The organism is Methylophilus methylotrophus DSM 46235 = ATCC 53528, assembly GCF_000378225.1.
In the GTDB taxonomy this organism is placed as follows: Bacteria; Pseudomonadota; Gammaproteobacteria; order Burkholderiales; family Methylophilaceae; genus Methylophilus; species Methylophilus methylotrophus.
In genome coordinates this window covers 228,074-326,825 of the sequence record NZ_KB905143.1, presented here as the reverse complement: position 1 = coordinate 326,825, position 98,752 = coordinate 228,074, and the positions used below count along the sequence as shown (strand labels likewise).

85 protein-coding genes, 3 tRNA genes and 1 pseudogene (1 of these 89 only partly in view) are annotated in these 98,752 nt (G+C 50.5%); 47 read left to right on the top strand and 42 right to left on the bottom strand.

Annotated features, from left to right (window positions below):
- Positions 1–511 precede the first annotated feature (511 nt).
- The 4 genes from F463_RS0110065 to ispH all read right to left on the bottom strand — a co-directional run bounded on the left by F463_RS0110065 (position 512) and on the right by ispH (position 3,991).
- On the bottom strand, positions 512–940 hold the full coding sequence (locus F463_RS0110065; protein ID WP_018986960.1) for an HIT family protein: 429 nt from the start codon (positions 938–940) through the stop codon (positions 512–514).
- Positions 940–2,037: a quinolinate synthase NadA gene (gene nadA / locus F463_RS0110060; RefSeq protein ID WP_018986959.1), complete on the bottom strand. Its 1,098-nt coding sequence runs from the start codon at positions 2,035–2,037 to the stop codon at positions 940–942. Before nadA ends, F463_RS0110065 begins: the two co-directional genes overlap by 1 nt.
- 100 nt (positions 2,038–2,137) lie before the next feature.
- Complete coding sequence (gene nudB, locus F463_RS0110055; RefSeq protein ID WP_026295498.1) at positions 2,138–2,593, bottom strand: dihydroneopterin triphosphate diphosphatase; 456 nt, start codon at positions 2,591–2,593, stop codon at positions 2,138–2,140.
- A 432-nt stretch (positions 2,594–3,025) separates the two neighbouring features.
- Positions 3,026–3,991: a 4-hydroxy-3-methylbut-2-enyl diphosphate reductase gene (gene ispH / locus F463_RS0110050; protein WP_033413384.1), complete on the bottom strand. Its 966-nt coding sequence runs from the start codon at positions 3,989–3,991 to the stop codon at positions 3,026–3,028.
- A gap of 104 nt (positions 3,992–4,095) precedes the next feature.
- Here ispH and purU point away from each other — a divergent pair, with 104 nt between their 5' ends.
- A complete protein-coding gene (gene purU / locus F463_RS0110045) occupies positions 4,096–4,950 on the top strand; it encodes a formyltetrahydrofolate deformylase (RefSeq protein WP_018986955.1) in 855 nt (284 codons plus the stop codon).
- A gap of 69 nt (positions 4,951–5,019) precedes the next feature.
- Here the strand turns inward: purU and lysA are convergent, their stop codons facing one another.
- On the bottom strand, positions 5,020–6,264 hold the full coding sequence (gene lysA / locus F463_RS0110040; protein WP_018986954.1) for a diaminopimelate decarboxylase: 1,245 nt from the start codon (positions 6,262–6,264) through the stop codon (positions 5,020–5,022).
- On the bottom strand, positions 6,261–6,398 hold the full coding sequence (lptM, locus tag F463_RS15180) for an LPS translocon maturation chaperone LptM (RefSeq protein WP_018986953.1): 138 nt from the start codon (positions 6,396–6,398) through the stop codon (positions 6,261–6,263). The genes lysA and lptM overlap by 4 nt, the downstream gene beginning before the upstream one ends.
- Between lptM and F463_RS14985 the strand changes: the two genes are divergently transcribed.
- Genes F463_RS14985 through F463_RS0110000 form a run of 7 tightly spaced genes read left to right on the top strand, consistent with a single transcriptional unit; the run spans position 6,397 to position 13,806 of the window.
- Complete coding sequence (locus tag F463_RS14985; protein WP_018986952.1) at positions 6,397–6,567, top strand: hypothetical protein; 171 nt, start codon at positions 6,397–6,399, stop codon at positions 6,565–6,567. The two genes, lptM and F463_RS14985, sit on opposite strands and share 2 nt — an antisense overlap.
- A gap of 14 nt (positions 6,568–6,581) precedes the next feature.
- Complete coding sequence (locus F463_RS0110025) at positions 6,582–6,992, top strand: type IV pilin protein (RefSeq protein ID WP_018986951.1); 411 nt, start codon at positions 6,582–6,584, stop codon at positions 6,990–6,992.
- Positions 6,993–6,994: 2 nt separating this feature from the next.
- On the top strand, positions 6,995–7,507 hold the full coding sequence (locus F463_RS0110020; RefSeq protein ID WP_018986950.1) for a GspH/FimT family pseudopilin: 513 nt from the start codon (positions 6,995–6,997) through the stop codon (positions 7,505–7,507).
- A complete protein-coding gene (locus F463_RS0110015) occupies positions 7,501–7,905 on the top strand; it encodes a type IV pilus modification PilV family protein (RefSeq protein ID WP_018986949.1) in 405 nt (134 codons plus the stop codon). Before F463_RS0110020 ends, F463_RS0110015 begins: the two co-directional genes overlap by 7 nt.
- On the top strand, positions 7,902–9,059 hold the full coding sequence (locus F463_RS0110010; RefSeq protein WP_018986948.1) for a PilW family protein: 1,158 nt from the start codon (positions 7,902–7,904) through the stop codon (positions 9,057–9,059). Before F463_RS0110015 ends, F463_RS0110010 begins: the two co-directional genes overlap by 4 nt.
- Positions 9,049–9,744: a pilus assembly PilX family protein gene (locus tag F463_RS0110005; RefSeq protein WP_018986947.1), complete on the top strand. Its 696-nt coding sequence runs from the start codon at positions 9,049–9,051 to the stop codon at positions 9,742–9,744. Before F463_RS0110010 ends, F463_RS0110005 begins: the two co-directional genes overlap by 11 nt.
- Before the next feature lie 9 nt (positions 9,745–9,753).
- Positions 9,754–13,806 (top strand): pilus assembly protein, encoded by a 4,053-nt coding sequence (locus tag F463_RS0110000; RefSeq protein WP_018986946.1) that lies wholly within the window; start codon positions 9,754–9,756, stop codon positions 13,804–13,806.
- Between the two features lie 260 nt (positions 13,807–14,066).
- Here F463_RS0110000 and F463_RS15030 read toward each other — a convergent pair whose 3' ends face one another.
- Positions 14,067–14,216, bottom strand: a complete 150-nt coding sequence (locus F463_RS15030; protein ID WP_018986944.1) for a hypothetical protein — start codon at positions 14,214–14,216, stop codon at positions 14,067–14,069.
- Positions 14,217–14,383: 167 nt separating this feature from the next.
- On the opposite strand from F463_RS15030, the gene F463_RS0109985 reads away from it, so the two are divergent.
- Complete coding sequence (locus F463_RS0109985; protein WP_018986943.1) at positions 14,384–14,794, top strand: hypothetical protein; 411 nt, start codon at positions 14,384–14,386, stop codon at positions 14,792–14,794.
- A gap of 4 nt (positions 14,795–14,798) precedes the next feature.
- Here F463_RS0109985 and F463_RS0109980 read toward each other — a convergent pair whose 3' ends face one another.
- Together F463_RS0109980 and F463_RS0109975 are read right to left on the bottom strand one after the other, a co-directional pair.
- Positions 14,799–15,302 carry a DUF1993 domain-containing protein gene (locus tag F463_RS0109980; RefSeq protein WP_026295495.1) on the bottom strand — a complete coding sequence of 168 codons (504 nt, stop codon included), beginning with the start codon at positions 15,300–15,302 and terminating at the stop codon, positions 14,799–14,801.
- Positions 15,303–15,312: 10 nt separating this feature from the next.
- Positions 15,313–16,725, bottom strand: coding sequence for a YifB family Mg chelatase-like AAA ATPase (locus tag F463_RS0109975; protein ID WP_081620817.1), 1,413 nt, complete (start codon positions 16,723–16,725; stop codon positions 15,313–15,315).
- Between the two features lie 14 nt (positions 16,726–16,739).
- Between F463_RS0109975 and F463_RS0109970 the strand changes: the two genes are divergently transcribed.
- The gene (locus tag F463_RS0109970; RefSeq protein WP_018986940.1) at positions 16,740–18,281 is read left to right on the top strand and encodes a recombinase family protein; all 1,542 of its coding nucleotides are present in this window, start codon (positions 16,740–16,742) and stop codon (positions 18,279–18,281) included.
- Positions 18,282–18,335: 54 nt separating this feature from the next.
- On the opposite strand, the gene F463_RS0109965 is transcribed toward F463_RS0109970, so the two are convergent.
- Positions 18,336–18,545 carry a hypothetical protein gene (locus tag F463_RS0109965; protein WP_154650042.1) on the bottom strand — a complete coding sequence of 70 codons (210 nt, stop codon included), beginning with the start codon at positions 18,543–18,545 and terminating at the stop codon, positions 18,336–18,338.
- Positions 18,546–18,896: 351 nt separating this feature from the next.
- Here F463_RS0109965 and F463_RS0109960 point away from each other — a divergent pair, with 351 nt between their 5' ends.
- The gene (locus F463_RS0109960) at positions 18,897–19,568 is read left to right on the top strand and encodes a hypothetical protein (protein ID WP_018986938.1); all 672 of its coding nucleotides are present in this window, start codon (positions 18,897–18,899) and stop codon (positions 19,566–19,568) included.
- A gap of 30 nt (positions 19,569–19,598) precedes the next feature.
- On the opposite strand, the gene F463_RS0109955 is transcribed toward F463_RS0109960, so the two are convergent.
- The 5 genes and pseudogenes from F463_RS0109955 to F463_RS0109930 all read right to left on the bottom strand — a co-directional run bounded on the left by F463_RS0109955 (position 19,599) and on the right by F463_RS0109930 (position 25,655).
- Positions 19,599–20,216 carry a hypothetical protein gene (locus F463_RS0109955; RefSeq protein WP_018986937.1) on the bottom strand — a complete coding sequence of 206 codons (618 nt, stop codon included), beginning with the start codon at positions 20,214–20,216 and terminating at the stop codon, positions 19,599–19,601.
- A 579-nt stretch (positions 20,217–20,795) separates the two neighbouring features.
- Positions 20,796–22,076, bottom strand: coding sequence for a hypothetical protein (locus F463_RS0109950; protein ID WP_018986936.1), 1,281 nt, complete (start codon positions 22,074–22,076; stop codon positions 20,796–20,798).
- A 3-nt stretch (positions 22,077–22,079) separates the two neighbouring features.
- Positions 22,080–24,839: a DNA methyltransferase gene (locus F463_RS0109945; RefSeq protein WP_018986935.1), complete on the bottom strand. Its 2,760-nt coding sequence runs from the start codon at positions 24,837–24,839 to the stop codon at positions 22,080–22,082.
- 417 nt (positions 24,840–25,256) lie between these two features.
- Positions 25,257–25,361, bottom strand: a pseudogene (locus F463_RS0109935) (magnesium chelatase); the annotation flags it as partial.
- A 45-nt stretch (positions 25,362–25,406) separates the two neighbouring features.
- Entirely contained in the window at positions 25,407–25,655 is a 249-nt protein-coding gene (locus F463_RS0109930; RefSeq protein WP_018986932.1) for an accessory factor UbiK family protein, read from the bottom strand.
- 252 nt (positions 25,656–25,907) lie between these two features.
- On the opposite strand from F463_RS0109930, the gene F463_RS0109925 reads away from it, so the two are divergent.
- The 6 genes from F463_RS0109925 (at position 25,908) to F463_RS0109900 (ending at position 33,501) form a co-directional block, all read left to right on the top strand.
- Positions 25,908–26,840: a TorF family putative porin gene (locus F463_RS0109925; protein ID WP_018986931.1), complete on the top strand. Its 933-nt coding sequence runs from the start codon at positions 25,908–25,910 to the stop codon at positions 26,838–26,840.
- Between the two features lie 59 nt (positions 26,841–26,899).
- Positions 26,900–27,238 carry a P-II family nitrogen regulator gene (gene glnK, locus F463_RS0109920; protein ID WP_018986930.1) on the top strand — a complete coding sequence of 113 codons (339 nt, stop codon included), beginning with the start codon at positions 26,900–26,902 and terminating at the stop codon, positions 27,236–27,238.
- Positions 27,239–27,253: 15 nt separating this feature from the next.
- Positions 27,254–28,660, top strand: coding sequence for an ammonium transporter (locus F463_RS0109915; RefSeq protein WP_026295492.1), 1,407 nt, complete (start codon positions 27,254–27,256; stop codon positions 28,658–28,660).
- 110 nt (positions 28,661–28,770) lie between these two features.
- Positions 28,771–30,453, top strand: coding sequence for a peptidase domain-containing ABC transporter (locus tag F463_RS0109910; protein ID WP_018986928.1), 1,683 nt, complete (start codon positions 28,771–28,773; stop codon positions 30,451–30,453).
- Complete coding sequence (locus F463_RS0109905; protein ID WP_018986927.1) at positions 30,446–31,759, top strand: HlyD family secretion protein; 1,314 nt, start codon at positions 30,446–30,448, stop codon at positions 31,757–31,759. Before F463_RS0109910 ends, F463_RS0109905 begins: the two co-directional genes overlap by 8 nt.
- Positions 31,756–33,501 (top strand): TolC family protein, encoded by a 1,746-nt coding sequence (locus F463_RS0109900; RefSeq protein WP_018986926.1) that lies wholly within the window; start codon positions 31,756–31,758, stop codon positions 33,499–33,501. Before F463_RS0109905 ends, F463_RS0109900 begins: the two co-directional genes overlap by 4 nt.
- A gap of 112 nt (positions 33,502–33,613) precedes the next feature.
- Here F463_RS0109900 and F463_RS0109895 read toward each other — a convergent pair whose 3' ends face one another.
- The gene (locus F463_RS0109895; protein WP_018986925.1) at positions 33,614–34,249 is read right to left on the bottom strand and encodes a hypothetical protein; all 636 of its coding nucleotides are present in this window, start codon (positions 34,247–34,249) and stop codon (positions 33,614–33,616) included.
- A 27-nt stretch (positions 34,250–34,276) separates the two neighbouring features.
- Positions 34,277–36,703: a penicillin-binding protein 1A gene (locus tag F463_RS0109890; protein ID WP_018986924.1), complete on the bottom strand. Its 2,427-nt coding sequence runs from the start codon at positions 36,701–36,703 to the stop codon at positions 34,277–34,279.
- A gap of 210 nt (positions 36,704–36,913) precedes the next feature.
- Here F463_RS0109890 and F463_RS0109885 point away from each other — a divergent pair, with 210 nt between their 5' ends.
- The 8 genes from F463_RS0109885 to F463_RS0109850 all read left to right on the top strand — a co-directional run bounded on the left by F463_RS0109885 (position 36,914) and on the right by F463_RS0109850 (position 44,831).
- Positions 36,914–37,987: a pilus assembly protein PilM gene (locus F463_RS0109885; protein WP_018986923.1), complete on the top strand. Its 1,074-nt coding sequence runs from the start codon at positions 36,914–36,916 to the stop codon at positions 37,985–37,987.
- Complete coding sequence (locus tag F463_RS0109880) at positions 37,984–38,574, top strand: PilN domain-containing protein (protein WP_018986922.1); 591 nt, start codon at positions 37,984–37,986, stop codon at positions 38,572–38,574. The genes F463_RS0109885 and F463_RS0109880 overlap by 4 nt, the downstream gene beginning before the upstream one ends.
- Positions 38,575–38,580: 6 nt before the next feature.
- On the top strand, positions 38,581–39,225 hold the full coding sequence (locus F463_RS0109875) for a type IV pilus inner membrane component PilO (protein ID WP_018986921.1): 645 nt from the start codon (positions 38,581–38,583) through the stop codon (positions 39,223–39,225).
- A complete protein-coding gene (locus F463_RS0109870; RefSeq protein ID WP_018986920.1) occupies positions 39,225–39,752 on the top strand; it encodes a pilus assembly protein PilP in 528 nt (175 codons plus the stop codon). Before F463_RS0109875 ends, F463_RS0109870 begins: the two co-directional genes overlap by 1 nt.
- Complete coding sequence (locus F463_RS0109865; RefSeq protein WP_018986919.1) at positions 39,749–41,998, top strand: type IV pilus secretin PilQ; 2,250 nt, start codon at positions 39,749–39,751, stop codon at positions 41,996–41,998. Before F463_RS0109870 ends, F463_RS0109865 begins: the two co-directional genes overlap by 4 nt.
- 83 nt (positions 41,999–42,081) lie before the next feature.
- The gene (locus tag F463_RS0109860; RefSeq protein WP_018986918.1) at positions 42,082–42,624 is read left to right on the top strand and encodes a shikimate kinase; all 543 of its coding nucleotides are present in this window, start codon (positions 42,082–42,084) and stop codon (positions 42,622–42,624) included.
- Complete coding sequence (gene aroB / locus F463_RS0109855; protein WP_018986917.1) at positions 42,612–43,691, top strand: 3-dehydroquinate synthase; 1,080 nt, start codon at positions 42,612–42,614, stop codon at positions 43,689–43,691. The genes F463_RS0109860 and aroB overlap by 13 nt, the downstream gene beginning before the upstream one ends.
- A gap of 15 nt (positions 43,692–43,706) precedes the next feature.
- Positions 43,707–44,831 (top strand): deoxyguanosinetriphosphate triphosphohydrolase, encoded by a 1,125-nt coding sequence (locus tag F463_RS0109850; RefSeq protein WP_018986916.1) that lies wholly within the window; start codon positions 43,707–43,709, stop codon positions 44,829–44,831.
- Between the two features lie 97 nt (positions 44,832–44,928).
- Here the strand turns inward: F463_RS0109850 and dksA are convergent, their stop codons facing one another.
- Positions 44,929–45,351 (bottom strand): RNA polymerase-binding protein DksA, encoded by a 423-nt coding sequence (gene dksA, locus F463_RS0109845; protein WP_018986915.1) that lies wholly within the window; start codon positions 45,349–45,351, stop codon positions 44,929–44,931.
- A gap of 155 nt (positions 45,352–45,506) precedes the next feature.
- The gene (gene folD / locus F463_RS0109840; protein WP_018986914.1) at positions 45,507–46,364 is read right to left on the bottom strand and encodes a bifunctional methylenetetrahydrofolate dehydrogenase/methenyltetrahydrofolate cyclohydrolase FolD; all 858 of its coding nucleotides are present in this window, start codon (positions 46,362–46,364) and stop codon (positions 45,507–45,509) included.
- Positions 46,365–46,447: 83 nt separating this feature from the next.
- Here folD and F463_RS0109835 point away from each other — a divergent pair.
- From F463_RS0109835 to F463_RS0109775, 13 genes are all read left to right on the top strand, one after another.
- A tRNA-Pro gene (locus F463_RS0109835) sits at positions 46,448–46,524 on the top strand.
- Positions 46,525–46,563: 39 nt separating this feature from the next.
- Positions 46,564–46,640 (top strand) — tRNA-Arg (locus F463_RS0109830).
- A 15-nt stretch (positions 46,641–46,655) separates the two neighbouring features.
- Positions 46,656–46,731, top strand: a tRNA-His gene (locus tag F463_RS0109825).
- 321 nt (positions 46,732–47,052) lie between these two features.
- The gene (locus F463_RS0109820; RefSeq protein WP_026295490.1) at positions 47,053–48,030 is read left to right on the top strand and encodes a GGDEF domain-containing protein; all 978 of its coding nucleotides are present in this window, start codon (positions 47,053–47,055) and stop codon (positions 48,028–48,030) included.
- A 119-nt stretch (positions 48,031–48,149) separates the two neighbouring features.
- A complete protein-coding gene (locus F463_RS0109815) occupies positions 48,150–50,030 on the top strand; it encodes a type II secretion system protein GspD (protein ID WP_018986912.1) in 1,881 nt (626 codons plus the stop codon).
- Positions 50,027–50,734, top strand: coding sequence for a tetratricopeptide repeat protein (locus tag F463_RS14630; protein ID WP_018986911.1), 708 nt, complete (start codon positions 50,027–50,029; stop codon positions 50,732–50,734). Before F463_RS0109815 ends, F463_RS14630 begins: the two co-directional genes overlap by 4 nt.
- Positions 50,735–50,736: 2 nt before the next feature.
- Positions 50,737–52,458 carry a GspE/PulE family protein gene (locus F463_RS0109805; protein WP_018986910.1) on the top strand — a complete coding sequence of 574 codons (1,722 nt, stop codon included), beginning with the start codon at positions 50,737–50,739 and terminating at the stop codon, positions 52,456–52,458.
- On the top strand, positions 52,455–53,654 hold the full coding sequence (locus F463_RS0109800) for a type II secretion system F family protein (protein ID WP_018986909.1): 1,200 nt from the start codon (positions 52,455–52,457) through the stop codon (positions 53,652–53,654). Before F463_RS0109805 ends, F463_RS0109800 begins: the two co-directional genes overlap by 4 nt.
- A gap of 23 nt (positions 53,655–53,677) precedes the next feature.
- Complete coding sequence (locus tag F463_RS0109795) at positions 53,678–55,168, top strand: hypothetical protein (protein WP_245545206.1); 1,491 nt, start codon at positions 53,678–53,680, stop codon at positions 55,166–55,168.
- Positions 55,168–55,779, top strand: a complete 612-nt coding sequence (locus tag F463_RS0109790; RefSeq protein ID WP_018986907.1) for a hypothetical protein — start codon at positions 55,168–55,170, stop codon at positions 55,777–55,779. Before F463_RS0109795 ends, F463_RS0109790 begins: the two co-directional genes overlap by 1 nt.
- Positions 55,776–56,960, top strand: coding sequence for a hypothetical protein (locus tag F463_RS0109785; protein WP_018986906.1), 1,185 nt, complete (start codon positions 55,776–55,778; stop codon positions 56,958–56,960). The genes F463_RS0109790 and F463_RS0109785 overlap by 4 nt, the downstream gene beginning before the upstream one ends.
- Positions 56,957–57,682: a type II secretion system protein gene (locus F463_RS0109780; RefSeq protein ID WP_018986905.1), complete on the top strand. Its 726-nt coding sequence runs from the start codon at positions 56,957–56,959 to the stop codon at positions 57,680–57,682. Before F463_RS0109785 ends, F463_RS0109780 begins: the two co-directional genes overlap by 4 nt.
- A gap of 15 nt (positions 57,683–57,697) precedes the next feature.
- Positions 57,698–58,444 carry a HesA/MoeB/ThiF family protein gene (locus F463_RS0109775; protein ID WP_018986904.1) on the top strand — a complete coding sequence of 249 codons (747 nt, stop codon included), beginning with the start codon at positions 57,698–57,700 and terminating at the stop codon, positions 58,442–58,444.
- Here the strand turns inward: F463_RS0109775 and F463_RS0109770 are convergent.
- Positions 58,441–58,653, bottom strand: a complete 213-nt coding sequence (locus F463_RS0109770; protein WP_018986903.1) for a (2Fe-2S)-binding protein — start codon at positions 58,651–58,653, stop codon at positions 58,441–58,443. The genes F463_RS0109775 and F463_RS0109770 overlap by 4 nt on opposite strands.
- 141 nt (positions 58,654–58,794) lie before the next feature.
- Between F463_RS0109770 and F463_RS0109765 the strand changes: the two genes are divergently transcribed.
- Positions 58,795–59,817: a zinc ribbon domain-containing protein gene (locus F463_RS0109765; RefSeq protein WP_018986902.1), complete on the top strand. Its 1,023-nt coding sequence runs from the start codon at positions 58,795–58,797 to the stop codon at positions 59,815–59,817.
- A gap of 31 nt (positions 59,818–59,848) precedes the next feature.
- Here the strand turns inward: F463_RS0109765 and F463_RS0109760 are convergent, their stop codons facing one another.
- On the bottom strand, positions 59,849–62,746 hold the full coding sequence (locus F463_RS0109760) for a valine--tRNA ligase (RefSeq protein WP_018986901.1): 2,898 nt from the start codon (positions 62,744–62,746) through the stop codon (positions 59,849–59,851).
- 49 nt (positions 62,747–62,795) lie between these two features.
- Positions 62,796–64,043, bottom strand: coding sequence for an FAD-binding domain-containing protein (locus tag F463_RS0109755; RefSeq protein WP_018986900.1), 1,248 nt, complete (start codon positions 64,041–64,043; stop codon positions 62,796–62,798).
- Positions 64,044–64,107: 64 nt separating this feature from the next.
- Between F463_RS0109755 and F463_RS0109750 the strand changes: the two genes are divergently transcribed.
- From F463_RS0109750 to F463_RS0109730, 5 genes are all read left to right on the top strand, one after another.
- Entirely contained in the window at positions 64,108–64,548 is a 441-nt protein-coding gene (locus F463_RS0109750) for an NfeD family protein (protein WP_018986899.1), read from the top strand.
- A 28-nt stretch (positions 64,549–64,576) separates the two neighbouring features.
- Positions 64,577–65,422 carry an SPFH domain-containing protein gene (locus tag F463_RS0109745; protein ID WP_018986898.1) on the top strand — a complete coding sequence of 282 codons (846 nt, stop codon included), beginning with the start codon at positions 64,577–64,579 and terminating at the stop codon, positions 65,420–65,422.
- Between the two features lie 111 nt (positions 65,423–65,533).
- Complete coding sequence (locus tag F463_RS0109740; protein WP_018986897.1) at positions 65,534–68,824, top strand: transglutaminase family protein; 3,291 nt, start codon at positions 65,534–65,536, stop codon at positions 68,822–68,824.
- A 58-nt stretch (positions 68,825–68,882) separates the two neighbouring features.
- A complete protein-coding gene (locus tag F463_RS0109735) occupies positions 68,883–71,423 on the top strand; it encodes a circularly permuted type 2 ATP-grasp protein (RefSeq protein WP_018986896.1) in 2,541 nt (846 codons plus the stop codon).
- A gap of 8 nt (positions 71,424–71,431) precedes the next feature.
- Entirely contained in the window at positions 71,432–72,319 is an 888-nt protein-coding gene (locus tag F463_RS0109730; RefSeq protein WP_018986895.1) for a transglutaminase family protein, read from the top strand.
- Positions 72,320–72,471: 152 nt separating this feature from the next.
- Here the strand turns inward: F463_RS0109730 and F463_RS0109725 are convergent, their stop codons facing one another.
- Positions 72,472–73,365, bottom strand: a complete 894-nt coding sequence (locus F463_RS0109725; RefSeq protein WP_018986894.1) for an N-acetylmuramoyl-L-alanine amidase — start codon at positions 73,363–73,365, stop codon at positions 72,472–72,474.
- A gap of 275 nt (positions 73,366–73,640) precedes the next feature.
- Between F463_RS0109725 and F463_RS0109720 the strand changes: the two genes are divergently transcribed.
- Positions 73,641–74,312 carry an HAD family hydrolase gene (locus F463_RS0109720; protein WP_018986893.1) on the top strand — a complete coding sequence of 224 codons (672 nt, stop codon included), beginning with the start codon at positions 73,641–73,643 and terminating at the stop codon, positions 74,310–74,312.
- On the opposite strand, the gene tmpT is transcribed toward F463_RS0109720, so the two are convergent.
- The 14 genes from tmpT to F463_RS0109645 all read right to left on the bottom strand — a co-directional run bounded on the left by tmpT (position 74,295) and on the right by F463_RS0109645 (position 86,462).
- Complete coding sequence (gene tmpT, locus F463_RS0109715; protein ID WP_018986892.1) at positions 74,295–74,933, bottom strand: thiopurine S-methyltransferase; 639 nt, start codon at positions 74,931–74,933, stop codon at positions 74,295–74,297. The two genes, F463_RS0109720 and tmpT, sit on opposite strands and share 18 nt — an antisense overlap.
- 67 nt (positions 74,934–75,000) lie before the next feature.
- Positions 75,001–76,248 (bottom strand): hypothetical protein, encoded by a 1,248-nt coding sequence (locus F463_RS0109710; RefSeq protein WP_018986891.1) that lies wholly within the window; start codon positions 76,246–76,248, stop codon positions 75,001–75,003.
- A gap of 178 nt (positions 76,249–76,426) precedes the next feature.
- Complete coding sequence (locus F463_RS0109700) at positions 76,427–76,738, bottom strand: hypothetical protein (RefSeq protein ID WP_018986889.1); 312 nt, start codon at positions 76,736–76,738, stop codon at positions 76,427–76,429.
- 57 nt (positions 76,739–76,795) lie between these two features.
- Positions 76,796–78,826 carry a M3 family metallopeptidase gene (locus tag F463_RS0109695; protein WP_018986888.1) on the bottom strand — a complete coding sequence of 677 codons (2,031 nt, stop codon included), beginning with the start codon at positions 78,824–78,826 and terminating at the stop codon, positions 76,796–76,798.
- A 129-nt stretch (positions 78,827–78,955) separates the two neighbouring features.
- The gene (gene ptsP / locus F463_RS0109690; protein ID WP_018986887.1) at positions 78,956–80,707 is read right to left on the bottom strand and encodes a phosphoenolpyruvate--protein phosphotransferase; all 1,752 of its coding nucleotides are present in this window, start codon (positions 80,705–80,707) and stop codon (positions 78,956–78,958) included.
- On the bottom strand, positions 80,708–80,977 hold the full coding sequence (locus tag F463_RS0109685; RefSeq protein ID WP_018986886.1) for an HPr family phosphocarrier protein: 270 nt from the start codon (positions 80,975–80,977) through the stop codon (positions 80,708–80,710).
- A gap of 12 nt (positions 80,978–80,989) precedes the next feature.
- Positions 80,990–81,397 carry a PTS sugar transporter subunit IIA gene (locus F463_RS0109680; protein ID WP_018986885.1) on the bottom strand — a complete coding sequence of 136 codons (408 nt, stop codon included), beginning with the start codon at positions 81,395–81,397 and terminating at the stop codon, positions 80,990–80,992.
- Between the two features lie 23 nt (positions 81,398–81,420).
- Positions 81,421–82,302: an RNase adapter RapZ gene (gene rapZ / locus F463_RS0109675; RefSeq protein ID WP_018986884.1), complete on the bottom strand. Its 882-nt coding sequence runs from the start codon at positions 82,300–82,302 to the stop codon at positions 81,421–81,423.
- Positions 82,303–82,315: 13 nt separating this feature from the next.
- Complete coding sequence (gene hprK / locus F463_RS0109670; RefSeq protein WP_018986883.1) at positions 82,316–83,266, bottom strand: HPr(Ser) kinase/phosphatase; 951 nt, start codon at positions 83,264–83,266, stop codon at positions 82,316–82,318.
- Positions 83,267–83,408: 142 nt separating this feature from the next.
- Complete coding sequence (gene hpf, locus F463_RS0109665; protein WP_018986882.1) at positions 83,409–83,735, bottom strand: ribosome hibernation-promoting factor, HPF/YfiA family; 327 nt, start codon at positions 83,733–83,735, stop codon at positions 83,409–83,411.
- 192 nt (positions 83,736–83,927) lie between these two features.
- On the bottom strand, positions 83,928–84,566 hold the full coding sequence (gene alkB / locus F463_RS0109660) for a DNA oxidative demethylase AlkB (RefSeq protein WP_018986881.1): 639 nt from the start codon (positions 84,564–84,566) through the stop codon (positions 83,928–83,930).
- 32 nt (positions 84,567–84,598) lie between these two features.
- A complete protein-coding gene (locus tag F463_RS0109655) occupies positions 84,599–85,501 on the bottom strand; it encodes a polysaccharide deacetylase family protein (protein WP_051082073.1) in 903 nt (300 codons plus the stop codon).
- Positions 85,502–85,525: 24 nt separating this feature from the next.
- Positions 85,526–86,098 (bottom strand): hypothetical protein, encoded by a 573-nt coding sequence (locus tag F463_RS0109650; RefSeq protein ID WP_018986879.1) that lies wholly within the window; start codon positions 86,096–86,098, stop codon positions 85,526–85,528.
- Between the two features lie 145 nt (positions 86,099–86,243).
- Positions 86,244–86,462, bottom strand: a complete 219-nt coding sequence (locus F463_RS0109645) for a hypothetical protein (RefSeq protein WP_018986878.1) — start codon at positions 86,460–86,462, stop codon at positions 86,244–86,246.
- Between the two features lie 361 nt (positions 86,463–86,823).
- On the opposite strand from F463_RS0109645, the gene F463_RS0109640 reads away from it, so the two are divergent.
- Together F463_RS0109640 and F463_RS0109635 are read left to right on the top strand one after the other, a co-directional pair.
- Complete coding sequence (locus F463_RS0109640; protein ID WP_018986877.1) at positions 86,824–88,056, top strand: MFS transporter; 1,233 nt, start codon at positions 86,824–86,826, stop codon at positions 88,054–88,056.
- A 137-nt stretch (positions 88,057–88,193) separates the two neighbouring features.
- Positions 88,194–88,556, top strand: a complete 363-nt coding sequence (locus F463_RS0109635; RefSeq protein WP_018986876.1) for a DUF4186 domain-containing protein — start codon at positions 88,194–88,196, stop codon at positions 88,554–88,556.
- A gap of 73 nt (positions 88,557–88,629) precedes the next feature.
- Here F463_RS0109635 and F463_RS0109630 read toward each other — a convergent pair whose 3' ends face one another.
- The 5 genes from F463_RS0109630 to metH all read right to left on the bottom strand — a co-directional run.
- The gene (locus F463_RS0109630; protein ID WP_018986875.1) at positions 88,630–90,129 is read right to left on the bottom strand and encodes a TolC family protein; all 1,500 of its coding nucleotides are present in this window, start codon (positions 90,127–90,129) and stop codon (positions 88,630–88,632) included.
- Positions 90,122–93,307: an efflux RND transporter permease subunit gene (locus tag F463_RS0109625; RefSeq protein WP_018986874.1), complete on the bottom strand. Its 3,186-nt coding sequence runs from the start codon at positions 93,305–93,307 to the stop codon at positions 90,122–90,124. The genes F463_RS0109630 and F463_RS0109625 overlap by 8 nt, the downstream gene beginning before the upstream one ends.
- An 18-nt stretch (positions 93,308–93,325) precedes the next feature.
- The gene (locus F463_RS0109620; protein ID WP_018986873.1) at positions 93,326–94,408 is read right to left on the bottom strand and encodes an efflux RND transporter periplasmic adaptor subunit; all 1,083 of its coding nucleotides are present in this window, start codon (positions 94,406–94,408) and stop codon (positions 93,326–93,328) included.
- 212 nt (positions 94,409–94,620) lie between these two features.
- On the bottom strand, positions 94,621–94,962 hold the full coding sequence (locus tag F463_RS0109615; RefSeq protein WP_018986872.1) for a hypothetical protein: 342 nt from the start codon (positions 94,960–94,962) through the stop codon (positions 94,621–94,623).
- Positions 94,963–96,049: 1,087 nt separating this feature from the next.
- On the bottom strand, positions 96,050–98,752 hold the 3' portion of the coding sequence (metH, locus tag F463_RS0109610) for a methionine synthase (protein WP_018986871.1). 1,086 nt of this gene lie beyond the right edge of the window; the window shows 2,703 of its 3,789 coding nt (coding positions 1,087–3,789); the start codon falls outside the window, past its right edge; it ends in the stop codon at positions 96,050–96,052.

The following is a 98,752-nucleotide window of genomic DNA, read 5'->3' as shown; positions in this document are numbered from 1 at the left end:
GCTTGTTCCCTGCGTTGCTCATCAAAATAAGCGCTCGCGAAACTCATCCTAGCGGCCTGCACAATACGCAGGCCACCGCGGGATTCGGACAGCCGCTCGCTTGATCTTATTTTGTCTGCGCTACTCGGCGCGGCAGATAGGGGCCCGAAAACCAATGAGCGCCACCGTTTGTGGGCTAAAAAGAAAAGAATTTGAGTTTTTAACTATTCCAAATTTCAACGATGGTACTTTGATGAGATGAATCCCATCCCATCACGCTGAGTAGCGGAGACGAAGTGGGAGAAGTCGGCCATCGGCTGTTCGAGTTCCGCGGCAGCTTGTGTAGTGTGCAAGCCGCTAGGGCGAGTTTCGATGGACGCCCACTTTGTTGAGCAACGCAAGGCAGCCGAAGGCCGTGATGGCTGGGTGTCGTCCTCTTTGGTTACTTTCTGGGGGACAAGCACCAGAAAGTAACTCGCCGAGAGGCGAAATAAATTTGTCGAGTTAATAACAGAAGTAGAGTTTCAAAACATCAGGACTTAAGCGCGCATTCCACACGCTCAATCACGATTTTCTGTAATTGATCTCTCACTGCCTGACTCAATGGCTGCACCCCGGAATCCCGCATAGGCTCTCCCCAATGGCTATTAGGGAAGTGCTTGTCACTCTCGAATCTAGGTAATATATGCCAATGCATATGAGGGGTTTTATTACCCAAGCTTGCCAGGTTGATTTTGTCCGGTTGGATGATTTCACGTAAGGCAGTCTCGACTGCAAACACCACTTTCATTGTGCGTGCGCGGTCGGCTGGGGGCAGGTCGGTCATTTCTTTTATATGCGCCAACAATTCAATGCGGCAGTAGGCTGGATAGTCAGCGTCATGCAGCAAGACCACGCGGCAAAAATCATCCTGCCATAACAGATCATGTGGGGTTTGTACGCAAAGTGGACAATCGCTCATTATGAGACTGCCAGCATTCTATCCAGAGTCAGTTTGGCCAGTTTGGCTTCGTGTTCAGGGACTTTGATCTGGTTGACCACATTGCCTTCAGCCAGGTTTTCCAGGCACCAGGCCAGGTGTTGCGGGTCAATACGTGCCATGGTTGAGCATTCGCAAACGACGTGGCTCATAAACTGCACCAGTTTGTTTTGCGGTTTCATTTCTTCAGCCAGGCGAGTCACCAGGTTGAGTTCGGTACCTACCAGCCATTTGGTACCGGGAGCAGCTTCGCTCACTGTACGCAGGATATATTCTGTTGAACCCACATAGTCAGAGTTTGCGCATACTTCAAATGCGCATTCAGGGTGGGAAATGACTTTGCCATCCGGATGTTGGGCACGAAATTGATCAATGTTCTGTTTGCGGAACATCTGGTGCACCGAGCAATGCCCTTTCCAAAGCAAGATCTTGGCATCCTTGATTTGTTGCTCTGTCAGGCCGCCCATCGGCAGGTCTGGATCCCACACTGGCATTTGTTCCAGCGGGATACCCATCTTGTGGCCACTCCAGCGACCCAAGTGCTGATCCGGGAAGAACAGGATTTTTTCGCGCTTGCTAAAACCCCATTCCAGAATTTTCGGCGCATTGGTACTGGTACAGACGATGCCGCCATGCTCGCCGCAGAATGCTTTCAAGTCGGCGGCCGAGTTGATATAGGTGACCGGGGTGATCGTCTCATCAAAGTTGAGGACTTTATTCAATTCACGATAACTGCGCTCAACCTTGGCCAGGTTGGCCATATCTGCCATGGAGCAACCGGCGGCCAAATCAGGCAAGATCACGATCTGCTCTGGACGGCTAAGGATGTCCGCTACTTCAGCCATGAAATGTACGCCAAGGAATACGATGTACTCGGCATCCAAACTGTCGCAGTATTTGGATAATTTCAAGGAATCGCCAGAATAATCCGCATGGCGGTAAACGCTTTCGTGCTGATAATGATGGCCCAGAATCACCAGGCGTTTACCCAGTTTTTTGCGGGCCGCCAGAATGCGTGCCTGACAATCGTCGTCTTGCGCGGTTTGGAATTTCTCAAATTGGATAGTGGCAGTTTGCATGCTTTGCAGACATCGGGCCCAGCCCGGCTTTCATAAAAATGATATTTTACAGCTGATTAGGATTTATCCCAATCAATCCAAGACGATAAATGCATGGTGATCATAGTGTTAGATGGTGGCGCTCACCTAGTTTTTTCAAGGCATCCACATTGGTCCAGCTAAATACTTTTTTTGCAGCCACGCGCCAGTCTACCCACTCGTAATGTGTATGCTCGTCCGGCGCCAGCGTGACGGGGAGCGTCGTTGGCAGGCACAAACCAAACAGGTGTTCGGTGTTTTCGGCGACCCCTGGCGCATAACGGTAGCGCCAGTGCGGGTAAATTTCATAAACATTGCTGGCATGCCAGTCCTGAAAATCATAAGCTAATGCGTCAAGCCCTGTCTCTTCCTTGACCTCACGGATGGCGGCAGCATAAGGCGTTTCACCCGATTCTATGCTTCCGGTCACAGACTGCCAGAATCCGGCTTTGTCGGCACGCTCCAGTAGCAAAACCTGCAGATCAGGCGTATGGATCAAAATCAGGGCGGAGACGGGGATCTTATATGGTTGTGTCATACAAATATTGTCTATAAACGTCACCATATTGTCTATGGAGGCTAAAGAGCACAGGGAATCCTTCTGCACTTTACTGCTGCCACTTGCGCTTGTGGCTGATAAACAACGCAATTGTTCAAGGAGTAAGCTGGTTTTAAAAAACCAATCTGGTGGTTTATTTCAACCATTTAGTGGATTTTCTTTTAAGTGCCTTCCAAGTATTCCTTTAAAAATCAATCGGTTGTCTTTGTTCTGGAGTTGGCACGATAAATGCAGCTAAACAAACAGTCGCTCAGCATGCAGAGCGGGCGACCTCGCAATCTCCAGTATCTAAGTATTGAAGCAACTGCATATAACCACAACAAGAAGCATTTTTCCCCGATTATCCTTTCCCGAGGATATTGCTTGCCCCAAGCTCTCGAGCTTGGGTTTTTTTTCCAAAAATATTAACGGCTAGCCTTGCTTGCGTTTTTCGGCGTTAACCAGGTTTTTCGGCAGTTGGAACACCACGTTTTCAACCACTCCTTGCAGTTCTTCAACCTGTGCAGCGCCCATGGTTTGCAAGGCAGCAATCACCTCTTTAACCAGCACTTCTGGCGCAGAAGCCCCGGCGGAGATGCCGATTTTTTGTTTGCCTTGTAACCACTCTGCTTTCAAATGGCTGGCATTGTCAACCATATAGGCTTCCACCCCCTGGTTTTTTGCGACTTCGCGCAGGCGGTTGGAGTTTGAGCTGTTGGGTGAGCCGACAATAATGACGAGATCGCAGTCCTTAGCCATGATTTTGACTGCGTCCTGGCGGTTTTGCGTGGCATAACAAATATCATCGCTTTTAGGGGCTTTAATATTCGGGAAGCGGTCTTTCAAGGCATTGATAACTTGGGTGGCATCGTCTACGGAGAGTGTGGTTTGCGTGACGTAGGCCAGTTTTTCAGGGTCTGCGACTTGCAAGGCGGTGACATCTTCCGGGGTTTCCACCAGATACATGCCGCCAGCTTCCGATTGGCCCATGGTGCCTTCTACCTCAGGGTGGCCTTTATGACCTATCATTATGATTTCCAGGCCGTCCTTGCGCATCTTGGCCACTTCGATATGCACCTTGGTCACCAGGGGGCAGGTGGCATCAAAGGCAGTCAATCCACGTGACTCTGCCTCTGCGCGTACCGCTTTGGAGACGCCGTGCGCGCTGAAAATGACAATGCTGCCTGCCGGAATTTTTTCCAGCTCGTCGACAAAAATGGCGCCTTTTTCGCGTAGTTGTCCCACGACGAACTTATTGTGGACAACCTCATTGCGAACATAAATGGGTGCGCCAAATTTTTCCAGCGCCTGCTCGACAATAATGATGGCACGATCTACACCAGCGCAAAATCCGCGTGGGTTGGCCAATACGATATTCGGTAAAGCGTTTGTTTGCATAATCAATTCCGTGAAGGAGAGTGCTGCATTATGTGCAGTGAGCCACAAGGTCTGGCAGGCATCAGGTATAATCTGCGTTTTGTCGCTAACAATAACCATCAGTTATGAAAAATACTGCTACTTTGCTGATTACCTGCCCCGATACCAAAGGGATTGTGGCGGCGATTGCGCAATTTTTGTATGAGCACAATGCCAATATTTTACACGCAGACCAGCATCAGGATGCGGAAAATAATCTGTTTTTGATGCGTGTAGAGTGGGACTTGACCAATTTCAACGTGGCTGTGGCCGATTTTGAGCAGGCGTTTGGCCCGGTGGCACAACGTTTTGACATGACCTGGCAGCTCAAATTATCTGAGCAAAAAACTCGTATGGCCATCATGGTCTCGCAATATGACCATTGCCTGGTCGACTTGCTGCACCGTCATCATAGCGGCGAACTGGCATGCGAGATCCCACTGATTATCAGTAATCACCGTGACACCGAAAAGCTGGCGCAGTTTTATGGCATCCCGTTTCACTATTTACCGATGACCAAGGAAACCAAGGCAGAGGTAGAGGCACAGCAGTTTGCCCTGTTTGATCAACACAAGATTGACCTGATTGTGCTGGCACGCTACATGCAGATTCTGTCACCAGATTTTGTCGCACGGTATCCTCAGCGGATTATCAACATTCACCACTCATTCCTGCCAGCATTTATCGGCGCACGTCCTTACCACCGTGCGTTTGAGCGTGGCGTGAAACTGATCGGTGCGACCAGTCATTATGTGACAGAGGTGTTGGATGAGGGGCCGATTATTGAGCAGGACTTGGCGCGCATTTCACACCGCGATCAGGTGGAAGACCTGATCCAGAAAGGCCGTGACCTGGAGCGTGTTGTGCTTTCCAAAGCCGTGCGCTGGCATATTGAGCATAGAATCTTGCTCTACGCGAACAAGACCGTGATCTTTGATTAAAGGATGCGCTATTAATAAAAAACCGAAGCTTGGCGGCTTCGGTTTTTTTATTAGGGGTTGCCGTCAATGTTATGGCAGCGTACGCTCCAGTTTAAACAGGTCGGCAATTTGTTCACGTTCACGGATCACATGCACCTGGTCACCATCAACCAATACCTCTGCGGCACGGGCGCGCGTGTTGTAGTTGCTGGCCATGCTCATGCCATAAGCGCCTGCGGAGTGAATCGCCAGGTAATCACCTTCTTCGATCGCAAGTGTACGGTCATGGCCTAAAAAGTCACCACTCTCGCAAACCGGGCCAACGATCTCATAGATTTGTGCGGGGGCTGCAGAAGTGGCAATGGTCGTAATGTTGTGGAAAGCATCATACAAAGCCGGGCGCATGAGGTCGTTCATGGCGGCATCGACAATCGCAAAGTTTTTGGTTTCGCCAGGTTTCAGGTATTCGACCTTGGTCAGCAGCACACCGGCGTTACCCACCAGGGCACGGCCGGGCTCAAACAACACTTTTACATTCCTGCCTGCCAGCTTTTTAAGAATCGCTGCAGTGTAGGCTGCAAAGTCTGGTGGCGTTTCGTCGCTGTAAGTAATACCGACACCGCCGCCAACGTCTATATGCTGGATATGAATGCCTTTGGCGGCCAATGCATCTACCAGGCCCAATACTTTATCCAAGGCATCGAGGAAAGGTGACAGCTCAGTGATTTGCGAGCCGATATGGCAATCTACGCCGTGTACCTCGATGTTTGGCAGTTGCGCCGCTTTTTCATAGAGGCCCAAGGCATCTTCAAATGCCACACCAAATTTATTGTTTTTGAGGCCGGTGGAAATATAGGGATGGGTTTTGGCATCCACATTGGGGTTCACGCGCAGGGAAATAGGCGCTTTTTTGCCCAGGCTGGCCGCCACCTGCTGGATGCGGTCTAGCTCATTCACTGATTCCACGTTGAAGCAAAGAATGCCCGCTTCAAGCGCGGCTTTGATTTCCGCATGGGATTTGCCCACACCAGAAAACACCACTTTTTTCGGGTCGCCACCTGCGGCCAAGACGCGTGCCAGCTCACCACCGGACACAATATCAAAGCCCGCTCCCATTCGCGCAAACAGGTTGAGAATGGCCAGGCTTGGGTTGGCTTTGACAGCAAAGCAGATCAAATGGTCATGTCCAGTCAGGCCTGCCTGAAAACGCTCGAAAGCAGTCGTCAAGGCGGCACGTGAATAGACGTAAGTGGGCGTTTGATGCGTTTGTGCAATGTCACGCAGGGCTACATTCTCGGCATGTAGTAGGCCTTGTTGGATTGAAAAAGCGGTCACGATGAAGACTTATCTTGTTGAGGCGTTTGAGGGTATTGGCGCTCAGGAATATACAGGTCCCCTTTGAGACCACAGGCACTCAATTGTGCCAATAGCAGGGCAACCGCCAATAATCTCGTATAGAAGGAAAACATGTTCACAGTCCAATGTAAATTGAGTGCCATTTTATCATTAAACCTGCAGTTGCTCATGGCACCAGTGACTGGGCGTTTTAGTGGTTTGACCGTTCGTCGGGTAATCCTGACCATTGGTCGGCTGATGCTGGACATGACAGCTGCCTGTTTGCATGATAAGGCTATCTAAAAAGGGGTTTGATAATGAAGTCCTCAAATCAGTACGGATTCAGCCTGATAGAAGTCATGGTCGTGGTGGCCATTATGGGTATCTTGGCCAGCATCGCCATACCAGGCTATCAGGATTACATCAAAAGCGGTAATGCCGCGGAAGCGCCTGCCAATCTTGCCAATTGCCGTGTGCAGGCCGAACAGTTTTATCAGGACAACTTCACATATGTGGGATTTGCCTGTGTCCCCAGTGATGCCAAATTTTTTGATTACAGCATTGAGAACCAGTCAGCGACCACTTATACCTTAAAAGCCACCGGTAAATCCGGTCAGAATATGGGCAATTTTTCGTTTACTGTGAATCAGGATAACGCCAAAACTTCTACTTTTGATGGTACGACTGGAAGTACATGTTGGCTCACTTCTTCCTCGGGTAGCTGTTAAGGATGCGGCAAAATGGATTCACATTGGTAGAGCTTGTGGTCACTATGGTGGTGCTAGTGGCTGTTTCTACCATTGCGATTCCCGCTTTTCAAACGGCGATTGGCAATGCGCAAATCCGTACCGTCGCTGAGTCTATCCGCGATGGTCTGCAGCAGGCTAGGGTAGAGTCCATCAAACGTAATGCCCGGGTGAGATTCACGCTGCAGACTAATAGTGCATGGCAAGTTGGTTGCGTGACAGAGGCAACAGGGTGCCCTGCATTGATTACGCAGAAAAGTGCGACTGAAGGCGCCTCTAGCAACACTGCCGTGTCAGCAGATAATTACACGGCGGTGTTTAGCAGTTTTGGCACACGTGATCCAGCGACACCGGTCGGATTGTCAGTGGTCAATATCACCAATACGCAAGTAAAAGCTGAGGAGCGTAAAGCATTGCGTGTTGTGCTGGCGGCCGGTGGCAATGTCAAAGTATGTGACCCTTCTGTGACCACTGAAGGAGATCCCAGAGCATGTTAAATCGTTCAAGACACGCAAACAGGTTACCAAACATCGTCCAAAACGGATCGGTATTAATTGAGTCCCTGGTCGCGCTGGTGATTTTTAGCATGGGCGTTCTGGCCCTGGTCGGTTTGCAAAGTGCCATGATCAAAAATAGCAGCGATAACCGCTACCGTGCGGAGGCACAACTGATTGCACAAACGCATATCGCCAATATGATGGCTTATGGGGGGGATGCAGCCAACTATATTACCCAGGTGGATAAAGACAAAATCAAATCGCAGTTGCCGAATGGCACGCTGACTTTTTCGGCATTGACCAATACCATGGTGACGGTTACGGTGGGCTGGCAGGTGCCCGGCGGCAACCCCCACCAGGTCAATGCCTCAAGTTATCTGTTTGATGTGATGCCATGACCACTAAGCCTGCCATCATTTTCTTAACGATACGACGGGCCCGCTTTCAGACTGGCTTAAGTCTGGTCGAGCTATTGGTTGGCCTGTTAATCGGTTTGATTGCAACATTGGCGATCAGTAACCTGTTCAGTGGTTTTGAAGCGCGCAAGCGCATGATTGCCGGTGGCGCTGATGCGCAATCCAGTGGCGTGCTGGCCATGTATTATATGCAGCGCGATGCGCAAAATGCAGGCTATGGCTTGCCACTCTATAACAGCAGCGATCCCTCGCCGCTGCTATGCCCTATCGATACTTCTATCAACCAGGCTGGTGTAGTCATCAATCTGTCTCCTGTCAGCATTGTCGATGGCGGCACGGGTAATGATATTGTGCGTATCCGCTATGGTAATCCTGCCAGCGGTGGCGCTTCTCTGAGAGCAACTGGAACCATGATTGCGCCTACTCTGGATGGACGACTCATTGGTTGCCAGGAAAATGATGTGGTGTTGTTCCATCAGACACCGGCTAATCCCAATTGCAGTCTTGGGCGACTGCAAAAGCTGAATGCAGACCGCACCATCAATACCCTGTCAGAGCTTAATACGCCACCGACGGCAAGTCCGGTATCCATTTTGAATGGTGCCAACCAAGTGCGCTTCTCATGTCTGGGCGCATGGAATCAATATGAATATAGCGTGAATGCTGCGATGGAACTCACCCGGACGGGTGGAACTTCCAGTGCCGCGCCATTCCCCAATAGCACTGCGGTACCGGTGGCGAGCGATATCGTGGCATTGCAGGCCCAATATGGTGTTACCAATACCATAGACCCCAGTGCAAGCAACGCAACAGCTGCGGCCTATTTAAACCGTGTTGACCAATGGGTGGATGCGACAGGGACTTATGGGCCTTCCATCGCCTTGTTGGATAGGAACCGTATTCGTGCCATCCGTATCGCCGTGATTGCCAGGGACGGAAACTTGCAAAAGGGCGTGGTCAGTCAAGCATGCAATGGTGCAGCCGTCGGTGTAAGCAAGGTGTGTATCTGGCAAGCTGACGCAACGCCTGCGAATGTGGATTTAAGTAGCATACCTAATTGGCAGCGTTACCGTTACCGCACGTTTGAAGCCACTATCCCGCTCAGAAATATTATCTGGAACCGTGATGCGTTATAGCCATTTATTCACAGCCGAAATGCAGGCCGATTTCAACCGCCAGCGTGGCATCGTATTGTTTTTTGCCTTGCTGGCCTTAGCCGTTATGTCGATCGCTGCAGTGGCATTGATTCGGAGTGTGGATACCAATGCTTTATTGTCTGGCAACATGGTATACCGCCAGTCTGCCAGCACAGCTTCCAATGTGGCATTGGAAGGCATCGCACAAAGGGTCGCGAACAGTGTGACCTTGGCTGACAGTCTCAGTCATCACCCGGAGCAAGGTTATTACGCCAATTGCAGCCAGTTTGATACGCAACCTGATGCGCTGGTATGTGATGGCAATCAATTAACCACGATGACCTGGAACGACGCCAATAGTAGCCTGGCGCCTAACCAGACCGATGGCAATGATGAAATCCGCAACGGGGTTGATCGTCAGGGCAACGAAATTCGCTATGTGGTTGAGCGGATGTGCAACTACAGCAATGCAGAAATCAATGGCGGGAATGCGCAGAGTGATGCCACGCGTTGCATGATGGCTAGCTCTCCCAGTAATGGAGAGAACTGTTCGCATAACATCGCCAATCTTGAGTTTTTCAAGCCTTGTGTAGCTAGCTCAGATTCGCCTTTGTATCGTATTACGCTGCGTATCGCCGGGCCTAAAAATACCCTTACGTTTATGCAATCGTTTGTCTCCAACTAGGCAGGTGGCATGATGACAACTCAGCACTGGATAAAAAAACTTCTTTGTTTATGTTTATTGTTGCCTGGCGCGTTGCAGGCCGAATTCCTGGACCTGGCCACCGTGCCATTGCAGACTTCAGGAAGTTCGGATGTCAAGCCAAACCTGATGTTTGTACTGGACAACTCCGGTAGCATGGCCTGGGATTATGCGCCAGACTGGGCGAACTCTTCCTCGGTATGGCTGTTCGCAAACGCAGACTACAATACACAGTACTACAACCCTGAGGTGCAATATAGTCCCCCGCTGAATTACCTCGGCGTCAGTATGTCCAACCAGACGGCCTTTAATGCGGTCGCCAACGAGGTGAATGACCAGGGACAAACCAAAAACGGTTCATCTGACCTCAGGTCATCTGCTTATTATTACGCCTTTGTTCCGGGAGAGTATTGCTCTACACCTGGACTGACAAGTTGCGTGATCTCTAAGGTAGCTACAGGCGAGTACATCTATCCTGCGCCTATCCGTTGGTGTAACTCCGATAACGCAGCTAAGGCCCGTGATCTGAAGGTGTCGGGTTCATACAAGTGTCAAAAAATTCGTAATGCCAGTACCACTGTCAATGACACAGGGAATACCTACACCAATTTGCGCAGGCCGGTTTCGACCTATAAGCTGACACTGAATAAAACCAGCAGTAACGCCTCTGTGCAAAGTATCAAGATTAACAATATTGAACTGTTATCTGGGACTGTATCGGCTAATTTTTTAGACAACAGTTCCAACTTGGCTTCCGATGTACTTTCAGCCATGTGCAGAAGCAGCAGCCTCAGTGGCAATTGTAAGTTAGCCAGCAATAAAGTGACCCGCAGTGCAAATGTACTGACTATCGAGACATTTGCCGGGGAGCCGATCAATGCCGCCTCGCCCATTCAGGTGACAATGACAGGCGGAAACTATACGGCGCAACTGGCCACTAACACCACGAGTGATATTCCTGGCAGCATGGTTTACGTCAGTATTGTAAACACGATTGATAGTTATACCGCGCCAGGCAAAACTGTAAAAGGCAATGACAGGGCGGATTGCGCCAGTCCAACGATCTGTACCTATACGGAAGAAATGACTAATTTTGCCAACTGGTGGGCGTATTATCGCACCCGTATTCAATCCATGAAAACAGCTGCCAGCCAAGCATTTAAATCATTGGACTCGCGCTATCGAGTTGGGTTGGTGACCATTAATAGCGCCAGTTCCAATTATCTGGCGATAGGCACCTTTGATAGCAGCCAGAAGCAGTCCTGGTACCAAAAGTTGTTTGCGGTTTCCCCAAGTGGTAGTACGCCTTTGCGTACAGCATTGGCCAATGTGGGACGTCAGTATGCCGGGAAAAAAATATGGGGCTCTGATGACCCTGTACAATATGCCTGTCAATCCAATTTCACATTGCTGACCACCGATGGCTACTGGAATGATTCCAGCACGCCGGTTCGAATTAATGGCAGCTCGATTGGCAATCTGGATAGTGGCACGACACCCAGGCCGCAGTTCGACAGTAGCAGTAAGTCCAATACCCTAGCGGATACGGCCATGTATTACTACGATACGGATATCCGTGATGGCACATTCTCAAATTGTACCGGGGCCTTGGGTGCTTCAGTATGTGGTAGCTCCAATGATTATCCCAAGCAAAACATGGTGACCTTGACCCTGGGGTTGGGTATTGATGGCACACTGGTCTATACCGATGACTACAAAACGCAGATATTGGGGGACTTTAAAGATCTCACCAATGGTACAAAAAACTGGCCTGACCCGACTGCCAATGAAGACGGCACGCGAATAGATGATTTGTGGCATGCTGCCGTGAATGCGGGAGGCACCTACTACAGTGCCAGCAACCCCAAACTGTTACGGGACTCCCTGGCAAAAGGGTTGTCCGAGATCAAGTCCCTGCAAGGCGCAGCCGCTGCAGCTGCAGCCAGTAGCCTGGCACCGACTACTGGGGATAATTTTCAGTATGTGGCCAGTTACCAGTCTGTGAAGTGGATAGGCAATCTGGAGTCGCGGACTGTCAATGTGAGTTCTTTGCAAACGTCTCAAACGGCAGTGTGGTGTGTGGAAAATGTAGCAGCAGAATCTTGTACTAAGCCCGCAGTTTCTTATTCAGGGCCGGATGGAAATTTGTATTGCAAAACCACAAATTCTAGCCAGACGGACTGTGCCGCGGCGAAAGGTTCACTAGGTTCCTCACCTGCATTGAATTTTAGCGAACCGGCTTCATGTTATGTGCCAATTGCCAGCAGCTGTACAGGCAAACTGCGCGGCCAGCTTGGGTCTAGAAATATCTATTTTAACGGTAATAATGCGTTGGTACCGTTTAATGCTGGCAATTTGCCAGCGCAGCATACTACCGCTTTATCCAATGGATATCTGGCATTAAGCCAGATGCAGGGATTGCAGGCCACAGACCCTAAGATTACGGATGCCAACAAAGTGGTTAAGCTGGTGGATTATCTCAAGGGAAATAAAACCTATGAGGATACCAGTACGAATACAGTGTCGGACAACCGGCTGTTTCGTGAGCGCCAGGCGGTCTTGGGAGACATTTCGCAATCCCGTCCAGCGTATTTCAAAACATCAAATGCTGGTTATCTGGATGCCAATTACAAAACGTATAAAACAAATACTGCAACCCGTACTCCAGCGGTCTATGTAGGCGCTAATGATGGTATGTTGCATGCATTCAATGCCACTACAGGGCTTGAAATGTGGGCTTTTATACCGACACCAGTGATTCCCAACCTGGCCAATCTGGCTGATAAAGAATATGGCGCCAATTACCATACCAATTTCGTTAATGGCAGCCCGGTCGTGGCTGATGTGTGTGTTTCCGGTTGTTCGGGCTCCAGCGCCGTCTGGAAAACCATCCTTGTATCTGGTCTGAATGGTGGTGGGCGTGGCTATTTTGCGATTGATGTGACAACCCCAGAGTCGCCAGTATTATTGTGGGAGTTCTACGCACAACCATCCGGTGCAAACAGTAGCTTAGGCTATACCTTTGGCAACCCCATAATCACCAAAATGCAAGATGGTCGTTGGGTGGTACTGCTGACCTCGGGATATAACAATGGAACCTACGCCAGAAGACTAAGCGATGGTACTTATGTGAACAATAACCCGGCCGGGGATGGGGGTGGCTATTTGTATGTGCTGGATGCTAATACCGGCAGCCTGCTCAAGACTTTGTCTACCGGGGAGGGCAGCGCAGCGGCGCCAAGCGGTTTGGCGAGAATCTCTGCCTTTGCCGACCAAATGTTTGAAAACAATACCGCACTCAATGTCTATGGTGGAGATTTGAATGGCAATATCTGGCGTTTTAATATCAACACCAATGCGGTGACCAAGATTGCATCCTTACGAGATGGCGGCGGTACATCGCAAAAAGTCACCACGCAACCAGAGCTGGGCAAAGTGAACAGTAATATCGTTGTGATGGTGGGGACCGGTAAGTTCCTGGAGCTGTCCGATTTAACCAATATGCCATTAAACTCAGCTTATGCTTTTAAGGATAATGGTCAAACCACAGCCATCAGCCGCAGCCAGCTGGTATTGCAAACCATCAGCGGGGATCGGCAGGTGACCTCGACTGGCACGGTTAACTTCGATACCGGGTATGGCTGGGTGCTGGATTTCCCTGCAGGCGAGCGCGTCAACCTCGACCCCCTGTTATTGAATGGTGCGCTAATGATGCCAACCATGGTGCCCAGTAGTGAGGCTTGTAGTGGCGCAGGCTATGGTTGGTTCAACTTCTTTAACTATAAAAAGGGAGGCTCCTTGCTCCCCAGCGGTATTGTGTCCGAACGCATGATTACCCCGGCCGTTGGTTACAACATTGTCTACGATGGCAATGGTGTGCCCCATGTGGTGGTGACTGGCAGTAATGATCCTACCCCACAGCAACTCAGTCTGGATGAGCAGGTATTCGGGCTGTCAGCCACAAACAAGTCAACGGTCATCTTTAAACAAAAGGATAATGGCAGCTATGGCACCAAACAGAGCTGGCATGAGTTGATACAGTAGCAATAAAAAAGCCCCGATCGGGGCTTTTTTATTGCTGGATTCATTGCATGAAGATTACTTCACCTTTTTTGCAAATACATACAAGATGACGCAAATTGCGACGACGACGCCAATCAGAGTATAGATGCCTACCGCGCCTAAAAACATGGTTGCCTCCTGTCAAATGATGGTCGAAGCTTTATTTTAGGCAGACAATGCGGGACTGTCTAGTTTCGGTTAGCAACTGGCTCGCGCAAATAGTCTTGGTGTCGTGTAAACAATTACACTACTTCCAGGGAAAGTTCGGCTGGTTTGTAAATCGACTGGATATTATTGTCCGCTGTAATGTCCTCAGCCAAGTACATAATGTCCTGTGCTGTCATTAATTCTGGCACGCTGTAGGGCAGTGGCTCGTCTGACCATTCGTTCATGATTCTTCCTTTATTCACTAACGGATATAATGGTATTAACGTCATGTTGGCTCCATTCTTAAATGATGTATTTCTGTTATTCGTGGCGATTTGATTAAATCTATGTTAACCAGTCTGTGTGACGCTTTAATGAAGCCATTGATGGCACAAAAGGTAGGAGAGGGCTGATGAAACTTTCACGAGTGCTCATGCTGTTGGGATTGCTGCTGTTGGGGTATGGGGGAGTGTGGTATTGGCAATCCCTGACCGAAGTGGAGACGGGTAATCAGCAAACTGCGATGGGGCAGGCGATTAACCAGTGCGATCTGATTGCCACTAAGGCTGCGGCAGAATTGCCAGAGGCCCTCCCTTTCCAAAAACTGGAAAAGGCGGCCAGGCAGTCACGCGTGCTGGATCGTTGTATGCAGGATAGAGGCTATGAGGAAAATCCTGTCTGGGTCAGCGAGACAAATAAGCGCGTGCCTGATATTGCGCGTGAGCAAAATATCTCGGAAAGCGAGGCCTTTGAGACGTTGCGTCGAGAAGCCATGTTGCAGTCGGAAGGGAAATTACCTGCCTACTGGCGTAAGCGTTCGTAACACATTATCTCTTTTGACCCAGATAATCAGTTTTCCCCAGTGGCACACCTAGATGACGCAGGATGTTGTAGGCGGTTGTCGTGTGAAAATACACATTGGGCATTGCCCATTTCTCCAGGTAATCAAGGCCGCTAAACGTTAAATCCACTTTGCGGATCGTCAATACCACCTCTTTGGTTGCAGCGCCTTCAAGCTGTACAGGCTGAATCTGCCTTAAAAATTCTATCGTTTTATCTATACGCGCATACAGCATTTCAAAGCTGGTTTCATCGTCTGCATATTGCGGAATTTCAAGGCCTGCCAACCTGGCACCGGCTCCTTTGCTCATATCGCTGACAAGTTGTACCTGTTTGGTCAGGGGATACATGTCCACAAACAGCCGGCTATTCAAGAGAATTTCTGGCGCAACTTTTTTCTGCGCTGCATACTCCTCGCCCTGTTGCAAAATGTGCCTGAGATTTTCCAAATTGCGTATCAACGGTGCGATGCTGACATCGTATAAATGCATGGTATTTTCCTCAATAGTCATAACGCCGATATTGTAGCGCTTCCGCAATGTGTGCATCGCTAATATGCGGCGAGTCAGCCAGGTCGGCAATGGTCCTGCCCACTTTCAGGATGCGGTGATAGCTGCGGGCCGAAAGCGAGAACTTTTGTAAGGCTGTCTGTAACAGGTGGTTGGCCTGTTCGCTCAATTGGCAAAAGGCGGAAATTTCCAATGGGCCCAGTGCCGCATTCGTTTTTTGCTGACGCTGCAGCTGTCGCTGCCTGGCAAGCTCTACTCTGGAGCGCATGTTCATGCTGCTTTCACCGGGGTGGGGATGGCTGATTTCTTCCGGCTTAAGCGCAGGGACCTCTATATTCATGTCAATGCGGTCCAATAACGGCCCGGAAAGTTTGTTTTTGTAGCGAAGAATCTGTTCCGGTGTGCAGCGGCAGCGCTGGTTGTAATGGCCGTAATAGCCACAAGGGCAAGGGTTCATGGCAGCAATCAGTTGGAATTGGGCCGGAAAAGTCGCTTGCCTGGCCGCCCGGGAAATCGTGATATGCCCACTCTCTAACGGTTCGCGTAGTACCTCCAACACCTTACGGTCAAATTCGGGTAGCTCATCAAGAAACAGCACGCCGTGATGAGCCAGGCTGATTTCTCCGGGGCGCGGCACACTGCCTCCTCCTACCAGGGCGACCGCGGAAGCCGTGTGATGTGGCGCTCTGAATGGCCGTTTTTTCCAGTGTGCGGCAGGAAACTGGCCGCTCAGGGAGAGGATGGCTGCGCTTTCAAGGGCCTCTTGTGTTGACATCTCTGGCAAGATGCCGACAAATCGCTGTGCCAGCATACTTTTGCCTGTGCCTGGCGGACCACTCATTAATAGACTGTGTTGCCCTGCGGCTGCAATTTCCAAGGCACGCTTGGCACGCAGCTGCCCCTTTACTTCCTCGTAATCTGCAAGGGCTGCGTGTTCAATCGGAGTCACCTTTGGGTGTACAGAAAGCGCCTGTTTGTCAGAAAGATGCGCGCAGACTGCCAGCAAACTATCCGCAGCAAAAATGGTGCAGCCCTCTACCAAACTGGCTTCATATGCACTTTCTTGGGGCAGGATGGCGGCTCTTTTATTTGTTTGATCTTGCAGCAATTGATAGGTCATGGCGAGCGCCCCGCGTATGGGTCGCAACGCCCCCGTCAATGCCAACTCACCAGCGATGACATAACCCGCCAGGGCTTTTTTGGGAAGCTGACCAGAGGCAGCTAAAATACCGAGCGCAATCGGCAAGTCATAACGCCCCCCTTCTTTCGGTAAATCAGCGGGGGCAAGGTTAACAGTGATACGGCGGGCAGGGAATTCGAATTGGGCAGTCTGAATGGCCGCCCGCACCCGATCCTTGCTTTCTTTGACCTCGGTTTCTGGCAGGCCAACAATCGTCATCGTCATGATATAATGAAACAATGAACCAGACTCCACGAGCTTATGCTTATGTTCGATTTTCGTCTTCAAAGCAAAAAGACGGCGACAGTATCCGACGTCAGCTCGAGTCCGCACGAGATTATTGCAAACGAAATAAGATTTTTTTGGACGAACGTGAATTTACTGATTTTGCAAAATCAGCTTATCGTCGTTCAAATATTAAAAAAGGCAGTGCACTTTCTGCTTTTCTTGCCCTCGTTGACTCAGGTGAAATCGCTTCCGGTTCTTATCTTTTGATTGAAACTGTTGACCGATTGACTCGTGCTGATGTTTATTCGGCGGTCACTTTGTTCGGCTCTATTCTTCAAAAAGGAATTTTGATTGTTGAAACTGCAAAAAATCAGGTTTACAACGAAAAATCTTTGACGCAATTTGCTGCAATGCTCAGCATCATGAGCAGCACTCTTGTTGCTTTTGACGAAAGTAGTAAAAAAGCACTTCGCAGTGCCGCGAATTGGGACAGACGACAAACTAATGCGAGAGAGTTTGCAACTCCTTTGACACGCGAATGCCCTCGCTGGCTTCGCGTCAGTGAAGATGGTAAAAAATATGAAGTTTTACAGGACAAAGTCCGTAGCATCCAATTTGTATTTGAGTTGAGAAAGTCAGGCCTAGGAGCAACCGCAATTGCACGAAAGTGCAATGAATTGAAGTTGTCCGTTCCTGGTAAGGGCGACATTTGGCACCTATCCCTTGTTAATCGTTTGATTAACAACGCTGCCTTAATCGGTCAATATCAGCCCTATAAAGTCAATGAATCTGGTCGTAGGGTGCCACATGGCGACCCTATACCTTATTTTTACCCTTCTGTTATCTCGACAGCACTCTTCAATGCAGTTCAACAAATCAACAACAAATCAAAAGAGTTTCCAAAAAAACGAGATTCAGCCTATCGCAACTTTTTGCAAGGCCTGCTTTTTTGTTCGTGCGGAGCTTCATTGCATCGCAAATTAAAGTCCAGGCTTGACCTCGACTATTCAAGATATTATTGCAGCCGTAGCAACTTGAACGCTACAAAATGTCCGTCAGTTGATTGTCGACGAATTGAAGACACCGTCATGTTTTTTATGTCAGAAGAAGCTCCTGGCCTCGTTTCTCTTGATGATTTTTCAGATAAACTTCTTGACGCAGAGAATAGTGCACGCGAGTCAATTAAGAAGATTGACGCACAGATTTCGCTTTTGTTGAACCTTGTTCAAGCAGGTAAGGCTGAAGACACGCCTGCTTCAATTCTGCAACGAATTTCAGACCTTGAACGTGAAAAAACGGTTCATCAAAAGATTGCCGAAAGAATGCTTCTCGAGACCAAAGACACAGCGGTTTATTGGGGGGTCAAAGCTGACGAACCATTCGTCAATGCAATTCGTTCAGCAGACTCTGAAAAGCTTTCTTTGCTGCGTTATCAGATTTCACGAATTGTTTCACGCTTTGATTTGAGCGAAGACCTTTCCAGTTTGAAAGTCACATTGAAGAACTCCAAAACCTTTGAAATTTCCGTCATCCGCCAATATTTTGACTTTTAGATACCCGTCAAAAAGCAGTAAAAAAAGTTGCCTTAACAACCCCTTCACCCTATTTCACAAATTGCCTCCAAAGCCTCCACCGCTCCCACTGCCGAAGCTGTCAAAGCTACTTAAACCGCTGCCGATTCCGTTGTCATAGCTCTCAAAGTGCATTTCATGATGCACTTCTCCAAACGCCTTTCCTTCAATATCAATTCCCGAATTTCCGACCATCGGGGTTCCGTCAGTGTTGAACCAGTCCATCAGATTTTGAAGCCATCCCATTTTCAACTCTCTTTCAAACGGTAGGGGGTAAATCACCTCCAAAGGTAGGGGGTAAATCACCTCCAAAGGTAGGGGGTAAATCACCTCCAAAGGTGGGGGGTAAATCCCCCCTCCTTAACATACAAACAGATTAACAAACTTCAGACTTATCAAATATTCGCAGCCCTCAGGGCTGCTCATGGGAAAGGCCGCCTACTCAGCGTCTCTTTCCAGCTCACTTCGTTCGCGTTTGCCAACGAGGGAGGGGCACACTCAACCGCAGGGGCAAATTTCCAAAAAGTTTAAAATTAATCACTACACATTGAGCGTTCAGTTCAAATGAACAAATTCAAGAATAAATGTGGAGCCTCAATGAAGAATCAAACAACCTCCCAGTTTGAAGACTGGGTCAAATCTAACGGCAACAAAGAGCCATTCGCACGATTTCCTATTCAAATTCTTTCCCTCGGTTTGACGAAAGTTCAACTTGAAGTCTTTCTGATTCTCAGCAGTAAAGCACTGCGAGATGGTCGCATTCATCCTGGCTTTGAACCATCTTACGCCAATATTGCCGAGCTGCGTGGCAAGTTCTCAAACAGAGCCAAAGGCACACCTGACACTGAAGCTGTCAAAGACGCGGTCAAGATATTGAAAGCCCACGGATTGCTGATTGTCTCGAAAAAGTCAGGTGTCAATCGCACCAACAAATATCAACTCACTTTACCCGCCGGCTTGAAGTCCCGTCCCACCACCGACCGAGGAACACCCGAATATTTAGCCGGAGCTGAGGCAACCCGTCAAGCTGTTCGTGAAAATTACGCTCAAAAAGCAGCGGACAAAGCCGCTCAAAACGCTCCTCACTTCGATGTCGTTGAAGATGCTGACGACCTTCCTTCCGTGCTTGAAATGTGGCCTGAAGCAGCTGACACTGCACCTCTAGCAGGTTCACATGCTTTTTCTTCTGAAGAGCTGCCTGACGAGTTTGTCGACTCGAGAAACTGGGTAGGAGTATCTGACGATGACGAATTTGACGAAGAATTTTAACCAACAAAAAAGCCCCTCACGGGGCTTCTTTCATAAAAGTCTTTTGATACTTTTCAACAGTGCTTGCGTTGTCTCTTCTTGAAACGCAATTAGATGAATTTCTTCAATGTGCCTTTTCCACTTCGTCCGTAAGTTCAGCACATGCACTGCTGTTTCTGTTCTAACTGAAGAAATGAAAAAAACCGCAATTCCTTTTTTTGTTTTCTTGTTCCACGCAATGCCATGTAACCCAGAAAACCATCCATCTTGATTTCTTTTCAACCAAATCTCGCCGAGAACTTCAATTTCTCCCTGCATTTTGTTTCTGATTCTGACAAGAGCACTGACGATGATTTCTTGACGCTTTGCAAATCTTGTTTCAAGTTCAACTCCCCTTTTTGCTTTTTTGAAGAAACAAAGGTCTGCAACTCTTCTTGCTCCTTTTTCACTCAAAACAAAGCAATTAATTCCTTCGATGCTTTTACGTCTCAGAATTTCCTTTTTTTTTATTAGTCTTCTGACAACTCTTTTTGCAGATTTCAGAGCCGAATCGCCTGCGACTTCGACTGTCAAATTTGCAATGCTTTTCGTTGTCAGAAAACCGAAAGCATTGATATTTCGGAGGGCTTCAATCTCACGATTCAAGCCCGTTTTTTTTGTTTCAACCAATTAAAACTCCTTCTCAATCCGTTTTTTAGCTGTCCCCATTACCGTTTATGCGGTAGGGACATCAAAACGTATAGATAACGAGTTTTCATTGGTTTGTCGGGTCGACTCCTCCGCTTGGCTGGACGCCATTCGTCGCCTCAAAGCCTAGGGGCTTTCCCCTCTGGGCTTGCCCGTCTTCGACGGGGGGGCCCCACGCCACACCGTGGGGCCCCCCCCTCTTCGGGGACATGCGGGCTTCGCCCCCAAAAATCTGCCGGACGCTGGGGCTTCCTGGCTTCGTCGGCAAGCTCCTCCACCTCAGTTTTTTGGCTCCCCCTTGTCAAAAGACTAGGGTCTTTTGATGCCGCGAGCTGGACGCTCTTGCAACCTCTTCGAGGTCTTTTTTTCGATGTAGCTACACATGTTATGGAAATTAGATTGTTGCAATTAAAAAGGTATGGTTAGAATCCTGATTCGCTTCTTGATACTTCCGTGTATTGCAAGAGCTGGATACTGATGCCCGCATTGATACTGCAACAATCATTGCGGGCTTTCCAATTTAATGAATATTGTTTTTAAGATACTGAGGAAAATATAAATTTAGTCTTTAAACTTATTTGAGAGCTTCATTTCATCCTCTGTGCAAATTAAATAGGCCTCATCAGAATGGGGCCTGTTTTGTATCCTGAAGTAGCTGTCATGACCATCAGTTATGATAGGTTGAGTAAATCTCAATCGTTTATACATTCCATTTTCTATTGCAGAACTAAATATCCTATGCAAAGCATAAAGTAATAATTCCTCAGAATTACAATGAAATGTCATTCTTGCAAATTCTGGATAGTCAAAGAAGACAATGGGTGCTTTAGACAACTCTACATGCTCAAAAACTTTTTGACTGTATTTATCGTAAATATCATTAAAAAGCTCTTTAACAACGACGATACCAATAAGCTGCTTTCCCTCAAAGTTCAGAGTGCATTTTTTCTTACCAACCCGAACATCAACTATTGGTGTATTGGATATTGTTAAGATAGTGTCGGTGAGTTGTGCCAAAGCTTCAGAAAGTTTCTTTGAAGACTTTGCGCATTTCTTGTCTAACGAAACCTCTAAAACTTGTTTCTGATTGTTTTCACTATCTTTAGCTTGAATTATTAAAATTTCCTTTTGGCCGAATACCACAACGTCTGCCAACTCTTTTGAATCGCTTGTTTTCACTGGATTCTGATAAATGCTTTCCAAACTAAAAGCTCTTGTTAGTAACTTTGCAATATCTGCTTCCTGATAGTATCCTGGTTTAGTTTCTCTAACCAATGATGTCATATCGTTTTTGTTTGAGGATAGGTCATAAATTACAAAATCGTCAGGAAATAGATTATCCAATAAAGAAACCTGGATAGATGATTCATCATCAGCAGCTGAGCGTAAACTGAACCAAAATTCCGCTTCATTCAATGCATTGTGGGCTTCCTCTGGGCTCGGCAGTGGCATCAAGTGAATGCTCTCAAAGATAGAGACTAAATTACCAGTTGCGTTAACGGAAAGAAATTCTCGGTTCAGTTCATCAAAGAAGCAAATCGTAAAATCATTGTTGATTAAAAATCTTAACAAGTCTAAGGAGTGTTGGTCATCTCGAACAATTGGTGTTGTAATGAATAGTGGACTATCAGAATCGTCAAAAAATGCACTTACTAGAACACAAGCCGATGTGGTTTGATAAAGATATATTTTAAATTCACGATTAATTTTGGCGGTTAATATGGCCTCTTTGGAAGTTTTTATTACTAGCGTCGGTTTTTTAATATGATTGAAGGCGATTAGTCCACATGGAAGCATTTGAACTATTCGAAATAAATCAGGGTGGTTTAATGTTAAATACATTAATTAATTTTTGCCCTTAGATTTCTTAATTTCTTTTTCTGGTGGTAAGAGTGAAGTCATCTTTTGGTATGTTTCAAACAAAAAAGCTATTCGAGCAATTTCTGTGTTTGGTCCTTTAAATCCATAGACAGAATCCACAGCCTTATCAAGTTTTTGATGTGCTTTAAGAAGCTCACTAGGCATTGTTTTTGGGTCGTATAAACCAGCTAAACTTTCGTTTGGATAATTGCTTCTAGCTTTTAAAATCGCAAATGCAGCTTCTTCTATCGCTTTCGATTGTTTTTCGTTGGGTTGAATCCATGGAAACGTGTTGTAAACCAGGCTGGCAGAATATCTATAACGACTTTCTAACCTTCCTCCTACATTTCTCATCCAGCAGTTGTGCATGGTCGATGAAAGCAGGCCAAATATCAAAGGTTCAGCACTAGGAATATGATACGTTGCGTTACTTGAAATGACATTTCTATCAACAAAACCAATTGGAATAAATTGTCTGTTTTCAGATGATGTTTCAGGTATCAACAGATAGTCCGTATCCGGCTGAGATATATAAAAGAACTTCATTGGTGTCGAAGCACTTTGTCGAGTTGGTTTGGCCGAGCTTTTTAATCTGAATTCTTGGACTTTTTTTATCCTAGCCAAGACCAAAGGCATCGCTCGTATTTCTGAAATGTCAGCACCGTCAAGCCATAAACACCATCGACTTGTATTGTTTATGAACTCATCCCCGCCCACAAACCGTCTGAAGTATTTTTCGGAAGATGGCTCATTTGTAATAAATTGGTTTTTTTCTTCGTCAGTAAATAGGAAATTTCCATCATCTGTTGGTTTGTTGCCATAACGCATGCTTGGTAATTTTGAGATTGGCTGCTGACGCTTGCAGGCAATCACATCCACCCCGTCTCTCAAATATGGATTAATATTTTTTGCCTTAATAGCTAATGGTTCTCCATTAATACTTTCATACTCATAGATTATTTTTTCATCTGAATCCTTCAACCCAAATCCGATAATTACGCAGTGAACCGCCGCTACTCCTGACGCCTCATTTGTCCAGCTGAAAGTTCTGTGAGCAAAGTTTATTTTTATGCCTAATGAGAGCAGAAGCGGCCAAAGCAACGATACTTGCTCACCTTGAGTAATACTATTCGTTGAGACAAATGCACAGCGTATGTTTGCATTTGTTTGAATGTAATGTGCTGCTTTGGGATACCAAGCAGCAACTAGGTCTAAGTCTGAAGCGGATTTAAGATTTCCAAAAACAGATAGTAAATCCGCTTTTTGTCCCGGTGTTTGTTTACTTTTACCAACAAATGGAGGATTTCCTAATATGAAGCAACATTTTTTAGCCTCTAAAACATCGTTCCAATCAATCTGTAAAGCATTAGCATTCAAAATGTGAGGAGTAGATTTTAGTGGGATACGGGCAAAGTAGTTTCCAAACTCATCTGAAATTTTCATATTCATTTGGTGGTCTGTAAGCCAGAGAGCAACCTGAGCAATCTGTGCGGGAAACTCCTCTATTTCGATACCAAAAAACTGGTCTACGTTAATCTGAATAAGATGCTCAATATCCAAAACTTGTTGACCACCTCTATGCAATCCTCTTAACACTTCAATTTCTAAAAGTCTTAGTTCTCGGTATGTGATTACAAGAAAATTTCCGCAACCGCATGCAGGGTCGAAAAATGTAAGTCCTCTTAGTTTTTTGTGGAACGCTAGTAATTTATTTTTATTATTTTTAACTTTCTCGAACTCTACCCAGAGCTCGTCAAGAAACAATGGCTTGATTAACTTGAGAATATTTGCTTCGCTGGTGTAGTGTGCCCCAAGATTTCTTCTCTTTTTAGCATCCATAATGCTTTGGAATAAACTTCCAAATATTGCTGGTGAAATCCTGCTCCAATCTAATGAGCACAAGTCAAGCAATGCCTCTCTCATTGCTTTATCAAACTGAGCTGGCGGAAGTGGCTCCTCGAAAAGTTTTCCATTGATATATGGAAATGCAGCAAGGTGTTCGTCTAGATTCTTTAATCTTTTTTGTTCTGGGGTATTGAGAACATAAAAAAGTGTATTGATATGATGTGCAAGGTCACTGCCGTCCTCTAGCGTCTTTGTCTCGATATATTCTTGGAATAAACTTTTCTCAAAAATAGTTGTGTCTTCTGCGAATAAGCAAAAAAGTAAACGCACTAGATAAAGTTCTAAAGCGTGTCCCTCATATCCAACCAACTTCAGGGTGTCATGAAGCTTACCCATCCGTTCAGCCGCCTTAATATTAATAGGGTCTTGTGGCTTGATTACTTGAGTTTGATAACCAGCTATAAAACCAAAAGACCTCACATTTTGGTATAAGTCCTTTAAAAGAAATTCAACTGACTCTTTTGTTATTAGGTCTGTTAATCTGAAACGCTGGAAGTCGCAAACTAAAACGTATCTGGGTAAGTCTCTTTCTGCAATGCCAGAAAAGTAATCAAGTGCCTGGTCATACGCTTTGTCGAGGTCTTTACCTCTGCTTTTCATTTCAATAAGAAGAATGCCAGGCCAAAACAAATCTACGAATCCTCGAGATTGTTCCTTATGGGCCTTGGCGAACTTTTTCACAGCATGCTCAAATGTTGCAACTCTCTTATTAGTTATTCCAAAAACTTCGAAAAAATCTATTAAAAAGGGTTTGGCTTGACTGTTTTCATCTGAGGCGTCTTCCCATCTTTTAGAAAACTCAATAGCTTTTCTTCTTATCTCGTTCCAGCTTAAAGCCACAGATTAGCTCCCGATAATTTTTAAATTATTTGAAATTGGATATATGGGCCAATGTTAAAACAAAAAAGTCAGCACTGGGCTGCCTTTTTGCTTTTGCCATATTTCCAGGCATCAAATTCCTTGAATTCATCTTAATCATTTATTAAATCTTTTTTAAGAGTCCATAAAGGGTTAGTTGGACATTATTGGATAGCAGAAGATTTATTAGCGCCATAGTGCAATTTGGTGCAAGAGGGTCAGAAAGGAAGCTGTAGAAATTTGCAACACGAGAAGATTCGACTTTGAAACTCAGGGATGTTCGTTAAATCATGAAGTTATTCCTAGTCTGCAGGGAGTTGTTACATTCTTCTTAATGCACCAGCTTGGGGCATTTGTATATTTGAAAAAATGCTAAGGCTTAAAGTTTCAATATGTTTCAACAATGGTAAAGCTGGGTAGTCCATTCGCCAAGTGGACTTCTACCACCACTTCTGGCGCCTCCATGCCGCTTAACGCGCGACTGTATAACACCGCCAGACTCATAGCGCACTCCTCAATAATGGAATGCTAACAATTGTAAATTAATTTTTACTTTCTGGATGCCTGCCCTTCTTCAAGCTGGCTGATTTTTTCTTCAAGACGTTTTAATTGCTCTTGCGTGCGCGCTAATAATGCAGATTGGATATCGAATTCTTCACGCGAAACAAGTTCCATTTTGGTGAGTGCGCCCTGAATTAGTGCATGCAAGTTGTTATTTAGCTCTGAAATGGGGCTTGATTCGATTAGTTGTTTGATTTTTAAAGATAATTCCTGAATTTTTTCATTTGAAATCAGCATGGTGAAGGCTCCTTTGTTGGCTATTTTAGCATTATCAGTGAGTAAAAAGGGTGGTTGCACCCATATGTTTTAGAGTTAAATCAATAAAAAACAGTTTATTAAATAATTAATTTAATATTTTAGATTATAAATATATTTTAAATAATTGATTATAATGTTATTTATAGTTTGGCACGTGCTTTGCTTTGTGGTTGTTGTTTCATTCTCGTTTACAACAACTTAATCAAAGATTTCACAGAGAGAGGACTCATAATGCGTCAATCTATATTGCTCACAGCAGTGTTAAGCACATTATCTTTTGCCCAAGTTTCATACGCAGCTGAAGAGGCTAAAGAAGAAAAATCAGCCTGGGCTGCTACTGCAAACGTTGGATTTGTTTCAGATTACTATGCTCGTGGTATTTCACAAAACTGGCACAAACCTGCCGTTCAAGGCGGTATTGATATTACTCATGACAGCGGCTTTTATGTCGGTGCATGGGGTTCAAACGTGACACCAAATACCTTCCCTGATGCAACTGCCGAAATTGATATTTATGGTGGGTATAACGGAACTATTCCTGCTATTGAAGGCTTGGGTTGGACTGCTGGTTTGATCAGCTACCTGTACCCAGGTGGTTCATGGAAGAAATATAACTTGGCAGGTGACGCAGCAGGCTTCCGTCAAACACCTAAAGGTGGTCGCTGGGATACCACAGAGGTTAACTTCGGTTTGTCCTACAGCTACTTCAGTGCAAGACTTTCTTACACTTTAACCGATTGGTTTGGCGCGGAACGTGACACTGGTTGGGATGGAAGTACCAAAGGGACTACCTATCTGGAATTCAACGTAGCCTATCCTTTGCCATGGTGGGAGCTGACATTGATTGGTCACGTTGGCCAGCTGAATGTCAACGGTAAACTCAATACTCAAGCTGATTTCAGCGCGATTGGCGGTGGTGCAGGCCCTAGTACAAGTATCACTGGTGCTTCTAGCCCAGATTACATCGACTACAAGATTGGTCTGAGCAAGCCATTTAAAATTGGTGCATCGGAGGGTTGGACAGCAGGTTTATACTATGTGGGTGCCAGCAACCGAGAGTACTGGGGTGAGAATGGTTACGGTGGCGCCAGCTTTAACGGTAGCACACAAACTAAAGACCTGAACGAAGGTCGCGCAGTATTTACACTGTCACGTACATTCTAAGTAACAAGTTTAGATCTGGCAGGCGTTCTGCCTGCCAGAGTTAACAACGGGAGAAGCAAATGAAATTTGTATCCGCAATAATCAAGCCATTCAAGCTTGATGAAGTGCGTGAAGCTTTGTCCAACATTGGCGTACAAGGCATCACGGTCACTGAGGTTAAAGGGTTTGGCCGTCAAAAGGGGCATACCGAGTTATATCGTGGTGCGGAATATGTCGTGGACTTTTTGCCTAAAGTGAAGCTCGAAGTGGCGATCAAGGATGACATGCTTGATCAGGTAGTGGACGCAATCGAAAAAGCGGCAGCCACTGGCAAAATCGGTGATGGCAAAGTATTTGTCTTCGATCTGGAACAAGTTTACCGTATACGTACCGGCGAAACCGGTCCGGATGCGCTATAAGAAAGGGCTTCAGCTATGAAGAAAATTCTTTCCATGTTATCGCTGGTCGCTTTGATGGGCCTGGCGGCAACCCCTGTGAGTTATGCTGAAGAAACAGTGACAGAAACCATCACTGTTGAAGAAACTGTCGCGCCAGAAGCGGCACCTGCGGCTGAAGCACCTGCTGCTGCCCCGGCTGAAGAGGCACCGGCTGCAGCTGAAGCAGCGCCAACACTGGATGTGGGCAATACTGCATTTATGATTGTGGCAACCGTGTTGGTGATTTTGATGACCATCCCAGGCCTGGCTTTGTTTTACGGTGGGTTGGTGCGCCAGAAAAACATGCTTTCCGTGCTGATGCAAGTCTTTGTCGTATTTTCCATGATCTCTGTTCTGTGGGCGGCTTACGGCTACAGTATGGCGTTTAGCGAAGGCAACATGATCGTTGGCGGCTTGAGCAAGGCGTTTCTGGCAGGCATTACGCCAGATAGTTTATCTGGCAGTATTCCCGAATATGTTTTCCTGACTTTCCAGTTGACTTTTGCTGCAATTACACCAGGCCTGATTGTGGGTGGTTTTGCTGAGCGTATGAAATTTTCAGCCGTATTGCTGTTCGCGGCATTGTGGGTGACTTTTGCCTACATCCCAATCGCACACATGGTTTGGGGCGGTGGTTACCTGGCAGAGTTGGGTGCCAAAGACTTTGCCGGTGGTACTGTCGTGCATATCAACGCAGGGGTGGCAGCATTGGTCGGTGCCATCATGCTGGGCAAACGTATTGGTTACGGTAAGGAAGCGATGCCTCCGCACAACCTGGTGATGACCATGATTGGTGCCTCATTGCTGTGGGTGGGCTGGTTCGGTTTCAACGTGGGCAGTGAATTGGCTGCAGATGCAACAGCAGGCATGGTGCTGATCAATACACAATTGGCAACGGCTGCTGCAGTATTGGGCTGGATCTTTGCCGAATGGTTGTTCCGTGGCAAGCCTAGCATGCTGGGTGCTGCATCCGGTGCGGTTGCCGGTTTGGTAGCGATTACGCCTGCATGTGGTTTCATCGGTCCTATGGGTTCCATCATCCTGGGCTTTACAGCAAGCTTTATCAGCCTGTGGGGTGTGACTAAACTGAAATCAGCCTTGGGCTATGATGATTCGCTGGATGTATTCGGTGTACACGGCCTGGCAGGTATCTGGGGTGCGGTGGGTACGGGTGTACTGATGGCACCTGGCCTGGGTGGTGTGGGTTATGCCGAAGGCGTGACCATGGGTGGACAAGTGACCACTCAAATCATCGCTGTTGTCGTGACATTGATCTGGACTGGTATCGTGAGTGTGATTCTTTATAAAGTCGTAGATGCTGTGGTTGGTCTGCGAGTGAGTGAAGAATACGAGCGTGAAGGCCTGGACACGACAGAACATGGTGAGCGTGCTTACAGCTTGTAACACTTGTGTGATATAAGAAAACGGCTCTTATTGAGCCGTTTTTTTTTTTGGGGAACTAATATAAACTCAAGTTATCCATCCACAGGGCCTAATTAACAACAATTCTTATCATGGCAAACATTCAACCAGCATCTCTCACGCCTTTTCAAAGAGTCGTTAAGTTACTTTCGTTTGAAAAACAGGATATTTTTCTGCTGTTTTATTTAACAGCGGCATATGGTGTCCTTGGCATTGCAACGCCCGTGGCAGTACAGACCATGGTCAATATCGTCACCATGGGAGGAGTCTTGCAGCCACTCTATGTGGTCGGCGTCATCCTGTTTTGTTTGCTGGCACTGTCAGGCGCAATTTATGTCATTGAGAGCTTTCTGGTTGAGATGATCCAGCGCCGGATTTTTGTGCGGCATAGCCTGCAGATTGCAAAAAATACCGAGCAAATCCACATTTCAGTTTACGATCAATTCAATCCTGTCGAACTGGTCAACCGGTATTTTGATATTCAAACCGTTCAGAAATCAGTCGCGACCTTGCTAACAGTAGGTTTGACCGCTTTGCTGCAAGGCTTGATTGGTAGCATTGTTCTGCTTTTTTACAGTCTTTATTTCGGGATTCTGGTCATTCTCATGATGATCGTGTTGTGGGGCATTGTTTTTGGCTTGGGTAAGCCTGCCGAAGAGACTGCCATCAAAGAGTCCAAGGCCAAGTATGAAATGGCCGCTTGGCTGGAAACCATCGCCCGGAATAAATGGCTCTCGAAATTCTATGGTGCCAGACAGCGCAATTCGGCCAACACGGCGCAACTTGCTGAAGGCTACCTGCTGGTTCGGAACAAACACTTTAAAGTATTGATGATGCAACTGATAGGCGCGGTGAGCTTGTATGCCTTGATAGGTACCGGCATGCTGATTCTGGGGGGCACACTGGTGATTAAAGGCCAGATCAATCTGGGCCAGTTTGTTGCAGCAGAGTTGATCATTTTTGGTGTGCTGTCAGCGTTTGTGAGATTCGTGACCAAGCTGGGGTATTTTTATGACCTGCTTGCCGCCGTAGACAAGGTGGGCGTGCTGGAAACCCTGCCAGTAGAGCGCTCTGGCGATCATCAATCAGGCGATGAGGGCTACAAGACGCTTAAGGTCAATCAGCTGACTTTCAGGCATGCAGATCAACCGGCTTTGGTGAGTAATATAAGCTTTACCTTGCACCGAGGCCAAAGCTTGGCGGTGATCGGTGCGCTAGGCAGCGGCAAGACCACTTTGCTGGAGTTGATCACAGGCTTGAGGCAGCCGGTGCAGGGGCATGTCAGTTACAACGATATTGACGTGCGCCAGCTTGACCTGTCGCATTTGCGTGATCGGATCGGTGTTGCCAACAAAGTCGAGTGGCAGCATGGCTCCATTCTGGATAACCTGAAGCTGCAACGGCCAGGAATCGCGCTGGATGACGTGATCGAAGTACTGCAGGTGTTGGGGTTATGGCAAGAAATCAGCAGGTTGCCCAATGGCATAGAGACGGTATTGACTGACTTTGGTGCACCAATGACGCATACGCAACTGCAACGTTTAATGCTGGCCCGTGCCATGCTTGGAAAACCGGATGTATTAATCATTGACAGCCTGCTGGACCAGCTGTCACAGCACGAGCTCGATCAGGTGCTCATGCTGCTTAAACGACAACAGCAAGATTGGATATTGCTCATCACGACACGTTATCAACACATTGCGCAGCACTGCCAGCAGGTGGTGAACCTGCAAAGCAAGACGCTGACCGATCACACGGGAGGCCAGCATGAATAAAGCAGTTGAAACCATGCTGATGGAAGATGTGCAAACGCCTGAGCGATTAAGGGTCTGGATCAGGCGCATGGGTTGGTTGCTGGTCGTGTTGCCGTTGGCATTTTTACCCCTGCCCTGGCAACAAAACGTGACCGCCTTGGGTAAGGTGACTGCCTACTCGCCCTCCGAGCGGGTGCAAACGGTGGATGCACCTGTCAGCGGGCTGATTCAGCACTGGTATGTACAAGAGGGTTCGCAAGTCAAACAAGGCGATTTATTGCTTGAAATCAGCGATACAGACCCAAATTTCCGGCAACGCCTGCAAGCACAGCGTGATAATCTGGAAGACAAGCTTGCTTCCAAGCAAAGCGAATTATCGGCTTACACTGTGCAGCGCGACAACCTGGCAGCGGGCCGCGATGCCAAAATCACCGCAGCCCAATACAAGCTGGATGTCGCTAACCAGAAAATCCGTAGTGCACAGGAGGCAGTGAACTCGGCGCAGGCGACCCTGGATGCGGCTACCCTGCAGGTCAAACGCATGCAGCGCCTGCTGGGCGATGGGCTGGTTTCCAAGCGAGATACCGAAGTGGCTGAGCGCGACCATACTATTGCCAGCCGTAACCTGAACAGTGCTCAGGCGCAATTGGAATCCGCGATGGCCGAAGCGCAGTCGGCGCAGGCGGAAATTCGCCAGGTGCGTGCCGATACACAAGCTTACCTGGACTCGGTGACGGCCAATATCAACAAAATTAAAGGTGAAGTCTCAGATGCCGAAAATAGCCTGCATACCTCAGAGATTTCACTGGCGCGGCAAAACATGCAAAAAATCATCGCCCCGCGCGACGGTACAATTTTCCGTTTGCCAGTCAATTCCCAATCGCAGATCATCAAGCAAGGCGATCCGCTCCTGATTATTGTGCCGCATACCTCACAACGCGCCGTCGAGTTATGGGTTGATGGTCGCGATGCACCGCTGATTACGCGGGATAGCACCGTGCGCCTTGAGTTTGAAGGCTGGCCTGCCATTCAGGTGCCAGGGTGGGCGCAAGTCGGTGTGGGTACCTTTGAGGGCAAGATCGCTTTTGTCGACCCGACGGATAATGGCACAGGCCATTTCAGAATCATGGTGGTGCATCAGGAAGGCACCCCTGCCTGGCCTGAGGCCAGATTCTTGCGCCAGGGCATTAGCGCAAAAGGCTGGGTATTGTTGCAGAAAGTGACCATTGGTTATGAGTTGTGGCGGTTGTTAAATGGCTTCCCACCCAGAATTCCACCCGAGCCGACGCCGCTTAATATCAGCGGCGGTTCCGGAGTGACAAAATGAGTTTCCAAAGATTCGTGCTTGCCATCTGTAGTCTGGTGGGCATCCTAGGCATGGTATCTGCCTCGGCGGATGACGCGCTCAATGACAGTCGTGCCCGTCAGCGCTTGCAGAATACAGAAGGCCGAGCGCTGGAGCCTTATGCCAAAGGGGCTGGTGTGCCATTGCATGATGCGGTCAAGCACCAGCAACACCAGCGTAGCAAAGCTGTCACCATAGACTTGAAAAGTGCATTGCAACCTTTCGAATCGCCAGAAACTGTCAATATGTTGAGCAATGCGCCCAAGCAGGGAGCGCAATTGAGTATTGCAGACGTCAGGCAAAAAGCCTTGCAAAACAACCTTAACCTGCAAGTGGCCAAAATGGATCCGACCATTGCTGCACAATCATTGCGCGAGGAGCAAGCCAAGTTTGACCAGGTGATTTTTGCTTACGCCAAATATGGCCAGAAAGATTTACCCGCCATGTCAGGTGACAAGGTGATATTCAAATCTGACAACACCGCGCTCGATGGTGAGCTGGTCAAGCTCAATCCGGCCGAGCAAAAAAAAGAATTCTGGGAGTTGGAAACCGGGATTAAAGTGCCATTGAGAACCGGTGGCAACATCACCCTGAGCGCGCCACTGGAAAATTATGAGAGCAAGGGTAGCCTGGCCAGCGATCAATATCGTAGTGCTTTGCGCTTCTCGTTCAGCCAGCCTTTGTTGCGTAATGCCGGGCGTCAGGTCAACGAGGCCAGTATCCGCATTGCAGCACTTGACCAGGACAGCGCGCAACTAAGAACACGTTTGCAGAGCATTCGTATTGTTACCCTGGTGGATAAAGCCTACTGGGATTTATACGAGGCATGGGCAGCACTGGATGTCCGCCGCAACCAGTATGAATATGCCAGCCAGAATTTGGCCATGGTCAAACGCCGCGTGCAGGAAGGCTTGACGGCCGCGATTGAAGTGAATCGTGCAGAAATTGGCGTGGCGGACCGCATGGAAGCGCTGATTATTGCTGAAACCAACCTCAAACTGGCACAACGGCAGTTACAGTTTTTACTCAATGAGCTTCCGGAACAAGGCACAAGTAACTCGCCGTGGGTGCCTTCAACGACGCCAAACCTGGTTAAATTTGAATTTGACCGGGAAAAACTGCTTAAAGATGCATTGGAAAGCCGGATCGAATTGCTGGAGCAGGAACTCAGGCTGAGCGCAGATCAATTACAGATTGATTATCTGCAAAACCAGACCCTGCCCATGTTCACGCTGGATTACCAATATGGGGCACTTTCCAGTTCGGCCAACCGGCTGGGCAATATCGGCCAGGACTTGCTGAATGGACAATACAATGACTGGTCTATCGGGCTTAAGTTTGAAATGCCGGTTAGCAATGAGGCGCGTAAAGCCAAGCTGGATAAAGCGATTGCCCAGCGCATGCAACGACTGACCAATAAAACGTTGCAAACCCTGACCGTCAAACGCGAGATCCACGATGCACTGGATAAAATGGAGCAAAACTGGCAACGCATCCTGGCGGCACGCCAGCAGGTGATGATCGCGGGGTATAACTACGAAGCAGAGCTCAAGCAGTTTAATGAAGGCTTGCGTACCATGACAGAAGTGCTGGAAACGCTGACCCGGCTGGGCGAGGCGCAAATCAAGGAAATCCGCGCCATTAATGACTATCAGGTTGCGCTGATAGATTTAACTTTTGCCACCGGGACAGTGTTAGGGTATACGCAGATTAGTATGCAGTAGGGCATTTTCAACCGGTATAACTCAAGTGATATTCCCTGAGTGTCTGCAGCCTGAATATGGCGCTGTAACCATTTGACTTAGAGGCTGCGGCTAGTACTACCGCTGCCTGAAGCTATTCCGTGATGCCAGGTTTAAGCAGGGTTTCCACCTGCGCTAGCGTCATGCGGTGGATCCCCGCTTTTTCGCCATGTTTGCGTGGTGCTGTACGCAGGTCGTCAGTCTCGAAAATACTGATGCGCTGCGTGCCATAACGTGTTTCTACCAGCACCACGGGTACGCGTTTGCGTAGCAGTTCGTGTTTTTGTTTGCTCGGACGGTCGGACATACGGTACTGCTGCTCGTCAAGGCGGTAGGGAATATTCTGGTTAAGCAGGTAGATTTCCAGTTCTTTGGCGCTTTCGGCAAACACATGGATTTCGGTATCGGTGTGTGGCCCGGCGGTGCCCTCCATGACAGCACCTGTCAGGAAAGGCTGAAATTTCTGCAGCAAACGCATCGTGTGTAGTGCGGCCTGACGTAACTCCAGCAGGTGGGCGGCGTCGGTTTCGTCTGCATAAAGTGCATGGTACTCACGTAAAGCCGCATCAATTTCGCCGTTGGTCGGCAACGGCGCATCCTGCGTGATCCCCATTGCTTTGATGGCTTTGCGCTTGGCACGGGCATAATCACTGATGCCTTCTTCAAACATCAGGCGGGCTGCGGACTGCGCGATTTCTTGCCGCAGGTCACTTGGAAATTCGTCAAACATACCGTGGCACTCGCAATTTAAAGTGTCTTAGTTAGGGCTCAGCAATTTAGCGGCCGGATTCGAGGGCAGCTTTTTGTCGTCATTGCCACCACCACTATGCTCACCAATCAGCCGTTCCAGGAAGGAAGGCTCATCATCCGCCGGGGCTTGTTCACCTTCTGGGTCAAACAGGCCAGGCAGATTCTCTGGGGTTGATTGTGGCAAGTGTTCTTCGTAAAAATATTCATAAATGCCGGTATCATCTTCGCCGACTTGTGCCCCCGTATAGGCGTCCACTTTCAGTTGTAGTACGCCATCCGGTACCTTGTACTGGTAAACCGGCAAACCAGGCAGTGTTTGCTGCATATAACTGATCCAGATCGGTAATGCAGCACGGCCGCCAGTTTCACCGCGACCCAGGTTGCGTGGATTGTCATAACCTACCCAAGCGACAGCGACCTCTTTCGGGTGATACCCGGCAAACCACGCATCAAACTGGTCATTGGTGGTACCGGTCTTGCCGGCAATATCAGGCCGACGCAAAGAAAGCGCTGCCCGGGCTGTGCCGTCCCGCACCACGTCTTGCAACATGGTCGTGATGATAAAGGCATTGCGCTGGTCGATGACCCGCTCTTGCGAAACATGTTTACCGGCTTGAACCGCTTGAATCACCTTGCCGCGGCTATCCACAATCTTTTCAATCAGGTAAGGATGTACCCTGTAGCCACTATTGGCAAAGGTCGCATATCCCGCTGCCATTTGCCAGACGGAGGTTGAGCCAGCACCTAATGCGGTGGAAAGGTAAGCCGGATGATCTTTAGGGTCAAAGCCGAACCTGCGGAGATAGTTCTGGGCATAACGGGCGCCGATGGCATTCATCAAGCGGATGGAAATGGTATTTTTTGACTGTGCCAATGCCTCGCGCAAGCGCATGGGGCCTGCATATTTTTCGTCATAATTACGCGGCTCCCAAGTACTGTTGCTGCCGGTCTCAGTCGAGGAAAAGCTGATGGGCGCATCTTCAAACACGCTGGCTGGACTGTATCCTTTTTCAAGTGCAGCCGAGTAAATAAATGGCTTGAAGCTTGATCCTGGCTGGCGACGACCCTGGGTCACGTGGTTGTATTTGTTGCGCTGGAAACTGAAGCCACCAATTAAGGCCTGTACTTGCCCGGTTTCCGGGTTGAGGGCCATAAATCCACTTTCGACCTGAGGTAGCTGTACCACCATCCAGTTGTCACCTTGCTGATAAACGCGGATAACCGCACCCGGCACCAATGACAGCGGTGTGCGCTTGGCTGGAGGCATATGGTTTTTCACCAGCAGGATTGCTTTATCCTGCAATTTGAGGACTGTGCCACGCTTGGTGACCAAAGTGAGCAGGTTGGGCTCAACCTTGGTGACCAAGGCGGGCACAAACTGGTTGTAAGTGACAAAATCACGCAGTAATTCGCTGACTTCACTGGCCTTCAATTTGCCTGCTGGCAATGAAATGACTTGCTCTGCCCCACGAAATCCGTGCCGCAATTCAAAATTGATAATGCCCTGGATCACCGCGTTATTAGCTGCCGCCTGATGTTTGCTGTTAATCGTCGTGTAGACGCGCAAACCACTAGTATAGGCTTTTTCACCATAGCGTTTATACAAGGTAGCCCTCACGATTTCGGCAACGTATTCGCTGCCCAGAGCTTGTATCTGCTGCCTCGATGACTGGAATTTTAATGGGGTGTTCATCGCCTGCTCCAGCTCGCGGTCCGTAATCATGCCGTAGCGGTGCATATCACGCAGGACTTCATGCTGGCGCTTGATCGCGTAGTCTGGATGAATATAGGGATCGTATTTGCTGGGTGCTTTTGGCAGGCCGGCCAGCAGGGCAGCCTCAGCCAGATTAATCTGCTTGAGGTCCTTATCGAAATACGTCTTGGAGGCAGTGGCAAAGCCATAGGCGCGTTCGCCCAGGTAAATCTGGTTCAGGTAAAGCTCCAGGATTTTGTCCTTGCTGATGGTGTTTTCAATCTTGATCGCCAGCATTGCCTCTTTGATCTTGGTCCAGATGTTACGCGGTGCATCCGGTCCGCTGAAAAAGTTCTTGGCCACTTGCATGGTGATCGTACTGGCGCCTTCATGGCCGCGTCCGGTCAGATTGTTACGGATGGCGCGCAGGATGCCAGTGGTATCAATGCCGTTATGTTGGTAAAAGCGCCGGTCTTCAATCGCCAGAATGGCTTCTTTCATGACTTTGGGGGTTTGTTCAATGGGTACAAAGGCGCGGCGTTCCTGGCCAAACTCGGCAATCAGCCCGCCCTGGGCATCATAAATACGCAACGGTAGTTTGGGGTGGTAGTCCGTCAGCGCATCGAGTGACGGCAATGATGGATAAAGAATACTGATCACTAACACCAGCAGGGCGGCGGCAATCAGGCTGCCGGTAATGGAGAGAAAAAGAAGGGACTGCAACCAGTTTCTTGAATTCATGCTTCTTGCTGCCATCGTGAGAATTACCCATGAATTGTAATCTTTTTTTGCTGATTCATTGGCAGTTAATTATGGAATCATGCAAATAATCAGCATTCTTCCGACCGTCGCGTGGCTAGAGAATTTGCTGTTTCAGCATTCAAAAACGTGAGTTGGCATGGTTGATGCATGCCCCCACGGGGATTTAAATACTTCAAAAGGGTAATACCGTTGAGTCCGGGCTTTTTACAACGCAAAAAAACCAGTTTTATTGGTGTGGATGTCAGTGCAACCGCCGTCAAGATGGTGGAGTTGAGTGCTGTCGGCAAGCAGCAATTCCGGCTGGATGGTTATGCCAACGTGACCCTGCCCAAAGGGGTGATCAGTGATGGCAATATTAATGACCTCGCGCAGGTGGCGGATACGCTACGCTCAGCCTGGCGATTGCTGGGAACGCGCGCACGTCAAGTCGTGTTGGCCTTGCCCACGGCATCGGTCATTTCCAAACGTGTCATCATGCCTGCCGGTTTGCGCGAAGAAGACATGGAGTTGCAAGTCGAGTCCGAGGCTAACCAGTATATTCCGTTCCCACTCGAAGAAATGAATCTCGACTTTCAGGTGCTGGGCCCGATGGGCAAGAGTACCGATGAAGTTGAGGTACTGATTGTTGCGGCCAAGAAAGAGAAAATCGAGGACCGCGTGGCTGTCGCAGAAGAAGCTGGCCTGAAAGTCAGCATTATGGACGTGGAAGCGTATGCAACAGAGACAGCCTATCGCCAGATTCTGAAACAGTTGCCCAACCATAGCAAGAAAACCATCACCATGATTCTTGATATCGGTGCGCACGTCACGCACGTCAATGTCATGGTAGGTACGCATTCTGTGTATTCCCGCGAGCAAGCGTTTGGTGGCGCAATGTTGTCGCAGGAAATCCAGCGCCGGTTTGGGCTTTCGCATGAAGAAAGCGAAATTGCCAAACGACAGGGCGGCTTGCCAGATTCTTATGATCAAGAGGTTCTGCAGCCTTTCTTGCAAAATCTCGCAGGTGAAGTATCACGTGCCGTCTCTTTCTTTACCAACTCTACACAGTACAACAAGGTTGACCATATCTTGCTGGCCGGCGGGGTCGCAGCCACCGAGGGCCTGGCCGCCCTCATCGAACAAAAAGCTGGTGTACATACCCTGGTGGCCAATACCTTTCAGGGGATGACACTCGCCCAGAAAATCAAACCCTCCCAGCTGGAAACGGATGCACCTGCACTGATGATCGCCTGTGGCTTGGCCCTGCGAGGGGTGGACGCATGATTAAAGTCAACCTGTTGCCGCATCGGCAAATCAGACGTGCCGAGCGCCAGCGCGAATTTGGACTAATGGCTTCATTGGTAGCAATTGCGGCGGCGGCCATCCTGTTTGTGAGCTGGAGCTATATCCATAACAAAATCCAGGCACAACAGGCACGTAACCAGCGCTTGCAGGATGAAATGGTTCGTCTGGATAAAGAGATTGCAGTGATTGGCACCTTGAAAGAGCAAATCAAGCATGTGCTGGAGCGCAAGCAGATTGTAGAAGGTTTGCAGAGTGACCGTAACCAGGCGGTATTGATTCTTGATGAACTGGCCAGGCAGTTGCCAGAAGGCATATTTCTTAAAAGCGTCAAGCAACTCGAAGATGAGATTGAGCTTAAGGGTGTGGCAGATACCAACACCCGTATTGCCACATTGGTACATAACCTCAGTGACTCGGCCATTATGTATAGCCCTAACCTGGTGGAGATCAAGGCCAATACCAATGCCCAGGGCGTTAAGGAATATGAATTTGTGTTGCGCGTGTCCTTGAAGCGTGAAGTCGCTGAAGAAGACCCTGCCAAGAAGTCCTTGCCAGCCAAAGGATAACCAAGTATGCAACTTTCTGATTTTAATAATATTGATCTCAAAACGGCCGGCAATCTGCCGATGCCAATGAAAGCGGTATTGCTCTCGATTCTGGCCGCAGCGCTGCTGGTGCTAGGCTATGTATTTCTGCTCAGCCCTAATCTCAAGGAACTGAAAGCCGAAAAGGAAAAAGAGCAAGGGTTGCGCGATGAGTACATGGCTAAAAAAATACAAGCGGTGAGGATCAGGTCTTACGAGCAGCAGGTTGTGGAGATCCAGCGCACCTTTGGTACTTTGCTAAAACAGCTGCCGGATAAATCCGAGATGGATCGCTTGCTCACAGATATTAACCAGGCAGGCTTGAGCCAGGGTCTTTCGTTTGAAGGTTTTGTGCCTATGCCCGAAATATTCGCCGAGTTTTACGCCGAGAAACCCATCAATATTAAAGTGCTCGGTCACTATCATGAACTGGGGGCGTTTGTGACTGAAGTCGCCAAATTATCCCGTATTGTGACGCTACATAATCTGCAAATCCAGCCCGCCGGCAAAGAGGATAAGCAACCGCATAAGGATATGCTGGTGATGGAAGCTGTCGCAAAAACCTACCGTTATCTGGATGCAGACGAAGTCGCTGCACGTAAGGCTCAAGAGAGCAAGGCAGGGAAAAAATAATGCGTAAACAGTCCTTGTTTCCCCTGATTCCAATGCTATTGCTGACAGCCTGCGGTGGCTCACAGGATAGCGATTTGACGCAGTTTATGAATGAGGCAGACCAGATCACGGTTGCCCCGGTAGAACCCTTACCGGAAGTGCAAGGATTCTCCCCTAAGCAATACAACGCGGATGGTGTATTACATGACCCTTTTGTGCCTCGCAAAGCGACGGTGCAAAACACCAACCAGCCTGACTTGAATCGCCCCAAAGAGCCTTTAGAGGCCTATCCGCTGGAAAACCTCAAGTTTGTGGGTGTGTTGAGCAAAAAAAATAGTATCTTTGCCACCATACAAACGCCGGACAACATGGTGTACCAAGTGAAGCCAGGGTCGCATCTGGGTGAAAAATTTGGCGTGGTGACGGCGTTAACAGAAAACCGTCAAACATTGAAATACGAATTAAAAGTAAAAGAGACGATTCAAGACCCCGTCAGCGGTGAGTGGTCTCAGCAAATGACAACATTGGAATTGCAGGAACATCAATGATGAAAAAATTAACATACCTTGTAGCCCGCGTGGCATTCTTGTCGGTAGTCTTGGGGACGCCAGCATGGGGTATCGCAGCGGAATTGCCAGCCTCTGCAAACCGGTTGCAAGCCGTTGATGTGACTGCCTTGCCCGGGGGCCGGTTGAATGTGCAACTGCAATTGTCGCAGCCATTAACAACTGCACCGATCAGTTTCACCTTGAGTAATCCACCTAGAATCGTCTTTGATCTGCCAAATGCGGTGAATGCGACTGGAAAGAATGTGCTGCCTGTGAACCAGGGCGTGTTGAAATCAGTACAAGTGGCCCAGGCCAGTGACCGTAGCCGCGTCGTGCTGAATCTATCCAAGCCCGTGCAGCATCAATTGCAGGTGCAAGATCAGGTTTTATTGGTTGGTTTGGCGCAAGAGGGTGCTGACGTTCCTGTTGCGGCTGCCACAGCCGCCAAGCGTTTTGCCGAACCAGAGGTCGCTGCCGCCCATAAAATCCAGAAAATAGACTTTGTCCGTGGCAAAAATGGCGAAGGCCGTATTTTGGTGGATTTGTCTGATAGCCGCGTTGGCGTGAATGTGCGCAATGCGGGTAAAACCGTGGTGGTGGATTTTGCCGATACTGAGCTGCCGGAAGAGTTTCAACGTCGCTTGAACGTGGTGAATTTCAATACGCCGGTACTCTATGTGGACGCCTTGCGCCATCATCACCAGGCGCAGATTGTGATTGAGCCTCAAGGGGATTGGGAGCAATCTGCTTACCAGACTGATCGCCGCCTGGTGGTGGATATCCGTCCCTTGGTCAAAGACCCGAATAAATTAATCCAGGGATCCAAGCAGGGATACGCCGGAGAAAAGCTGTCACTTAATTTTCAGCGTGTGGATGTGCGGGATGTCCTGAAAGTGATTGCTGACTTTACTGGCAAAAATATTGTAGTCAGCGACTCCGTTTCCGGCACTGTGACCATCGGCCTCAAGGACGTGCCATGGGACCAGGCGCTGGATGTCATCATGAAAAGCAAGGGTCTGGATATGCGCGTCAATGGTAGCGTGATTTCGATTGCGCCTGCTGAAGAATTTGCCGCCAAGGAAAAAGCACAGCTGACTGCCGAGGCAGAGCGTGAAACCCTTGAAACATTGCGTACAGAGGTCTTTTCCTTGAAGTACCAGAAAGCCATGGACTTCAGGAACATGTTGCTGGGGGGCACCAGTACTGCTGGCGGCGCTACGTCTGGAATGTCCACGGGGGGCTCCACTGGTAGCGCGGCCGGGCGCATGAACCGCATTCTTTCGCCACGTGGTAGTGTGACCTTTGATGCGCGCACCAATACGATTTTTGTACAGGACACGCCCAAAAAACTGGAAGAAATTCAGGCGATCATTAATAAAGTTGATGTGCCAGTCAAGCAGGTGATGATTGAATCACGCATGGTCATTGCCTCCAATACTTTCTCGAAAGCCTTAGGTGCCCGTTTCGGTATCTCGCAAACCGGCACGCCAGGGAGTAACAGCAATCTTTCCATAGGCGGGACGCTGGGTAATAAGGCCACGGCTTTCACTGCACCCACCACTGCAGGCGGTACCGGAACATTCACTCTGGGTAACCAGGGCGGCACGATCCAAAGTGCGACCTTGAATAACTACACTATCAGCTCTAATGGTCAGCCTGACTTGATGTCCAACCTGCCGGTGACAAACGCCTATGGCGGCATTGCCTTGAGTCTGCTGAAATTATCTGCAAACCTGTTGTTAAACTTGGAGCTCTCTGCCCTGGAGGCGGACTCTCGCGGCAAAGTGATTTCCAGTCCTCGGGTGACCACCGCCAACCAGCAAAAAGCCAGGATTGCACAGGGTGTTGAGATTCCTTATCAAAGCGCGACAAGCAGCGGTGCGACAGCCGTCAGTTTTAAAAAGGCTGAATTGAGCCTGGAGGTCACGCCACAAATTACACCTGATCAAAGAATTATTATGGATTTGGATGTGCGTAAAGACAGTAGGGGAGAGACTTTGCCTGGAGGGGTAGCCATCAATACCCAAAACGTGCAAACACAAGTCTTGGTCGGCAATGGGGAAACTGTTGTGCTTGGCGGGATTTATGAGCAGGTATCACGTAAAGGTACCGACAAAGTGCCATTCTTTGGCGATCTGCCGGTGGTGGGATACGCTTTCAAGCGTAACACCAAGCAGGAAGATAAAACCGAACTGTTGATTTTTATCACGCCTAAAGTGATGGATGAAACGATTGCCCTCAACTGATTTAGCGCTGACAAACATGTGCAGTTACTGACAGCCGCCAGGCTTTGCCTTAAAATGCCCAACTGAAACGGTTGGGCTTTTTTATGGGTGCGCAAATACCAAACAACATTTTTTTGATCGGATTGATGGGAGCGGGCAAGACCACCGTTGGCAAATTGATCGCCAAGAATTTAGGCAAGACCTTTTACGATACCGATCATGTGATTGAGCAGCGGACTGGCGTCAAGATCCCGACCATTTTTGAGCTGGAAGGCGAAGCGGGGTTTCGCAAGCGTGAAACGTCTACGCTGGAAGAGCTGGCACAGCAGGATAATATTGTCCTGGCCACGGGTGGTGGTGCCATCATCGCTCCTGAAAACCGGGAAATACTCAAGAAATATGGCTATGTGATTTACCTGCGGGCAAATGTGAATGAGCTGTATCTGCGTACCCGCAATGATAAAAATCGTCCCTTGTTGCAGAATGTAGATGTCAAAGCCAGGCTGGAACAATTGTTCCATGCGCGCAATCCACTTTATACCGAAACCGCAAACCTCATTGTGGATACCGGGCATCAGCCGGTAGCGGTCATTATCCAGAAAATTGAAAACGCCCTGAAAGCGTTGGAGTCATCATGCAAACCTTGACCGTCAGCCTGGCTGACCGTAGCTATCCTATTCATATCGGCAATAACCTGCTAGGACAGGCCAACCTGATTTTGCCACATCTAAAGCGTAAACAAGTGGCGATTGTCAGCAACACCACTGTCGCTCCTTTATATATGCAGGCCATTGCAAAGCCTTTACGCGACGCTGGTGTCAGTGTCATTGAGATTATTCTGCCGGATGGCGAGGCTTACAAAAACAACGAAACCCTGCAAACCATTTACGATCATTTGCTGCAAAACCGTTGTGAACGTAACACGACCCTGATTGCACTAGGCGGCGGTGTGATTGGTGACCTCACTGGGTATGCGGCGGCGACTTATCTGCGCGGCGTGCCGTTTATTCAGGTGCCCACCACTTTATTGTCGCAGGTGGATTCCAGCGTGGGCGGTAAAACAGGTATCAATCACCCGCTGGGCAAGAACATGATAGGTGCCTTTTACCAGCCTAAACTGGTGTTGGCAGATATCGATACCTTGAAAACTCTGCCACAACGGGAATTGTCTGCAGGTATCGCCGAAGTCATCAAATATGGCCTGATTCGCGATGCTGATTTTTTTGAGTGGCTGGAAATCAATATGTCCGCACTGATGGCGCTGGATGCCGCAGTAGCCAGTTATGCCATTTACCGCTCGTGTCAGAACAAGGCAGAGGTAGTAGCCGCTGATGAGCACGAACAGGGTGAGCGTGCCTTGCTGAATTTAGGCCACACTTTTGGTCATGCGATTGAAAATGCCATGGGTTATGGTGTCTGGTTGCACGGCGAAGCTGTGGCAACCGGTACCGTGATGGCCGCAGATTTGTCGCAACGTATGGGTTGGCTGAATGATGCGCAAATTGCACGTATTAAAACCATTATGCAAGCAGCCAAATTACCTATAAAAGCACCAGATTTGGGTGTGGAGGAGTATTTGCGGCTCATGCAACTGGATAAGAAGGTTGCTGATGGACGTATCCGCCTTATTCTGCAACAGGACATTGGCAAGGCAGTGATCACGGCAGACTATGATGATGATAAGTTAAAGCAGACGCTGTCACTGGCGGCATAACACAGAAAGCCAAATATGACCTTAGCCCCTTTTGCCGCACATCCCGAACAAACGCGTGGCCGCAAGGTCAGCGAGCAAGAGTCGCCTTTGCGCAATGTGTTCCAGCGCGACCGTGACCGTATTATCCATTCCACCGCTTTTCGCCGACTGGAATACAAAACCCAGGTCTTTGTGAATCACGAAGGCGACCTGTTTCGCACCCGTTTGACGCATAGCATTGAAGTCGCGCAACTTACGCGAGGCATTGCGCGTACCTTGGGTTTGCATGAAGACCTGGCCGAAGCCATTGCGCTGGCGCACGACCTCGGTCATACCCCCTTTGGTCATGCCGGCCAAGATGCGCTCAATCATTGCATGCGTGAGTACGGCGGCTTTGAGCATAACCTGCAATCGTTGCGGGTAGTCGACGTGCTGGAAAACCGGTATGCCAGTTTTGATGGTTTAAATCTCACTTTTGAAGTACGCGAAGGCATCCTCAAGCATTGCTCACGCAAAAATGCACAACTGCTGGGCGATGTCGGCGAACGTTTCCTGCGCGGCGAATCTCCTAGCCTTGAGGCGCAAGTCACCAATTTTGCCGATGAAATCGCCTATAACAACCATGATGTAGATGATGGCTTGCGTTCAGGCTTGATTACGATTCAACAATTGGCTGGCATTCAGTTGTTTGCTGAAAATATGGCGGAGGTCAGGAAACTGTACGGTGAGATAGAAGAAAAGCGTCTGGTGCATGAAACCATACGCCGCATGATTAATGTGCTGGTGGTGGACTTATGCCAGCAAAGCCACCAAGCAATCTCGGCTTTAAATCCTTCCAGCATTGAGGATGTGCGCAAGGCATCTGATTACCTGGTTGGATTTAGTAAAGCACTGGCTGAAAAAAACCTTGAACTCAAACAGTTTTTGCGTAAGCACCTTTACCAGCATTATCGCGTCAATCGCATGAGCGCCAAAGCGCGCCGCATCATTGAAGAGCTGTTCACGGCTTTTATGGATAACCCTGCCTTATTACCCGATGAGTTCCAGTTAGCCGCTAAACAGGACCAGGCGCGCGCAGTGGCTGATTATATTGCCGGCATGACTGACCGCTATGCGATTCGTGAGCATAAACGCTTGTTTGCCGTAGAAGAAAGCTGGTAGCTAGAAGAGGAGTTGCTTGGTGGGTGTAATAAAAAAGGCTGCATCACATGCAGCCTTTTTTATTTGCGCGTTTGAGCCAGATTACGGTTGAGCCAGGTTACTTGGCGACTTGTTTTTCGCGCATTTCGTCCAGCGTTTTGCAATCGATGCACAAAGTGGCGGTTGGACGCGCTTCCAGCCGCTTGAGGCCAATTTCAATGCCGCAACCTTCGCAATAACCATAATCGCCGCTATCGATATTGCGCAGGGTTTCGTCAATTTTCTTGATCAGCTTACGTTCACGGTCACGGTTGCGCAACTCAAGGGCCATGTCAGATTCCTGGCTGGCACGGTCATTCGGGTCTGCAAAGCTGGTGACTTCATCCTGCATGGTATGCACGGTGCGGTCAATATCGTGACTCAGTTCTGCTTTCCAGTCATTCAGGATTTTACGGAAGTGGTCCTGCTGTTTTTTATTCATGTATTCCTCACCGGCGGCTGGCTGGTAAGGGGTGAAAGATTTGTTAACGGTGTCTGCCATGATGGTTCCAAAGAACGAAACTACTGAATAGTTATTGCCCGTGAGGGGTTGTGTACTGCATTACGTCAATCAACAATCGCGCGAGTTTACACCAGTTTTTACAGGGTTGCAAAGTGTCTTTCGCCTTTTGTGGCAACCCTGTTTGTAACGATAAGTTAAGCCTGCTCCCTAACTTCTAGCGCTTTTAAAGTGTTTTCCATGAGCGTGGCAACAGTCATCGGCCCTACGCCGCCAGGGACGGGTGTGATATGGCTCGCACGTTGGCTGGCCACTGCAAAATCCACGTCACCGGTAATTTTTCCATCCGGCAAGCGATTGATGCCGATATCAACGACAATCGCGCCAGGTTTGATCCATTCACCTTTAATCAGGCCTGCTTTACCTGCCGCAGCCACAACCAGGTCTGCCCTGCCAATGTGTCCAGCGAGATCTTTGGTATGTCTATGGCAACTGGTGACGGTGCAGCCTGCCAGCAGTAATTCCAGGCCCATAGGGCGCCCGACGTGGTTCGAAACGCCCACAACGACCGCATCCAGTCCTTTGAGGGAGATGCCGCTGGCTTGCAGCATTTTAATCACACCATAAGGTGTGCAGGAACGCAGCAGCGGCTGACGCACTGCCAGGCGACCAATATTGTATGGGTGAAAGCCATCCACATCCTTGGCTGGGTCAATCAGGGCAAGAATTTCTGTTTCATCAATATGGTGCGGCAAAGGCGATTGCACCAGAATGCCATCGGTTTCATCGTCAGCATTCAATTGTCTAATCAAGGCAAACAATTCTTCTTGTGAAGTGCTGCTCGGTAAATTGTGTGCGACAGAGATAATCCCGACCTTTTCGCAGGCTAGCCGTTTGTTGCGTACATAAATGGCTGAGGCGGCGTCGTCACCAACTAAAATAACCGCAAGACAAGGGGCACGTTTCCCTGCTTGCAGGCGTTGGTCAATCTTGACTTTGATTTCTTCTAACAGTTGATTGGCAATCTGTTTGCCATCAATAATTTGAGCGCTCATGAGCAAAAAAATTGTCGTAAAAAAGATAATTTTATCACATCGACATTGACACAAATTCGTAAAATCGGTTATATTTCTGCTTTCGGCGTGTAGCGTAGTCTGGTAGCGCGCCTGCTTTGGGAGCAGGATGTCGGGAGTTCGAATCTCTCCACGCCGACCAGTTTTTCTCTGGATTGCCTGATCGGCATGTAACTACTATCTGCTCGTAGCTCAACTGGATAGAGCACCAGCCTTCTAAGCTGGGGGTTACAGGTTCGATTCCTGTCGGGCAGGCCAAAAATTTTCCCAGTGGTGGCTATAGCTCAGTTGGTAGAGCCCCGGATTGTGATTCCGGTTGTCGTCGGTTCGAGCCCGATTAGCCACCCCATTTACCTATTCTCCTGCTTAAATCCAGATTTTCCATTAGGCGATTTTTAAATCTACTTGAATGCCAACTCGTTCAGTTTGCGTCTTTAGTTTGTGCAAATTTTCGGCCAATAGAATGACTATTACCCTCAAATTTGCACAAAAAATCCATCAAACTGCCCTTCGTTGTCATTTCAAGTCCTAATGGAAAGTCTGGCTTAAATCCAAAATTGGTCGCTAAAGTGCGCTCTCTTCGTCACTAAGTCCAAATTCTATGTTTGATAAAGTGTGCGAAAACGTATTTGTCTCGTACATGACTACACATCTGGATTTGAACAAATTTATGCAAAGCCTGATAAACCTGACCAAAATCAGGGAAAGTCTTGCTTTGGATCCCGCGTTGCTGTTGCTTATGCAGCACTGGCTTGGCATTTTTGCTGCACAAGCTCAGCCTATCAAGATGCAGGTATTATCCAGGCGCCAGCTGGTCTCGGTCATGAATACTCAACATGCAAGTACTGATCCTGCTTTTGAGGCCTTCCCAGTCGAAGTTTATGAAATGTTGCTGAATTATCTGGATCAGGAACATCGCCAGCATCAATGCCTGGAAACAGCGGTGGGTAAATTACATATTTTTCCGCTTCAACAAAGCATTGCCCACAAAAATGCGATCTTGCTTATTCAGCATGAGGGCTTGGCTAACGAAGCGATAGCGCTCATCGAGCAATGTTTGCAGATGTTCCATTACTATGCCCGCCTGATTATCGAAAATGAGCGCGATGGCTTGACCGGATTGCTCAACCGTAAAACATTTGACCAATGCGTGAGCAAAATCCTGCTCAATGATTACAAGCCGGAATACCGTTTTCCTCTACACCACTACCTGGTGATTTTTGATATTGATTTTTTCAAACGCATTAATGATAACTACGGCCACCTCATAGGCGATGAAGTATTGATCCTATTATCCCGTTTGATGCAGGAAACCTTTCGCGATGGCGACTTACTATTCCGCTTTGGCGGTGAAGAGTTTGTGGGTGTGTTTTCTTGCGCTGAACCGCAAGATATCGTGAACTTGCTCGAAAGGTTTAGAGAAGCCCTGGCAGAATATAGCTTCCCGCAAGTTGGCCATGTCACCATCAGTATTGGTTGCTCGCAAATGGCGCTTAATGTGTTGCCTAATACCGTGCTGGAACGTGCGGATGAAGCACTTTATTACGCCAAGGAACATGGTAGAAATCAGATTTGCTACTATGAAACCCTGATTGAGCAGGGTTTGCTGAAAGACAGCGTCATTACAGGCGAAATCGAGTTGTTCTAAATTTTAAAGATGGCAATCCTTGCCAGTCCTATTCTCTTCATCGTCACGATGAGTTGACTTTTTACATCAATTAAAATTAATATATGTTAAAAATATCAAACATCTGAAGAGGGGAGTGGATGCGTTTTGTTATCATCCTGCTGGTTGGTTTATCACACTCAGCCTGCGTTAGGCAGCCTGCAGATGTTATCCCCAATGCTGCCTTGCATTTGCCAGAGGCAACCCCTGCCAGCATGCCCCTGGCGCCAACTTATCCAGAAGTGGATATTTCAGAGATTGAATCCACGCTTTCGATCAAGCCGCCATTGAAGTCGGCAACGCCGACCTTACTGATTAACCTGGTTGTACACGATGCGCCGGTGCAGGAGGTTTTGTTGGCGCTTGCACGAGAGAGTGGGTTGAATATTGATATCCATCCTAGTTTGCGCGGTAAGGTCACCCTCCATGCCATCCAGCAGTCTGTTCCCTCAATTCTGTCACGCATGTCCAAACAGTTGGACATGTATTACGAATGGACAAATGGCGTGTGGTCTGTGACGCCGGACATGCCCGTCATACGCAGCTATAAGCTGAACTGTGTCAATATGAGCCGGGATACTACTGGCTATATCGGCGTCGCCAGCGAAATCAACAGTGCTGGCAGGGCAGCTACAGGCACCGGAAATAATAGCACAACACAAGTCGCTGGGGTGCAGGGTGGATCCAGCAATAGTTCCAGAACAGCAGTGACATCACAATCTCGGTATCACTTGTGGGAAAGTATTGTTGAGAATATACAGACCTTACTGGATGAAACGGATAAGGCTAGCAATGCACGTGATGAAGTGATGGAAGGGACCTCCTCCTTACTGCATTTGGCCGATCAGGCAAGTACGCCATCAGAATCAATACCAGGTTCGCCAGTGCTTGAAAAGGCTATTAATCCCGAAAAAACGGAACGGGCACGTGTGCGCTGGCGTGCTTCACGGTTGATGACTAATCCCGAAGCCGGTATTTTGACCATCAGGGCGTCGCAAAGCCAGCAGGCTCAGGTGCGCTCTTACCTTGAATCGGTGATGCAGGTGGCTGCCAGGCAGGTGTTGATCGAAGCCACAATCGTCGAAGTCGAACTCAGTAAAAGCTTCCAGATGGGCATAGACTGGAGCAGACTCTCGGCCTCTGCCCAGCAACGCGGCTGGCAGTTTGCACAATCGCTGGGTAGCGAAGCTGCCCAATTTAATCGGGCCAATCGCAGTTGGGAAAGCAATAACAGTAAAAATGCATTGGGTCAAAATAACGGTAGCGTCGCATTTATGTTGGGGTATTTTAATCCACTGAGTCGTTTGGGTAACCTCGGCGCCAGCGTCACTTTACTTGAGCAGTTTGGCAAGACCCGTGTGTTATCCAGCCCAAAACTGATGGTGTTGAATAATCAGACTGCCATACTCAAAGTGGTCGATAACCTGGTGTATTTCACCATTCAGTCGCAAATTTCACAAAGCAGCAGTAATAGTGGCAACAATTTGCAGGCAGTGACAACGACGGCAAACACGGTGCCTGTCGGGTTGGTCATGGCAGTCACCGCCCAAATAAACAGCCGTCAACGCGTCAATTTAAACGTCCGGCCCACGGTCTCCAAGGTGTTACGCTATATCGAAGATCCTAATCCCCAGCTTGGCAGTGGCAGTGCGCGCATCGTCAGTAGTATTCCTGAAATACAAGTGCGCGAAATGGAATCCGTTCTGAATATTGCTAGCGGCAATATCGCTGTGCTGGGTGGCTTGATGCAGGAGGATCAACGAGAATTTACCGACAAAGTGCCAGGCCTATCCAGGCTACCTGTGATTGGACAGGCATTTACCGGTAAAAATCAAGCAGCGAAAAAAACTGAGCTGATTGTTTTTCTGCGGCCGACCGTGATTGGCATGGCAGATGTGAAATCAGGTGACTTGCAGTCATTCCAGCCCTTACTGCCGGAAGCATTACCGTCCGATTTCGAGATTAATGAGGAGCCATCATGAATCCTGGGCGGCAAATGATGAGTGTCCGCAGTGTTATCAAGCGATTTCACAGGCCACAACCATATCGTGGGGCATTGATACACCGAGAGTCACGGGAGTTTGAAAGCCTGATGCACGTATTTTTGTGGACCGGCGTTGTGTTATGTGTCTCTCTCGCCTGTCAGCAGACTTACCACTTTTTTGAGGAAAGCAGGCAAGCACCTCAATCGAATCAGCAGCAGAAGTCTCAGCAAAAATTAATCACATCAATCGCCCTAATGCCGCCTGCCGACGTCTTGCCGGTAGTGCAAGACAGACAATCTGACTTGGTTCAAAGTCTATTTCGTTTCAAGCAGGCCGAAACCAAAGCGCCACCAAGTGTGAACCGACAACCAGAGATAGCAGCTTCAACGAAAGTCACTCAACAGGCCAATTCCCGGGTTTGGCAGCTGGAGGTAACGCGCCTGCATGAAACGAATATGACGCAGCAACTTGCCAATGCCAAGTATCAACTACAGTCAGGATATTTTGATCTTGCGCGCCAGTCGTTTGAACAGATTCTGCAGCAAGACCCGCATCATGTCGTTGCCTTGGCGGGTATGTTGGTGGTCATCGGTCAACAAGGCGATCTCTCCCAGCGCGAAGACTATCTCAGAAGAATACGTCAGGAGATTCCAGATTATGTGCCGGATGATGATCCTCTTCTGCTACAGGTGGCGGATTGAATATGCAGGCGGTTACCGGTCAGGCCCGCTTGGGAGAATGGATGCTGGCAAAAGGCATGATCACGGCTGATCAGCTGGAGATCGCACTCATTGAACAGCATAAAAGTCATCTTCTGTTAGGGCAGCAATTGGTCCGGTTGCATTTTGTGACAGATGCCATCATCCGGGATGCATTGGCGCAGCATCATGCGCAGGAGAGCATAGACCTGCATCAGGTCATTCCAGATCACGAGGCGATGGCCATGGTGCCAGAGGCCTTTGCCAAACTCCATAAAGTATTGCCGCTACATTTTTCTGCAGACAAAGGCGTCATGCGCATTGCATTCTCTGGGCAAAAGCAGCCACAGATGCTGGAGGAATTACGTCGCCTATTGGGAGGAAACATCACGCTTGAACCAGTCCTGGCTACCGAGGCACATCTGGAACAAGCATTAGACAAGTTTTATGGACACAGCCTGTCGCTAGACAGCATTTTGCGTGATATTGAGCAGGAGCACGCCACCGGCTTACCCTCAATTCAGCAGGAATCACGGCCTGTCATCAGGCTGGTCAATGCAGTGCTCATTGATGCCGTCAAGCAAGGAGCTTCTGATATCCATTTTGAACCTGAGCTGGCGTTCTTGCGGATTCGGTACCGTATTGATGGCGTGCTATGGCAAATCCGATGCCTGCATGGGCGATATTGGCCTGCAATGTGTGTGCGGCTCAAGATATTGTCCGGGATGGATATTGCCGAGCAACGTATGCCCCAGGATGGCAGAGTAGATCTGTTTCTATGCGGACGGCAGATTGATTTCAGGGTATCCAGCCATCCCACATTGCATGGTGAAAATATAGTATTACGCGTGCTGGATCGTGATAAGGCCATTATTCCATTGGATGCGATGGGCTTGCGTACCACACAACTCGAGCAGGTCCAGGCAATGCTCACCAAACCGGAAGGCTTGCTGATTTTGACAGGACCTACCGGTAGCGGAAAAACAACGACCCTGTACTCCATGCTGGCGCATCTCAACCACGAGCATGTCAATATCATGACACTTGAGGATCCCGTGGAATATCCTCATCCACTGATGCGGCAAACCTCGGTCAATGCTGCAAATAAGGTGGATTTTATCAATGGTATCCGCGCCATTCTGCGGCAAGACCCAGACATTATTCTGGTCGGTGAAGTGCGCGACGAGTCGACGGCTGCCATGGCCATACGTGCAGCGATGACTGGCCATCTGGTCATGACGACCTTGCATACGAATAGTGCTGCCTCTGCTTTCGCACGCCTGAAAGACCTGGGTGTCAGTCCTCACATGATGGCGGGATGCCTGGTGGGAGTGATTGCCCAACGATTAGTCAGGCAGCTGTGCTTATCTTGCAAGCGGGAAATCGAGACTGATCATGCCCTGATCGAATGGTTGCAGCAAACGACAGCCGCTGGGCAAACCGAACCAAGTCGCCTGTTTGAGGCGGTAGGATGTACGCACTGCCGTATGAGTGGTTATCGAGGCAGGTTGGTGATTATGGAAGTATTGGCCATACATAGCGACATGGAGTCAATGCTGACGCAATCACTGACGATGGAATGCCTGCAAAATCAGGCGCGGCAGCATGGATATACTACCCTGGCAGAAGAGGGGCTAAGGCTGGTCAGGGCAGGAGAAACCAGTCTGCAGGAATTGCGCCGGGTGGTCGACTTAAGCGTCCTCAGCAATCGTACAGGGTTGATATGACTTATTATCGATATACTGCGATTGACCAGCTTGGTCGCCAGCAACGTGGCTGTATGGACGTGCCCTCGGAGCAGTCGCTTGTGCAGTGTTTGCAGCAGCAAGAGTTGGAGTTACTGACATACAAGCTTGGGCAACCTTTATTCAGGCGTAAGCCACGTGTAAATAGCGCCGTGTTGATCGTGTTTTGCATACAAATGGAGCAGTTGCTACAAGCGGGTGTGCCCCTATTGCAGGCAATCGCCGAGTTGGCGGAACAAAGTGAACATAAAGGCCTGCGGGCAGCCTTGCGTATTTTATATCGCGATCTGGAGGCGGGCAGGTTGTTGTCACAAGCATTTCAGGCGCAAGCCAATATATTTCCGCCTTTATTCGGTCAATTGGTCGATGCGGGGGAACGCACGGGTCAGTTATCCGAGGTCTTCGGGCATTTGACTCGCACGCTGAGTTGGCAGGCTGAATTGCTGGCCCAAATCCGTCGTGGCCTGACTTATCCTGCGGTGTTGTGTGTCATGGTGGCCGTGGCGGCCTATGTTATGTTGACATTCCTGGTGCCGCAGATGGCCAGCTTTCTGCAAGGCCTCGGTCAGGAGCTGCCATGGTCCACGCGGTTGCTGCTAACACTCTCTGATGGTGTGATGGCCTATGGCGGCTGGTTTCTACTCGGCATGGTTTTGCTGGTCGGCGCGCTGATCCTGATCGTACGTCATTCTCCCAAAGCGGCATTGTTGCTGGATCAATGGCTATTGAAAATCCCGGTCTTTGGCCGGCTCCTGCACCAGTTGGTATTAGCCCGGTTGTGCCGTTTCCTGGGCTTGATGTACCAGACCGGGATTCCTTTATTGCAGGCGCTGGAGTGGTGTCAGCCCCTATTGCAGCAACGTGTCATGGCACGGGCATTGGCAGAAGTGCATCAGCGCGTACAGGCAGGTGAGAGTCTGACATCCAGCTTCAAAGCCACGCTGCAATTTCCACCATTAATGTTACGTATGCTCAGTGTCGGTGAAACGACAGGTGCGCTTGACCGTATGCTGTTGCAGTTGGCTACCTTTTACGACAGGGAGGTACAGTCACAGCTGCAAACACTGTTGCGGTTACTGGAGCCGGCGCTCACTATCAGCCTAGGCCTGATGTTATTGTTTTTGATGGCAGCCGTGATGTTGCCGGTGTATGACAGTTTTTCAAGTCTGCGCTATTAATGATGATGGCTAAGCATCGGTTTGTGATCCTCATTGATCAAGAAACAGGTGTGCATATCGCCCTTTTTTCCGGGCAGGAGATGCTGGCGTTGCGGGCATGTGATCTCGCTAACGAGGGAAGTCGCCTGGCTTTGCTGCGCTGGTGTCAACAGTTTCCGCAGGCAAGGATTATATTTTTAAGCAATCTTGCGGATGAGCAATATCACGTCGAAACTCTACCCCATGTACGTGGCGCCGCCGGACGCCAGTTCTTGTTGCGCAAATTGGCTGCCTGGCCTTTTGCACAAGGATTGCATACGGTATTCCGCCTGAATAGCGTGCAAACCCTGCGCAAAGAAGATCGCTTTCTGTTCGCGGCAATCTTCTATCCACCATTGTCAGCTTGGCTACCGGAGTTACAAAGGCAATCGCTTCGTATCGAGGGTGTGTATACGCAGGCGCTGACGTTGGCCTGTTGGTTACCGGCATTGCCAAAAGGCGTGGTGCATCGCTTATGCATCCAGTGTAGACAACAGCAGGTGCGAATGAGCTATTCTCAGCAAGAGCGCTTGTTCTTTAGCCGTCTGATTTCTTTACCGCGAGAGGGATTTTCTGATCTGGATCTCCGGTTTGAGCGCATTGCCCAAGAGGCTAATCAAACCCGTTTGACACTCACTCAGCAGCGATGGATACAGGAATCGGATGTGTTACAGATAGTCTGGGTGGGTGAGGTGCCAGTTGATGTGAGAGAGGTAAAAAAGTATTTGCCATCTCACTATTCATGGGTATATATCCCTGCATTTGAATTATCGCGCCACTTGGCTAGCAACCCAGCGCCAGAAGCGCTAGACGCGATGGATTGGGCCGCCATGCACTCTATCTTGCAAAGAGATGCATTGCCCAATTTAGCCCCTGAGGAAGCTTTGCGGCCCAGGCACATCGCTCGTTTGAAGCGTCAGTTACATTGGGCAGGTGCTGCCATGACCGGTTTAATGTTCTTGGCGGGTTGGGTGGGGGTGCAGGCTACGCAACACGATTTGCTGCAAGCAGAACAACTCAACCATCGTCTACAAGGGTTAAAGTCAGCCCAGCCTGTCAGTGAGCCGAGCCCTGCGCAGTTGCCACGTCTGCGAGCGTTCACGCAGGCCGTTCAAACCTTAGAGACTAGAGTGGACTTGCCAGGTGATGCATTGCTTTTACTGCACAACGCCGTGGCGGATATCTCTCACTGGCAACTGACCGTCCTGGAATGGGAGGCGAATTGGTCAACGGATTCACCTGACGACGGCAAAGATGACCAGCAAGCACTACTAACGACATGGATAACCAGGGAGTTCAATCATCAGGCACAAGCAGAGTGGCAACAGCTATACAACAGCCTGCGGAGCCTCCCAGAGATTGAAAAGGTGGAAGTTGTCCGTCCGTCTGATGCCTATGCTTCATCTCGGCAGGGCGACACTCGTCAAATGCCTTCGGCAGAAAAGACCGTACTTAAATTGTATTTAAAACGCATTCAGAAAATGGCGCAATCGTGATGGCGGGTTTCTATTGGCGAGATTTACGTATCACCATGTTTGCATGGTTAACCGTGTTAAGTTTGTTGGGCATGTTGCTGGCGTTAGTCTTGTATCGTCAGCGCAATGCTGAAGAGGCACTGGCAGAAGCGGAGAAACAATGGCAGCATTCACAGCAACAAGCCATGCAGTATGCCAGCTACCAGGCTGAGATGAGTTACTACCTTGCACATCGCGAGCAATGGCAGGCATCCGGGTTGATGCAGTTGCCAGATTTCGATCAGTGGGGGTCTGTTTGGGCAAACCTGCAGCAACAGTTTTCTCTCCCTCATTTGGCATATCAGATTCAGCCATCGATGGCTTGCCCAGGAGGCCAGTGTCGTCAGCAATCGCCGCTTAAGCAATTTCCTGAGCTCAATTTCACGGTCACTCCCATCCAAATCAGCTGGTCGGTGCATCATGAGTTGGACGTGAGTCAGTGGTTACGGGCGTTGCAGCGTCAATATCACGGTATGTTGCTCGTGCGTCGTTGCCAATGGCAGTTGGCAGAACAGGCGGCGTCCATTGCCGTCCAATGTGATCTGGCGATGTTTAATTTCCCTAATGTCTTAGCAATGGCGGGGTCGTCATGATGCCCACGCCTATCTTGCAGAAAGGGGTGGCCGTCTGGGTTGTCCTGTTATTGCTGTCTGGCGCGGGCGGATGGATGCTGTATAAGCTTTCCAATACCTATCCTGCCAAGCAATTGACCATGCATAAAACGATCACTTCGCTTGCGCTGGCAAAACAGGCGTTACTGGCTTATGCCCAGCAGCCGCTGGGGCTCACCCAGTGCGAGTCAAATTGCCCACGTCCTGGAGACCTGCCATGTCCTGACCGTAATAACGACGGTATTGCTGAGACCTCATGCAGCAATACGGCCCGCCTGGGGCGACTGCCATGGAAAACCTTGGGCATTGGCGACGTGCGTGATGGCAGTGGGGAGCGATTGTGGTATGCCGTGTCTGAGCGTTACAAAAACAACCCGCGCATCTTGCCATTAAACCTCGACACGCCTGGCACCTGGAGCCTGCTACTAACAGAAGGCTTACACTGGGATGCAACCCAGGGCAATGGCGTGGTAGCTGTGCTCATTGCGCCCATGCACCCACTGGTGCGGAAAGATGGTTGGGTACAGCAAAGGCAAGAATCCTCCAGCGAAATAGCCAAGCACTATCTTGATATCCATGCTTTGGATAATGCTAGTCCTGTCGAAAATACAGTAAACGGTTTTGTCATGACGGCATCTAGCCCTCACTTCAATGATGTGGTTTGGCCCATCACTGCGGGGAGCATGCACCAGCAAATGCAAAAGCACGTCTTGAGCGAACTCAAGCGCAGCCTGCGCTGCACGCTATCTCCATGCCCCACCTATCCATCCCCCGCTGCGGCAGAGGATGACCGCTGCCTTGGTTTCCAGTCGGTGACAGCCGGACAATGCCTCCCCACTTCGGTGAACATAGGGAGATTGCCTGTGGATGCTGATGCACATTGGCCTGGCACCACGCAGCACATGCTGGACGGCGATGCCAAGCACCACTGGTTCCAGCAGAATAGCTGGCGGGAGCAAGTGTTTTACCAGTCCGCTTCAACGCAAACAACTATTATCGTGGCAGGAGAGCGTCTACCGGGGCAATCCCGGGAGAGTACAACTGATAAGGGGAATCTGAATGCCTACCTGGAGGCATCCACGTTACAGGCCTTGCAGGCACAAAATGCCTCCGCACTGACGTTGCCAAGCAACGACATTTTTGAGCGTGTGATGAAGCAATGAGCCAGCGTATTCCCGAGTTCCAGCGGATGCAAAAACTTATCCATGGCTTCAGTTTACTGGAGATGGCCTTGGCGCTCGTGATTCTCAGTATGATGATGGGGTGGTTAATGACGCCCTTGCGCGTACAGAATGGTTTACATAAATATCAGCAGACTGACCAGCGCCTGACGCAGGCGCAGCAGGCATTACTGGGGCATGCCATTATTTATCATTATCTGCCATGCCCGGATGCTGATCAGCCGCCGGATGGCTGGGAGAACGTCTTGGCAAACCAGACTTGCACCATTGATGAAGGGATTCTGCCATGGCTACAATTAGGTGTGGCGGCAACCGATGCCTGGGGGCGCTTTTTTCGTTATCGGGCCGATAGTACGTTTACCCATCATGCCCAGTGGTTTGCCATCTCCGCCGCTGAGAGTGCCAGTAATATTCAAGTGACTGGCGAGGCTGGGGCGGTCACCAGCATCCCTAGTCGGCCTGGAGCAATCATCCTTTCGCATGGCGAAAATGGCCTGGGTGGCATACAATCGGTGTCTGGTGGGCAAACCTATGCCATGTCGGCGCCTGTACATCCTGACGAACAGGAAAACGCAGATGGCGACCTCGTTTTTGTCGATAAAGCACAACAGCAGACGGGTGGTGCTGTGTTTGATGACCGCCTGGTGATGCTGTCACCCAAGTTGCTAATACAGCAGATGGTGCAGGCGCAAAGACTGCCTTGAATAAACGGAATTTAGATGCAAGACGATTTATTGCTACGTTACAGCAGACACATTATGCTGCCGCAGATTGAATATGCGGGGCAGGAAGAGTTGACGCAAAGCCATGCACTGATTATTGGTGCAGGAGGGTTGGGTGCGCCCGTGGCCATGTACTTGGCGGCCGCAGGGGTGGGCACCTTGACCATTTGTGATTTTGACCAGGTGGACCTCACCAATTTGCAGCGCCAGATTATTCATACCACGGCAGCGGTAGGGCAAAACAAGGCCCTGTCAGCCCAGGCAACGATTGCCAAACTGAATCCTGAAGTCAAAGTGTATGCCGAAACGATCCGGCTCAATGAGGACGCGCTTGCCGGACGTGTTTCAGTCGCAGATGTGGTGATTGATTGCTCTGATAATTTTGTCACGCGCTACTTGCTGAACCAGCTTTGCTTCAACCACAAAACCCCTTTGGTCTCTGGGGCCGCGATCCGTTTTGAGGGACAGTTAAGCGTGTTTGATTTCCGTCATGAAGATAGCCCGTGCTACCACTGTTTGTATCCGGATGTGGGCGATGACCAGGAATTGCGTTGTGCTGATAACGGCGTGTTTGCGCCATTGGTGGGCATGGTAGGCACGGCGCAGGCCGCCGAAGCGCTGAAGATTTTGCTGGATATTGGTCACACCATGCAGGGCCGCTTACTCTTGCTGGATGCACTCAATGCGGAGTGGCGCACCATACGCCTGAAAAAAGATGCTTCCTGCGCGGTGTGTGGTCATTAAGCTTTTGGCGTTGAATTCTCGGCCTGGAGTCTATTGACCAATTCGGATATCTCCCATTCGCAACCACCACACCCGCTGAGGGCGCCCGAGTAACGGGAAATCCCCTCAAGGTCCTTGCCCTGCTTGACCAGTTCGATAATCAATCCCCGCGTCGTGCCGCTACAGCTGCACAACACTTCTTTCGGGTTTTCTTCGTCGGTTTCACACATTCGGACACGATTTTAATATTGAGTTTAAGCTGGCATTTTAACGGCAGATAGATGGGGGATGCCAGCCTGGCAAATTAAGCACTATTGCTGTGAGGGCTAAACCCCGTTAGCATCCATGCATACCGTTGAAAGGGCAGGCTGATGAATAAAGGCGTTCGTTTATCCGAAAAGTGGTTTAACCGTGCACTATGGATGGTAGCAATCATCTTTGCCTGGTTTTTAACCGGGCTGGGTAAAAGCATTATTGGTGATTTGCCGCGTGTGGAGACTGATTACACGACTGAGCATTTTGTGAGTCATACCCAAGTTGATCCATTACGCACAGAATTGAAAGGGCTTGCCAGGCAGCGCCAAACGCTTGCTGATCAACTCGAGCAAGCTAATTTACAGCTCATTATCCGGCAAAAAGATTACCAGGCGGCACGCACGACGTTCGATAACTGGGTCAAAACCAGAGATACGACGGATGAAGTAGATGATTTGGTCAGCCGCACACGCACACTGGATATGCTCAAGAAACTGGAACGGGATGCTGAAAGGTCGATTGAGGATATCCAGCAGCAGCAAACGGATATTTCCCAGCATGAAACGCAACTGCTGGCGCAGGTGGATACATTGGAAGACGCTGCTCGCCAACAATTAGACGATGCTTATGAGGCGCAGGAAACACGTGTATTTTTATATCGCTTATTAGTGACTTTACCTTTGCTGGCTTTGGCTGCCTGGTTATTTGCCAAAAAGCGTCAATCCCAATATTGGCCGTTTGTATGGGGTTTTATTATTTTTGCACTGATGGCCTTCTTTGTTGAGCTGGTGCCTTATTTGCCAGATTATGGCGGCTATGTGCGCTATACCGTGGGTATTGTATTCACTGTCGTGGGCGGAAAGTATGCGATTACCGCCTTGCAGAACTACCTGGAACAGCAAAAGCTGGCGGAGTCGCAGCCTGAGTTTCAAAGACGGGAGGAGCTTGGTTATGACACTGCACTGGCAAGATTAGCAAAAAATGTATGCCCTGGCTGTGAGCGGAATGTAGACTTGAAGAACGAGCAAAGTGATTTCTGTACGCATTGCGGCATTTGCTTGCACAACTATTGCAATGCCTGCCAGTCGCGCAAAAGCGCCTTTGCCAAGTTTTGCCACAAGTGTGGCACCGCCGCCTGAGAGGGCGGCGGTCTGAAGCTTCATTAGAAAATTATTTCAGTTTAGCCAATTGAGCCTGCAGTTTTTCCAGGCTGGCAGTAAAGTCTGCCAGACGGGCTTTTTCCTGCTCAACCACAGCAGCGGGTGCGCGGGCAACGAAGCTTTCGTTACCCAGCTTGCCGTTAGCCTTGGCAATTTCACCTTGCAAGCGTGCAATTTCCTTACCTAAGCGCTCTTTTTCAGCAGCAATATCAATTTCCACCTTGAGCATTAATTTGAAATCACCAGCCAACATCACTGGCGCGTCGGCTTCTGGCAGTTCAGCCACGATATCCACGTTTTCCAGTTTTGCCAATGACTTCAAATAAGGGGCGTAAGCCGCTAATTGCGCGGCGTCACCTGCGGCGATTAATGGCACTTTGGCGGCGGGTGAAATACTCATTTCGCCACGCAGGCTACGGCAGGCTTCCACTGCGGTTTTCAGTGTGGCAACCCAAGCTTCGGCTTGCTCGTCAATTTTTTCCGGGTCTGCTTTAGGATACACCTGCAACATGATGCTTTCGGTGCCGCGTGACTTATCTTTGAGCTCAGTCATTGGTGCAATTGTCTGCCAGATTTCTTCTGTCACAAACGGAATAATCGGATGCGCCAGGCGTAAGACGGTTTCCAGTACGCGCAGTAAAGTGCGGCGGGTAGCGCGTTGTTCAGAGTCACTACCTCCCTGAATTTGTACCTTGGCAATTTCCAGGTACCAGTCGCAGTATTGGTCCCAGACAAACTCGTAAATGGCTTTTGCTGCCAGGTCAAAACGGTAATCGTTAAAGGCGCGCTCTACTTCAGCTTCTGTCCGTTGCAACAGCGAAACAATCCAGCGATCTGCCTGGCTGAATTTGCGGCCACCATCTTCGCAGCTCTCTACGCCAAAGCCATTGTCCTGACCTTCGGTATTCATTAACACGAAACGTGTGGCGTTCCATAACTTGTTGCAGAAGTTGCGGTAACCCTCGCAGCGTTGCAGGTCAAATTTGATATCACGGCCAGGTGAGGCCAGGCTGGCAAAGGTAAACCGGAGGGCATCGGTGCCATAAGCAGCAATGCCTTCCGGGAATTCTTTGCGTGTGCGCTTCTCAATTTTTTCGGCATCTTTCGGGTTCATCAAGCCGGTCGTGCGCTTCTTCACCAGTGATTCCAGGTCAATGCCATCGATCAAGTCGATAGGGTCCAGCACATTGCCTTTTGATTTCGACATCTTCTGGCCTTCGGCATCGCGGATCAGGCCGTGCACATAGACATGTTTGAACGGAATCTTGCCCGTGATGTGCTTGGTCATCATCACCATACGCGCTACCCAGAAAAAGATAATGTCAAAGCCTGTGACCAGCACAGAGGAGGGCAGGAATTGCTGTAAAGCCTGGTTCTGTGCGTCCATGGCTTCATCGCCGGTCCAGTCCAGTGTGGAGAAGGGCCACAATGCGGATGAGTACCAAGTGTCTAATACATCTTCATCACGTTTCAGGTTGCCGGTATAACCCGCTTCTGATGCCTTTTGTTTGGCTTCAGCTTCATCATGCGCGACAAACACTTCACCGTTTTCGCCATACCACGCCGGAATTTGGTGACCCCACCACAACTGACGTGAAATACACCAGTCCTGGATGTTGTTGAGCCACTGGTTGTAAGTATTCACCCAGTTTTCCGGGTAAAACTTGATCTCGCCATTGGCCACCACTTCCAGTGCTTTTTCCGTGATGCTCTTGCCGTCTTCACCAGGCTTGCTCATGGCAACAAACCACTGGTCGGTCAGCATGGGCTCAATGACTACATTGGTACGATCACCACGAGGGACCTTGAGTTTGTGTTTTTCAACTTTAACCAGGAAGCCACCTGCTTCGAGGTCTGCCACCACCTGTTTACGGGCGGCAAACCGCTCAAGGCCAACCAGATTGGCTGGTAGGTTGATGGCTGGTTTGGCGCTGCCATCAGCGGCATACACTTCAGCCGCAGCAGGAACAAAACCTTGCAAGTTGAGGATCACGATCTTATCCAAGCCCTGACGCTGGCCCACCATATTGTCGTTAAAGTCGTGCGCGGGCGTCACTTTCACGACGCCGGTGCCGAACTCTTTATCCACGTATTCATCTGCAATGACCGGGATTTCACGGTTGCAAAGTGGCAGAGAAACATTTTTGCCAATCAAGTGCGCATAGCGCTCGTCTTCCGGATGCACCATGACGGCCACGTCACCCAGCATCGTTTCCGGACGCGTTGTTGCGACAGTCAGATGGCCGGAACCATCCGCCAGCGGATAATTGATATGCCACATGGAGCCGTCTTCTTCCTCTTGCACCACTTCGAGGTCAGAAACAGCGGTACCCAGTTTCACATCCCAGTTCACAAGGCGTTTGCCTCGGTAAATCAGGCCTTCGTTGTACAGGCGTACAAAAGTCTCGGTGACAACCTTGTTGAGGCCAGCATCCATCGTGAAGCGCTCGCGGCTCCAGTCTGGCGAGGTGCCCAGGCGGCGCATTTGCTTGGTGATGGTACCGCCGGAATATTCTTTCCATTCCCATACTTTTTCCAGGAATTTCTCGCGGCCAAGGTCATGGCGGCTGACGCCTTGTGCATCGAGCTGACGCTCAACCACAATCTGCGTCGCGATCCCTGCATGATCAGTGCCTGGTTGCCACAAAGTGTTGTCGCCACGCATGCGGTGATAGCGGGTCAACGCATCCATGATGGTCTGGTTAAAGCCATGGCCCATATGCAAGGTGCCTGTGACGTTGGGAGGAGGCAGCAGAATGCAGAAGTTATCTTTAACTTCAGGATTGAGGCCTGCGGCATAAAAGCCTTTGTTTTCCCAAAAGGCATACCATTGGCTTTCGATGGATTTAGGATCAAACGATTTAGCGAGTTCACGCGCTGGATTGGAGTTTTGAGTAGGAGTAGTCATGCGCGTGATTTTAACACAGCGGGCCAGTGGGCAGGGGCTGGCCGCTGTTTCAAGCCGTGTAAAATCTATCGTTGAGAGTCGGCGCGACCACCTTCCAGTATCGGCTGAAGCGCATCAGTTGATGATCGGTTAATGTCACGTCAGTGATGCGTTTTTCTGGTTGCCATCTCACCTGCAAGCCTGCCACCGCTTGCTTGAGTACTGGTTGCGGTGTATCCATGCTTGATATCTGTCCCTGGGAGAGCTGCGTCAGGACTTGCCTGGTGTTGCCTTCCCATATTTGTGTCCCTGGCATTTCTGCCAGGCAATCGGCCATGAATTGCAGACGTTTGAGCGGCCAATGGCCATGGATTTCCGGGTCAAACACAAAAATGGCTGGAATATCCAGCATATGTAAAGGATGCTCGGGCGAAAGCATTTCATCATGTACCCAGACCAACTCTGATAAGGCATGTGAACTGGTGGATAAGGGTGATTGCGAAGTGTTCGCTAGAGGTTGTAAATCTGTCTCGCCGTTGTCGCGGATATTTTCGGGAAACAGGCGTTGCTGTAAGGCTTCGTAACTGCTGGCGAAAGGGCATTTGATTTTGCACTGCTGACACCAGGCTTCCCCACCAAACTGAATAATGTTTTCCTTGTTGAAGTAATAGGGCTTGTTGCTAAAGCTGGAGGCTACCCACTGCCATGAAAGGTGATTGGACGCGATATCACCATCCAGTAACTGCTGCTCAAACCAGTCAGCTGCCTGGCGCCAGTCAATTTCGAGCCAATGTAACAGATAGGCAGCCAGCCACATGCGGGCATGGTTGTGGACATAACCTTGCTGCTGCAGCGAACGCACGATCTCATCCATGCAAATGAGCCCGGTAAATCCCTGTGAAATAAAGTCTGGCAAGGGGTTGTGGCCTAGGGTGACTTTAGGCGGCTCCATTTCCTGCATGATCTGGGTGCCAAAGCGGTACCAGACCTGGCGAAAATAATCGCGGTAACTTAACTCTGAAGCCAGTTTGCTGGTGCGCTTGTCAGAGTGTTTCAGGACATGCTCGAGCGCTTCCGGCAGGGTGATGCAACCGTGTCGCAAATAAGGTGAAAGCCGGGTGACCCTTCCGGACAGGTGATTACGGCTACGGGCATATGATTCGGCGTCCACGGCCTGCAGTCGTTGTAGCGCCATGGTGCGCCCCCCTTGCCATGCTGTATCCAGTGCAGGTCCTGGCGCATGCGGAAAGCATTCCGCAATTTGTTGCATGCGGGTGGGGCGGTCTGTTGCGAGTGAGAGGCGGACTGGATGACTCATGGCACACTATTTTGACATAACTAGTGATACCATGGCTTGCAATGTTGTTGGCAAGGATACTTAGATGAACGCCTTATGGTTGTGGTGTGGACTTGGCCTGGTGCTGCTATGTGTGGAAATGCTGGTGGGAACCCTGTATTTTTTATGGTTGGGCATTGCTGCGTTGGTAATGGCGGTGTTGTGCGCCTTGTTTGCAGAAATGCCACTGGCATTGCAAGCCCTGAATTATGCCGTGCTGGCGGCGATTGCGCTGGCAGTCATGCGAAAACTGGAAAAGCGTAAGCCGGCATTGCGGGTGGGCCAGGCACAGGGAGAAGAAATCGGCCGCCAAGGCGTGGTGATTGTAGCTATTTCACCAGCCAATCCTGGCAGAATCCGTTTTAGCCAGGGTCTATTGGGCAGTCGCGAATGGGTGGCATATGCCGATACCGCGATTGCAGAGCAACAACTGGCCAGGGTGGTGGCGGTGGAGGGGAATAGTCTGCGCGTTGCCCCGTTGTCCTGAGTCGTAAACGAATGAAAAAGGAGTAATCATGACTGAAGTCAGTTTGATCGTCATTGTGCTGGTGGTGATTGCCATCGTTAAAGGCGTGCGCATTGTGCCGCAAGGTGAAGAATGGGTGGTTGAAAGATTGGGCAAGTTCGCTGGCATCCTGACGCCGGGCTTGCATGTGATCAACCCTATCCTGAGTAGTGTCAGTTACAAAGTCACCACCAAGGACATCATTTTGGATGTGCCCGAGCAGGAGGTGATTACACGGGATAATGCGGTGATTCTGGCCAATGCCGTTGCCTTTATCAAGGTGACTAATATTGAGCGTGCGGTATACGGTATTGAGAATTTCCGTGAGGCCATGCGCAATATGGTGCAAACCAGTTTGCGTTCGATTATTGGCGGCATGGATTTAAACCATGCGCTGACTTCGCGTGACCGTATCAAGGCCGAGCTAAAAGAAGCGATTGCCGATGAAGCGCTGGACTGGGGCCTCACCGTAAAGAGTGTGGAGATTCAGGACATCAAGCCCTCAGCCAATATGCAGGATGCTATGGAGCGCCAGGCGGCGGCCGAACGCGAGCGTGTGGCCGTGGTCACCGAGGCTGAAGGCGCCAAGCAGTCTTTGATCCTGAATGCAGAGGCCCGGCTGGAAGCCGCCCGTAAAGATGCCGAAGCGCAAATGGTGGGCGCTAAAGCCTCCGCCGAGGCGATCAAGATGATCGCAGAGGCGGTCAAGGAAAATAATACTTCAGCGACATTTTTGCTGGGTGATCGCTACATTCAGTCACTGCAAAAAATGGCAGACTCCAGCAATAGCAAAATTGTCGTGATGCCAGGCGATGTGGTGAGTGCGGTGAAAAACCTGATCGGTGGCGGCAAGTAATCCAGCCCCGTTTTTTTCTGTTTAGATTGCTGCCACGCGAGTCTGTTTTGCGTGGCTGGCATATTTCCTGCATCACACTGCTTAAAATCATAATATTCTTGAGGATCAGCAGTGGCTATACGCGTCGCTTTACATCACCGCACCCGCTATCAATTCGACCGCCTGGTTAACCTTTCGCCACACGAAGTCCGCCTCAAGCCCGCTGCGCATGCGCGTACACCGATTTTGTCGTATTCGTTGACCGTGAACCCGGCAAAGCACTTTATTAACTGGCAGCAAGACCCTTACGGCAATTATATTGCCCGTTACGTGTTCCCCGAAATGGTGCGCGAGCTCGATTTTACGGTCGATTTAGTGGCAGACATGACGGTGATTAATCCGTTTGATTTCTTTGTCGAGAAATATGCTGAGCACTATCCTTTTCAATATACCGACCAGCAGTCATTTGAGCTGACTGCCTATTTGCAGCCTGATCCGGTCGAGCCCCTGCTCAAGCAGCTCATGGCAGAATTGCAGAACAAGGTGATTCAACCGGAAATGGGCATTGTCGACTTTCTGGTGGCGGTCAACCAGCATGTACAGGCGGCGATAGGCTATACCGTGCGCATGGAGCCGGGCATACAGACGCCAGAAGAAACCCTGAGCAAATTGACTGGTTCTTGCCGGGATTCCGCCTGGTTGCTGGTGCAAATCATGCGCAATCTGGGGCTGGCTGCCCGCTTTGTCTCCGGCTACCTGATCCAGCTCATGGCCGATGTCGCAGCACTGGATGGCCCCAGTGGGACAGATAAGGATTTTACCGACCTGCATGCCTGGACTGAGGTGTTTATCCCCGGGGCCGGCTGGGTCGGGCTGGACCCTACGTCCGGCTTGATGGCAGGCGAGGGGCATATCCCGCTGGCATGCACGGCGCTGCCTTCTTCGGCCGCACCGGTGACGGGGTATACCGATGTGGCAGAGGTGACGTTTAGCCATGAGATGACGGTGACGCGTATCCATGAAGATCCGCGCGTGACCAAGCCGTATAGTGAGGAAGATTGGCAAGCCATCCTCAAGTTGGGAGACAAGGTGGATGCTCAGCTCAAAAAGCAAGATGTGCGGCTGACGCAAGGCGGGGAGCCGACCTTTGTCTCGATTGATGATATGGATGGTGCCCAATGGAATACCCAGGCGTTGGGAGATCATAAACGGCAATTGGCCGGTGACCTGGCCTTGCGTCTGAAAGCGCATTTTGCGCCCAACGGCTTTTTGCATTATGGCCAGGGCAAATGGTATCCCGGCGAACCGTTGCCTCGCTGGGCCATTAATATGTACTGGCGGCCCGATGGCAAACCGGTCTGGCGTGACGCTAGCCTGTTCTCTGCCGAGGGTGTCGGTGATGGGTATGCTGTGAAGCAGGCGCAGCTGTTTGCCACGCATCTGGCGGACATGCTGGGCTTCCCTACGGCGTGTGTCATTCCGGCCTATGAAGATGTGATGAGCTTTGCGCAACAGGAACAACAATTGCCTGCCAACGTCGACCCGCTTAAGGCTGACCTCAAAGATGCGGCTGAACGTAAGCGGTTGGCCAGCTTGCTTAACCAAGGCTTGGGGCAGGTCGTGGGTTACGTCATGCCGCTCAAGCCAGATGAAAGCCGCAGTGCCGGCGAGTGGTTGACCAGCAAATGGCCGTTAAGGCGTGAGCATTTGTACCTACTGGGTGGGGACTCCCCCATGGGCTTGCGCTTGCCGCTGTCTTCATTGCCCTGGCAACTGCCCACGGACATAGAGCCAGAGTTTCCGCTGGACCCATTTGCAGCCCAGGAAAGCCTGGGGGCATCGAAAACGCCCAAAGTCAGGCTCAAGCACAAAACCATCCAGCCGCTGGCGCGCGAGGTGGTGCACACCGCGCTCTGTGTGCAAGTGCGCAATGGCCGGTTGCATGTGTTTATGCCGCCTGTGAACCGTCTTGAAGACTACCTGGATTTGTTGAGTGCCATTGAGCAAACCGCCTGTGACTTAAAACTCAAATTGTGGCTGGAGGGCTATGCGCCGCCGCGTGACAGCCGCCTCAAATTGCTTAGTGTGACGCCGGACCCAGGCGTGATCGAAGTCAACATTCATCCAGCCAAGACCTGGAAGGAGCTGGTCACTAATATTCATGTGCTGTATGAAGAAGCGCGTTTGTGCCGGCTGGGGACGGAAAAATTCCTGCTGGATGGCCGCCATACCGGCACCGGTGGCGGCAACCATGTGACGCTGGGAGGCGAGACTGCTGCCGATAGCCCGATGTTGCGGCGTCCCGATGTGCTGCGTAGCCTGATTACTTACTGGCAGAACCATCCGGCACTGTCTTATTTGTTCTCGGGCACCTTTATTGGCCCAACCAGCCAGGCACCGCGTGTGGATGAAGCGCGCGATGACAATTTGTATGAGTTGGCGATTGCCTTCCAGCAAATGGCGCAAGCCTTGCCGGTTGGCGAGGAGAGCCAGCAGCCTTGGCTGGTTGACCGCTTATTGCGTAATTTGCTGGTGGATTTAACCGGCAACACGCACCGCTCTGAGTTTTCCATCGACAAACTGTATTCACCCGATGGCCCAACCGGCCGCTTGGGCCTGGTGGAATTCCGCGCTTTTGAAATGCCGCCGCACGCACGCATGAGCTTGCTGCAAAGCCTGTTATTACGTGCGCTGGTGGCCCGCTTCTGGAAAACACCTTATACCGGCAAACTCGTGCATTGGGGGACCGAGCTGCATGACCGCTGGATGCTGCCGCACTTTGTGGCACAGGATATTGCCGATGTGGTGGCTGACTTGCGGGAGGCTGGTTACGCCTTTGAGCAGCGCTGGTTTGAGCCGTTTGTCGAGTTCAGGTTTCCGCGGTATGGTACCGTCGCCTATCACGGCATCGAGCTGGAGTTGCGTCAGGCCATTGAGCCCTGGAATGTGTTGGGCGAAGAGATGGCGGGTGGCGGCACGGCGCGCTATGTGGATTCCTCGGTGGAGCGTATGCAGTTGCGCGTGCGTGGCCTCACCGATGGACGCCATGTGGTGACCTGTAACGGACGCCCCTTGCCACTGCAAGCCACTGGCCATGCGGGGGAATATGTGGCCGGGGTGCGCTTCCGTGCCTGGAGTCCCTGGTCGGCTTTGCACCCGACGATCCCGGTGCAGGCGCCGCTGGTATTTGACCTGGTGGATACCTGGAGCGGCAAGTCCCTGGGCGGATGTACTTACCATGTTTCGCATCCGGGTGGCCGTAATTACAATACCTTCCCGGTCAATGCCAACGAGGCCGAGGCGCGGCGCTTTGCCCGTTTCTGGGCGCATGGCCATACGCCCGGCAAGGTGACTGTGGTAAAAGAGCCACCAAATCCGCGTTTCCCGTTTACGCTCGACCTGCGTTGGCAGCCGAATGTGTGAACATCCTGTTACACTCAGTGTCTTGTTAGATAATCCCTTAACGATCACTTAACTACGCATGCAACCGGAGCTTAACCAGCTTTACCTCTCTGACCGCTACAATGAATTGTTGGATAGCCAGGGCCAGCCACGTCCGCATTGGCAGGCTCTTGTGTCGCAGCTGGAAAGTGAGGAGACTGGCGTCATGCGTAAGCGCATGGAGGCCGTGCAGCGGCAGATCCGCGATAACGGTGTGACCTATAACGTCTATGCGGATACGCATGGTGTGCAGCGGCCATGGGATCTGGATGTGTTGCCTCTGATCATTCCGTCGGAGGAGTGGCAGGAGATTGCCGCCGCGGTGGCACAACGGACTACCTTGCTCAACCGGGTGTTACTGGATATCTATGGTGAACAGCAGTTATTTGCCAGCGGCCAACTGCCGCCAGCGCTGATTTATGGCCATAATGGCTTTTTGCCGTCTTGTGTCGGTATTCCGCATTACGACAACATTGCCTTGCACAACTATGCCGTGGATATTGCGCGTTCGCCCAACGGGCAGTGGTGGGTGGTGTCTGACCGTACCCAGTCGCCCACCGGGGCAGGCTATGCGCTCGAAAACCGCACGATTATTTCCAGTGTGTTCCCAGAGATGTTCCGTGACCTCAATATTGAGCGCTTGAGTGGCTTTTTTGCCAGCATGCGGGATAGCCTGGCCCATTGGGGACACCGTGTGGCACAAAACCAGACACAGACTGTCCCTGGCATTGCCCCGCTCAGCCAGGGGGAGCCACCGCTGGTGGTGATCTTGACCCCGGGACCGTATAACGAAACCTATCATGAGCAATCATTTTTAGCTGGGTATCTAGGCTATCCGCTGGTGCAAGGCAGTGACCTGACCGTGCGTAACGGGGTGGTCTGGCTCAAAACCATCGCCGGGCTTAAGCCTGTGCATGCCATTTTGCGCCGCATAGACGATGATTACTGTGATCCATTGGAACTGAATGCCGAGTCGCTTTTAGGGGTCGCCGGACTGACGCAGGCTGCCCGCCTCGGCAATGTGCTGATTGCCAATGCGCTGGGGGCGAACCTGTTGCAGTCCGGGGCTTTGTTAGGCTTTTTGCCCAATTTGTGCCAGTCCTTGCTGGGGGAATCGTTGCGCATGCCTTCGGTAGCGACCTGGTGGTGTGGCGAACCGGCAGCGCTGGAGTATGTGATTGAGCATCTGGATGACTTGGTGATTAAACCCGCCTATCCGCAAGTGCAATATTCGCCGATTTTTGGCGAAGATCTCAATGCGGCGCAAAAAGAGGCCCTGATTGCCAAGCTGCGCGCGCAGCCAGGCCACTATATCGCCCAGGAGCAAGTGGATATTTCGCAGGCCCCTGTGCTCAGCCATCATCACCATCAAACGCAAATGAGTTCGCTAGCCGTGAGTTTGCGTGTATATGCTTTTGCAACACCCAATGGCTATGCCATTATGCCGGGTGGCCTTTCCCGGGTCGCCAGTGGTAAAGATAGCCGAGTGGTCACCATGCAACGGGGCGGGACCAGCAAAGATACCTGGGTACTGTCGGAATTTACCCAATCGCCTTTTAGCCTGCTGCGCAAAACCACTTCCAGCCAGGACCTGGTGCGTGAAAATCGCTCGCTCTCCAGCCGCATGGCAGAAAACATGTTCTGGTATGGCCGTTATTCGGTACGCAACCTGCAAAAAGCCATGATGCTGCGCGTGACCTTGCGCGCCTTGCTCGAATACACGCCAGATTCGCGCGAAGGCGAGTGGCCGACCATGCAGGGACTCTGCCAGTGGTTTGACCTGTTGCCTTCACCCAAAGATGAAGAAGAGTGGGCGACATGGCAGCCGTATAGTGATGATGATATTGAGCCTTTGCTGGTGCAGGCGGTGTTCTCGCAGCAGTCCGGTAGCCTGGCCACCAGCGTGCAGCAGTTGTATCAACAGGCATTTAACCTGCGTGAACGCATTTCCAATGACCATTGGCGCACCGTGAACGTGTTGTCACGGCAGTTTATTACCCGGCATGCGCATGCTACCTTGCAGGATGCGATGTCATATATCGAGCAGGCGGTGAATCATTTTGTCACCTTGACCGGCTTTGCCATGGACTGGATGACGCGTGACCTGGGCTGGCGTTTTATGTCGCTGGGGCGGCGGATTGAGCGCTTGCAATTCATGTGTGTGCTGTTGAGCCGTGCCTTGCAAATGCCTCAGCACAGCAACCTGGAATGGTTGTTACAAGTGACCAATAACCTGGTTACTTACCGAGCCCGCTACGCGGCTCAGCCTGAGTGGTTGCCGGTGCTGGATTTACTGCTCATGGATGGCAACAACCCCAATGCCATCGTGTTTCAAATGAAGGGCCTGGTCAAATATCTTGAAGAGATGGACGCGCATGACAATGCGGGCGGCATTGCCACCGAACTCAAGGACTGCTGGCAAGCCTTGCTGCAACTGGATCCTGACCAATGCTTCCTGCCAGGCGACGCGACACTGACAGCCTGGTTAAATCACACTTACGATGTCACCATGACCTTGTCTGACCGGCTCAGCCTACGCTTTTTTAGCTATGCCAGCCCGGTTGTCATGTCAGGGCATTAAGGCAAACGATGCGTTACCAGGTCGAACATCAAACTGTTTACAGCTACGATTTGCCGGTGATTCAATCACAGCAATTGCTGCATCTCATGCCGCGGCAAACGCCTTTTCAGCAATGCGTTTCTTTTACGCTGGCCTGTGAGCCACTACCCGCCGAGCAGTCGCGGCGGCAAGACTTTTTTGGCAATAATAATGACTATTTCACCATCCTGACGCCGCACCAGTCGCTTGAGGTCACCTCCAGGTTCCAGGTCGATATCCAGCCACGGCCACAGATGGGTGATTTTGTGCAAAGCCCGCCCTGGGAGCAGGTGCAGCACCTGTTAAAAGATCAGGATACCCAACACCTGGATGCTGCTCCCTACGTGTATGCCACCACGCGTGTCACCCTTAGTGAAGCGCTGGCCAGCTTTGCCCTGAGCTGTTTTACGCCGCAGCGGCCATTGCTGGACGCCGCCATGGTGCTGACGCAAAAAATTTATACCGAGTTTGAGTTTGATCCCCAAGCCACGGATATCTCCACCCCACTGGATACGGTGCTGGAAGGCCGCCGCGGCGTCTGCCAGGACTTTGCCCATCTGATGCTAGGCGCCTTACGCTCTATTGGTCTGGCTTGCCGTTATGTCAGCGGATATATCCTCACCCATCCGCCCCCTGGCCAGCCGCGCCTGGTCGGTGCTGACGCATCGCACGCCTGGGTGTCTGTGTATTGCCCGGTCTATGGTTGGGTAGACTTTGATCCAACGAATAATTGTTTGGTCCAGCAGGAACATATTACAGTGGCCTGGGGACGCGACTTTGGTGATGTGTCACCGATGCGCGGCGTGGTGCTTGGAGGCGGCGCGCAGCAGCTCACGGTGAGTGTGACTGTGACGCCACTGGAATATGCGGTGGCTTAAGCGCGATCAAAAACGGGGTTTTTCCTGTGTTTTCAGCCAACCTTTGATATTGATCAAACCTGTATGCGGGCACACTGTTTAATCTAATGTCTTGAGAGATAGGTAAGTCCACAATTCGCCCCGATCTATCGGGGCATTTTTTTGCCTGGTGCTTATCCGTAACGCTTTTTATATTCGTCTTTCAGCAACTGCCTGAACTCCGTCATGGTCATCGACAAGGCACCGCCAGGATCATTCTTTCGCCAGCGTCCTATGCCTTTGGGGCCTGCCACTTCGTCATGGCCCAGCACATAATCAAAGTTAAATACGCTCGGGTTGTTGGCCTTGGCCCACAACAAAAATTCTATCAATGTGGTTTCCTGCGCTTTGGTATAAGGCAAGTAAGCACCGGCCAGAATATTGTCCTGGTTTTGCGTGATCACGCGTACTTTTTTGGCATCCAAAGGGTATTTGCGGCCAGTATCCCAATAGGTGTAAAACTTGCCGTCATGTACTTCGAGCCGACCGGGATTAGTGATTTCAATCCCCACCAAAAAACTGGATACCCCAGTGCGTTTTGCGCCATCAATGGTCCAGGCACTTTCCCCGGCATGATAGCCCCATTGGTTGAGCGGGTTGGCCTGTACCAACTTGCCGTCGGTGCCTATGCAGCAGAAAAAATAGGAGCTGCTTGAGATGGCGGTGACCGCATTTTCAACGCCCTTGGAATATTGGCCGGCCGTAAAGTGGATGATGGCACCATAAGGATACCCTCTAGGGTATTCTCCTTGCGCTGCACGTTTGATATCAGTGCGTGTCAGGGCTTCGGGGTACCACAATTTTTTTTCGCCGAGCGGGTAGCGCTTTTTTGCCGGGGCTGCCTCTTCAACATGCAAGCTGGGGCGCGGTGGTTCAGGCGGCCTGAATTCTTCAGGCATAGGCTCTTCGAGCAATTGCGAGAGGATTTCAATCTGGCTAAGCGCCAGCGCATCCACTTTGGGGTCGGCGGATAATCTGGCAATTTGCATGGCAGACCAGCGCAAGGTATACAGTTTTGCTTTATCCATCGGTGTCTCCTTAACGATATGCTTCGCTATTGTTGACTGCCGCCACATGCTGCTGCTCCCATCCTGTGGCGGGTCGCTTCATGGCATGACGTTCCGTGATGCATAACCTGAATACCTTGGTGTCATGTGGTTTTATATTAACCAGCCTTTGTTAAGTTGTGTAGGAATTTCAAGCGGGCAAATTTTAAATAAATGATCGATTCGTGAAAGTGTCTGTTTCACCGCAACGCAGTCGCGATAAAATGCTGTTTTGTCTGGTAGCGGGTGTTATTTAAGTGATTAAAGCAGCTATTTTTGATATGGACGGTCTGCTGATCGATTCCGAGCGCATTATTATGCAAGGCTGCATACAGGCCGCAGCTACCATAGGGATTACCTACACACAGGCCGAGTATGTGGAACTCGTTGGGCGCGTATGGTCAGACTCCACCCGGCTCATGACGCAGCAATTGGGCAGTGAAGCTAACTTTCAACACGTCATGCAGGGGCTGAATGCCTTCCTGGAAACGCGAGACCATGCTTTTCCATTGAAAGATGGCGTGCAAGCATTGTTACAGTATTATAAGTCGCACGGGATTATTTGTAGCGTGGCGTCTTCATCGCCCATTCCTCATATTACACACCGGCTGACGCACACCGGCGTACTGGATTATTTCAGCCATGTGACGAGTGGCCAGGAGGTTAAGCGCGGCAAACCGCACCCTGATATTTATTTACTCGCACTGGAGAAACTGGGGCTGCCCGCAGAGGAATGTATCGCATTTGAAGACAGCGAGCTGGGTGCACAGGCGGCGATTGCGGCTGGTTTGCGTGTGGTGGTGGTGCCTGACCTAAGGCAACCCAGCGAGCAGGTGCGGGCAAACGCACACCAGGTGGTAGAAAGCTTGCAACACTGGCTGGAGCACCATGACAGCCTGGTTGGATGCGATTTATCGCGGACGCAGTAACCAGGCCGTTTCTTCAGCGGGGTATTGGCCCTTCATGCCTTTCTCTTGGTGAGTACTGGCCAGTTCTGTCAGCACATAGTGTGGCTCGTAGTGGGCGCTAACTTCTGGTTTGCTTACACTAAACGGTGGGCCAGGCACCAGGGATTGGTTATATTCAAAGCTGATCAATAATTGTGGTGCCGTTTGCGTGATGCTCATGAGGTGCTGCACATATTGCTTGCGCATCTCATCAGGCAAGGCAATCAGGGCTGCGCGGTCATACACAGCATCCACCGAGCCTAGCTGGCCTTGCGTTAACGCGAAAAAATCACCCTGAAATATTTCTATCTGCTCGGTACGATAATGTCTCAGTGGGCCTGATTGGGTGATCTCTGGGGCGAGTTTGAGCTCTGTAAAAAAAGCGTCCACCGCTAACTGGCTCAGTTCAGCGCCAACCACCTGATACCCTTGCGCCAGCAACCAATGCATATCCAGCGATTTACCGCACAGCGGAACAAAGACGCGCTGACCCGCCTGCAACCCCAGAGCCTGGAAATGTGCCAGCAAAAACCGGTTGATTTCATCCTGGTGAAAGCCTATCTGCTGGTTCTGCCAGCGCTGGTGCCAGAAGTCATGATGCATGGAGAGACTCGCTCACTAAAGAGAAAACCAAAGTATAAAGCAAGTGATCAGCAGTGCGCTGGCAAGATTACTTACTTGCCAGTTGGCTCAGCTTGGCTTGCGCTTCCAGTACACCTTCTTCAACCCCGGCGGCTTCCGTCAGTTTGGCCACATTGTCGCGTGTGAAAAAGCCATCAAAACCGTCATAGCGTTGTACGTATTCGATAATCAGTGACGAATGTTCTGAGGCATTAGAGAATATCTGTTTCAGGCCTTCTTCCTTGGAGCCAATCACATCGAGTAAAAAGCCTTTGCCCTGGCTGGCAATCGCATCCACCACAAAATCGATATTCTCCTTGCCATCGCGCGTGCCGTCTTTCACCGATAAGGCAATATGATGCAGGCGTGGGCCATAATTACGGACAAAGGTCTCGGTAGGCGAAGGCAGTTTTTCCAGGTGATTGACGAAGTAAGGTGTGTTGTTGGCAGTAAAAACTTTGGCCGGGCTTTTGGTTTCGGCAAACCCATGTGCACTTTTGGTGACGTTGGTGGATGAGTTCTGGTCCCAGATATTGTAAGCACCCCAGAAAAAATAGCTGGACCAGGACAGGTATTCCAGGATCGCCACTTCGCGGTTCTGGCTATACACGCGCGTGGCCAGATGGTCCACAGGCAAAATCAGGTCGTCAATCCGCAGCTTGGCCTGTTGGTCTTTGGCTTGTTCGTAAGCCGCCTGCACATCCGGGCGTATGGTACTGATGCCTAGTGAATACACGCGTAACTCACCTGGCTCGCGCTTCATATAGCCAACAATATTATGCGTATAGGGCGAAGGCTTGCTGATCGCGACATTGCCTGGCAGTTCCAGCTTACGCACTTCGTCCTGCGTAAAGAAGCGGAACTCGCGTTCTTCCTGTAGTCTGACCACTTCATGCATATTGGTGACACGGATAATCTCACCCATATAGCGGCTATTAGGCTTACGCGCGCCCACCGGGTAAATCTCGTTGAGTGAGCGGAAAATGCCGCGCAGGTTGGGGTCCTTGACTTCGCGCACCAGTAAATCCGGCGAGTTGAGGTCTATGCGCAAGATATGCGTCCAGTGCTTTTCACTCTCCAGTGTCACCAGGTAATGGTAAGAGGTCATTAAAGACAGTTCGGCGATATACTGGATCGAATGATCCGGGTCCACCGTGATCATCAGCGCATCAATCTCCTGAATCATGTCGGTCAGGCCCATCTGGTCGCGTTCTTCTAGCAGTTTTTGCAGATACTCTTCAAAGAAAGCCGAGTTCTGTTTATCACCGTGGCGCGCAAAATCGAGAGAGTTAATCATGATGCTTCAGCATTAAAGGTAATGCTACGTTTAAGCAAGGTACGTTCCCGCTGCGCCATCAGCGCCAAAGCCAGTCCACTAGCGCTTTGCAAGCAGGTTTGTATAAAGACATCGCCAACAGCTTGCATTGAAAAGCAACAGGGCAACCATGATTGCCCTGTTTTAGTGCTTTTAAAGTTTAACGGCCTTTACCGCTGAGTGAGCCACGTTTGAGGATAGGGTCATCATAGGCAATGCAGCGGCCTATGCCCAGAAAACTTGGCCGCATCCCCAAGGGGCAACTATTGCTGCGCTCAAACTGTTCTACTTTGGTTTTCGCGACTTCTGCTTTTTTGGCATCCTTGAATTCCCAATAACCATTGGAGTGCAGGATCACTTCGTCGCCTTCAACAGTTTTGGCTTGTATGTCATCATCTGCAGGCTGGGCGGCAAAACTGTATGAACAACTGAGGCATACTGCAATCAGAAGCCAGCGAGCTGTGTGTAACATAGGGCGGTCCTTGAGTATGTGAAAAATAAAAGCCAGGTCTGCACGACCTAGCTTGGGTTATTGTGACATACCATTATGCCTGAGCAAAGCATCCATGCTCGGTTCGCGGCCTCTGAAGGCCACAAACGATTCCATGGCCGGACGTGCACCACCTTGTGCCAGCACCTCATTCTTAAAGCGGCTTCCCGCTTCTTCAGACAATACGCCCAATTCTTCAAACAGGCTATAGGCGTCTGCAGAGAGTACTTCTGCCCACTTGTAGCTGTAATAGCCTGCGGCATAACCACCAGCAAAAATATGGCTAAAGCTGTTGGGGAAGCGGTTCCACTTCGGTGGGCGTAATACGGCCACTTCTTCACGTACTTGCTCTAGCACGTCCAGGGCGGTTTGCTTGCCCGCCGGGTCAAAGTTGCTGTGCAGGCGCATATCAAACAGTGAGAACTCAATCTGGCGCACAGTCTGCATGCCAGCCTGGAAGTTTTTGGCGGCCACCATTTTGTCGAACAAGGGGCGTGGCAGTTGTTCGCCACTATCAACATGTGCCGTCATATGACGCAGCACATCCCACTCCCAGCAGAAGTTTTCCATAAACTGGCTAGGCAGCTCGACGGCATCCCATTCCACGCCTTTGATACCAGAGACGCTGTATTCATCGACCTGTGTCAGCATATGGTGCAGGCCATGGCCAAACTCATGGAACAGCGTAATGACTTCGTCGTGCGTAAACAGGGCTGGCTTGTCACCGACCGGGGCCGAGAAGTTGCAGGTCAGGTAAGCGACGGGCAGCTCAATGCCGCTGGCCGTTTTACGGCGTGTGATACATTCGTCCATCCAGGCGCCGCCACGTTTGCCATGACGCGCATATAAGTCGAGGTAGAAGTAGGCAATCGGTTGGCGTTGCTGGTCGCTGATCTCGTAGAAACTTGCATCCTTATGCCATAAGGGCGCGTCGGTTTTGCGTACCTGCACGCCAAAAATGGTTTCGACCACTTTAAATAATCCGGCCAGCACTTTGTCTTCCGGGAAGTATTGTTTCACTTCCTGATCAGAGAATGCGTATTTTTCTTCACGCAGTTTTTCGCTGATATAGGCCACGTCCCAGGCTTGCATATCGTTAAAGCCCAGTTTCTCGGCGTAGGCTTTAAGCTCGGCCATATCTTTTTCGGCATAAGGTTTGGCGCGCTTGGCCAGTGTATCCAGAAACTCAATCACCTGTTGTGGTGTATCGGCCATTTTGGTGGCCAGTGACAGCTCTGCGTAGTTTTTAAAGCCCAGCAGTTGCGCCTCTTCCTGCTTCAGTTTGAGCAGGTCGGCAATTAAATGGGTGTTGTCCCATTCCGGTTTGCTGAACTCGGATGCACGCGTGGCATAGGCGCGGTACAGCGTTTCGCGCAATGCGCGATTGTCGCAATACTGCATCACCGGCATATAAGATGGGAAATGCAGGGTAAACAGGTAACCGCTCTGGCCGTCCGCTTTTGCAGCTTCCGCAGCTGCTTGCAGCGCGTCATCAGGCAGGCCGGTCAACTCAGCAGCGTCTGCAACCACATGCTTGAAGTCATTCGTGTTGTCCAGAATATTCTCTTCAAACTTGCTGCCCAGTTTGGACAGTTGCTCGGCAATTTCTTTAAAGCGTACTTTTTCTGCGGGTGGCAGCTCGGCACCGCCGAGTTTAAAACCACGCACTTCGTTATCGATGATTTTCTTTTGTGCCCGGCTGAGTTGGGCGTATTCGGCACTGGCCTGGATCGCCTTGTATTTGTTATACAGGCGTTCGTCCTGCGACAGGTCGCTATAAAAGTCGGTCAGTTTTGCCAGGTTGTCGTTATAGGCTTCGCGCAATTCCGGCGTGTTGACCACGGCATTCATATGTCCCACCGGGCCCCAGCTACGCGACAGTTTCTCCGAAAAGTCCTCAATCGGCTGCACGAAGTGTTGCCAGTCAGGCGTCTCTGTTGCTGTGGCCAGTTGTTCAACCAGGGCGCGCCCCTCTGCCAGCAAACTGTCTATGGCCGGAGACACATGCTCGGGACGGATATCATTAAATTTGGGCAGGCCACTAAAAACGAGTAATGGGTTGGTGCTCACGACGTTGTCCTTTGATGAATGCAATATGCTTGATAGAGACTATTATTAGCCAAATGTTCGTGTGTAGGTGATTGTATATATTGATGATGGTGATGAGTTTTGCAAATACAAGGGCATGGCCGACCCCTGTTACAGCATCTCACCGTTATATTTCTTGATCAGCGGTTCAATTTTTTCCAGGTCGCTGAACGACAGGATTTTCTTAGCTTGCTTGGCCAGCACGCTTTCTTCGCTTTGTAGAATCTGCGATTTCACACTCAAAATATGCGAAGGATGCATGGACAGCTGGCGCATGCCCATGCCGACCAGCAGGCGCGTAAGCTTGATATCACCAGCCATTTCACCGCAGACCGACACCGGTTTCTGGTACTTTTCTGCGGCCTGTATGGTGAGCTGGATCAGGCGCAACACGGCGGGGTGCAACGGGTTATACAAATGCGCCACCGCATCATCGGCACGGTCAATCGCCAGCGTGTACTGGATCAGGTCGTTGGTGCCTATGGACAAAAAGTCCAGCTCTTGGGCAAAGGCTTCCGCATTGATGGCTGCAGCCGGTACTTCTACCATGCCGCCCATCTGAATCTGCTCGTCAAACGGGACGTTTTCCTTGCGCAGTGACTCCTTGGCCCGCTCGAGTAACAGCCTGGCCTGGCGTAGTTCTGCCAGGTTGGAGAGCATGGGGATGAGGATTTTGACCTGTCCGTAACGTGAGGCCCTTAACAGCGCACGGAACTGCGTGTGAAAAATATGCGGCTCCGCCAGGCAATAGCGCACGGCGCGCAGACCTAGCGCCGGGTTAGTCGCAGTGACCACTTCGTCCGGATTGAGTTGTTTGTCTGCACCTATATCCAGCGTGCGTATGGTCACCGGATAGCCTTTCATGGCCTCGGCCACGTGCTTGTACGCTTCAAACTGCTCCTGCTCGCCAGGCATTTCACTACGGTTCATAAACAGGAACTCGGTCCGGTACAAACCCACCCCCACCGCACCAGATGCTTTGGCACTGATCACATCTTCGGGGACTTCAATATTGGCCAGCAGATCGATCGCCACGCCATCAACGGTCACCGCTTTAGTGGTTTTGATCAGTTGCAGCTTTTGTTGCGCCAGTTGCCACTGGTTTTGCTTGAGTTTGTATTCGGACAGGACTTCCGGGTCAGGATTGACAATCACAACCCCGGCGGCGCCATCGACAATCATCAGTTCGCCATCGTCAATGAGGTCGCGTGCACGTTGCAGCGCCACAATCGATGGAATATTCAGGCTACGCGCCAGAATCGCGGTATGCGAGGTGACCCCGCCGACATCGGTGATAAACGCCGCAAACTGGTGATGCTTGAACTGGATGGCATCGGCCGGGGACACATCGTGTGCCACCAGGATCATGGCACGCTCCTGCCTGGCTAGCAGTTTCTTTTCACTGGCGGCCAGCTGGTCACGCCCCAGCAACACCTTGATCACACGCTCGACGACCTGTACCACATCCTGTTTGCGCTCGCGCAAATAGGCATCTTCAATGGCATCAAACTGGGCCACGATATCATCCATTTGCTGCTTGAGCGCCCACTCGGCATTGCATAGCTCATCGCGGATAATGGCCTTGGGTGCCTCGGAGAGCGACTTGTCACTGAGCATGGCCAGGTGCGTATTGATAAAAGCACCCAGTTCAGCCGGAGCATTTTTGGGCAATTGTGACTTGAGTTGCTCCAGATCGTGTTTGACCAGGGCAATCGCGCGTTCAAAACGGGCGATTTCGTCATCGACACCGCTAGCCTCAATCTTGAAGTGCACGACCTCCAGCAAGGCATGGGAAATCAGGTGGGCATGTCCAATGGCGATGCCACTGGACACACCGACGCCGTGCATGCTGAAACTGGTCAATTACTCACCCTCACCAAAGTAGTCGTTTACCAGCGCTTGTAGTGCCGCCAATGCCTGTTCTTCGTCCGGCCCCGTGGCTTCAATGTCGATGATGCTGCCTTTGGCTGCAGCCAGCATCATGACGCCCATAATGCTTTTGGCGTTGACACGACGGCCGTTTTTTTCGACCCAGACTTCGCTTTTGAACTGGCTGGCCGTTTGGGTGAATTTGGTCGAGGCGCGAGCATGCAAGCCGAGTTTGTTAATGATTTCTACAGAGAGTTTGGCCATAAATGTTTAAAGTTATTGTGCGTGATGACAAGTGGTTTTGGTGAAGTGGACGACGCCATCACGGCCGCCACTCAGTGCTTTCTGGATGCAGGAATGCAGGCCTTCGTGGCGGTAATTGAGGACGCGGACCAGCATGGGCAGATTCACTCCGGCAACGCCTTCGATTTCATCTGGCGTTAGCAGGCGAGTGACAATATTGCAGGGCGTTGCGCCGTAAATGTCTGACAATACCAATACCCCTTGGCCGCTATCGAGGTTTTTAACCAGTGCCTGAGCCTTGGGCAGGATATCAGCCGGGTCATCATGTTTGGAGATTTCCAGGAAATCCAGCTGTGCCGGGCGATTGCCCATCACATGCGTCGCGCAATCAATCAGGCTGGGCCCCAGGCTGCCATGCGCAATAATCAATACACCAATCATAAGTATGCTCTCAGAATCCGTAATTAAGGGGTGGCGGTGACAGGTGCATCGTGCAATTCACGATGACGTGTCATCACTTGATGCTGTTGCTTGAAATAGGCGCCCAGCTGTTCCACTAGATAGACAGAACGGTGTTGCCCCCCGGTGCAGCCGATGCCGACAGTGACGTAGCTGCGATGATCGTGATAAAAGCTTGGTAGCCATTTTTCTATATAGTGCTGAATGTCTTGCTGCATTTCAAGCACCATGGGTTCGTTTTGCAGAAATTGCTGGATAGGCGCTTCCTTGCCATTGTAAGGGCGCAAAATTGGGTCGTAATGCGGGTTAGGCAGGCTGCGCACATCAAACACAAAGTCAGCATCCAGCGGGATGCCATGTTTAAAGCCAAATGAGATAAATGACAGCACCAGTGAGTGGGCGCGCGCTTGCTGGTAGCTTTGCTCGAGTTGCAGCATCCATTCACGCGTATGATGACGCAATGCATTGGCCGACAGGTTGCTGGTATCGACATGATGGCCCAGGTTACTCAGCCCGGATAACAGGTCACGTTCGTGATTGATGCTTTCGTCCAGCGCCTGGTCAGGCGTACTTAATGGATGCTTGCGCCGGGTTTCGGAAAAACGTTTCACCAGCGTCTCTCGGTTGGCATCCAGAAACAGCAGGTGAACGGCAATTCCCTGTGTTTTCAGCGTTTGCAGGATATCTGGTAGCGATTCAATGGCAATGCTGCGGCTATCGATACTCACAGCGACTTTGGCCGCGTCACGGTCAGCCACATGGTTCTGGATATGAGGCAACAGGGTAGCAGGCAGGTTATCAATACAATAATAGCCGCTGTCTTCAAACACGCGCAAAGCAATGGTTTTACCCGAGCCCGATAGTCCTGTCACGATCACCAGCTGCATGTACCCAACCTTTTCATCTTAATTTGCTTTCCCGGAGCATGATTTGTTTTTGCCGTTGCGTCAGCTGTTTGGTGGCATTCACGCCGCGCAGCAGCAACATATGGTTGCGCACGGCGGCTTCAACCAGTACCGCGATGTTGCGGCCAGCCGCAATGGGGATAATGACCTTGCTGACTTCCACATCCAGCACGTGCTGAGTTTGGCGGTTTGCACTCAGGCGGTCCAGGTCTTGCGGTTTCATCTCATCGGCCAGTTCCAGCTGTATCATCATGTCCAAGGGCTTAGTCGGTTTGACCGCATTGTCGCCGTAGAGTGCGCGGATATTGAGGATACCCAGGCCACGCACCTCTAAAAAATCTTGCAGTAATTCCGGGCAGCGGCCTTCTATGCGTTCTGGCGAGATACGGTAAAAATCGACAATATCATCGGCCACCAGGCGGTGACCGCGCGAGATCAGTTCCAGCGCCAGTTCGCTCTTACCAATCGCGGCGCTACCGGTGATCAATACGCCAAAGCCTTGTACCTCCATAAACACGCCATGCATGCTGGTGGTTTCTGCGGTGGCCACGGCCAGGTAATGGCTCAGCAACTCCATCAGCTGCGGGCTGATCAACGGTGTAGTAAACAAGGGAGTTTGTGTTTGTTGTGCGGCTTCGAGCATGATGGCAGGGACTTTTTCGCCGTTGGCGACCACCACCATAGCCAGATCTGTTGAAAATAAATTACTCACCGCCTGTTGCACCGCGAGTATGCTCAAACCGCCCAGGTAATCCATTTCGGCACAGCCCAGCACTTGTACGCGATTGGGGTGCACAAAATTCAAATGACCGACAAGCGCCAGCGACGGTTTAGTCACGGTGCCTGAAGTCAGGATTTTTTGACCACCAGACTCGCCAGCCACCCATTTCAATTTGAGTTTGCTGCGTATCTGTTTGTACAAATCAGCGACAGAGATTTGCGCCATACGGGGTGTCAACATGTCCACAAGTGATTGAGGCTCATTTTACAACTGAATAGCAGGTGGTGGGAGTGAAACGACGTAAAAGTGATACAGAAGTGGTTGTTTGAATTCTCTACCCGAGCGGGTAGAGAATGGACGGCAAAACTTAGGAACTCAACTGATGTTTCACTGCGCCACCAGATTTATGGTGGTCACCGTTTTTTTCCTTGTGTTTTAATACCTGACGGTCAAGTTTGTCAGTAAGCATGTCGATGGCACTGTACATGTTCTCATCGGTGCAGGCAGCGTGCAAATCGTTGCCTGGAACATGCAGTGTGGCTTCAACCTTTTGGGCGAGCTTTTCAACAGACATGGTGACTTTGACATCGATCACATGGTCGAAGTGATTACTGATACGCGTAAATTTGGATGAAACGTAATCGCGTAATGCCGGAGTGATTTCTAAATGATGTCCAGTAAGTTGTAAATTCATGACAAACTCCTTTTCTCAGAAATGGTGCCTTTCCAGAGCCAGTTGCCTTATCAATTGGATGGAGAGGACAGTTTCAGTTTACTCTTTTGAGAAACAGATGCAACCCGGAAGTGAGGTGCTTTATTGATGTTAATCAGGTGTTGCGCAGACTTTTTACCAAGCCCATCGTGGAGTTTCCCGTTGTGCGCAAAGTCATCCCGCCTTTCTCAAGGTGAGATTGATGCGGCAGTTGCCTGTCAGAGAATCTGTGCCTGCCTTGACGCTGCTAACACCATGGTAAAACCTTCTGCTGGCACCTCCCCAGACCACCACATCGCCATGCTGTAGCGGAATTTTCACGGGTTTGTCACTACGCTTGCTGCCCCCAAACAGAAACGTGGCCGGCAGGCCAAGTGAGACAGAGACAATCGGCTGAGTGAAGTCTTTTTCGTCTTTATCCTGATGCAGACCCATTTTGCAGCCCGGGGCATAGACATTGATCAGGCAGCTATCAGGCACAAACTGGGAATAGCCCGCTTTACCGGCGGCCTCTGCCGCCAGTTGCAAAATCACTGGGGGCAGGGGAGGCCACGATACATTGGTTGAAGGATTGACCGGGCTGTAACCATAGCCTTGCGCGTTACTAACCCAGCCTAATGCTCCCATACTGCTGGTTTGCACCGACATCACATAGCCCATGGGGGTCATCATTTGTTGCGGTGGGTGTGCGGTCAGATGGTGTTTTACACAGGGCCACAAGGCATGCATTTCTGGCAGGGCAAATCCAGGCAGCCAACAGGCGCCTTCCGCAATTGCAATTGAGTGTGGGCGTTGTTCGGTAAATAAATCCATCGTCATGGCTTGCGTTCGAAGAGAAAAGTGGATTAGTGCATCCACTCAATACGGACATTCTTTTGCCGCGCAAGTTTTTCCATATGCGGGATGGCGCGTTCCAGATGCACCAGATAGTCCGACGCAGTTTCCTGGTGAAAACCAAGCACCATGACGGGTTGCTGAGCGGTCAATAATTGCTCAAACAGTTTTAGCAGATGTTTTGTGTTCGTATAGTCTGCCAGGCTTGCATTATTCGGATACTCCATGAGTTCGACACTGAGTGCGAATGGTTGCTCAAAGGGCTTGCTCTGCGGATGTAACTGTTTAAGCAGGCGGACCAGGCGACTGTCTTTGTGCCAGCGGGTGGTGAGTAGATCAGCATCGATATAAGAACTGTCCCAGCTAAACCGGTTAGCTTCCAGTGCCGCTTGTAATTTGGGGCCAAATTGCCATGCCCCGGCACGAAAGTGACGGGGGCGTTGAAAGCCGTTACTGACCAGCAGATCACTGCTGCAAGCAACGAGTTGCGTCAGTTCCAGTTGGCTGTAAGCATATTCGAGGCTCACTGAGTAACCACAGCTTGCTTCGCGACAGTCCTCTTTCGCATCGGAGATGGAGGGGGCCGTTTGAAAGGTGACGCCGCAGTGTTGCACCAGTGAGCGCATGGGATGCAGATGCAGGCCAACGGTATCCTGCGGCAGGAACGTGCTGCGGATATGGCTGCCGATTTGCGCACGGTTGGCGCCAGGTTGTAAAAAATAGGCCGGGTTAATCAGATGTAATAAGGGGATGTGCGGAAATTTTTCCCTGAAACTGCGCATGGCCTGCAGATTGTCTTCCTCCAGTGACAGGCCTTCCCAATCGACGGTAACCCAAAGCTGCATGGTTTCCTCTGCCTTTAGCGGTAAAGCCAGGCAAGCAATCAAGACCGTGAACACTATTTTTACAAGCATGTCCGCGGTCTTTGCAAGCATAGGCTAATTCTGAGCGCATTTAATGAAGTGTTGTACCATTCTGCCATCCATCATTTGCGAGGTTTGCTTGGTCAAACGGCATTCTTTTTCGGGATCCAGCGTCCACTCGGTATTGTCAATTTCTGTGTAGTGGTCTCTGTCCCATGACCAGACGGAGTCATGGCCGCGCGTGGGTTCCTCGCCCATTTCTTTGAGTTTTCTGTATCCGCTTAATTTCTTATCCAGAATTTCCAGGGTATGCGTGGCCGGGTGTGTCCAAATAGGCTTCGCTGTCTTTGCTTTCACTGGAAACATCCACATTGGGCAGTAATGCGTGCTGCAGGCACACATATGCGCGGGTTTAACCAGGTAAGCCTTGGAGGCGGCATTCAGGTGAACGATCTCAGCTTCAAACACCTCATTGGGTTTCAGCTCATGGCAACTGGCGCTACGGCCTGTTTGTACTTCTTTAGTCAGGTAAGAGGTGATGTTCGCCGGGAGTTTAACAGGGTTCTGAAAATGTTTTTCTATGCTGTATTCTTCAGCGGCCATAAGTGCTGATGAGACCAGGAATAAAAACAGGAAAAGGGATTTCATGAAAATGACTCATTGATTGCAAAGCAGTATTTTCCATTATATTTGTGTTGCGTGTAAATTTGCGTTTAACTCTTCAACGCCTGCGCGATCTTGTGCGGGGTAGATACTTCAAAAAAAGAACACACCTGCACTATGATAATGAGAACTACGCATCTGCATTTTTATCGAGTATTTCCTTGTCGTTGAATGGGTGCGGGTGAGTTTTAATATGCAAATCAAGCGCATCGTTTTGTTGTTGATAGACTTCCTGACCTTCTTCCGACTCTGAGGCGGGGAGGTTTTCGGAAATTACTTCAGCAGTTTTCGGTTGAGTCTTTTTCGGTTTGTCTGAAGTTGTGCCTGTTTGATCGTTTGAGTCCGTCATATCGTCCTCCTGATTGTCGTCATGCGCTAAGATGACTCACAATAAAACGGTTCCATTGAAATCGCTGTAGGCCCATGACGCATTTTCACGTCAGCCTATTGATGAGACAGCAACTTTATGTGAGGGACTAATGAATAAAGCGCTGACTGGCGATTGATACCGGGGCTCTTCATGCATCTGTCTGAGGGGTGGCTCATTTCATGTTCCTGTGGCGGGTGCGCCTCATCTATAGCGGCAGAGTCGCACGAGGTCAACGACGGCTCATCAGCTTTCGCCTACTGCCTGATTCACTGCACCCGCCACCGTATTGTAGGTCATTCCGCACCATTCAGCCATGAACGGCATAGCGTATAATCAGTGGATGTCCTTATCCATCCGTCAGATTCTTGCCCATCAGGGCTATGCGTTTCCCAAGCTGCTCACTTACCGTATTTTAATGGTGTTGTCATACCAGATGATGATGGTGGCCATCGGCTGGCATATTTATGAACTGACACATGACCCTTGGTCTTTAGGCCTGATTGGTCTGGCCGAAGTGATTCCATATATGGGTAGCGCGTTATTTGCCGGACATGCCGTGGATCACTATTTTTCTAGGCGTGGATTTGCAATGGTCTCTGCACTTTTTCTGGCCATGAATGCTGGTTTGCTTGTATGGATTGTCCAATATCCCGGCGCTCATACTGTTACATGGATTTATGCTACGGTAGCCCTGACCGGTTTTGCACGCGCCTTGATTTCGCCAAGCTACAACACCCTGTTTGCGCTGATTATTCCGCGTGCGTCCATTGCCAAGGCCTCTGGCATCGGTAGTTCCATGTTCCAGGTTGGCCTGATTGTTGGCCCCGCCATCGGCGGTCTGCTGGTCGGGTTTGCCGATAAGTATGTCACTTATGAAATTTCAGCCATCCTGGCTTTGGGGGGGGCAATTGCTGCACTGGGCTTGCGTGTTAAGGAGCACCGCAGCCACGCCCCCATGCAGGTGTTTGCCAGCATAGGCGAAGGCCTGCGCTTTGTCAGCCGTACACAAGTGGTGTTGGCTGCCCAGTTGCTGGATATGTTCGCCGTGCTATTTGGCGGTGCGGTTGCCATGCTGCCAGCCTTTGTACATGATATTTACCAGATGGGTCCGGAAGGGCTGGGCGTACTGCGTGCGGCACCTGCTTTTGGTGCGATTGTGACCGGTATCTGGCTGGCAAAACATCCGATTCACAAACATAGTGGCCGCTGGTTATTGCTGGCTGTCGCCGGATTTGGCCTGTGCATGATTGCGTTTGGTTTGTGTCGCACCTATTGGCTGGGCATTCTTATCCTGGCGATCTCGGGCATGATGGATGCCGTGTCTGTGATCTTGCGGCAAACCATTTTGCAACTGGCCACGCCAGATGGTATGCGGGGCCGGGTTTCAGCCATCAATGGCATTTTTATCGGCTCATCCAATGAGCTGGGAGCATTCGAGTCCGGACTCACAGCCAGGCTGATGGGCTTGGTGCCTTCGGTGGTCTTTGGCGGATGCATGACACTTCTGGTGGTCGGCGTGACTTGGTTTAAAGCCCCTAAATTAAGAAATTTGCATCTCGTGGACCTGCATTGATCCAGCCACCGGATGACCTATAATGATTTATCCACAACTGCCAGGATGAAACCAGGCGGTAGCTCTCTCTTTCACTCGGATGCAGTATGTGAGTGTTGAAGTGGCAGTAGCACTGCACTAAGAATTCAAGGAAAGTCATGCGCGATCTGGATCAGTTGTTTCAAGCCTTGCAGCGCTCCAAATTCCGCACAGGTTTTCGCCTGAATGCCAAAGACCGGCGCTACCTGCAGCAAAAAGGCTTGTCAGTGGTGCTGGATCATGCCGAAAAATTCATTGCCGAGCGGTTGGCACCTGCCGACATTGCCAATGATGGTCAACAAACACCGATGCGCGGTCACCCGGTATTTGTGGCGCAGCATGCGACGGCGACGTGTTGCCGTGGCTGTTTGGCCAAATGGCATCGCCTGCCGGCAGGCCGGGCGCTGACACTGGAGGAGCAGGCGTATATCGTGGTGATCATAGAGCACTGGTTGCAACGCTACTTATCAGCACCAAAGTAGGGTGTGAGAAATAAGAAGGAATAAATAAAAAAGGAGAAGGCCTTGGGCGCTTCTCCTTGTGAGAGACATTGTGTTATTGCTTGGTTGCTGTTGTTTCCGCGGTCTGCCAGCCGCCACCCAGCGAGCGGTATAAATCCACTACTGCGGCCACTTGCTGCTGCTTGGTTTCTATCAGTTCCATTTTCGCATCCAAAGCGTCACGCTGTGTGAGCAACACTTCCATGTAGTCTGCGCGTGCGGCTTTAAACAACTGGTTGGCCACCTCAATTGACTGTGTTAAAGCTTCTACCTGCTTGTTCTTCAACTGGTAGTTTTTATCCAGGTTGTCAATATTGGCAATCTGGTTAGCGACCTCCATATAAGCATTGATAATCTTTTGCTCGTAGTCATACGCGGCCTGGATCTGCATCGCGTTGGCACTCTTGTACTGTGCCTCGATGGCATTCCGGTTAATCAGCGGTGCCACCAGCTCGCCACCAAAGCCGGCCATGACCGAAGCCGGAATATTCAGGAGGTATTTCGGATCAAACGCCTGGAAGCCCAGTCCTGCCCGGATCGAGAACGACGGGTAGAAGTTGGCTTTGGCTACATCAATATTCAGCTTGGCGGCCGAAAGCTCCAGCTCCGCCTGGCGGACATCCGGACGATTTGACAGCAACTCCGAAGGCACGCCAGTTTGCATCACCTTGTTTTGCATGGACATGAAATTTGCCGATGCACGTGCAATGGGTTGTGGCGTCCTACCTAGCAGGAAGTTGATGCGGTTTTCGGTTTCAACAATGCTTTGCTTCAGCACATACTGGCGGCTCTGGTTTTTCTGTACCTCAGCTTCAAACCGTTTCACTGCCAGCGAGTTGGCGCGTGCATACTGCTGCAACTGCTTCACCACTTCGAGCGCGTTCTGCTGGATCTGGATATTCTGGTCCAGCGTGGTCAGCTCGTTATCCAATGCGATCAATTCATAGTAGGCATGTGCCACCTCAGCCACCAGGTTAGTCACCAGGAAGTTCTTGCCTTCAATGGTCGCCATGTATTCCATCACGGCTACTTTGGTCGCATTGCGTAGCTTCTTCCACACGTCCAGCTCCCAGGAGGCGACCAGCCCAAACTGGTAATTGCCCAGGAAACGCGGATTGGAACGGCCTTCCTTGATATTCAGGTTTTCTTCAACTGCCCCGTTACGGGTGTACTTGCCGACTTTCTCTTTATCGGCGCTGGCGCCGATGCCGACAAACGGTAAGTACTCACCCTTGCGGGCCTGGATTTCATTCTGGGCAACGCTAATCCGTTGCGCCATCATATGAATTTCCTTGTTGTTGTTGACGGCGGTGTCTATCAGCGAGACCAGGTGAGGGTCCTCAAAAAAGTCCTGCCACTTGATGCTGGCACTATTGCTGGCGGACGCTACCGTTTCCTGGTATTGCGCAGGTAAGGAGGTGTCGGCCTGCTTGCTGGTGATCAATGGGATTGCGCATGATTGCAGCATCATGGCGGTGACAACCGCCACAGCTGCGGATAACGCCTTGCGCTTGAACCCAGGGCTACGCATCATGGCTGGAGAGTGGTTATTCATCGTCATCTTCGGTCACTTCACTGTAATGATAAGTTTCTGTTAGTGGCTGTAGCTCTTCATGCTTGATGAGCGTTTTACCATCGGTGATTTTGGCGAACAGGTAGAACAGGCCAGGAATCACGAGCACACCAAAAATCGTGCCGAACAGCATGCCGCCAAACGCCGAGGTGCCGATAGTGCGGTTGCCTACTGCACCGGCACCGGTGGCGATGACGAGCGGGATCAGACCTGCCAGGAAGGCAAACGAGGTCATTAGGATAGGGCGGAACCGCGCACGTGCGCCTTCAATCGCAGCGTCTTTCAGGGACATGCCTTGCTGGCGTTTCTGCACGGCAAACTCCACGATCAGCACCGCGTTTTTACCGAGCAGGCCGACCAGCATGACGAGGCCAACCTGAGCGTAAATATCGTTGGCCAGGCCGAGTGCCTTGAGCAGAAAGAAAGTACCGAACACGCCGGTGGGCAGCGACAGAATCACCGCCAGTGGCAACAGGAAGCTTTCATATTGCGCCGCCAGCACCATGTACACAAAGATCAGCACTACTACGAAAATCACGACAGCTTCGTTACCACGGTTGGCTTCATCAAAAGACAAGCCCTCCCAGCCGATATCATAGCCGCGTGGCAAGGTCGCCTTGGCGACTTCCTGCACGGCACGGATGGCGTCGGCTGAGGTGTAACCCGGGGCAGGAACGGCACGGATAGTGGCTGAGTTATACAGGTTGTAACGCGTAATCTCGTTGGGGCCCTGCATTTTCTTCAGTTTCATAAAGGCGGAGTAGGGCACCATCTCACCTTCTTCGTTTTTCACAAAGTAGTTCAGGATGTCAGAAGGGTAGCGGCGGAACTCAGGCCCCGCCTGGGTATAGACGCGGAAGTAGTTGTTAAAACGGATAAAGCCTTGCTCAAACGTACTGCCGATCAGAATGTCGAGATTGTCCATTGCTTTGGCAATCGAAACATTCTTCTGCATGGCTTGCTTGTTATCAATGACCAGTTCATATTGCGGGTAATTGGCAGCATAAAAGGTAAACAGGCCGGTCAATTCTTTGCGTTTACCCAGGTTGGCCATGAACTCCTGGTTGATCTTGTCGAACTCGTGATAGTCGGTGCCGTTTGTTTTGTCCAGCAAGCGCAGCGCCAATCCAGACGCGGCACCATAGCCTGGCACGGGTGGCGGTTCAAAGAACTCAATGATTGCACCAAAATTACGCGTTTTCGCTTCAAGTTCTTCCATCACCTGATGCACGGACATCTTGCGTTTGGACCAGTCTTTTAAGTTGATGATACACGTACCCGCGTTGGAGCCGCGGCCTTCGGTCAGGACTTCATAACCTGCCAGAGACGACACAGACTGCACACCTTCCACCTTGGAGGCTACCGCTTGTAACTGGCGAGCGACCTTGTTGGTGGCTTCCAGTGTAGAGCCGGGCGGGGTCTGAATAATGGCGTAAATCATGCCTTGGTCTTCGCCCGGGATAAAGCCGGAAGGCAAAGTTTTGTTGATGATAAAAGTGCCGAATACAAAGCCGCCAATCACTAACAAGGTCACAATGCGACGGGTGACAATCAAACTGACCAGGCCGGTGTAACGGCCGGTGATTTTTTCAAACACCACGTTAAAACCGCGGATAAACAGGCTGATGGGCGTATTGCGCTTTTTCTGGCCGTGCGTGTTTTTGAGCAGCATGGCACACAACACTGGCGTGAGTGACAGCGCCACAATGCCTGAAATCACGATGGAGGACGCCATGGTGATAGAGAACTGGCGATAGAACACACCGACGGGGCCTGTCATAAACGCCACCGGCACAAACACTGCCGTCATCACCAGGGTGATGGCCACAATGGCGCCACCAATTTCACCGAGTACTTTTTGCGTGGCACGGTAAGGTGTGATGTGCGCATCTTCTTCAAATTTGGCGTGTACCGCCTCCACCACCACAATGGCGTTATCCACCACGATACCAATCGCCAGCACCAGCGCGAACAGCGTGATCAGGTTAATAGACAAGCCAAACATCTGCATGCACGCAAACGCGCCAATCAATGAAACCGGCACCGCCAGAATCGGGATCAGCGTCGAGCGCCAGTCACCGAGGAAAATAAACACGACTAGCGCGACCAGAACAAAGGCTTCGACCAGTGTGTGCAACACTTTCTCAATAGAAGCATCCAGAAACTTGGAGACGTCATAATTGATTTCGTAATCCATGCCCTCAGGAAACACTGGCTTCAATTCTTCCATGCGTTTCTTGACGTTCTCGATCACTTCGCTGGCGTTACTGCCGTAGTTCTGCTTGAGCACAATCGCGGCAGACGGATAGCCGTCCTTGTTGGAATAAATGTCGTAAAACTCACTGCTCAACTCGACTTTGGCAATGTCTTTAAGGTGCAGGATTTCACCTTCGGCATTGGCGCGTACGATGATGTCTTCGTATTGCTCAGGTTTGTTATACCGGCCTTGATATACCAGCACATATTCCTTAGATTGTGCGCTCAGGCCCGAACTCTGCCCCAGGCGCCCGGGGCGGCCAATGATGCTCTGGTTATTGATGGCTTCCATCACTTCATCAGTCGAGACTTTATAAGCACGCATACGGTCCGGGTTTAGCCAGATACGCATCGCATACTGTCGGCTGCCGAGAATCTTGGCCTGGGCAATGCCGTTCACACGCTGGATTTCAGGAATGACGTTAACGTTGGCAAAGTTAAACAGAAACTTCTCGTCAGCGTTTTTATCCTTACTGTAGAGGTTGATATACATCAGCATGCTCGGCTGCACACGCTCTACCACCACGCCTTCGAGTTGCACCAGTTGTGGCAGGCGGCTCATCACCTGGTCAAGACGCGTTTTGACGTTAATCATGGCCTGGTTAGGGTCTACGCCCAAGTCAAAAATGACCTGGATAGTCGCTTCACCGGCACTGGTCGCATCTGAAATGATGTACTTCATTCCAGGTACGCCGTTAATGGCGCGCTCGATGGTAATCAGTGAAGATTGCACCAATACATCGGCACTTGCGCCGGGATACGCCAGTGAAATAATGACGCGTGGCGGTGCAATGTCAGGAAATTGTGATGTCGGCAGGCTTTTGATCGACAAAAAGCCCATAAACATCATCAGCAGTGACAGCACAATGGCCATCACCGGACGTTTGATAAACACGTTTAGCATAGTGGGTGACCTTTGGGCTTATTCTGCGTAGAGTTCAAGTTCTGGCAGCACTTTTTCGGGTGCCTTGTAGTTGACCGCAATCTTGTCACCCCCGTGTACACGCCGCAGGCCTTCAATCAACACGCGCTCACCGTCTTTAAGGCCAGACTGAATAATGTACAAGTGAGGTAATTCGGCTGCGACTTTCACCAGGCGCTGCTCCAGCTTGTTGTCCTTGGTGACGACATAGACATAGATTTTGTCCAGAATCTCAAAAGTGGCTTTTTGTGGAATCAGCATGGCATTCGGATAGGCCACATCCATGAGGATGGTGCCGGTCTCGCCGTGCCTGAGTAAGCGGCTAGGGTTGTTAAAATCGGCACGGAACTCAATGTTGCCGGTTTTGTTGTCAAAGTCGGCTTCAATCGTCTCGATGGCACCCGCCTGGTCAAACACTTTGCCATTAGCCATGCGTAGCCTGACCTTCACGCCTTTTTCTTTATCATGCTGGTCTCTAAAGTCCAGATACTCAGATTCAGGCACATTAAAATAGACCCACATGCGGCTGTTGTCAGACAGGGTCGTCAGCAGGTCGCCTTCGTCCATCAGGCTGCCTCTACGCACGGCCAGATGGTCCATGATGCCGGTGAAGGGGGCTTTGATGTCGGTAAAGTTCAAATGGGTTTGTGCCAGTTTAACTTCGGCATTGGCTTTTTCCAGCTTGGCCTTGGCCATTGATAGCTCATTGGACGAGACGATGTTTTTCTCGGCCAGCGCCTTGGTGTTCTGGTATTCGATTTCTACCGATTTGGCCTCAGCTTGCGCCTTGAGTAACTCGACCTCATACACATTGGGCATGATTTTGAACATGCGTTGGCCCTGTTTCACCATTTGGCCTTCATCGACAAAAATGTCCTGTAAATATCCGCGCTCAAGAGCCCGCATCTCAATGTGCTGAATCGCGTGAATCTGGCACACGTATTCCTTGGTAATGATGGAGTCTTTACGCAGCGGTGAGGTGACTTCGAGTTTTGGTAGCGCCTCTTTGTGGGCCTCTTCCTTATGACAAGCGCCAAGTAACATACCCAGCAAGCCTAAAACGATTAAGTTCTGTTTAATCATAGTGTGTTCTTATCTTAAAAAATGAAGAAAATAACTTGCAAAACAGGTGGTGGCGGTGCGAAGCTGCAAAGATTTGTCTGTCGTCAGCACTATTTGTCTTGCTAAACCCCGCAATTTATCCAGGCGGCCCTTGAAGGTCGGCAGTTTAGAATCTGAGGGTATGGCAGGAAAAGAGGGTGATCAGCGGCGGCTTGCAAGCATGCAAGCGCAGATCACACCTGGGGCTGGGCGGGTGGCGCGCGCGAATGCAGGTGATGGGCAACCGCCGGACGTGGGATGACGTGACGGCGAGGCAGAGCCAGTAAAGCAAAGGGAATCACGCAGGCAATGGTCATGCTTGCGGGAGGAGAGATGAGTGGCGTCAGCGAGGTCAGAGGGGACTCGCCATCCCCTGTATATTCTACCACTTCCGCCACACGTACACGTACCGTGTCGTCACTGTAGCCTGAGTGATCGGAAAATTCTGCGACTAATGCAAAGCCGAGCACAGCCAGCAGCACTGTGACGACCCACAGTCTGATTTGCAACGCGGCGGTGTTCAGATGTTTATGCATTGACTGAGTAACGGGAAATAATCAAATTTCTTTAAAGTGTTAACTGTGAGAGCTGTGATCAGCGCTACTTTTTATACCTTTACAATGCTTACATTAAACCGTTTTACATAGCAAATGACAATAAGCGAAAACGCGTAGTTCGAAGAAAAACGGGGTTTGTAAGCTGGGTGTCAGTTTCAGAAGCATTTATTGCAATTGATGAAGGGTTTGCGGGATGTAGAGAGGGAATCTTTCAACTATGTCACTCATCATTACGACTGATTCTGCGACAGACTATTTCGCCTTTAGGCGAGTTACTTTCTGTTGCTTGCCCCACAGAAAGTAACCAAAGAAGAGGGCACCCAGCCATCACGGCCTGCGGCTCCCTTGCGTTGCTCGGCCAAGGACTTTCGTCCGTTACCGGACTTCATGCGGGCGTCCATCGAAACTCGCCCTAGCAGCTTGCACACTACGCAAGCTGCCGCGGAACTCGAACAGCCGATGGCCGACAACTCCCACTTCGCCTGCGCTACTCAGCGTGATGGGATGGGATTTGTCTCGCCAAACTACGAGCGTAGAAGTTTGGACCGTTCAAAAAAATAATTCTTTTATTCAATCCGCCAACGGTGGTAGTCGCATGGTGTTCCGGGGCCCCTATCTGCCGCGCCGAGTAGCGCAGGCAAAATAAGATCAAGCGAGCGGCTGTCCGAATCCCGCAGTGGCCTGCGATTTGTGCAGGCCGCTAGGATGAGTTTCGCGAGCGCTTATTTTGGTGAGCAACGCAGGAAACAAGCGGAAGCTAGGGTGCACTTTCTTTTGGTTACTTTATCTTTGGGCAAGCAAAGAAAAGTAACTCGCCTACAGGCGAAATAAATAGCACAAATAGCCACCAACTCTCCGCGTGGGCATACATGCCCACCCTACCTATTAACGTTAACCTTGCCTGGATTCCAGGCCTACGCCGGAATGACAACAAACGAATTACTTTTCTCCTCATCGGATAAATAAAAAAGCGCACTTTTCAGTGCGCTTTTTTATTTACATTTTTATTTCACTGCTTGGGGGAATTGAACCCCCGTCCGCAGCATCTTTTTTGATGAACGCAAAACTAGCCCAGATTCGGCGCTAACCATCTCTCCAACCAAGCCTTATCCACATTCCGTCTCTTCGCCATGTCTTCCAGCTGGTCATTGCCAATCTTATCCACACTGAAATACCGTGACTCAGGATGCGCCAGGTAGAACCCACTCACGGCTGCCGCCGGGATCATGGCATAGCTATCGGTAAGCTGCATCTCGATCTCGCTGGCTTGCAGCACCTTAAACATCTCCGACTTGACCGTGTGGTCCGGGCAAGCAGGATACCCTGGTGCCGGGCGGATGCCTTTGTATTGCTCTTTGATCAGTGCTTCATTGCTCAAGCTTTCATCTGCAGCATACCCCCACAGGTCTTTACGCACACGCTCATGCATGTATTCGGCAAAGGCTTCGGCCAGGCGGTCGGCCAGTGACTTGAACATGATGGCGTTGTAGTCATCATGGTTCTTTTCAAACTCGGCCAGGCGTTTTTCCATACCCAGGCCAGCAGTTACCGCAAACAGGCCGATATAGTCGTCAGTACCCTTAGGCGCAATAAAGTCAGCCATACACTGATTGGGTCTGGCGACACCATCGATGACCGGCTTTTGGGTTTGCTGGCGCATGCCATACCAGGTCAGCGCGACCTGGCTGCGGCTGTCGTCGGTGTAGATTTCGATATCATCTTCATTGACGCGATTAGCGGGTAGCAGGGCAATCACGCCATTGGCTGATAACCAGCGGCCATCAATGATGCGCTTGAGCATGACCTGCGCTTCGGCAAATACCTTGGTCGCCGCTTCGCCGACGACTTCATCTTTTAAAATCGCTGGATAAAAACCGGCCAGGTCCCAGGTCTGGAAGAACGGGCCCCAGTCTATGTATTGCGCGATCAATGCCAAGTCGATATTTTTGAACACGCGACGGCCAATAAACTTAGGCTTCACCGGGGTATTTTCGCCTGTAAATTCGAATTTTGCCGCATTGGCCCTGGCTTCGGCCAGGCTCAGCATGGGCACGCCTTTTTTATTGGCGTGCTGAGAGCGGGCTTTTTCGTAGTCGGCCTGAATCTCGGCCAGATAGGCACCGCGCGTTTCTGGCGTTAGCAGGTTTTGCATGACGCTGACCGAACGCGAGGCATCCGGCACGTAAATCACAGGGCCTTCGTAGTTAGGCGCAATTTTCACGGCGGTGTGCGCACGTGAAGTGGTGGCGCCACCAATCAGCAAAGGCGTCTGGTTTTCGACAAAATGTGGGTCGCGTTGCATCTCTTTGGCGATATAGGCCATTTCTTCCAGTGAGGGTGTAATCAGGCCAGACAGGCCGATAATGTCAGCGTTTTCGCGTTTAGCCATCTCCAGAATTTCAGCCGCAGGCACCATGACGCCCATGTTCACCACTTCGAAGTTGTTGCACTGCAACACCACCGACACAATATTCTTACCGATATCGTGTACATCGCCTTTCACCGTGGCGATCACCACTTTGCCTTTGGGCTTGGCAACCATGCCGGTGCGACGCTCTTCGGCAGCTTTTTCTTCTTCAATAAACGGGATCAGGTGCGCCACGGCGGATTTCATGACGCGCGCGGATTTGACCACTTGCGGCAAAAACATCTTGCCCTGGCCGAACAAGTCACCCACCACATTCATGCCATCCATGAGCGGGCCTTCAATCACGTGGATAGGACGGCCGCCCTTGCTCATGATGTCCTGACGCACTTCTTCAGTGTCGGCGACGATAAAGTCGGTAATCCCATGCACCAGCGCATATTCCAGGCGCTTGGTGGCAGGCACCGGATTCTCGGGCGTGCCACGCCAGGCCAGCGTCGCTTCGGCTTTTTTGCCGCCAGCGACCAGCGTGCCCGCAATCTCAATCATGCGTTCAGTGGCCGCTAATGGATTTGCCGGGTCTACCACGCGGTTGAGCACGACGTCTTCGACGCGCTCACGCAATTCCGGATCAATATCGTCATAGACGCCGACCATGCCCGCATTGACGATGCCCATGGTCATGCCCGCTTTAATCGCATGGTAGAGGAACACGGTATGAATGGCTTCACGCGCAGGCTCATTGCCGCGGAAGCTGAAGCTCACATTGGACACCCCGCCGGAAATACGCGCATATGGCAGGTTCTGCTTGATCCAGCGTGTGGCTTCGATAAAGTCCACGGCGTAATTGTTGTGTTCTTCAATGCCGGTGGCAATGGCGAAGATATTCGGGTCGAAAATAATATCTTCAGGCGGAAAGCCAGTGCTCACTAACAAATCATAAGCGCGTTTACAGATTTCGATTTTGCGTTCAAAAGTATCAGCCTGGCCCTTTTCATCAAAGGCCATGACGATGACGGAAGCGCCGTAGCGGCGGCACAATTTGGCCTGGCGCAAAAATTCGGCTTCGCCTTCTTTCATCGAGATGGAGTTAACGATGGCTTTACCCTGCACACACTTGAGGCCGGCTTCAATCACGCTCCATTTGGAGGAGTCGATCATGATGGGCACGCGGGCAATGTCCGGCTCGGAAGCGACTAGATTCAGGAAATGCGTCATGGCCTTGACCGCATCCAGCATGCCTTCATCCATGTTGATGTCGATGACCTGGGCGCCGTTTTCCACCTGTTGGCGCGCCACGCTGAGCGCTTCTTCGTATTGCTCGTTGATGATCATGCGTGCAAACGCCTTGGAGCCGGTGACATTGGTACGCTCACCCACGTTCACAAACAGCGATTGCTCATC

Coding starts and splice junctions, on each gene's coding strand:
- F463_RS0109975 (WP_081620817.1), bottom strand. CDS start 16,725: ATGACGATGACGATTGTTGGCCTGCCAGAAACCGAGGTCAAAGAAAGC.
- hprK (WP_018986883.1), bottom strand. CDS start 83,266: ATGGCGCAAATCTCTGTCGCTGATTTGTACAAACAGATACGCAGCAAA.
- F463_RS0109980 (WP_026295495.1), bottom strand. CDS start 15,302: ATGCATTTATACGATGTCAGCATCGCACCGTTGATACGCAATTTGGAA.
- folD (WP_018986914.1), bottom strand. CDS start 46,364: ATGAGCGCTCAAATTATTGATGGCAAACAGATTGCCAATCAACTGTTA.
- purU (WP_018986955.1), top strand. CDS start 4,096: ATGAAAAATACTGCTACTTTGCTGATTACCTGCCCCGATACCAAAGGG.
- F463_RS0109860 (WP_018986918.1), top strand. CDS start 42,082: ATGGGTGCGCAAATACCAAACAACATTTTTTTGATCGGATTGATGGGA.
- F463_RS0109685 (WP_018986886.1), bottom strand. CDS start 80,977: ATGGCCAAACTCTCTGTAGAAATCATTAACAAACTCGGCTTGCATGCT.
- F463_RS0109625 (WP_018986874.1), bottom strand. CDS start 93,307: ATGCTAAACGTGTTTATCAAACGTCCGGTGATGGCCATTGTGCTGTCA.
- rapZ (WP_018986884.1), bottom strand. CDS start 82,302: ATGCAGCTGGTGATCGTGACAGGACTATCGGGCTCGGGTAAAACCATT.
- F463_RS0109650 (WP_018986879.1), bottom strand. CDS start 86,098: ATGAAATCCCTTTTCCTGTTTTTATTCCTGGTCTCATCAGCACTTATG.
- F463_RS0109880 (WP_018986922.1), top strand. CDS start 37,984: ATGATTAAAGTCAACCTGTTGCCGCATCGGCAAATCAGACGTGCCGAG.
- F463_RS0109915 (WP_026295492.1), top strand. CDS start 27,254: ATGAAGAAAATTCTTTCCATGTTATCGCTGGTCGCTTTGATGGGCCTG.
- F463_RS0109900 (WP_018986926.1), top strand. CDS start 31,756: ATGAGTTTCCAAAGATTCGTGCTTGCCATCTGTAGTCTGGTGGGCATC.
- F463_RS0110000 (WP_018986946.1), top strand. CDS start 9,754: ATGATGACAACTCAGCACTGGATAAAAAAACTTCTTTGTTTATGTTTA.
- F463_RS0109735 (WP_018986896.1), top strand. CDS start 68,883: ATGCAACCGGAGCTTAACCAGCTTTACCTCTCTGACCGCTACAATGAA.
- F463_RS0110010 (WP_018986948.1), top strand. CDS start 7,902: ATGACCACTAAGCCTGCCATCATTTTCTTAACGATACGACGGGCCCGC.
- F463_RS0109760 (WP_018986901.1), bottom strand. CDS start 62,746: ATGACTACTCCTACTCAAAACTCCAATCCAGCGCGTGAACTCGCTAAA.
- F463_RS0109925 (WP_018986931.1), top strand. CDS start 25,908: ATGCGTCAATCTATATTGCTCACAGCAGTGTTAAGCACATTATCTTTT.
- F463_RS0109765 (WP_018986902.1), top strand. CDS start 58,795: ATGAATAAAGGCGTTCGTTTATCCGAAAAGTGGTTTAACCGTGCACTA.
- F463_RS0109970 (WP_018986940.1), top strand. CDS start 16,740: ATGAACCAGACTCCACGAGCTTATGCTTATGTTCGATTTTCGTCTTCA.
- F463_RS0109655 (WP_051082073.1), bottom strand. CDS start 85,501: ATGCTTGTAAAAATAGTGTTCACGGTCTTGATTGCTTGCCTGGCTTTA.
- F463_RS0109635 (WP_018986876.1), top strand. CDS start 88,194: ATGCGCGATCTGGATCAGTTGTTTCAAGCCTTGCAGCGCTCCAAATTC.
- aroB (WP_018986917.1), top strand. CDS start 42,612: ATGCAAACCTTGACCGTCAGCCTGGCTGACCGTAGCTATCCTATTCAT.
- F463_RS0109775 (WP_018986904.1), top strand. CDS start 57,698: ATGCAAGACGATTTATTGCTACGTTACAGCAGACACATTATGCTGCCG.
- F463_RS0109710 (WP_018986891.1), bottom strand. CDS start 76,248: ATGATTAACTCTCTCGATTTTGCGCGCCACGGTGATAAACAGAACTCG.
- F463_RS0109960 (WP_018986938.1), top strand. CDS start 18,897: ATGAAGAATCAAACAACCTCCCAGTTTGAAGACTGGGTCAAATCTAAC.
- F463_RS0109815 (WP_018986912.1), top strand. CDS start 48,150: ATGCGTTTTGTTATCATCCTGCTGGTTGGTTTATCACACTCAGCCTGC.
- F463_RS0109805 (WP_018986910.1), top strand. CDS start 50,737: ATGCAGGCGGTTACCGGTCAGGCCCGCTTGGGAGAATGGATGCTGGCA.
- F463_RS0109985 (WP_018986943.1), top strand. CDS start 14,384: ATGAAACTTTCACGAGTGCTCATGCTGTTGGGATTGCTGCTGTTGGGG.
- hpf (WP_018986882.1), bottom strand. CDS start 83,735: ATGAATTTACAACTTACTGGACATCATTTAGAAATCACTCCGGCATTA.
- F463_RS0109895 (WP_018986925.1), bottom strand. CDS start 34,249: ATGTTTGACGAATTTCCAAGTGACCTGCGGCAAGAAATCGCGCAGTCC.
- F463_RS0109870 (WP_018986920.1), top strand. CDS start 39,225: ATGCGTAAACAGTCCTTGTTTCCCCTGATTCCAATGCTATTGCTGACA.
- F463_RS0110020 (WP_018986950.1), top strand. CDS start 6,995: ATGCGGCAAAATGGATTCACATTGGTAGAGCTTGTGGTCACTATGGTG.
- F463_RS0109865 (WP_018986919.1), top strand. CDS start 39,749: ATGATGAAAAAATTAACATACCTTGTAGCCCGCGTGGCATTCTTGTCG.
- F463_RS0109850 (WP_018986916.1), top strand. CDS start 43,707: ATGACCTTAGCCCCTTTTGCCGCACATCCCGAACAAACGCGTGGCCGC.
- F463_RS0109820 (WP_026295490.1), top strand. CDS start 47,053: ATGCAAAGCCTGATAAACCTGACCAAAATCAGGGAAAGTCTTGCTTTG.
- glnK (WP_018986930.1), top strand. CDS start 26,900: ATGAAATTTGTATCCGCAATAATCAAGCCATTCAAGCTTGATGAAGTG.
- F463_RS0109785 (WP_018986906.1), top strand. CDS start 55,776: ATGATGCCCACGCCTATCTTGCAGAAAGGGGTGGCCGTCTGGGTTGTC.
- F463_RS14630 (WP_018986911.1), top strand. CDS start 50,027: ATGAATCCTGGGCGGCAAATGATGAGTGTCCGCAGTGTTATCAAGCGA.
- ispH (WP_033413384.1), bottom strand. CDS start 3,991: ATGCAAACAAACGCTTTACCGAATATCGTATTGGCCAACCCACGCGGA.
- nadA (WP_018986959.1), bottom strand. CDS start 2,037: ATGCAAACTGCCACTATCCAATTTGAGAAATTCCAAACCGCGCAAGAC.
- F463_RS0109750 (WP_018986899.1), top strand. CDS start 64,108: ATGAACGCCTTATGGTTGTGGTGTGGACTTGGCCTGGTGCTGCTATGT.
- F463_RS0110015 (WP_018986949.1), top strand. CDS start 7,501: ATGTTAAATCGTTCAAGACACGCAAACAGGTTACCAAACATCGTCCAA.
- dksA (WP_018986915.1), bottom strand. CDS start 45,351: ATGGCAGACACCGTTAACAAATCTTTCACCCCTTACCAGCCAGCCGCC.
- F463_RS0109890 (WP_018986924.1), bottom strand. CDS start 36,703: ATGAATTCAAGAAACTGGTTGCAGTCCCTTCTTTTTCTCTCCATTACC.
- F463_RS0109930 (WP_018986932.1), bottom strand. CDS start 25,655: ATGCTGATTTCAAATGAAAAAATTCAGGAATTATCTTTAAAAATCAAA.
- nudB (WP_026295498.1), bottom strand. CDS start 2,593: ATGACACAACCATATAAGATCCCCGTCTCCGCCCTGATTTTGATCCAT.
- F463_RS0109630 (WP_018986875.1), bottom strand. CDS start 90,129: ATGAATAACCACTCTCCAGCCATGATGCGTAGCCCTGGGTTCAAGCGC.
- F463_RS0109910 (WP_018986928.1), top strand. CDS start 28,771: ATGGCAAACATTCAACCAGCATCTCTCACGCCTTTTCAAAGAGTCGTT.
- F463_RS0109725 (WP_018986894.1), bottom strand. CDS start 73,365: ATGGATAAAGCAAAACTGTATACCTTGCGCTGGTCTGCCATGCAAATT.
- F463_RS0109905 (WP_018986927.1), top strand. CDS start 30,446: ATGAATAAAGCAGTTGAAACCATGCTGATGGAAGATGTGCAAACGCCT.
- F463_RS0109950 (WP_018986936.1), bottom strand. CDS start 22,076: ATGTATTTAACATTAAACCACCCTGATTTATTTCGAATAGTTCAAATG.
- F463_RS0109640 (WP_018986877.1), top strand. CDS start 86,824: ATGTCCTTATCCATCCGTCAGATTCTTGCCCATCAGGGCTATGCGTTT.
- F463_RS0109780 (WP_018986905.1), top strand. CDS start 56,957: ATGAGCCAGCGTATTCCCGAGTTCCAGCGGATGCAAAAACTTATCCAT.
- F463_RS0109615 (WP_018986872.1), bottom strand. CDS start 94,962: ATGCATAAACATCTGAACACCGCCGCGTTGCAAATCAGACTGTGGGTC.
- F463_RS14985 (WP_018986952.1), top strand. CDS start 6,397: ATGTTCACAGTCCAATGTAAATTGAGTGCCATTTTATCATTAAACCTG.
- tmpT (WP_018986892.1), bottom strand. CDS start 74,933: ATGCATCATGACTTCTGGCACCAGCGCTGGCAGAACCAGCAGATAGGC.
- F463_RS0110005 (WP_018986947.1), top strand. CDS start 9,049: ATGCGTTATAGCCATTTATTCACAGCCGAAATGCAGGCCGATTTCAAC.
- F463_RS0110065 (WP_018986960.1), bottom strand. CDS start 940: ATGAGCGATTGTCCACTTTGCGTACAAACCCCACATGATCTGTTATGG.
- F463_RS0109790 (WP_018986907.1), top strand. CDS start 55,168: ATGGCGGGTTTCTATTGGCGAGATTTACGTATCACCATGTTTGCATGG.
- lptM (WP_018986953.1), bottom strand. CDS start 6,398: ATGTTTTCCTTCTATACGAGATTATTGGCGGTTGCCCTGCTATTGGCA.
- F463_RS0110025 (WP_018986951.1), top strand. CDS start 6,582: ATGAAGTCCTCAAATCAGTACGGATTCAGCCTGATAGAAGTCATGGTC.
- F463_RS0109700 (WP_018986889.1), bottom strand. CDS start 76,738: ATGTTACACACAGCTCGCTGGCTTCTGATTGCAGTATGCCTCAGTTGT.
- F463_RS0109800 (WP_018986909.1), top strand. CDS start 52,455: ATGACTTATTATCGATATACTGCGATTGACCAGCTTGGTCGCCAGCAA.
- F463_RS0109745 (WP_018986898.1), top strand. CDS start 64,577: ATGACTGAAGTCAGTTTGATCGTCATTGTGCTGGTGGTGATTGCCATC.
- alkB (WP_018986881.1), bottom strand. CDS start 84,566: ATGGATTTATTTACCGAACAACGCCCACACTCAATTGCAATTGCGGAA.
- F463_RS0109755 (WP_018986900.1), bottom strand. CDS start 64,043: ATGAGTCATCCAGTCCGCCTCTCACTCGCAACAGACCGCCCCACCCGC.
- F463_RS0109770 (WP_018986903.1), bottom strand. CDS start 58,653: ATGTGTGAAACCGACGAAGAAAACCCGAAAGAAGTGTTGTGCAGCTGT.
- F463_RS0109730 (WP_018986895.1), top strand. CDS start 71,432: ATGCGTTACCAGGTCGAACATCAAACTGTTTACAGCTACGATTTGCCG.
- F463_RS0109965 (WP_154650042.1), bottom strand. CDS start 18,545: ATGGGATGGCTTCAAAATCTGATGGACTGGTTCAACACTGACGGAACC.
- F463_RS0109875 (WP_018986921.1), top strand. CDS start 38,581: ATGCAACTTTCTGATTTTAATAATATTGATCTCAAAACGGCCGGCAAT.
- F463_RS0109680 (WP_018986885.1), bottom strand. CDS start 81,397: ATGATTGGTGTATTGATTATTGCGCATGGCAGCCTGGGGCCCAGCCTG.
- F463_RS0109645 (WP_018986878.1), bottom strand. CDS start 86,462: ATGACGGACTCAAACGATCAAACAGGCACAACTTCAGACAAACCGAAA.
- F463_RS0109620 (WP_018986873.1), bottom strand. CDS start 94,408: ATGATTAAACAGAACTTAATCGTTTTAGGCTTGCTGGGTATGTTACTT.
- F463_RS15030 (WP_018986944.1), bottom strand. CDS start 14,216: ATGAACGAATGGTCAGACGAGCCACTGCCCTACAGCGTGCCAGAATTA.